The organism is Pauljensenia sp. C0170B5, from assembly GCF_056590195.1.
Genome location: NZ_JBWPVR010000002.1, coordinates 1 through 115,343 on the forward strand (window position 1 = coordinate 1; position 115,343 = coordinate 115,343).

The following is a 115,343-nucleotide window of genomic DNA, read 5'->3' on the forward strand; positions in this document are numbered from 1 at the left end:
GAACCACAGGTGACGGGGCGCGTCACCATGAATGGGATGAGGCCGCGGATCAGGTCATCCAGATCAACTGAACGCTCCACCTGGTAGTTCTCATGAGTGCCGTAGGCCGCACCTTTACCGTCGGTATTGTTCTTGACCAGGACGAGCGGCACCTCCGAGCTGGCATCGATATGTGCCATGATTCGGCGCGCAATCTCATCACCGGCCCTGTCCCACAGCACTGCTTCGCGCGGTGACGAGGTTTCAGGTGCGGAATACTCCGGATGTGCGTGGTCGACGTACAGGCGCGCACCGTTGGTCAGCACCGCCACCGTCGGGGTTGGCAGTGCGCGCTCACTGTCACTGGGGCGTTCCAACGCTTCCACGCCCCCTGACGGTGCCAGGTGGTAGGGATCATCGGTCAACAGTGACGGGTCGGCTGCGGCACGGGACAGGCGCATACCGCGCAGATCATTGAGCGGGTCCTCACCCGTGTAATCCCATCCAACAGGGTCGCCCTCGCGTGACAGCTGTCCGCCTGCAGCGATTGCCTGCGTGGACAGTGCGACCGCATTTGCCCACGGGTTGCCTGGCTGATAGACACCGAATTCTGTTTCGGTGCCCATGATGCGGTGGACGCTCATTGTGGATCTCCTTGAATGGGGGTCACGGATTGAATATCATCACGCACTCCCACGGTGCGTGCCCAGTCCACTGGCGAAGACGTAGCAGCCAGCTCCATTGATTCGCGCATCTCTTCTTCCACGCCGCGCAGCACGTGTTCCTGGCTCAGCCCCTGCTCGCTCCCGCCAAGCGTGGCGCGGATAGCGTGTTTCTTGGCTCGCTCCACGCTCGAGGCGATCAATGCGCCTGAAACGATGTCACTCAGGTACAGCGTCGTCTGCGCGCCTGAGGTCAGCGTCGCGTGGAACAGTGCAGTGGACTGATCGCGTGCATACAGACGCTCCACGGCGGCGTCGATCATCTGATTGAGGGCCTCCTCGTGGCTCCCATAGCGGGAAATCTCGCTCGCTGCAATCGGGACGTGCGTGGTCAGATACTTCGTGAAGATGTCGCGCGCGCCCGTCCGGTCGGGTCGGTCGATGCGTATACGCACGTCGAGGCGTCCGGGCCGCAGTACAGCAGGGTCGATCATGTCGGCTCGGTTGGATGCGCCAATGATGATGACATTGTCGAGGGCTTCCACTCCGTCCATTTCAGCCAGAAGCTGCGGGACAATCATGGTTTCCACGTCAGAGGAGATACCTGCGCCGCGCGTGCGGAACAGAGCTTCCATCTCATCGAAGAACACGACAACAGGGATCCCGGTTGCCGCCAGTGCACGAGCACGGGAGAAAATTGCCCGAATCTGGCGCTCCGTCTCCCCCACGAATTTGTTGAGCAGTTCGGGGCCCTTGATAGACAGGAAGTGGCCGCGCACGCCTGATTCGGTCTGCGACAAGGCGTTTGCCACTGCTTTGGCAATGAGTGTTTTACCCGAACCTGGCGGCCCGTACAGCAGGATGCCTTTGGGTGGGCGCAAGCCGTAATCGCGGTAGAGCTGCGGGTGACGCAGCGGCATCTCGATCGAGTCACGCACACTGGCCAACTGCTGATCCAGTCCGCCGATGTCATCGTAGGTGACGTCCGGGACCTGCGGGGTGAGCAGCTGCTCGACATCCGAGCGGGTGACGCGTTCGATGGCCTGACCGGCGCGCAGATTCGCCATGACGGAATCGCCTGCCCGTACGCTTCCGTGCCGCAGTGGTCCGGCCAGCGTCAGAACCTGTTCCGCGCCGCCTTCCAGGGACACCAATACGCGATCGGCGCCCAGTACTTCCAGCACCGATGTCAGTGTCCCGGTGCGCTCGAAGTGGTCCACACCCACCACGACCATGTTCTCGTTGAGGCGTACCAGCTGTCCGACGGCCACCGTTGACAGGTCAACACTGGAGTCAACGGTCAGGCGCATGCGTTTGGTGCCCACCATCGCATCGATCTGACGCGCGGCGGTATCGACCGCGAGAACTGAGACGAATGTGTGTGGAGGCTGCTGAGAGCGGTGGATTTTCTCGTTGAGTTGGACAAGCTGTCCGCGGGCCGTCGACAGGGCACGTGAGAGGCGTTCGTTCTTCTCTTCCAAAGAAGCGACAGATCGCCGCAACGCGTCAACGGTCTGTTGGTCGGCAGACGTGCTCACTCGTACCCTCCTCGCGAGTCAGTTTTAGTGGTCATTCAACACTATGACGATCAGTGGGATTCCTCCAGATCCTTCCGAACCGTGGTCTGTAATGTTTCTCCCACCCAATGTTCGCTGCGCGCAGTTGCGTCACGACGCACTCGCCGTACTTTCTTGTCACTGGGCACTCGCTGCCCGATTGACGAGGGTGTCCACCCATCCTCGTCGTCCCACATTCCGCTCTGTCCTTCAGCAGCCGGAGCGGGGCGGCGTTGGGCGGTTTGCGGACGGGTGTGCGGTGCCAACAGACGCGTGGTGACCAGAAAGCCGGTATGGGCCACCATGCGGTGTTCGGGACGCACGGCCAGCCCTTCGAGATGCCACTCGCGCTGCATCGTTTCCCACGCCAGTGGCTCTGTGAATCGTTCGCATGCGCGGATATCTTCGACCAGACGGGACATCTGGGTCACTGTGGCGACGTAGCACGTCAATACTCCTCCGTAGTTCAATGCGTGTTCCACGGCTTGAAGGTTCTCCCACGGGGCCAGCATGTCGAAGACGATGCGATCCACGCTATGCGCCTCGCATCGATTGAGCACATCAGCCACCTCGCCTACTTCCAGGGTCCACGCGGGGTGGTGAGAGCCGAACCAGAGATCCACATTGGCGCGCGCAATGTCCGCAAAGTCTTCGCGGCGTTCCACTGAGTGGAGGTGGCCGTGTTCGCCTACCGCGTTGAGCAGTGCCAGTGTCAATGCACCTGATCCCACACCTGCTTCCACTACGCGTGCGCCGGGGAAAATGTCCCCCATATGAATGATGGTGCCGGTGTCTTTGGGGTAGATCACCGTTGCGCCGCGCGGCATCGACATGACGTAGTCGCTTTGCAGGGGTCGCAGCACCTGGAATGAGCGTCCTTCAGGCGTGGTGATCACCTGGCCGTCCGGCTGACCGATCACGGCGTCGTGATCGAGCCATCCGCGATTGGTTTGGAAGCGTCCGCCCGCCACCAGCGTGATGGTGTGGAATCGTCCCTTCGGGTCGCGTACCTGCACCCGATCGCCTTCGCGCAGTGGCCCGCGCCGGTTTTCCTGACCTAGTTCACTATGAGTACTCATCGCTGGGATTGTATCCACAACCGGAGCAGGCGAGCACGCAGATGCCGGTGCGCGGCGTTACGGTAGGCACATGCAGTCTTCATCATCGTCTGAACAGTGGGCGCCCGCACTGTCGGTGTCGCGCGCCCGCGATTTCATGAAATGCCCTCTCAAGTTCCGCCTGTTAGTTGTGGATCGCATTCCCTCGCCCGCCACACGTGCCACGGCGATGGGCACCCTCGTACACGCTGTCCTCGAGCATCTCTTCGACGTGCCGCAGCACGATCGCACCCCTGAGCATGCTCAGGAACTGGTTGCCCCGCAATGGGAAGTGCTACGCAGCAACGATCATACAGTGATGGATCTGTTCGATTCTGAAGAGGATTTGCAGTCATGGATGCGTGACGTGCGAACCGTAATCGAGCAGTACTTCCATATCGAGGATCCACGATGGCTTGAACCGGTTGGACGTGAAGAACTGATCACTGTGGTGATGCCCGAAGGCATTCGTCTGCGCGGATTCATCGACCGCATCGATCAGGCTCCCACAGGCCAGCTGCGCGTTGTGGACTACAAGACAGGCAAGGCTCCCAGTCCACGTTTCCAGGACGAAGCTCTCTACCAGATGCGCTTCTACGCATTGCTGCTTCAGCTCACACGCGAACTTCCGGCCCGCACGCAGTTGGTGTACATCAAGTCCGGTCAGGTCCTCACCTTGGACCCCACCGACGCCGACATGATGGACATTCGCGCCGATGTGGCACAGCTGTGGGAGCGCATCGAAAGTGCGGCTCGCCAACGTCGTTTTGTTCCGACAAAAAACCCGCTGTGCAACTGGTGCCACGTGCAGTCCATGTGCCCCATCTTTGGCGGTCAGGTGCCCGATATTCCTGAAGAAGGCATCGAGCGTGTACTGTCCATGCGTGCGAGTCAGTAAGTCACCCTCGTCAGGCTGCGACTCCCCCGGGCGTCAGGACGCCGGTCAGCAGCAGGATCGCGACGAGGGCGGCCAGACCCAGGCGGTACACGACGAAGGGGCTGAACGAGCGGGTGGAGATCAACTTGAGGAACCACATGATCACCACGTATCCCACGCCGAAAGCGATGAGCGTGGCCAGGATCGTCGGCCCGACCGCAACAATGTCACCACCACCGATCACCTTGGCCATCTTGTAGAACCCCGATGCGAAGACGGCGGGCATGGCCAACAGGAATGAGTAGCGCGCTGCAGCTTCTCTCGTGTAGCCCAGCGCGCGCCCCATCGTGATGGTGCCACCTGAACGGGAGACGCCGGGAATGAGAGCCATCGCCTGAGCAAAGCCGTAAGCAATGGCATCGCGCCAGCTCATGCGGTCAAGGGTGAGTTCCCTGCGCCCCAAGCGATCAGCCGCGCCGAGCAGCAGACCGAAGAAAACAAGCATGGCCACCGTGATCCACAGGTTACGGAATGATGTGTCGATCCAATCTTCGAGCAGCAGTCCAAGGATTCCGATCGGCAGGGATCCGACGATGATCATCCACCCCATGCGCGCATCGGGATCGGCACCGCTGACGCGCTTGGCGGGGCCGACTACGGGAAGGGAACGCGCCCATTTCGACACGATCCTCACGATGTCTTTCCAGAAGAACACCAGCACTGCGGTTTCAGTTCCGATCTGCGTGATCGCGGTGAAGGCAGCTCCCGGATCTGCCTGTCCGATCAGCTCTCCCACAATGCGCAGGTGAGCAGATGAGGAAATAGGAAGAAACTCCGTGAGGCCCTGAACCAGCCCCAGGATGATTGCATCAAGCCAACTCATGAGGCCTACTGTACGGGCACCACGCCGATTCCCCTACCGCGCCACCCGGTCACCACCACACTACGGTTACAGTATGCGCACTCGTTTTTGCGGCCGTTCGGGCCTGAGCGTCTCTGATGTTGGACTCGGCACACTCACGTGGGGCCGCGACACCGATGAGCACGAAGCTGAAGACATGCTGCGCCATTTTGTCGATGCCGGTGGGAACCTGATCGAAATTGCACCAACGCACGGAGACGGCGCGGCGGTGGACGTCCTCGGGTCGCTCATCAGCACAGTCAGTCGCAATCAGCTCGTGATCGCACTTCGAGGGGGCGCACACCTGGATGCGTCCACTAAGTGGCGTGCCAGTGCGGCGCGCGGCGACATGCTCGCCAGTCTGGACGATGCGCTGGCCCGGTGGCACACCGATTTCGTTGACCTGTGGCTCGCGGAGTTCACGCCGCACATTCCGGTCGACGAAACACTGTCCGCGCTGGAGGTCGCCTGGCGCTCGGGTCGTGCGCGCTACGTAGGGATCGCTCACGCATCGGCGTGGACGGCGGCATCAGCATCGACGAGGGCGGCCCTGGCGGGGATGCCTGTGGTTGCGTTGGAAGATTCCTGGTCACTGCTGGATCGCGGCCTCGAGTCTCAGGTGTTTGCACCGGCACGCTCAGCCGGGATGGGAATCCTGGCGCATTCGCCACTGGCGTGCGGCGTCCTGACCGGGAAGTATCGCCATGCCACTCCCCCAGATTCACGCGCCGCGTCACCGCACCTGCGTTATACCGTTGAACGCTACCTGGATCCTGCTTTGTCTGGCACGCTCAACGCCCTCGAACGCGCTGCTCAGGGGCTTGATCGCACGAGTATGGATGTGGCGTTGGCATGGGTGCGTGACGCTGAGGGTGTGGCAAGCGCGATCGTCGGTCCGCGCACGGTCCGACAGCTCGATCAGCTGCTCGAATGTCAGGATCCACTTCCTGAGCAGATCCGAACGGTACTCAGCGAAGTATCTGATCCGCGCGTAGATTAGTCGTCCTCGTCGTTATCGTCGTCCAGGTCGATCTGGTCGTACTCGTCATCGTCGAAGCCGTCGAAGCTGTCATCGTCATCATCTTCGTCGTCGCCGTCGTCCTCATAGTCGTCATCATCGTCGTCGTCATCATCTTCATCCAGAATGTCGAACGGCAGTTCAGCGTCGAATCGTGTGAAGAGAACGTCGTCGTAGGTGAAGAACGCATCACGGAGGCGTTCTTCTGCCTGCGAAATGACGGCATCCGACGCGGCTGTGCCGCCCTGGACGACATCAAAGTGGTGCTCAAATGCTGCGATGAGTAAGTTCAGCGCGTCGCGAGGATCTTGTGTCATGCTCCCAGCCTACCTGTTCACGCCTAAATTGACGTGCTCAATTCAGGGAAGATTCAGTTGCGAGCGGATAACGGAAACCATCAGATCAGTGCCCTTGATCTCCGCTGTCTGTTCTGCACCGAGGATACGCATATTCCCGTCTGCGTCGATCAGCTGCGATGCACCCATCGACGGCCCGAGCGGCAAGATGACCCACTCCTTGGTGGGTTGGTAGGAGATATCGGGCTCTCCGCCTTCCAGCTGATGCGTGATATTGGCAATGACAACTCGGGCTTGCTGACGTGCCGCATCTGCGCGCTTGGATTCACGCACGTCGGTGATATCACCAATGGCGTACACGTTGGAGTGTCCCTTGACCTGCAGCGTGGGATCAACACGAATTGTTCCGTTCGGGTGAAGAAGTTCTTCGTATTCCGTTCCCGCCAGGTATCCGGAGTTCGCTGTCGCGCCGTAGCACTGGAACCATATATCTGCCTCGATCTGGTCACCGTTATGCGTCTGAACACTGAAGCGTCCTAGCTGGCCGGCCTGAATCGGCGGCAAATATGCCAGCGGGGAGCCTGTCACCACGCGCACACCCAGTTCGTCGAGCTGTTCCGTGATCGCGTCGCGAAGCTCCTGTGTGTAGCCAGGCGTGGACAGAATGGAGTCACCGGATTCAACCAGAATGATCTCCAGATCAGGGAACGCGCTGGCCAACTCACCTGTCATCTCAATGCCGACGGTGCCTCCGCCTACCAACATGACCGAGCCGGCCGATGTCAGTGCGTCGTGGAGCTGTTCAAGGCGCGCTTTCGCCACAGTCGCTTTCGAGGAGGAGTACTTTGCGGGGAACGGATACGTTGATCCACTTGCCAGGATCACGTAGTCCGCTTCGATGGGGTCGTGCCCAAAGACATGCACCGTCGTCCCCGTCACTGACGAGACGACGCCCTGGATCACCTGCCCATTCTTCAGCAGGTTCGAGTACGGCATGAAAATGGCGTGCTCCCACACCTCGTCGACCGCTGCCCGAAGTGCGGCCGCGTGGTGAACGAATTGGTCCTTCTGCTCAATGAGGATCACGTCAGCGACTGGATCCAGTCCTTTCGCGACGGTGACACCACCGTACCCACCGCCGACAACTACCACTTTGGTCACAGTTGATCTCCTTCGTTGATGATGATGCCATCATCTCACGTGTCAGTCGTCCAGGTGGAGCACGCGAGCAATATTGGGTGGGAAAAAGTTCGGTCCCTTCAGAACTTTTCCGTCCTCACGACGCTTCACCGACCCATCCGGCATGAGTTTGGACAGGTTCGATGCCTGAACTTCTTCCAGGACCGCATCCAGGTCGATGCCTGATTCCAGTGCCATCCCGTAGATGACGTAGACCAGGTCGGCCAAAGCGTCAGCGGTCTCGACGATATCGGAGGTGGCATGATCGCCTTCAGCTGCCTGCTGATAGGCCTGCTCGATGAGTGTCCTCGCGTCAGGTCCCCACATGGCTCCAATCAGTTCGCTGAATTCCTCAGCGATCAGGCTCATGCGCATCATGACACGGTCGTAGTCCAGTGTGGGTTCCCCGCCGTCTGCCACACGGTTGGGCATGTGGTAGGTCGAGTGGAACTCGCTGACCAGTTCCTGGGGGCTACGCGTGCTGCGGCCCGGTGTGTGCGAGGTGCCACTGCGCCGCCCCATCACCGGTGCGGGTGCAGCCGGCCCGTCCCACGGTGCAGCAGGCTCCATCGTGTCATCTGGTTCAAGGAATGCTTCCCAGATTTCTTCACCCTTGTCGTTTTCGACTTGCCGCCCTCGTTTGCCTGCGTGGAAGCCCAGTCGCCACGCCACGCGCCACGATGGCCAGTTGCCGACCCGTGAGCGCCACACGAGGCGCGGCGCGTTCAGCGTATCGAATGCGACGCGCGCAGCCAGGATAAGTGCTTCGGTAGCGTAGCCTGATCCACGGCTGTCGGCGCCTACCCAGTAGCCCACATCGAGCGTCCCGTCCTCGGATTGAATCCGCATCGACAGGGTGCCCACGAGCGTGTTGGTGGCCACGGTGCGGATCGCCCAGTGTGGCTCGTTCTTCTCCCAGCCGGCGGTCGCGACTTTTTCAACGAATTCCCTGGCCTGGTCACGCGAATATGGCGAGGGAACCGTCGTCCACTGCATGATGGCAGGGTCCTGGCACAGACGGTAGATATCGTTGGCATCGTCACAAGCTAGTGGCACCAGGGAGATGCGCGCACCGGTGACCGTGAAGGGAGCGAGCGACATTGAATCCTCCTTTGGATGATCGCTTCAGGCTTCAGCGTGAGTGTGTTCCCACGCGGTCGCCAGCATAGTCCCCAAGGCCTGCGCATTCTGTGCGCCCTGGATCACAAACTTCTGATCGATGAGCATGGTGGGAACCGACTCAATACCCATTTCAACGGCGATCTGGTAGTCGGAAACTACATCTGCTGCTCGCTGCTCATCAGCGAGGGCGGCCACCACATCTTCTGCTGACATACCGACTCGCTTCGCACACTGAATCAACACCTCCGGATCGGAGACGTCCTGACCCATTTCGAAGTGGGCACGATCAAGCGCTTCAGCCAGAGCAAGCTGAGTGGTATTCGCACCTGTCAGCGTGTCGTGCGCAAGGTCGTGTTCGTAGGCTGCGGCGAGGAGCCGGTGTGCGTTCGAGGTGGGCGCCACCACCATCGTTTCGAAGTTGAAGGTGATGTCCTCAGCCATCCCCAACTCAGTGAATTGAGCCAGGCTCTTGTCTGCATCTTCTTCTGACATTCCACGATGTGCTGTCAGGTATTCGCTTTGAGATAGCTCCAACGGTTCTGCTAAGTCAGGGTCAAGGAAGTAGGCGTGAAGTCGAATCTCAACCTCGTCAGCATGCTCGAATGAGCCCAGGGCCGTGCGCAGGTGGTGAAGACCCAGATAGCACCACGGGCATGCCACGTCAGACCAAATGTCGATGTGCATGTTGGCAACTGTCTCATAACTTTGCTCGATTGTCAGGGTGCCCGGGCCTTTGTCACCTAACTCATGAGCAAATGTGACGTGTCGCTCGTTCATATTGGACGTTTCGATTTGCCGACAGGTACCATTGTCGTGTTAAAGTTCTATCCGCTCTCATTGAGCGTTGCGCGGGTGGCGGAATAGGCAGACGCGCTAGCTTGAGGTGCTAGTCCTCGCTTTAGAGGGTGGGGGTTCAAGTCCCCCTCCGCGCACAATGGGCAGAATGGTCGCGACACCTTGCGGTGTCGCGATTATTTTTAACTCTGCTCTACAGTAGAGACGTGGAAACTTCTCGCTGGACCTGTGTACTTTTCGACGTGGACGGCACAATTGTCGATTCGGCAAGTGTCGTTATCGACTCGTTCCAACGCACACTTGCACACTTGAACTATCCGTCTCGTTCACGCGATGAGCTGGGGAAATACGTCGGCCCACCGTTATGGGACTCCTTCATGGATCTGGGGATGGATGCTGAGCAGGCTGACAATGCTGCCACCATCTACCGTCACTACTATCGTGAACTGTTCCTTCAGCCAGAACCGTATCCCGGCATTGGACAGCTTCTGGAAGATTTGCATGCCGCCGGATACGCCTTGGCTACGGCTACCTCAAAACAGGAATACATGGCGCGCGACCAGATGGTTCATCTGGGTTTTGATCGCTTCATCGATGTCATTGCGGGAGCCATCCCAGATCCCGCCTATTCGAAAGCTCATGTGATCCGCGATGCACTGAAGCGCCTGGAGGAAAAAGGCCTCGACATTTCTCGCCCCGTCGTGGTAGGTGACCGTTCATGGGACCTGCAAGGTGCTCTGGAAGTCGGTCTGCCGGCGATCGGGGCAGGCTGGGGCTATTCGCATCCTGGCGAGTTCGATCAGGCACTGGCAGTTGCCCACGATGCCGACGAACTGCGCCAGCTGCTGATGGGAGATCACTCATGACTGATTCATCACGCACCTCAAAGTTCGGCAATCTGAAGCAGAACCTGAGCCGGTTCGTACGTTCTCCGCACGTCACTCAGGTGCCGGCCACGACGCGCACATCCACGCCGGCACACCCTGCCTCATATCACACACCCCGACGGCGACGCGTCTCCTCACCTCCGACCAAGCATTCGCGGGCCAATACTGCCGTGAAACGACCCGATCTGCCTGACTGGCTGCGTAAATCCGGCCTGGCAGCGTGGGCCCTGATCGGCATCATGATCATCGTCGCCGCCGTCGTCTATGCTCTGGCACGCGTCACCCCGGTCTTCATCGCTGTTTTCGTCGCACTGGTGGTCACTGCGATTCTCAATCCCGTGGTCAATTTCCTTTCGCGCTTCATTCCGCGTGGCCTGTCAGTGGTTCTGACATTGCTGGGATTCTTCGGCATCTTCGCAGGTTTGATGGCATTGGTCGTCAACTCCGTGATGGGACAGTGGACGAGGCTGGCCAATCAGTTCTCACGCGGTCTGGATGTGATCTCCGATTTCCTGTCCTCCCTGCCATTCGACATCAAGGTCACGCCGCAGGATGTGTCCGCATGGATGAACGACATGATCGCCAAAGGCCAGCAATACGTCCAGCAAAACTGGAGCAGGCTGGCATCCGACCTCCTGTCAAATGTCTCAGCCGCTGCCATCACGTTCACAATCGCCGCACTGGGCTTGTTCATCACGATCTTCTTCCTGCTGTCGGGAGAAAAAATGTGGCGCTGGTTCCTGGATGTCACACCGGCACGCAGGCGTGAGCCTATCCATCGCGCAGCTCTGGCAGGATGGGACACTTTCTCGGGCTACGCGCGCGGCACGATGATCGTGGCCGCGACCGATGGTCTGTTGGCGGGGATCTTCCTGCAGATCCTGGGCGTGCCGGTTGCGCCCGCATTGGGCGTCCTGGTGTTCATTGGTGCCTTCATTCCCCTGATTGGTGCGCCCGCAGCGATGATCATTGCGATGATCGTGGCTGCTGCAAGCGGCGGTTTGATGCAGGCCGCCATCGTTGGCCTCGGCATCGCCGGCATCGGCCAGCTCGAAGGTCACGTTCTCCAGCCCCTCATCATGGGCAAGCAGGTGTCTTTGCACCCTGTGGTTGTCGGTGTTGGCGTCACCGTCGGTACACTCACGGCGGGCCTGCTGGGTGCCGTCATCGCGATCCCGATTATCGGCGTGATCTGGTCTGTCTTCTCTGAACTGTATGAGCGTGATGCACCGATCGAAGATCCGCTGCCTGAACGCCGCAATGCGCCCGACGTTGAGGAAGAGCACGAGAACAAGATCGGCACCAGAATTGTGCGTTTTTTCCGCAACCGCGGCGACGACGAATCCGAGGCTGACCGCCAGAAAACCGAGGCTTCAGCGGAAGTCTCGTGATCGGACGCGCATCGGCATGTGCAGCTCTTTGAGCGAATGTGCCCGGATCATGACGACACCCTCGCCTCTTTCGACAGTGCCACTGACGATCAGCGCCTGCGCTGTCGTGGCGGTGGTGCGATAACGCGTCCACAGTCCCGGTGAGCACACAATGTTGGCAAACCCGCTTTCGTCTTCTAAAGACACGAAAATCAGGCCGCGCGCTGTGTGGGGACGTTGGCGGTGCGTGACAATACCAGCGACTGACGCGATGGACCCATCGTCACCTTTCTCCATCAGGTCACGCGCTTTCACGACGCCGCGATCATCAAGGAATGAGCGGATCAGGGCCAGCGGATGTTCTGCCACGGTCAGGCCGGTGGCCTGATAGTCGGCGCGCATCTGGTCAACATCGCTCATCTGCGGCAGGTTCCCTGGCGTCGTGCCCACCTCGATACCAGGAATATACGGCTGATACGCGTGTTCTTCTGCCACTCGCTCGGCACCCCACAGTGCGTCTCTTCTGCTGATTGCCAGCGAATCGAAAGCACCGGCTCGCGCGCATGCTTCCACCTGGCGCTCGGTGAGGTGAGCACGCTGCGCCACGTCACTCATACTGGAAAACGGACCGTCAGCTCGCGCATCGACGATGCGGTGGGCACCCTCCCCCAGTCCGCGTATCGATTCCAGCCCGATCCGAATCATGGCATCGTCATCCATGTCCAGTTCAACGCGTTCGTTTGCACATCGCTCGACAGCCGGGTCGTAGGGCTGGACGCATGCGGATACGTCAGAAAACTGCACATCGGCCCGAGCAACTGCTACGCCGTGACGCCGCGCGTCGTGGATCAGGCTATCCGGAGAATAAAACCCCATAGGCTGACTGGACAGGATACCTGCGTAGAAGAACTCCGGGTAGTGCACTTTCAGCCAGGCTGACGCGTAGACGATGTGAGCGAAGGAAAAGGAGTGCGACTCAGGAAAACCGAACGATGCGAAGCCTCGGAGTTGATCAAAAATCCTGTGTGCGCATTGCTCAGAGATTCCGCGTTGACGCATTCCTTCCATCAGCGGAGGTTTGAGCATGTCCATCTGTTTGAGTGAACGCTTCGACCCCATCGCCTTGCGCAAGCGGTCAGCTTGCGCCGCGGTGAAACCTGCCGCATCCTGCGCGATGCGCATGAGCTGTTCTTGAAACAGCGGAACACCCAGAGTCTTTTCCAACGCAGGCTTGAGCAGCGGGTGCAGATACGTCACCGCTTCTGCGCCCTGTCTTCGACGCAGATACGGATTCACTGCCTGCCCCTGGATGGGGCCAGGTCTGATCAGCGCCACCTCCACCACAATGTCGTAGAAGCAGCGCGGCCGAAGGCGTGGCAATGTATTCATCTGCGCGCGCGACTCCACCTGAAACACTCCCACCGTGTCAGCTGCGCACAGCAGGTCGTAGACACGTGGATCCTCTTCTGTCAGATTATGCAGTCCCAGCGCGCGCCCGTTCCTGCCGGTAATGCCGCGCTCCCCCAGCCAGTCGAATGCCCGGCGAATGGCGGTGAGCATTCCTAATCCCAGCAAGTCGAATTTCACCAGTCCGGCATCAGCGCAGTCGTCCTTGTCCCACTGGAGAACGGAGCGGCCCTCCATGGCTCCCCACTGCACGGGGCAGATATGACTGACCGGTGTGCGCGTGAGCACCATTCCTCCGGTGTGGATTCCCATGTGACGCGGAAGGTCGGACATTTTCTGTGCGATTCGAGTGACCTGATCAGGGGGCGGGTCGCCCTCGCTCTTGCTCCACTTCGTCGCAACACCGGCGGCATATCCGCATGCGCGAGCAGCATCACGGATCGCTGAGCGGTGCCTGTAGGTGATGACGGTGGCAACCTGTGCGGCGCGTTCACGCCCATAGTGCTCGTAGACATGTTGGATGACTTCTTCGCGCCGCCCTGCCTCGATGTCGACATCGATATCAGGAGGGCCGGAACGTCCAGGCGACAAGAAGCGTTCAAAAAGCATTGAGTGACGCACCGCGTCAACTGCAGTGATGCCGAGGGCGAAACATACGGCTGAATTGGCGGCTGATCCTCGTCCCTGGCACAGGATGTTGCGGGAGGCACAAAAGTCAACGATTTCTTTGACGATCAGGAAATATCCCGGAAAATCCATGCGTTCGATGATGGACAGTTCGTGGTCAATCACCTCCCACGCATGGGGGTTGTCTGCCCGCGTTCCGTAACGTTCGAGGGCGCCCTGTTCAGTCAGATGACGCAACCATGTCGCGGACGTAAATCCCTCGGGCACCTTCGTTTCAGGCAGTCGGGGAGCAACGAGGCGCAGGTCAAAACTTGCGTGAGATCCGATGTCTGCCGCCATGCGAACAGCATCCGGGTAGTCGTGGTACATCAGCAGCATTTCTTCTGCGCTGCGCAGAAAAGAACGGAAGGCCGGCAGGTGCGGTTCAGCTTCTTCCAGTGACATTCCCAGTCGGGTGGCAGCCAGGACATCACCGAGGGGCCCGGATACCGGGGTGGCACATCGCGCGGCCGTTGTGGCAACCAGCGGCACGTGGGCACCTGTGGCCAATTCACTGAGTGCACGCAGAGTCTCAGGTGGCTCCGTGGGGCTCAGCGCGCTTTCGACGGCGACGCGGTCACGTCCAAAGATACTGATCAGGCGTGTCAACATGGAGCGGGCGGCCGACATGCCACCCGCCCGCAGCGCTCGACGCAGCGGGCCACGCGACGTGCCGGTGAGCACTATCCACTCCCCTGCACCCAGTTCGTCCAGCATGTGTATCGGCGTGCGCCGACCTGGATGAGAAAGGGTGTGCCGACTCATTGCCGCACACAGCTGCGTGTATCCACACGGATTCGTGGCGATGATGGGAAGACGGATGCCGGGTTCTTCGGCTCCGGGAACCAGTCCCCATCCAGGCTGGGCTGAAAATTGCTGCGGATCCAGGGTCAGTTCCGCCCCGCACACAATCGGCAGTCCGCGCGCTCGACCGGCAGTGGCCATCTGTATTGCAGAATACATACCATCGACATCCAGTACCGCAAGCGCCTCCAGGTTCAGCGCGCAGGCAGCATCGACCATCTCGCTGGGCATATTGGCGCCGTCGAGGAATGTGAATGCGCAGTGAGCATGTAATTCCGCGTAACGAGCAGGTTCGACCACTCCACCATCATATCGAACATCTGTTCGATTCTGTAGCGGTCTTATCCGTCGATCAGCGCACGCAGGTCAGCCACGTTAAGGCGCGTCCACTGCCCCGCGTCCTTCTGATCAACAGCCGCATCAACCAGGGATGTCACAAGTTCACGTTTGCGTTCTTGTAGTTCGACGACTTTATGTTCAATGGTGTCGAGGGCGACCAGACGGTACACACTGACAGGACGTTCCTGCCCGATGCGGTGCGCACGATCCACTGCCTGTTCTTCCACGGCCGGGTTCCACCATGGATCCATGACGAACACGTAGTCCGCTTGCGTCAATGTCAGTCCTGTCCCCCCAGCCTTCAGGGAGATGAGGAACACGTCAGCGTCCCCCTCGCGAAACTGTTGAATCACTGAGCGGCGATTGCGGGTTGAACCGTCGAGCTGGACACAGGAAATGGAGCGCCGCTTCAGCTCCTCCCGGATTCGTGCCAGGTAGGACGTGAACTGGCTGAACACCAGGGCCTTGTGACCTGCAGGCAGAATCTGCGTCAAGTGGTCCACCAGCACGTCGATCTTTGCCGACCCAATACCTTGGTAGTGTTCATCGACCAATGCCGGGTCAAGGGCCAGCTGACGCAGTCGCGTCAGCGCGGCCAGAATGTCGATGCGGTGCCGTGAAGCGTCGTCAAGCAGATCGAGCAATTGGACGCGTATGCGCGTCAGATACTGGTCGTAGATCTGGCGGTGTTCAACTCCCAGCTCCACACCGACGGTTGTTTCAGTCTTGGCGGGAAGATCAGGTGCCACTGCTTCCTTGGTGCGTCGCATGATGAACGGTCGGATCGCTGCGCTCAACGCTGCGGCGGCGTTCACGTCCCCCTCGTCAATGGGCCGTAAGATACGTGTGCTGAACGTTTTCCAGCCGGGCAACAAGCCGGGAGCAACCAGGGCTGCGAGCGCCCACAGATCCGCTGCGGAATTTTCCACGGGTGTACCGGTCACTGCGAGTGTCCACGGCCGGGACAGCTGCATGAGCAGGCGGTGGATGACAGTGCGCGGATTCTTCACGTGCTGCGCTTCGTCGATCACCAGGCCGCCCCATTCGCGCGCTGCCCATTGGTCTGATTCCAGGCGCGCAATGGTGTATGTGGTGACGACGATGTCGGCATCGCGGATGGCACTGTCAAGTGATTCGTCGCGACGTTTGGAGGTTGACGTAATGTCGACGACTCGCAGCTCGGGTAGGAAGCGTTCGGCCTGTTCAACCCATGTGCCGACGACGGAGGTCGGTGCCACCACCAAAACTGGCGGCTCGGTGCCACCAGCGCGTTGCGACGCGATCGAGGCGAGGATTTGCAGGGTCTTGCCCAGGCCCATATCGTCAGCGACAATGCCGCCCAATCCGTTGTGAATGTGGGAGGTGATCCACTGATGACCGTCGACCTGGTAGGGCCGAAGATCCGCATTAAGGGTGTCAGGCAGCGGCAACGGATCGCGCGCACCTCGGGCAGTAAGTACGTCGATAGTGCGGCGCAGGGAGTTGGGCACGGTGAGCGAGTCCGTCAGGTCGTCGAATTCTTCCCACAGCCCCACATGCATGCTCGATAGCTGCAGGTCAGATTCAGTAAAGCTGCCGCCCAGTTCCTGCGCGTTGTGGAGCAGGGCGCGCAGCCTGTTGATACGAGCGCTGTCGAGGGCGACCCACGTCCCCTCAACCAGCATATGATCGCGTCCATCGGCAAGTGCGGTGAGGACATCAGATAGGGCGACATCACTGTCACCGATGCGGATGCGTATATGGACATCAAACCAGTCGGTGGATGAGGACGGTTCAGCGTCCGTGTGGATCGTCAGTTCCTCATTGCTGATGCTCAGTGCCCGCACATCAGGGTTCACGTCCCATTGCAGAGCGTCGGCGGTCACCTCGTCGAGGGTGGCAAGCAGTTCCGGGGCTTTCCAGGCGGGCATACGGATGGGTGTGCCGACGGTCAAGGGCGCGCCGGTGGGAAGCGAGATCTGGCCGATTGCAGACTGTACGCTGCGTGCCAGGTGCGTGACATCGGGGTCTGTACTGTCGTAGGCGGTGCGCACATGAGAGGTGCCGACAGCTTGATCGACCCACCAGCGCATCACGACGTGTTCGATGTGATCCATACTGACGCGTCCGACGATGCTTGTCTTAACTGAAACGTCTGCGCTCACTGAGTCGTCACTGGACATGACCGGGTTGGTGCCGCTGAGCCGAGGAAGCCACTGGGCATGGAATTCGGCCGCGTCTTCAGCCGGAATGATCAGCGGTGAGGCACCTTCGAACGCGTCGAGCAGATGCGCCCCTGAACGAATATGTGCGACTGTGCGCCCGGCGTTGAAGAATGCCAGCTGCGTGGCTGCGCTGATGCGAACTCGGGCGGCGATGCGCGCACCGTCGGTGAGCACGGGTTTGATGAGAATGTCGCCTGTTTCGCCAGTGCGAGTGGTGTCGAGACTGACGTGCCAGGGAGTCGGGTCGACGCTCAGTGGTGTGAGCGGGTCGAGGTCAACGAACATGTCAAGGCCGGCTCGCGTAGCTGCCTCAATCCACGGCCCTGCCTGCACGCCCAGCGATTCCAGTGTGACGTCATTTGGTGAGCGGTACGTTCCATCTGAACGTGAGTGGCGGTAGGCCTGCCTGATCAGCGCGACGTGTGTGGGGTTGAGTCCATCTGTGACCGATTCCCACTGCGTGGCGGTCAGGTCCTGCCACGTTGCACGCTTCGTGGTCCACGCGCTGTGCATTCCAGGGCGCAGCGGTGTCAGTGCAATAGGTTCACGAGGGTTATGCGTATCAACCAGTAACGCCAGTGGCTGACCCTCCATCGCCGTGGTGCCGGAAAGGGTGCGCAGCCTGTCACGCCATGTGGGGCCCTCCTCCGATTCTGCGGGCACGGAGCGCACGGCAAGTAAGGCTGCCACACTGTGCGGACAATCACGTCCGATCGCGCACGCGCAGCTCAGATCCAGGTGGACAGGGGCGCCGTCACGCAGGCTCACCCATGTGCGGTAGGTCAATCCGGGGCCTTTGACGCGGCACTGGGCTTCGCGTTCTGACGTGAGGTCGGTGTCCAGGACGTCGCCTCGGGTAAAGAACGCCAACCCTTTTGCCCACGTTGCCGGGCCTACGCGCATCATGATGTCGTCGTCACTGAGGTGGTGAACATACGTCACGATGTCGCGTGGAGCCATCTTTCCAGTTTATGACGCCGCGCGCGCAGATGCTCAGTCTCCCAGCTTCCCGCCTGATTCACGCAGGTAGCAGCGTGCGCACAGTGATTCATATCCTGAGTCGACACCGTCGATCGCGACCTGTCCGCCGTCAAAGATGAAGGAGCCATTGACGATGCGGCCGTTGAAGACTGCTTTCTTTCCGCATCGGCAAATCGTTTTGAGTTCTTCGAGGCTGTGCGAGATTTCCAGGAGGCGGCGAGCACCAGGAAATGCGTTGGTCCGGAAATCGGTGCGAATGCCGTAAGCCAGGACGGGGATGCCATCCATGACGGCTACCCGCAGGAAATCGTCAACCTGACGTGGGGTGAGAAATTGCGCTTCGTCCACCAGGATGGCGGAGGTGGAAGCCATGCGGCCGGTTGCCTCGAGCGCTTCAAAGACGTCATCGGTGGAGTCCAGAAGGACATCAACGGTGCGCGTTACTCCCAGACGGGACACCACTGTGTCGTTGCCGCGCACGTCGACGCGCGGTTTGATCACCAGGACATGCTGGCCACGTTCTTCGTAGTTGTAGGCAACCTGAAGCAGTGCAGTTGATTTGCCTGAGTTCATCGCTCCGTATCGGAAGTACAGTTTCGCCACAGCTTCCCTTTCCTCGTCGACCGTGTCCTCCTGAGCCTGATGGTACCCGAGCTCGTTTTATTCAAAGAAACCTTCGATCCACCATCTGCCTGACTGAAAGCTCAGCAGGACGTCGCTTCCGTCCCGACTTGCAATGACATAGACACGTGCCGAACGTTCTGTTGTCTGTTCCTCCCACCAGCGCCCTTGGACAACCCAGATGCCCTGCACCTGCACGATGGAGATCTGTTCCCTGGCGCGCACGATATGTGTGGGCGGTGCGCTGAGGTATCCGCGTTCAGTCACCACGACAGGAGTCAGCCCGGCGCGCACCTCAACCTGCTCGGGTTTGTCCAGCATCACTGTGGGCGCGCGCAGCAGAGCGCCGTCCCATTCTCCTTCGCTCCTGACGGGCTCTTGTCCCGGGCTTCCCCAAGGGGAAGAGTGCACACGCGACCGTGGATCGAATCCTCCCTGCATACATACCGCGCGCACTCCCTCGGTGCCGACCACTGACTGCACCCGCAAAGCGGCCCGTTCAGCGCGTCGACTGCTCTCCGGCCCTGCCCACAGCTGGTCCGGCATTACTGTGTCGTACAGGTCGCAGGCCACCACCTGCATCGTGCTCAACCCACCGGCATCGCCATCGTCCTGTGGAAGCAGGCGGTCAAGCCAGCCGCGTAATTGCCAGCGCAGACGATCAACAACTTCACTGGGGTCCAGGCAGTTCACCCCACACCATGTGCGCTCACAGTCCTGTCCTGTTGTCGTCGCGACGCGGATACTCAGCGCGTGCGCGTTGACACCCTGGCTCCACAGTTTCTGCCGCAGATTTTCCGCCACTGCTCGAAGCTGCAAGGCAACCATGTCAAGACTGGTCACTGGGTCATCGAATGTGCGTTCCACGTTCACCGCTGAGGTGGTGCGTGCACGCGGCGCAATAAACAGGTCACCCCCGCTGGCCAGGCTCCACAGGTCCTCCCCTGAGCGCCCGAATCGTGACAGCAGCGCCTTCTTGCCGACACGCAGCACATCAGCGCACGTTGTCACCCCCAGGTCCTCAAGCACCTCGATCGCATGATGTGCGTCCTGTGTGCGTTGACACGGTACGATGCGTGGAATATGCGCCAGCGGTATTTCACTCACATACTGTTCGGCACAGGTGGCGGGAACGATCTCATCAGAGCGGGCGGCCCATATTGCTGTCAGTATCCCCGTCGCAATCCCCACGTGGCATTCGACCCCGCATTCCTCGACGATCGTTTCAGTCAGTTTTTGTGCGAGTTTTTCTTCCGATCCAACCCACCGCGCCGGGCCTGCAGCAGGCGCCCACGCCAGTCCTGGCCGCAGGCACGTCACATGTGCGGCCACCCGGTCGCATGCATCGAGCACATGTTCGAATGCGGCATTTTGCTCAAGCGGATCATCTGGGTAGATCAGTGCGTCGGGGCACAGATACTGCGCAGTCGTCAAGAGCATCGACGTGCGCACACCTGCGCGGCGCGCAGCCAGTGTCGCAGCCTGCACGCGACCATTTGACGCAATAATGGCTCGCCCTCCTGGCGGCGTGTTAACTGCAAGTGACTGGGTAGGCCAGTCGGGAACCCACACCACCACGCGTCTGCTGGCCGCCATCTCAGACCGCCTGCTTCGTTGGAGCCACCAGACTTGCAGCCAGCGGACGCGAAAGACCGATCCACGGGTAGGCAGTGACGATCCGTATCCCGCGTGTGCGCGCTCTGCCTGCCAGTTGGCGCTGTTCGCGCACGGTCAGTTCGACCCGCCCCACTGCGACGACATCCACGCCGTCGATCAGGGTACTCAGGATCTGGGCAGCACAGCGATCCGGGTGCGGCACATCGATGACGCGTTCGAGTTCAAGTCCCATGTTCGATGCCGCTTCCCACCCCATATTCGCCACGCCGACAAATGCGCACCACGCTCCGTGCGGTGCCAGGTCAATAACGGCGCGGATCAGGTGAGCCGCAGAGGGCTCAACGTGAAAAATACAGCCCACCGGAGCCTCGGCGTCGTGAGCACGTGAGTTCAGATGGCGTTGGATGTCATACTCGTCGCGATGACGCACGCCAGTTTCTTCTTCCGCCTGAGCAAGCGCTGCGCGTGCGTGCTCCAGTCGTTCGCGTGCACTCAGTGCCATTCCCCCTCCTTTCGAACAGATGTTCGATATCATAGGACACTCCCCCGGCATCTGGAGCTCATCCGCCAGTCGCCCTCGAAAATCACGCACAGCACGACTATGGTGGATATCACAAACGAAAGGAGCAATGGTGAACCTCAACGATCGCCCAACAGCCCCCGATCCCTACAATCTCCTGCCTGTTGACGCTACTTTTCCCGTGACTTCCAACGACATTGTTGACAACCAGACTCTTCCCGCCATCCACAGCGCCGAGGGAGGAAACGTCTCACCCCATCTGGCGTGGAGCGGCTTCCCCGAGCAGACCCGCTCATTCGTCGTCACATGTTTCGATCCGGACGCCCCCACACCGTCAGGGTGGTGGCACTGGATAATCGTGGACATTCCTGCCACGCAGACCGAACTTCCACAAGGTGCCGGATCCTCCGACCTTGACCTTGACGGCGCCGCTTTCCATATTCGCGCAGACCACGGCGACCATTCGTACTACGGAGCCGCCCCGCCGCCTGGAGATCGCCCGCACCGCTACATTTTTGCCGTTCACGCACTGGACGTCGAAACCCTCGAGGTGGACGAGGACGCCTCGGCCGCCCAGGTTGCCTTCGCAACCATGTTCCACACGATTGCACGAGGGAGACTGACGGCAACCTTTGCCACGCCTCAGGAGTAAAAGATCACGACGCGCCATGTCGCTGTCAGCGCCCGACAGGGGGCAAGATTGAACACGTGCTACATGTGATCTTTTATGAACCGCGCATCCCGGGCAATACGGGAGCCGCCATCCGGCTTTCCGCATGCACCGGATCGATGCTGCATCTGGTTGAGCCACTGTGCTTCGACATGGATGACGCGAAACTGCGTCGCGCCGGCCTGGATTATCACGACTTGGCGCACGTGAAGGTTCACCCCAACCTCGACGATGCACTGGCCGACATTCCCGGAAAGATCTGGGCATTTACCGGACACACGACCACGATGTACACCGATGTGTCCTACAGCGACGGCGACGGGTTGATGTTTGGCCCCGAACCGACCGGTCTGCCTGAGGACGTGATGGATGATCCGCGTGTGACGTCGCGGGTCCGTATCCACATGTGCGAGGGGATCCGGTCACTCAACCTGGCGAACTCGGCTGCTATCGGCCTGTATGAGGCCTGGCGTCAGATCGGATTCCCGCACTCGTGCTAACTGCGGCGCCTCGGCTGGCGTTCGATCTGTTCGGCAAGTTCCACGATACGACGCGGATTTGACCACCACAGCCACACCAGTCCGACGACTGCCAGCAGCAGCGGCAGATAATAGTATTCCGCGCCGAAACGACTCCACGGGGATCGCTCGGATGTGGGCTCGTTGATTCCCCAGAACGACAGTCCGACGATCAGTGGGCCGACCGTCTGAGTGATGACACTGGCCCATCCGACCATGCGCATGCGGCGCCCGTTATGAGTCAACGCCGCTGCTGCAACGAGGTACAGCAGTGAGGCGACCAGGGCGAGCACATAGGGCCCCAGCGGTTCCTCGCCCCGACTTGTCAGGCTACGAATCGACACGACCGTTGTCCATGCACCGAAAAGCCAGTACGCGGCAGGAACAAGGCGGCCCAAGCCCCATGACGGGCCGCGATCATCTGCCACGCTTTCTGCTGGCTGTGGTGCCGGCGTAACACCCATGGACAGTGTCTCCTTTCAGCAATGGCGGTACTGTCGCATATGACATAGTACGGCCCAGAAGCGACAAAACGGCCGTTCTTGGCGCGATGGCGCCAGATATGGGATGGCGCACCAAAAGTTCCCACGTACAAGTCAGAAAAAAACCGCTGCAAGTGGGACAATAGACCCAGTTGGTCCATGACGGTCCACACGAGTCCAACTTTGAGGAGTGAATAAGTGAGCGAGCCCGATTACGACATCGTCATCTTAGGAGCAGGATCCGGCGGATATGCCGCTGCCTTACGAGGCGCCCAATTAGGACTGAAAGTTGCACTGATCGAGGGAGACAAAGTCGGGGGCACATGCCTGCACCGCGGCTGCATTCCAACGAAAGCCTATTTGCATGCCGCTGAGATCGTCGACACGGTCAAGGAATCCGAGCACTTCGGTGTGAAGTCCTCCTTCGAAGGCGTGGACATGCCACAGCTGATGAAGTACCGCGACTCTGTCATCAAGAAGCTTTACAAGGGCCTGCAGGGGCTGATTTCCCAGCGAAAGATCGACGTGATCGAGGGATGGGGCCGTCTGACCTCCCCCACCACGATTGACGTTGACGGTCGCACCGTGACGGGAAAGAACATCGTCCTTGCGACGGGGTCATACTCGCGCTCAATCCCCGGTCTCGAGATCGGTGGCCGTATTATCGCCTCTGAGCAGGCGCTGCAGATGGAATGGGTGCCCGAATCCGTGGTCGTCCTGGGCGGCGGTGTGATCGGCCTGGAGTTTGCCTCCGTGTGGTGTTCACTGGGTGCTCAGGTCACGATCATCGAGGCACTGCCGCACCTGGCCAATAACGAAGATGAAGCGGTCTCAAAGCAGCTGGAGCGCCAGTTCCGCAAGCGCGGCATCAAGTTCCACACGAATACGCGTTTTGCCGGTGCCACGCAGGATGATTCCGGCGTTCACGTCACGACCGAAAACGGTAAGGAAATTGACGCCGACATTCTGCTGGTCGCAGTCGGACGCGGTCCTGTTACCAACGACTTGGGTTACGAAGAGGCCGGCATCACGATGGATCGTGGTTTCGTAATTACCGACGAGCGTCTGCGCACCGGCGTGGGCAACGTCTACGCTGTGGGCGACATCGTCCCCGGATTGCAGCTGGCTCACCGTGGCTTCCTGCAGGGAATTTTTGTCGCCGAGGAGATCGCGGGGCTCAATCCTCAGGTCATCGATGAGACAGGAATTCCGCGCGTCACCTTCTGTGAACCGGAGATCGCCTCTGTTGGTCTGACTGAAAAGCAGGCTCGTGAAAAGTACGGTGATGATGCCGTTCACACAGTCGAATACAACTTGGCTGGCAATGGCAAATCAAATATCTTGAATACCAGTGGTTTCGTCAAGCTGATCAACGTCCAGGATGGCCCGATCGTCGGGTTCCATGCTGTGGGTGACCGTATGGGTGAACAGATCGGTGAAGGCGAACTTATGGTGAATTGGGAAGCGTATCCGGAGGATCTGGCCGCGCTGATTCACACTCACCCCACCCAAAACGAAGCAATTGGTGAAGCAGCTCTGGCCCTTGCCGGCAAACCTCTTCACTCCCACAACTGAGTCACGCATAAAGGAGATTGAACGATGGCGACAGCAGTGAAGATGCCCGCTCTGGGCGAGTCCGTCACTGAAGGAACAGTGACAACGTGGCTCAAGCAGGTGGGCGACAAGATTGAAGCTGACGAACCGATTGTGGAAGTGTCCACCGATAAGGTCGACTCTGAAGTTCCCTCCCCCGCCAGCGGCGTTCTGCTCAAGATCCTGGTTGAAGAAGACGAAACCGTTGAGGTCGGAACCGAGATCGCCCTGATTGGCGAGGAAGGTGAAGAGGCTTCAGCGGACGAGGCAGGCGACGAGGGCGACCAGAGCGCCGATGAATCACAGGAAGCTGCCTCCGAGGAATCCGAACCAGAGCCGGAAGCCGAATCCAGGCAGGCCCCTGCCTCGGGCGGCGGTAACACCACCGAGGTCACCATGCCCGCCTTGGGCGAATCAGTCACTGAAGGCACGGTGACAACCTGGCTCAAGCAGGTCGGTGACGAGGTCGAAGCAGATGAGCCGCTTCTGGAAGTGTCCACTGACAAGGTCGACTCTGAAGTTCCCTCCCCCGCATCCGGTTACCTGGTGGAAATCCGGGTGGAAGAAGACGAAACGGTGGAGGTCGGCACCGTGGTGGCCGTGATCTCCGATCAGGCCGGCGGCGCAGCATCTGACCAGTCGGCGGAAAAGAAGACGGCAGATGCTGTCGCACCCGATGAGCCGTCGGAAGATACATCGGCTCCATCCCCATCGGCCGAGCCGCCCGCACCTCGTCAGGCGCCTCCGGCACCCCCTGCGCCACCCGCACCGCCTGCACCCCCGGCTCCTCCGATGCCGCATCAGCCAGGCGATTCGGATAAGAAGGAATTCGAGACGCCTGAAACGCTGGCGCCGAAAGCTACCGAGTCCGGAACGAAGGTTGCGGACCAGCCTGAACAGTCCGTTGCTTCTGGTCAGTACGTCACACCGATCGTGCGCAAGCTGGCACGTGAGGCCGGCATCGACCTGTCCACCGTGACTGGCACGGGTGTTGGTGGCCGTATTCGCCGCGAAGACGTCGAAAAAGCCATTGAGTCCTCCTCGTCGAAGGCAGCGCCGGCCGCATCTGGTGGGGCTCCTGCACCGCAGTCATCCGATGAGCCGATCGTCTTCGAGCCGTCTGAACTTCGTGGAAAGACTGAGAAGATGACGCGTCTGCGCCAGACGATCGCAAAGCGCATGATCGAGTCTTTGCAGACAGCTGCTCAGCTGACCACAGTGGTCGAAGTGGATGTCACCCGTATTGCTGCCCTGCGCGCAGCCTCCAAGGCTCCGTTCCAGGAAAAGCACAATACGAAGCTGACGTTCCTGCCTTTCTTCGTCAAGGCCGCTACCGAAGCCCTCGTTGCGCACCCGAAGATCAACGCAACGATCGACGACAAGAAGGTGACGTACCACGATCACGAGCACATCGGCATTGCCGTCGACACCGAGCGCGGGCTGCTGGTTCCGGTCATCAAGGATGCAGGAAGCAAGTCACTTCCTGAAATTGCAGCCTCGATCAATGACCTGGCCAAGCGCACACGCGATGGCAGCGCAGGTGTCGATGACCTGAGCGGATCCACCTTCACGATTACCAACACGGGATCGGGTGGAGCACTCTTCGACACTCCGGTTCTCAACATGCCGGAAACCGCAATTCTGGGCGTCGGAACGATCGTGAAACGCCCTGTGGTTGTCAAGGACGCGATGGGCAATGATTCAATCAGCATCCGCTCGATGGTGTACCTGGCCCTGTCGTACGATCACCGTTTGGTCGACGGCGGCGACGCGGCCCGCTACCTGATGGACGTCAAGCGTCGTCTGGAGCAGGGAGCATTCCAGGCAGATCTGGGTCTCTAGAAATCCTCACCAGGCGGGGGTGCGCTCGAGTTACTCGGCGCATCCCCGCTTGCTATGTCGTGAACACTCAGCGGATGTCCGCCCAGTGTCAGTTCCACGTTGTGTTCAGGCTGGGTGCCGACGCTGCGACACAGTCCAGCCTCGCAGCGCTGGTGGCTGGCCTGCTGAATGCGGGTGCTGACCGTCACCATCTGCCCGTCGCAGCGAACCGTCACATCGCCCACAACGGCTGTCGACAGATTCTTCAATTCCACACCGCCTGCGACCAGATTCTCTATCAGTGCCTGGTCCGACTCCAGCAACACACCACTGGTTGCATACGTCAGCCCGTCAACATCGCGATTCATCAATGCGCTGTCACGTGAACGCAGCACATCGGTGATGACGTCACGAGCCTCATCACTGCTCGGGCACGCTGATACCGCGCCCGATTCGGAGACGCTCTGTTCAGCATCGCTGCGCACTGCATGCCCGATCACCCATGCGCCGACTCCGAACGCCATACACGCTGCAAAACCGACTTTTGCGTGAGAAGACCGAGGTCGCTTATGCCGTGCCGGCGCGTTCTCATGCTGTGTGAGCTCCGTGTTCGCCGCGCGACGCAGCACCTCCCCTAATTCGTCGCCCACACTGCCAGGGCCGCTGAGCTTGCGTTCAATACGCGCAACGCTGTCCCAGTCGCCCTCGACTGTGCCCTCACCATCGGACCATCCTTCAGTGCCGATGATGCCTTCGGGACCATCGATAATGTCAATGAGGACCGCCTGATAGTCGGGGCGCACCACGATATTGGATGGAGACAGGTCGCCGTGCACGATGCCGTGCTCGTGGAGCGCCTCCACACCGCGCCGGACGGACGCGCTGATGCGCTCGCGCACCTGCCTGCGACGAAGTGAGGGGGTCCCGATCAGCGTGTCGAGTGTGCGACCGGTGACGTACTCCATCACAACGGCACACCGTCCATCGTCATGGCGCGCCACGTCGTGGAGCCGTACCACGTTGTCACAGTCAATCTGCGCCCAGGCGCGCCACCGTGACTCCAGGCGCTGCGCATCGTCAGCTGACCGCAGTGCCAGCAGGCCTGCGTTCCCATCGCGAGTCAGTGTGTGCCACATGGGGCCGGCATGGCTCATCGAGGCCAATGACCGCAACTCGTAGGAATTGATATCCATGCCCCTACTGTGACGGGCCTTCCCCTATGACACAATACGCAATCGCAATCTGTGGATGGCGCATGGATACACGCTAGAATGACACCGCTGCCGTGGCGCAGCAAGCCCTCCTGCTCTTGCCTGGCAAGACCCTTGAGGGCACGCCTATGTTGGGACATGCTTTCGTGCAGACATCACCATTTCGCGCTCTGGCGCATTATCGTATTCTGCCCGCTCTGGTTGGGTGGCCCGAGCTCATCATCGCGTTTGCGGCTCGCGCACCTTACGCCATGGTTCCGTTGGGGACGATGACGGCAATCACCGCCTCTACTGGATCCGTCGCAACCGGCGGACTGGCGACCGGTGTGGTCTCTCTGTCAACAGCCATCGCTTCGCCGCTGATCGGACGCTGGGCTGACCTTGGCGGACAACGACCGGTACTGCTCACGCTGCTCCCCCTCAACGCGCTCTCCCTAACTGGACTATGCGCTGTAGCGCTGACTGCTCACAGTGGCCCAGGTTTGTGGCTAGCTGCCTTATGCGTGGGCCTGACTGCCGTTCCGATTGGCTCATTTACGCGTGCACGCTGGGTGGCGCGCACTACCTCCCCCCATCATCTGGCCGCAGCCTTTTCCTATGAGTCCACCGCTGATGAATTCGTCTTCGTCCTCGGCCCAGCCCTCGTTGGCATCGCCGCGTCCGCCGCAGCACCTGCCGCGCCATTGGCACTGGCCGTCCTCCTCGTGCTGTGCGCCGGGATTCCTTTCGCTATTCGCACGCCCGCTTCCCTGCCGAACGAGGACGACGCTGATCGCACGCAAACCCCGCCGGTGTCGATCGCCTCGGTGCTGCGCGTTGTCCTTCCGGCGATCCTCATCATGGCCTGTATCGGTACGATATTTGGCTCCGTTCAGGCCGGCACCACCCAACGAGCAGCAATGGCCGGAATGCAGACGCAGGCCGGTTTGATTTACGCGGTCATGGGTATCGGGTCAGCCGCAATGGCCCTGATGGTTGTCTTGATTCCCGAATCCGTGCGACTGTCGTGGCGCGTCATCATCGGCGGGGTCGGAATTGCGGCAGCAATGGGGGCAACAGCTGGGGCCTCGAGCATTATCCTGACTGCTCTCATGCTGCTCATTGCCGGACTCTTCGTGGGGCCCACAATGGTGACGGCCTTTTCATTGTCGGAACGCCTGGCTCCCCCACAAGGTGTTTCAGTGGCGATGACGTCGATGCAGTCTTCGGTCACAATCGGCGTGTCCTGTGGATCAGCCGCGGGTGGCATGGTGGCGTCTTCGTCCGGTGCGCCGTGGGCGTATGCGATCGCAGTGTGCGCCGGACTTGTTATCGCACTCACGGGTGAGATTTTGCGTCGCGCAGGAAGCCGTGGTCCCGCACGGCTCCAATCACAGGTAGGATAGGACCGTTATGGCAAAGGAAAATGCACCCCAGGAAAAGAAGCGTCGGTGGTATCAGAACTTCGCTGACGCTTATAAGATCACTGCGCGCTCATATCCGTGGATCGGATGGGTGATGATCGGTGGTTCCATCGTTCTCATCGCTCTCGGCATCCTCCTCGGATTCCTCACCAACTCATGGTTCATGTGGATCCTGACGGGAGTCATGTTGGCACTGCTGCTGTGCATGGGTCTGCTCGCTGCACTTGTGCGCCGCGCAATGTATCAGCAGATCGACGGCACGATCGGATCCGTGTATGCGGTTATCAGTCAGATCAAGCGCGGGTGGATTGTCAGCGAAGAGCCTGTTGCAGCGAATCGCCATCAGGATCTGGTGTGGCGCCTTGTCGGCAGGCCCGGTGTGGTTTTCATTTCCGAGGGACCCTCCTCGCGTGTACGCCCGATGTTGAATCAGGAGCGTCGCAACACGCAGCGTGTCGCCCAGAACGTTCCGATTCACCTGATTGAGGTGGGCCATGGTGATGGACAGATCACCCTCGGGCAGCTTGACCGTCGTATCCGGAAGCTCAAGAAGACGCTGACTCGTGAGGAAGTTCCTGCGATCTCTCAGCGTTTGACAGCGTTGGAGAACAAGACGCACCAACGCGTTCCTCGCAGCATTGATCCCATGAAGGCGCGCCCGTCGCGTCGTGCCCTGCGTGGCCACTGACCATGTCTGAGCGGCGATGCCGCCGCGCCGGTCGCTTCACATATTGAGACGGCGACGCATCACTATACTTTTATGCGCATACTCGTATATGTTGGTCGACGTGGAGAAATAGTTCCTTCGCGTTGCTCGCATATTGGAGGAAATCATGCGTAAGTTTACTGTCGTCACTGCAATTGCTGCCCTGACCGCCTGTGGCCTGGCCGCGTGCTCTGATCCCGATGACGTCCCTGCCGATCAGTCGAATGCCGGCGCATCATCCGGAGCACAATCAGCGACCTCATCTGCCGACAATCCAATGGCGTCCACGGGGATCACCCCCCTCGATACCAGCCAGATTCCAGTCCAGGATGATATCGCTGCCCTCGTTCCACAGGAAATCAAGGATCGTGACGTCCTGCGAAATGGTGCCTCCACGGACTACGCGCCGGCGGAATTCCGCGGTGACGATGGTCAGACCCCTGTTGGCTACGAAGTTGACCTGGTGCGCGGCCTCGCACAGGTGCTGGGTCTGTCGGAAGGCACCACCACGCACGCCGAGTTCCCCACGATCATTCCGGCACTGGGCACCAAGTTTGACATCGGCATGTCGGCGTTCACGATTACTCCAGAACGTGAGAAAGAAACCAACTTCGTTCAGTTCATCGAGGTTGGTTCCGCATACGCCGTATCGACAGGCAACCCGAAGAACTTCGACCCCGCTGACCCCTGTGGCGCCACCCTCGGCGTTCAGAACGGCACGTTCCAGCACGAGTACGCCAACGAGCTGTCCGCAAAGTGTGAAGCCGACGGCAAACCCGCCATTCAGGTCATGCCGATGGATCTGCAGACTGACGTCGCCACGAAGGTTGTGGGTGGACAGTACGACGCAACCCTGGCAGATTCCACAGTGATCAGCTACACGGTCAAGCTCACCCAGGGACAGCTCGAACAGGTTGGAGACGTCATCGAAGCAGCCCCACAGGGCGTTGCGGTTTCCAAGTCTGATCAGGCTCTGACAGATGCCCTTGCCAAGGCCATGCAGTACCTGATGGACAGCGGATACCTAGAGAAAATCCTCGCGCCCTACGGCGCGGACTCCTCCGCCCTCGACACGGCCACTGTCAACCCGCCGGTTGAGTGACCTGTCGGTTAACCAGAGAAAGAGTGACCAGTGCCGAAGCAAGACATTCGTGACGGCGTTGAGATTATTCACGCCAAACCCGTGCCACGTATCGGTCGGCTCGTGTCGGCTGCGATTGTCGCCGTGCTTGTCGCCATGGCGATCAACACGCTGCTGACCAACCCGAACTTCCGGTGGGACGTCGTGTGGCAATGGCTGTTCTCACGCACCATTGTCAGCGGCGTGATGTACACGATCCTCCTGACGATCGTCGCCATGATCCTCGGCACGGTCCTCGCGGTGACGATGGCAATTATGCGTCAGTCGCCCAACCCGATCCTGCGGTGGGTCGCCACGTTCTACATCTGGTTCTTCCGCGGCACACCAATCTACACGCAACTCATCTTCTGGTCTCTGCTTCCAACCCTCTACCCTCAGCTCTCACTTGGTATTCCCTTTGGCCCCGAGTTCGTCACCTTCGACACCGCTCAGGTTTTCACGCCGTTTTGGATGGCGTTCATTGGCCTGGGACTCAACGAGGGCGCCTACCTGGCTGAAATTATCCGCGCAGGTCTGCTGTCCGTTGATAAGGGACAGGAAGAAGCAGCGACCGCGCTCGGTATGCATCGCGGTCTGATCCTGCGTCGCATTATCCTGCCGCAGGCAATGCGCGTGATTGTCCCGCCGATCGGGAATGAGACGATCTCGATGCTCAAGACCACCTCTCTGGTTGCCGCCATTCCGTTCACTCTGGAATTGACGTTCGTGGCGCGCACCAAGGGGCAAGCGCTGTTCGTGCCGATCCCCCTGCTGATCGCGGCCGCACTGTGGTATCTGGCGATCACCTCGCTGTTGATGGTCATTCAGTACTTCATTGAGCAGCACTATGGGCGTGGCTTCACCTCTGACCGCCCGGAAGGCACGACCGGCACTTCCTCGCACAAGACGGGACGCCAGAGCGCCATCAATTCCTCTCACACCACGAAAAACGATCCATTTATCGAGGTCACACCATGAGCTCTTCACTTGCCCCGATGGTCTCCGTGCAGGCAGTTCACAAGTTCTTCGGTGATCTTCATGTATTACGCGGCATCGACCTGACGGTACGCAGCGGCGAGGTGTGCGTGATCCTGGGGCCGTCCGGTTCAGGAAAATCAACCCTCCTGCGCTGCATTAACCAGTTGGAACGTATCAGCGCAGGCAGGATTTATGTTGAAGGCGACCTGATTGGGTACCGCGAAACCACTGACTCATCTGGTCAGCCTGTTCTGCATGACCTGCCCGACAAGGTCATCGCTCAGCAACGCTCTCGCATTGGCATGGTGTTTCAGCGTTTCAACCTGTTCCCCCATATGACCGCCCTCGAAAATGTGATGGAAGCACCTGTGCACGTCAAGGGCGTCAAGGAAAAAGAGGCGCAGAAAACGGCGCTGTCGCTGCTGGATCGTGTCGGTCTGGCTGACCGTGCTCAGCACTATCCTTCGCAGCTGTCCGGTGGCCAGCAGCAGCGTGTTGCCATTGCACGCGCACTTGCCATGGACCCGGAGCTGTTGTTGTTCGATGAGCCGACGTCAGCCCTCGACCCTGAGTTGGTTGACGAAGTGCTCGGCGTGATGAAAGATCTGGCCCGCTCCGGCATGACGATGGTGGCTGTCACGCACGAGGTTGGGTTTGCGCGCGAAGTGGCCGACCAGGTCGTGTTCATGGATGAGGGTGTGATTGTGGAGGCGGGGAAGCCTTCCGACGTCATCGAGCATCCCACGCGCGAACGCACCAAGGCGTTCTTCTCGAAGGTTCTCTAAGCACTCAGTTCTGATCGCACCAGTGGAATCTCGCCGTCGGGCACGGGCCATTGGTCGATCGGACGGTCGTTCCATGTGCGCGCAACCCACTGGCCGCCTTCACGATCGAGCACCGTGGTGCCGGTGTTGCGCATCGGATTGGTTACCGTCATGCGCGCATCCGCATTCGAGGCAAGCACGGGTGTGATTGTGCGCAAAATAGCGCCATGCGCGACAAGTGCGACGACTCCGTCCTTGTGCTCCTCGGCCCACTGTTCAATTTCACCGATGACGGGACGCACCCGTGCCAGCACTTCATGCCCGTTTTGCGCACCCGGCATTCTGGCATCCAGATTGCCCTGAGCCCAGTGGACGATGGTGCGCATGTACGTCATTTCCGAGGCGCGGTCCACCGCCATTTCACCGTCGCCTGTCTCGATTTCACGGATGCCGGGTCGAATCCACACGTGTGAATTGAAGCGGGCGATCAGCGGTGCTGCTGTTTGCCGCGTTCGGGTCAAAGGTGAGACGACCACCAGGCCTGGTGCCGGTGCAATATCGTTTTCCCACCGCGCTGCCAGCGATTCGGCCTGTTTACGTCCTCGCTTGTCGAGGGGTGCGCCGGGGCGGCCCGTATCCAGTGCGTGTGATCGATTGGCGGCGGTTTGTCCGTGCCGGACAAGAACAAGTTTCATTTCCTACTTCCTCAAGATGCCATTCACCGTGAGTCTGACCAGAAGAGCCTTTCCATCACATCCCGTGAACGCCGGGCCGCACGCAGCCAGTCCTCTTCCAGGGCGTGATAGCCGCCTGCCCCATATCCTAACAAGTGCGCCAGCGAAGCCAGTTTCGCACCCGAGCGCGCCAGCACGTCGATTTTGACCCCGGATGTGCGCCCGGTTGCCAGCACGTTTCCCGTACGGATGCGTCGAGCTAAACTCCACGCGCGATCCAGGTCATCAGCGTCCTCTCCGCTGATCAGGTTGCTGTGTCGTAGGACCGCCAGCGCGCGCTGCGTGGAGGTGGTGCGCAGCTCCTCACAGCTGTGAACGTGACGCATCTGCATGAGCTGCACGACCCACTCCACGTCGCTCATTCCCCCCACGCCAAGTTTGACATGCCGCGTCGGCTCAATGCCACGAGGCAGTCGCTCGCGTTCCATTCGAGCTTTCAGCAGGCGAATCTGCTGGATATCAGCGTCCGAGGGTGACTGATCGTAGCGGATCGGATCGATGGCGGCAAAGAAGTCGGCCAGCAGCTCCCCGTCACCTGCTGCGGGTCTGGCTCGTAACAGTGCCTGACGTTCCCATACTGATCCCCACCGCTGGTAATACTCCTCATAGGAGCTCACCGTGCGCGAAACTGGCCCGGATTTTCCTTCCGGTCGCAGATCCATATCCACGCTCAGCCCCGATCCCTCGTGGACAGAGCTGAGCAGCTTTTTCACGCGCATGGTGATGTCAACGGCGGCACCGGCGTCCCCCTCGTGAACGGCAATAATGTCGGCGTCGGACATCAGCGAAGATTCGCGTCCGCCGTATGAACCCATCGCAACAAAAGCCAGGCGTGGCGGCTGCGCGTCTGCGTGCTCACTGCTCCACTGGCGAGTCGCGATAGTCAGTGCGCCATGAAGCGCCACATCCGAAGCGTCCGCAATGGCGGTTCGCACAGGGGCAACATGTGCCAGTGCATCTCCCAGGGCTGCGCGCGTCACTTCACGTACACGTACCGCCTGCACGCGCCACATGGCCTGTTCAGTGTTGCTGTGTCGCGAGATAAGCGCGTCCACCTCGTTGATCAGGCGCTGACGGTCGCGCGCTTTGAGCTGCTCATCACCGTCAAGCCACTGCACTGCTTCAGGCAACTCAGCAAGAGCGGAGGCAACCCAGCGTGAGGACGGCAAGAGTTCGCACAGTCGTGAGGCCGCCAGACCTGAATCGCGCAGAAGCGACAGGTACCAATGCGAATCGCCGATGCGTTCGGACAGGGTACGGAAGTTCAACAGCCCGAGGTCAGGGTCAGCTCCGTGCCCAAGCCACGTCATAAAGACAGGCAACAGGTGGCGTTGAATGGTGGCACGGCGTGACGTGCCGTGTGTCAGAGCTTTGATATGACCGAGCGCTCCGGCAGGATCCAGATACCCCAGCGCCGCCAAACGAGCCTTGGCAGCCTCCAGATCCAGCGCGGCTTCGTCGGGAGCCAGGCGGGCGGTGGCCGCAATAATCGGCCGGTAGAACATATCGTCATGCAGCCTACGGACGCGCTCACGCACGTCGTCCACGGTGTCGATGAGGTTTTCCGCGCTCATGAGCTCCGGCCCCATCGCTCGGGCAATACGCCGCAGTTCGTGTCCTGATGAGGGGATCATGTGTGTTCTGCGCATGCGTGCCAGCTGGGCCCGGTGCTCAACAGTGCGCAGGAAGCAGTAGCAGTGCGTCAGGTCGCGCGCATCCGTTCGGGCAACATATCCTCCGTCGGACAGTGCCCGGATTGCTCCGACGGTGTCGGCAATACGGATCGATTCGTCTGTGCGCCCGTGAACAAGCTGGAGCAGCTGAATCGTAAATTCGACGTCCCGAAGTCCTCCGGCACCGAGTTTAAGTTCCCGGTCGCTGTCCGCAGCCGGGACCAGGGCTTCGGCGCGTTGCCTCAAGGTGCGGGCGTTGTCCACGAACCCTTCGCGGTCCGCGGCGGACCACACAAATGGAGTAATCGCGTCAATGAAGTCTTGTCCGACATGACGATCCCCTGCCACCGGGCGCGCTTTGAGCAGTGCCTGGAACTCCCAGGTGTGCGCCCAGGACTGGTAGTAGGCGACGTAGGATTCGACGGTTCTGACCAGCGCGCCGTCACGGCCTTCCGGCCGCAGCGTGGCGTCAACTGCCCACAGCGGTGGCTCACTGCCCGCACCAGAACACGCCTGAGCGGTCATCGCTGCCAGCCGCGTGGCGATTTCAATAACGCTGCGCTCTGACTGGCCTTCCTGCACGCCCACCACGTACATGACGTCAACGTCGGAAATATAGTTCAGTTCACGCGCCCCCGTCTTACCCATAGCGATGATCGCGAACTTGACGGTGTGATCGGGGTCGATCTGGCGCCGTGCCAGCAACAGGGCACCTTCCAACGCCGCGTCAGCAGCATCAGTCAGCCGTGCAGCCACTTCAGGCAAGTGCCCAACCGGGTCGGAGTCCGTCAGGTCAGTGGCGGCAATCGAAATCAACACGTTTCTGTACGCTCGTCGCAGGTCATCTGCTGTTGCGGTGGCCGAGGCAAGAGCGTCGAGGATGACCTGGCGAGCATCACGTGCCTCGACCCACACCGCGTCAATGGCGTCAGAGTGGGCAACAATAAAATCGCCGAGGGGACGCGATGCGCCCATCACGGCGGCAAGCTGGCGCGCTGCACCGTGGTTGAGTACGTGGCGCAGAGCATTCGGGTCAGCTTCGTGCAGTCGCACGAGCTGGAGGGCAACCAGGTCTGGATCGGCACTGGTCTGAGCTGCCCGCATCCAGATGTCGGCACTGTCAGGAAGCTGCCTGAAATAGTCCGCGCTGGTGCGGGCATCGTGAAAGCCTGCACTGCGCAGGTGCGCTTCAATGCGCTCGCTGCGCATCAATTGGCCTTAATGAATTGTCTGATTTCCTGGGGCGTGATCTGGTGGCGGTACTCAGCCCATTCCTTGAACTTGTTGCGCAGCACGTAGTCGAAGACTTCTTCACCCAGGGTCTGAGCGACAAGATCGGAATTCTTCATACATTCCAGGGCGCTGTGCAAGGAGGCGGGCAGGGAATCGATGCCAAGAACCTGACGTTCGTGTTCGGACAGGTCCCACACGTTGTCCTCAGCTTCAGGCATGAGCTCCATCTTCTTGTCAATGCCATCCAAGCCTGCGGAGATGAGCACTGACAGCGCAAGGTAGGGGTTGCACGCCGGATCAAGTGCGCGGTATTCAATCCGCGCTGAGCGCCGTTTATCCGGCTTATACAGTGGCACACGAACCAGTGCCGATGAATTGTTGTGACCCCAGCACACGTAGCAGGGAGCTTCTCCCCCGCCCCACAAACGTTTGAACGAGTTGACGTGCTGATTGGTGATCGCGCTGATTTCGCGGGCATGCGCCAGCAGTCCGGCGATGAAGTGGCGTCCGGTAGCTGACAGCTGATACGTGCCGGCCGGATCGTAAAATGCGTTGTGGTCACCTTCGAACAGTGACAGGTGGGTGTGCATGCCTGAGCCGGGGTAATCGGCAAACGGCTTAGGCATAAACGTGGCGACGACGTCCTCGCTCAGTGCCACGTATTCAATGAGCGTGCGGGCGGTAATGATGTTGTCGGCTGCCCGAACCGCATCGACTGCCCGCAGGTCAACTTCGTTTTGCCCAGGGCCGCCCTCGTGGTGGGACAGTTCGACGGCGATGTCCATGCTTTCGAGCATGTGAACCAGGCGACGACGAAAATCGTGGGCAATGGATCGCGTGACATGGTCGAAATAGCCGGCACCGTCAATGGGAACGAGGTGATCGGGGGTTGCAGGCTTATGCAGCAGGTAGAACTCAATCTCGGGATGCACCATCACGGTGAATCCCATGTCGGTTGCACGCTGCACAGTACGTTCCAGCGTTCCTCGCGGATCGGATCGGGCCTGCTCACCGTCGGGGGTGAGGACATCGCACAACATGCGTGCAACTTTGTCGTCCTCACTACCCCACGGTAAAACCTGGAAGGTGCTGGGATCTGGTTTCAGGAGCATGTCCGACTCGTGGACGCGTGTCAGCCCCTCGATCGAGGAACCGTCAAAGCCGATACCTTCGCTGAGCGCATCCTCCAATTCACCTGGATCAATGGCCAGCGATTTGAGTACGCCGGCCACATCCGTGAACCACAGGCGGATAAAGCGAATTTCCTGATCGGCAACTTCACGCATCACCGAGTCGGACAACTGATCCATCTATTTCTCATTCTCCTCTGGAGGCAGCTCCACATCTTCGATCGGCTCAATCAGGTCTTTGAGCTTTTCGGAGGGGCGGGCCTGCGTTGGCTCATCGAGGACGCTCGGCCCTTTGGGACGGGTGTCTACAATCGGTGCCTGGCTTGAGTGCCTCACAGGGTTGGGCGGCATGGTCGGCTTAGCCGGCCCGGATTCTCCATCCGTTCCCCCACCTGAAAAGCCTTTCGCCACAGCGTCGAGGGCGGCTGTCAGCTCAGTTGGCACAACCCAGACCTTCGATGCTTCACCTTCAGCGATACGCGGCAGCATCTGCAGGTACTGGTAGGACAGAAGATCCGGGGTCGGCTTGCCGGCGTGAATGGCGTTGAACACGGTCTGGATGGCCTCGGATTCACCGCGAGCTTTCGTCACTGCGGCCTGTGCGGCACCTTCAGCGCGCAGAATCTGGGACTGCTTGTCACCTTCAGACTTGAGGATCTGAGACTGGCGCACACCTTCAGCAGTCAAAATGGCGGCACGCTTGTCGCGCTCAGCGCGCAGCTGCTGCTCCATCGCGTTCTGAATGGACGGCGGCGGATCGATGGCCTTGAGCTCGACTCGATTCACGCGAATACCCCAGCGGCCGGTTGCCTCGTCCAGGACGCCGCGCAGCTGAGAGTTGATCTGGTCGCGGCTGGTCAGTGTTTGCTCGAGGTCCATTGAGCCGATCACGTTACGCAGCGTCGTGACGGTGAGCTGCTCGATAGCCTGAATGTAGTTCGCGATTTCGTAGGTCGCGCTACGCGGATCGTTGACCTGGTAGTAAATGACCGAATCGATGGAGACCACAACGTTGTCAGCTGTAATGACAGGTTGGGGTGGGAACGACTGGACCTGTTCACGCAGGTCAACCTTGCTTGCGATGCGATCAAGGAAAGGTACCAGGACGTGAAGTCCGGCGTAGAGCACCGACTGGAACTTACCGAGACGTTCCACCACCAGGGCCCGCGACTGCGGGACCACCTGGATTGACTTGGCTACGGTGACGACAACGAACAGCACGATGAGGAAGATCAGCGCCATTCCGATTGTCTGCCCGAATGAGTTAAACATTGTGACAGCCTCTCACTGCATAGGGGGTTCGTTACGTTCAATAATGGCTGTTGCCCCATCGATGCGGACAACGTGCGCGTGGACGCCGGCGGGGATTTCCCGACCGTCCGCCGAGCGCGCGCTCCACGTATCGCCGGCAACTTTGGCACGCCCGTCGATTCTGTTGACTCGAGTAAGCGTGAGGGCGTCTGTTCCAATCAGCCCTTGTGCATTGGTTCGAATATTCGGGTTCGTGCGTGTCAGATGCGCCTTAGCCCATGGACGAACGAGAAGGAGAAGAAGCAGGCTGGCGACCGCAAACACGGCCACCTGCACGCCTGTTCCCCCTCCGGCAGCGCTGGCAATTCCGCCTGCAAGTGCCGAAATAGCCAGCATGAGGAAGAAGAGGTCGAGTGACAGCATCTCGACGATGCCCAAGCCTAGTGCGATGAGAAGCCACCAATAAAAGACCACTGTTTCCTCCGTTTCAGTGTCGACGGGAACTGTCGGGTTTCCGGTCCCTGTTCATACGCGCCCACCAGCGCCCGTCACCGTGACCGACCTCCAGCGGAAGATCGAATGCCGTCGACAGGGTCTCACTGGTCAAAGTCTGTTCAATTGGCCCGCTCGCAACGAGGTGGCCATGTGACATCACCACGCCGTGCGTGAAGCCGGGTGCAATTTCTTCAATCTGGTGGGTAACCAGCAGCAGTTGCGGTGAACGAGCATCCCCGCTCAGCTCCGTCAGCGCCTCCACCAGCAGTTCACGCGCCCCCAGATCAAGTCCGGCACTCGGTTCGTCAAGTATCAGAATTTCCGGGTCCGCCATGAGTGCGCGAGCCAGTGCGACGCGTTGGCGCTCCCCTTCTGACAGCGTTCCGAAACGGCGCTCCGCCAGGTGCGAGACGCCGAACAGGTGCAGCAGGTTATCTGCGCGCCCCTCGTCCTCAGTGTCGTACTGTTCGCCGTAGGTAATCGACCTGCCCCATGCTGCGGTCATCACCGCCATGCGCACCGGCATGGACACTGAGATTCGTGCCGTCAGTGACTGTGAAGCAAAGCCGATGCGCGCGGACAATTCCCCGGGGTCGGCTTCTTCGATCGGCGTGCCCAGAATGGTCACGGAACCGCTGGTTGCGCGCTCGCGCCCACTAATCAGTCGGATCAAGCTGGTTTTGCCTGCACCGTTCGGGCCAACAATGACCCAGTGTTCACCGCGATGCGTCGACAGCGTCAGGGAATCAACAAGGTGGGATCCGCCGCGCTCAAGCGTGACGTCGTGTAGATCAACAACGTTCTCCATGTCTTCAGTGTAGCCAGAACCTTGCCTCATCAGCCCACCAGCGCGCGATAAAGGTCGAGTGTCTGCTGGCCGATTGTGTCCCACGAAAATTCAGTGCGCGCCCGCTCCAGGCCGGCTTTGCCCATCTGACGCGCCTGCCCTGGATCAGCCAGCACGGCATTGATGCGTTCAGCCATCGCAGATTCGAACGCTTCTGGATCAATGGGGGTTCCGGTTCCGTCAGTCTTCTGCTCGATGGGAACAAGGTAGCCGGTTTCTCCCTCGACAATAACGTCGGGAATTCCGCCGGTGCGTGTGCCCACCACCGGCAACTCCATCGCCATAGCCTCCAGGTTCACGATGCCCAGCGGCTCGTACACAGACGGAGTGATGAAGACGGTCGCCACGTCCAGGATTGCACACAGATCGGCTCGCGGCAGCATCTGGGAGATGAGCACGACCCCGTCTCTGTCGGCCGCCAGTTCCTTGACCAACGTGTCGACCTCAGCAGCGATTTCCTTGGTGTCCGGCGCTCCTGCACACAGCACGATTTGAGCATCTCGTGGAAGCTGGCGAGCTGCGCGCAGGAAGTACGGCAGACCTTTCTGACGGGTAATCCGCCCGACGAAGACCACTGTGGGCCGGTCAGGATCAATACCGAATTCCTTGAGCACGCGCGCCTGGTTGGCTTTCTCATCCTCGGTGGAGGGTTTGCGCCACTCATTCAGATCGATACCGTTAAAGATGACGTGAACCTTGTCCTCTTCGACACTGGGATACGAGCGCAGGATGTCATCTTTCATCCCGTTGGACACCGCAATGATCGCGTCAGCGTTCTCGTAGGCGATGCGCTCAGCGAAGCTGGACAGACGGTAGCCACCGCCCAGCTGCTCGGCCTTCCACGGGCGCAACGGTTCGAGCGAGTGTGCGGAAACAACGTGAGGGACGTCGTACAGCAGCTTCGACACATATCCGGCAAAGTTGGCGTACCACGTGTGCGAATGCACCAGGTCAGTTCCGTCGGTGTGGGCCGCCATCTGCAGATCCACCCCGAGTGTGCGCAACGCTGCATTTGCGCCGTCCAGTTCGGCAAGTTCGTCGTATCCTCGCACACCGTCGAGGGCACCCTCGTCCCCCGGCTTCCTGGGACCATCGAATGCGTGAACCCGAATGTCAGGACCTAGGCTTCGCAATACGCGAGCCAGTTCAGTCACGTGAACACCCGCACCGCCGTAGACGTGCGGCGGATATTCACGTGTCAATAAATCTATACGCATGGCTGCCTCCTACTGAGAGCTTATCGAACAGCAGCGCATCTCGTGTCGTTTGCGCACATTCACGCTGATTATTGCCTACCCTTGAGACATGGCAAAAAAACATGTCCTAGCAATCGTTCTTGCGGGTGGCGAAGGCAAGCGTCTCATGCCCTTGACCATGGATCGAGCCAAGCCTGCAGTACCTTTTGGTGGAAACTACCGACTGATTGACTTCGCGCTGTCCAATATCGTCAACTCCGGCTACATGCGTGTCGTCGTGCTCACCCAATACAAGTCGCATTCGCTGGACCGACATGTTACAAAGACGTGGTATATGTCGCCGTTGCTGGGTAACTTCATTGCTCCCGTACCGGCGCAGCAACGACGGGGACCGCACTGGTACCTGGGCAGTGCCGACGCGATCTACCAGTCCCTGAACGTCATTGAGGACGAGCACCCTGACTACATGGTGATCATTGGTGCCGACAACATCTACCGCATGGACTTTTCTCAGATGGTGGAGCACCACATTGAGTCTGGTCTTCCGGCAACTGTGGCAGGCATCCGCCAACCGGTTGAACTCGCCCCCGCTCTGGGCGTCATCGACGCCGAAGGTGGCGTGGTGAAGAACTTCCTCGAGAAGCCGCAAAACGCTGAGGGTCTGCCGGATGATCCGACCAAAGTGCTCGCATCTATGGGTAACTACGTGTTCGATACGGACGCCCTCGTCGCCGCACTTCGTGCAGACGCGGAAAACGAGGATTCAAATCACGACATGGGTGGCAATATCATCCCGTGGTTCGTCGAACGTCAGCAGTGCGGTGTCTACGATTTCAAGGACAACATCGTGCCCGGGTCCACAGAGAGGGACCGCGACTACTGGCGCGATGTCGGCACACTGGACGCGTACTACGACGCGAATATGGACCTGATCAGCGTCCACCCGATCTTCAACCTCTATAACCGCGACTGGCCGACGATGACCCTCATCGATGGCTCCTTGCCGCCGGCAAAGTTCGTCTACGGCGATGAGCATTCGCGTATGGGGCACGCCATCGACTCGTTTGTCTCCCCCGGCTCGATTGTTTCGGGCGGCGAGGTTTACCATTCGATCATTTCGCCTGGCGTGTACGTGCACTCGTGGGCTCAGGTCACTGACTCGGTCGTCATGGGCAACACCCGCGTGGGTCGCCACTCCATCGTCTCCAAGACGATCCTGGATAAGGACGTCGTCGTGGAAGAAGGAGCGACGGTCGGTGTGGACCTGGAACATGATCGCGCTCGCGGTTTCACCGTCACCGAGTCCGGCATCACCGTCGTCCCCAAGGGCATGGTGGTGACTAAGTGAGCCAACGGGCTGGCGCAGCACTTTGCGTCATTGCCCCGCATGACGTCGCAAGTTTTCCGTACGAGGCTCCGGCAGTTCGCGCACTGGCAGATTTTGCCGGTGTGCGCCGTTCAAAAATACATGTGCGAGCATTGCCGTTCGTGGCGAACCCGATTGGCGGGGACGTCCCTGCGTGCGTGGTGGCCTGCGTGCGCGAGGGTGATGACGGTGTGGGCATGCTGGATCTTGACGGTGCGCACGCCGCGTTGTCACGGTGGGGAGATGTTCTGGTCGTCCCTGTTTCTGTTCGTGAAGAAGGCGGGCCAGCGCTGATCGTCACCGACGTGGATTCAACGCTGATCGCTCAGGAAGTGATCGAAGAACTTGCCGAGTGGGCCGGTACGCGTCAGGAAGTGGCGGCAGTGACCGCGCGGGCAATGAACGGTGAGATCGATTTTGCGCAGTCCTTGCGGGAGCGGGTCGCCACACTTGCCGGCGTCCCTGAGACCGTGTTCCGCCACGTTACCCGCTCCCTCACCGTCACCCCCGGCGCCAAGCAACTCATCAAAAGTGTCCACTCCGTTTCCGGCGGTGCCTTTGGTGTGGTCTCCGGCGGGTTCGAGGAAGTCGTCGGCCCATTGGCAACGCGACTGAGCATCGATTTTTACTGTGCGAACCGACTGGAAGTGCGTGACGGGCACCTGACCGGCCAGGTCCTCGGAGAGATCGTGACATCGCACGTGAAGGTCCGTAAGCTCACTGAATGGGCAGCTCAGCTGGGAGTATCCCCCTCACGGTGCGTTGCCATTGGTGATGGCGCGAACGACATCCCCATGATGCAGGCCGCAGGATGGGGCGTCGCTTTTTGCGCCAAGTCCGCTGTCCGCGACGCGATTCCCAATTCTCTGGCCGTGCGTCGCCTCGACGCGCTCGTCGCTGCCCTGTTCTAGGTTCGGCTACTTCCAGTCGACGCCTTCTGAACGGTGCCAGGTGAGCCGCTTGGCATCCCACAGTTCCGTGAGCGAGGTGACGCGCCGGGAGAATTCCTCCCACTTGTCGTCACCACTGCCGGTCCATGCGACCTCAGCAATGGCAGTCAGACGCGGCAGGAGCTTCTCAAAGAGCTGTTCACGCGTGCGGATGTACTCTGCCCACACACATGCTTCAACACCGATCACCGCCCGAGGATCCAGCCCTTCGAGCGCGGTGCGCGGATTCCACTCCAGCGCTGTCCGGAACGGTAGAGGCCCGGCCCAGTCCTGGCCCCACGGCTCATCGGCATTCTCTTTCATATCCAGATATGATTTCTGTCCAGGCGACACGATGACGCGTGCACCGCGCTCAACGCCCGCCAGCACGCCCTCAGTATGATTGTTGGTGGTATCCCACAGCTGCACGATGTCGTCCTCGTGTGCCATTGCGCCCGCTTCCTGCCACATGATCGCCCGCCTGCCGCATGCGTGGACGCGTTCCACCGCCATTGTGACCAGGGCGCGGAACTCGTCGTGAGGTGTGGAATGGCTTTCGTCGCCGCCGATATGCATACCGAGCGGCGAGTCAGCTGCCAGCTGTCCGATCACTTCGTCCATGAAGCGTTCGGTGTCGGCTGCCTGCGTACTCAGCGTCGACATTCCCACGTCGATACCTTCGTAGACATCCCGCGCCTGACCATCGGGATTCAGACCCGGCATCGCGTGCAGTGCGGCGTTGGTGTGTCCCGGCATATCAACCTCAGGCACCACGTCAACTCCGCGGGCACTCGCGTAGCGTCGCAGGTCGTTGTACTGCTCGACAGTCAGGTATCCGCCACCTTCGCCATTCACGGCACTCTGTGATGATTTTTCCGTCAGTTCGGGAAGAGCGGGAATTTCGACTCGCCACCCCTGGTCGTCACTCACGTGCAGGTGAAGGACGTTCAGTGACAGGCTTGCCATCAAATCGACGATCTCCTTGAGGACATCGAGGGAAAAGAAGTGGCGCACAGTGTCGATCATGAGGCCGCGCCATTCGAATTCGGGCCAGTCCACAATCGTTCCGCTCAGCGCGGCTCCGCCTCTCTTGAGCTGATTCAGTGTGCGGCTGGCGCGCACCACACCAACCTCGGTGATGGCCCGAATATGAGTGCCGTCCTCACCGATCGTCAGGGCGTACGCCTCCTTTTCCTGGAAAGGCTCCAGTGCCGTGTCAATACCCAGTTGCGTCGCGTCCTGAACCAGTTTCGTCGTGACAGGTGAGAACCGTCCTGCACCCTCGGACATATCGGCATGTCGGACAGTGGGAATTACGGGCAAATACATGACATTCTCCTCAGTGGCTGATGTGGTGGCTACTTTACCCGACGGATGACTCGTCAAGCTCGATCATGGTCCCATCCCACCCGTCTTTCCATTGACGAGCCATCGCGACCAGGTCACGTGGATAGACTTCCGCTCTTCGGGATTCAGCCTCAAGATCGTCCAGGTCCCACCACGTCATCGTATCGAGCACGCTGCGCTCCAGTTCAGTCCAGCCGTCCCAGTTCAACTCTGTGCGGTGCACGTGCGCAACGAAGAACCATTCCTCCTGGCGCGCTGTCACGTTGAGAAAATCGAACAGCGCGCGCCGATGCAGGACAGGGCCGACAAGACGAGTCGGATCCAGGGCGATCCCCGTCTCTTCACGAATTTCGCGCACCGCCGTCTGCTGCAATGTTTCGCCTTCTTCCTGCCCGCCTCCTGTGGTGAACCACCAGGAGCGTGTGACATTTTCTGAATCGTGTCCGCGCACGAGGAGCAGCTTGCCGTCCTCGTCGAATACGGCTACGCGGGCAGCGCGTCGGAACGGTATGCCGTCTTGGTCTGGAATCCATTCCGGTCCAAGGTCACTCACTCGTTATCGTCCAATCTGCCTGTTGGCGTGAGCACTGCGCGTGCGCGTCAGGAACACGTCTCGGGACGCGATCAACTGCTGCAGCATGTCCTGATCCTGTGCCACGCGATCTGCGTGCCTGCCCGCCTTACGGTGGATCATTTCATCCATTCCCAATGCGGCAGCCAGTCGCTGGAAATTCTTCATGGCGCGTTTGGCAGCGCGACCGCCCTGAGCTGCCCACCTAACGGCTGAACGGCGGGCACCGCGGTTGACCACCATTGTCACTTCGCCCGGCAGGATCCATCCAGTACGCACATAAGGCTCCAACCCGTTGGCAATGGTGCGCGCCTGCCGCGCGGACATGACCAGCAGCGCGACGATCCACGCGATGAAAATCGGGACCTCGACGAAGAGGTAAAACACGAACCAGCGTTCCATCGACGTGCTGGCCAGGTAGTTCCACGATCCGTGGATGAGGACCGCGACGATCCACCCCAGCGGCAAGGTCCAGACCCATGCGAGACCCGACTTGTGGCGCACCACGCCCCACGCTGCCGCCAGCCCGATGAACGAGGTGGCCATCGGATGCAGGAACGGGCTCATGATGCCGCGCAGGAACCACGTGATCATCAGTTGGCCCTCTTCTGAGCTGCGCAGGAAGTACTGGATGTTCTCGATAAACGCGAAACCTGCGCCTGCCATTCCGGCGTAGACGATACCGTCAATCAGCGAGTTGATGCGGTGACGTCGCCAGGCCAGAACAAACACCACGCCCGCACCCTTGAGGGTCTCTTCCACGATGGGTGCCACGATCGAGGCCGTAGCTACCATCGTCAGGCCTGAGTGCCCGGTGATCAACTGGATGTTCGTCTGCAGCGCAGTGTTGATCACCATCGCCACCACTGCTGCAGCTCCCGCTCCCCACACGAAGGTCACGAGCATCGCGACCCACGGTTCGGGTTCCCAGCGATCAATAAAACGCAGCACTGCGATGATGAATCCCAAGGGAATCAATGCCAGCACTCCGGTCAGAACTGTTGACGGTAAACCACCGGTGCGCACGTATCCGAACAGCGCAAAACCCAGTGCCGCCACGCCAACAATGGTGAAAATGATTTCAAACCACGCAATCGAGCGCTTGCGCATGGGCGGAGACCATACGGGAGCGACTTCCTGCGGACTGGGCACACCCGTTGCCGGCGCGCCTGCCGGGGCGTCAGCCCACTGATTCCCGCCGACGCGACCAATCCTGGCAAGGCGGTAGTCCTCGCCGGGACCTCCCCACTTCACACGTTGCTCGCTCACGGGTCTCACCGCCTTTAGTTACTACGCGTCGTCGAAGTCGATGCTCGATGGCACTCGTGCATGGCCGTACAGGTGAGCGATGCGCACCAACGGATGAGCACGCAGTCGCCTAATTTGTGTCACGTCTAGATTATGCACTGAACGAGCCACATGCACGCGGTAGTGCGACGCGTCGAGTGCGCTGATCAGGTGTGCAGCATCGGCATCGTCACGCGCCTCGTCGCGCAGCTGGGGTGTCATGCACGCACGAATCTGTCGCGACAGGGCCGACTCGGCATTCAGACGTCTTGCAGCCATCTGCGCATCGCCGTCAGACAGTCCGTCAATGTCACGCTTGCGGTCGAAATCGTCAGCCACCAGTGGGGTTCCGCTCAACGCCAGGCAGCGCGCGGCAGCATCGTCCAAGTCGGCGCTTCCCTGTCCTGCCAGTCCGCTGGCCGCCAGCAGCCCTGCATCGACGGCTCGTCTGATCAAATGCGTGTCGAGGGCGACGCGTGACATCGTCACGCGCCAATGCAACCTGTCCAGGCGCCCAGCCAACATGACGCACTGCCAGATCAATACCGCCACAACCACGATGACACCGGCCAGGAGGATCCACTGCCACAGGCTCATTGGTCAACCTCCCGCAGCCGTCCGCCACGCATGAGCGACAAGGCGTTCTGCCTGCCAGGATCTTCACGCGCCCCGGCCACAACGGTCTGGTACACAGCCATAATGCGATCAGTGACGGTCGACCAGTCATAGGCGGCTGATGCGGCCTGCCCTCGTACGGCAAGTTCGTCCAAAGCGTCCGCGTCGCTCAAGGCATTGACGAGGGCGTCCGCCAGTGCAGCTGAATCGCCGCTGTGGAACAACATTCCGGCGTCACCATTGTTGAGAACGGCTCGGAAAGCTTCAATATCGGATGCGACGACGGCACACCCTGCAGCCATCGCTTCGACCAGCACAATGCCGAAGGATTCTCCCCCTGTTTGCGGAGCAACATAGATTGTCGCGCCAGCCAGCAGTGATTCTTTTTCCTCGTCCGTAATTTCGCCCAGGAACTCCACTGAGTCTCCCAGGCCTTCCAGATCGGTTCGTATCTGGCCGGCATCGCCGCGTCCTGCGATCATAAAGCGCGCCCCGGGGACGTGTTCAAGCACTGTGCGGATCGCACCGGCAAAGATGCCCAGTCCTTTCCGCGGCTCATCGAGGCGTCCCAAGAAGACGACCACCGGCCTGTGCTGGGTGGCTTCCCACTGTGGCAGCGGCTGAGCGCGACGGAAGTTCTCCGTCTCAACGCCGTTGGGGATAATCACAGCGTCACCACCATGGTGTTCGATCAGGGTGCGGCGCGCTTCAGCCGACACTGCGATGCGCGCACTCAGGCGCTCCATGAGGGGGCGGATCATGCCCGCGGTGATTTCCCTGGCGTAGGAGCGCTCCATTGCTGAATGGAACGTTCCCACCATGGGCACATCCGCATTGATCAAGGCCAGGAAGGACACAGATGGCACCCCTGGTTCATGGATATGGACGACATCGAAGTCGCCCTCGTCGAGCCATTTCCTGGTGCGTACGGCTGAACGTGGAGTAAATGAGAGGCGTGCGACGGACCCGTTGAAGGGGATCGGAATGGTCTCACCCGCGCCGACGGCCCAGCTCGGTAAGTCTGTGTCGTGTCTGGCCGGAGTCAGAACGGAGACGGTGTGGCCTCGGCGGATAAGCTCTTCAGCAAGGTCACGCACGTGGAACTGGACGCCTCCAGGCACGTCCCATGCGTAGGGGTTGACGATTCCGATTTTCACTGTGAGTCCTCGACGCGTCGGCGGGCCCTGGCCAGGCGTTCTGGATCGAGGTCGTCGACAAATAGCGGTTGCATCATGTGCCAGTGTGCCAGATGTTCACGAATCATAGGGACAAGCGCGTCGACCCACGCCTGGGTGTGTGTTTCCACACTGGTACGCGATTGGGTAGCGCCGGGATTGTCGATCACGTCGGAAATATCGATGCGAATGTGGCTACCTGTGGTGTGATAGATCATCGCGGCTGCCAGTGGGCGGTCCAGACGCTGTGCCAAAGCTGCGGGGCCTGCTGCGACAAGTGCGCGGCGGCCTCCAAAATCAACGTCAACGCCTCTGCCTGAAATATCGCGGTCTGCCAGCAGCGGTACCAGAAGGTTGGCGCGTCCCTTCGCCTGGGCAGCGAGCTGGTGAAAGACGGATTCCTTCTTCCCCACCCCGATAATTTCCATACCGAGGTCTTCGCGCAGGTCGACAAACGCCTGGAACAATTCCGGTGGGTCGAGCTTTTCAGCCACGGTCAACACGGGAAGGCCGTTGCGGCACATCCATGCGCCGGCCAGGTCCCAGTTTCCGGCATGTGCGAGGGCGAGCACAACGGGGCCGTCAGCAGCCAGTTCGCGCAGCATGTCCATCCGCGGCACGGCCACCATGTCATCCAAGTTGCCGTCAATGAGGTGTGTGAGCGCGAATTGTTCGGCGTAGGTCTGCGCGCTCAGTCGCACGGCCTGGCGCACGTGGCTCGAAGGGAGCGAATGCCCGGCGACTCGCTCGTGGTTGAAGCGCAGCCGCGCCGTCACGTCTAGTGGGAGTGCGGCGACGATGTCACCTGCCATTCGTGCCGCACCGAACAGAAGTGAGCGTGGCAGGCGCGGAGCGAGGCGAAATGCTGACAGCTGCCAGGCGTTACTCACCCGCGTCGCCTGCCTCGATCTGCTTCTTCGTGTACAGCACGCGCTGCGTCACCGTGATAAGCGAGGCGAATGCCACCCATATCAGTCCGATCGGGTAGAACCACGACCACAGGTTCCAATCGGTCAGGGCTGCGCACACCAGCGCGATGATGAGTCGGTCAGTGCGTTCAGCTATACCGACCGACGCGGTAATCCCCATAATTTCAGCCTTGGCACGGGCATAGGGGACGGCTGCCACGCCCACCATCGCGACCGTTCCGGCGATGATCGCGGCCGTGCGTTCAGGTGAAGGCTCCAGGTGGAATACGGCATTGACCAGCAGCGCACCGAACACTGCCCCGTCACCGAGGCGGTCCATCGTCGAATCCAGGAACGCGCCAAACCGTGAGGTCTGTCCGCTGTAGCGTGCAAGCACTCCATCAACGGAATCACAAAACAGGATCACGCCGAGTATGACGCCAGCCTGCCAGACGTAGCCGCGTGCCAGCACCGCACAGGAAATCATGACGACCAGTGTCGTCGATGTTGCTGTCACCATATTCGGTGTGACGTGAAGGCGATGCAGAAGTTTGGCGAAAGGTGTGAAGATCGTCGTCGCCACCGACCTGCCATGATTACCGAGCATCTACTTGTCATCTCCCTGAGGCCACGCCTTGGCCAGACGCTGCCGCGCATCACCGAGCAGTTCGGGGAGTGCACGTGAGCGGGCCACGATCGGCAGAAAATTTGAGTCTCCTCCCCATCGGGGCACCACGTGCTGATGCAGGTGCGCCGCGATTCCGGCTCCGGCAACCTGTCCCTGGTTCATGCCCAGGTTGAAGCCCTGCGCACCCGCCGTCTCACGTTCCACACGCATGGCCGTGGCGGTCAGCTCGCCCAGCTCGATGCGTTCCTCGTCCGTCAAATCCGTGTAGTCGGCAACGTGGCGGTACGGGCACACGAGCATGTGGCCGGAGTTGTAGGGGAACAGATTCATCAATACGAAGCAGGTGCGTCCGCGGTGAACGATCAGTGCCTCTTCATCTGTCTTGTCCGGCGCCGCGCAGAAGGGGCATTCTCCTGCTGACGAGTCCGCAGGCTTGTGATCTCCCTGGATGTAGACCCAGCGGTGGGGCGTCCACAGCCGGTCAAAGCCATCCAATTCACCGGCAAAATCGCCTGAGTCTTCCGCCTGCGGGTCACCCGGATGAGGCTGACCGTTCCTCATGTCGCTGCTCCCCTTCCCTACGCTTTGTCCTCGTTGTTGTGAGTCTCAATGTGGTGCACGATGCGTTCAACGGCTTCATCAACCGGAATGCCGTTATCCTGGCTTCCGTCACGGTAGCGGAACGAGACAGCACCTGCTTCTTCGTCCTCACCGCCCGCGATCAGCACGAACGGCACTTTTTCCTTCGAGGCGTTGCGAATCTTCTTGCCGAAACGATCATCGGAATGGTCGACCTCAACACGCACGTGGCGCGCGCGCAGTTTCGCAGCCACCTGGTCGACGTACTCATCGAATGCGTCTGCTACGGGAACGAGTTTGACCTGCACAGGTGCCAGCCATGCCGGGAATGCGCCGGCGTAGTGCTCAGTCAGCACGCCGATAAAGCGCTCAACGGATCCGAGCTTGGCGCAGTGAATCATCACCGGACGCTGGTGCGTACCATCGGGCGCAGTGTATTCCAGGCCGAAGCGTTCAGGCTGATTGAAGTCGTACTGGACGGTGGACATCTGCCATGTGCGGCCGATCGCATCCTTGACCTGAACGGAAACCTTCGGACCGTAGAACGCGGCACCGCCTGGATCTGGCACCAGGTCCAGCCCTGTTGACGCGCATGCTTCCTCCAGGATCCGAGTTGCCGCATCCCAGTCCTCATCCGAGCCGATGAACTTGTCTTTCTTCGACTCGTCATCACTGCGGGTGGACAGTTCCAGATAGAAGTCCGTCAACCCGAATTCGCGCAGAATCGACAAGAAGAAGTTCAGCAGCATCGTGATTTCGTCGCGCGCCTGTTCAGGTGTGCAGTACGTGTGCGAATCATCCTGCGTAAATCCGCGCATACGTGTCAGGCCGTGCACCACTCCGGACTTTTCGTAGCGGTAGTCGTGTCCCATTTCGAAAAATCGCAGAGGCAGTTCACGGTAGGAACGCCCTCGTGAACGGAAAATCAGGTTGTGCATCGGGCAGTTCATGGCCTTGAGGTAGTACTCCTGGCCTTCACGCGTCACGTGCCCGTCTTCTGCGCGTTCTTCATCGACCATCATCGGCGGAAACATCGTGTCCGCGTAGTACGGGAGGTGACCCGAGGTGTGGAATACGCCTGACTTGGTGATCTCAGGCGTATGAACGAAGTCAAAGCCTGCTTCCAGGTGGCGCTGCGTGACGTACTCTTCGATCACGTGACGCAAAATACCGCCTTTGGGGTGGAACAGAACCAGGCCGGGGCCAACTTCCTCGGGGAATGAGAACAGGTCAAGTTCCTGTCCCAGTCGCCGGTGGTCGCGGCGCTGTGCTTCCTTGATTCGTTCCTGGTAGGCGACGAGGTCGTCCTTGCTGGCCCACGCGGTGCCGTAAATGCGTTGCAGGTGATCATTGTTCTGATCACCTTTCCAGTACGCTGCCGACGACTTCGTCAATGCGAAGCCATTGCCGATCAGTTTGGTGGACGGCAGGTGCGGGCCGCGGCACAGATCTTTCCATGCGACGCTGCCGTCGCGCCGCACATTGTCGTAGATTGTCAGTTCGCCGTGGCCGACCTCAACGGACGCGCCTTCTGCGCCTGATCCCTTCGTAGTGACCAATTCGAGCTTGTAAGGTTGGTCAGCCAGTTCGGCGCGCGCCTCGTCTTCGGTGACGACGCGGCGGCGGAACGTTTGGCCTTCCTTAATGATCCGCTTCATGCGTTTTTCGAGGTCGCGAAGCATTTCTGGGGTCACTGCATCGATGTTGCCGAAGTCGTAGTAGAAGCCGTCCGTGATGAACGGGCCAATTCCCAGGTTGACGTCCGGAAAGACATCCTGCACTGCCTGGGCCAGCACGTGCGTGGTGGAGTGGCGCAGAATCTGCAGACCTTCCTGAGAATCCAGCGTAATAGCGCTGACTTCAGCGCCATTGGGAATTTCAGCGGTCAGATCGGTCGGTGCGCCGTTGACGTTCATGGCGATTACCCGCCGGTTGGAGGAGTACCACGTAGCTCCTGTTGTTCCTTCGTCAATCTGTTCAATGTTGCCGTCAATGGTCGCGGTCAGTTCTGACACGATGATGCTCCTTCTCTGGCACGCTGTACGGGTGCGTGCCGATCAATGTCCCAAGCCATCGTAGCGCGTGCGCGGCGAACCAGATTCTCCACTGCATGTTTCGTGGCCAACGCAGCCTTCAGGGCGCTGACTGCTCCGGGGATCACCGGCACATCCCACGCGCCGTCCACATCGGTAAATGACTGGCACCAGCGGCGCTTATAGCGGCCCACCGAATACAGCTCCGGCACACGTGGCGAATACACGCCCATCAGGTCAAGCCCCTTGACGCCTTCCTTCGCCAGCCGAACAGCCACGTCAAAATCCAATGCGTCAGGCCCCAGCACGGTGCGCGCCTGATCTGTCGATGCGCCATAGTAGGCAACGGCCTGCTTATCGTGCACCAACACCAGATCCCAGCACACCAGTGTGTCATCGGGCAGACGCACGCCGAACAGTCGGGAAGATTCGGGCATGGAGTCCAGCATCGACCAGTAGACCTGCGGCGGATGTGGATGGAACCCATCCCTGCGCGCTGTTTCCTTCATCACCTCGTAGTACTCACGGAATGCTGCGCGCGTCAGGCCTGTTTCTTCAACGACTCGCGCGCCTCCCTCGGCCAACTTCTTCTTGGCTCTGCGTACTGCACGGCGTCCGTCTTTCGTCATGGTCGCGAGAATCGAATCCTCAGTGCCGCCGCTGATGTCAATGATTGCGGTGCGGTCATATGTGATGAACTGGAGTGGCTCATGCAGGTCCGGCGCCTGGAAGAAAGCATGCATGCGGATAAAGGCGATGCTTCTGTCGCGTTTCCTGACCATGCGTACCAGGTCGGCCCGCAAGGCTGCTTCACTATCGGGTGACTGTTCTTTCAGCCAGACTGGTCCGTGTTTGGCCCACAAGTACTTCACTCCGCGCAGCGAATACTCGTACAGTCCGATGATCGCCTGGTCTTTATCGTCTTTTTCCCATGCAAAACGGCCCCATAGTCGCCGTCCCTGCGTCTGTTCGAATGCCTCCCACGGCGCTGCCTGTTCGATCGGCAGCGGTATCACGCCAGCGGCGGCGATCCTCATCTGATCTGCGGTCAGTTCACGCAGCTCGGTTGCCATGATGGCTCCTCCTTAGAATGAGCGGTCTGTGGCCTCAGGGTAAAAACGTCGGAACTTGCGGATATGGTTGAGCGTCTGGAGAGCGACGATCGCCGATCGTACCAGTGACGTTTCAGCGGTGTAGACCAGCGGATTCTTGCGCTTGCCGCTGCGCTGCAACGCGTGGACGCGTCGGCGCAGTTCTTCATCGCGCACGTAGTGGCGCAGCAGTGCATCGGGAACCAGGGAGTAGAGAATTTCGTTGTGCACTTCCTGCGGCTTGACGTGCTCATGGTCAATCAGGTCGCGCACCATGATGGACATGGGGTTCACGCCGGCGGCGCTCATGTACCAACTGTTGCGTCCGATGCGCGGATTGACTTCAAAGAACACGGCTCGGCCGTCACGCGGATCCACTTTGACGTCGAAGTTGGCGAAGCCGCGATAGCCGGTGTGGGTCAGAAAAGCACGGGCACTGTCCCACAGATCGTCGAATGGCTCGGTGATCATCGCAACAGGGTTGCCGATCATGGTGGGCGCATGGTCCTCGAGCAGCACGCGTGCCGACCCGATCATTGTCACGTCACCGTGAGAATCGACGTACGCGGTGATGGAACGCATCTGCGTGTTGTCTCCGGGGATGAGTTCCTGCACAAGGAACGTATCGTCGAATCCTGTCTCACGCAGCGTCGCCCACAGCTCGTCCAGTTCGGCTGCGGTCTCGATGAAATAGATCTTCCGTTTACCTGGGAAGTCGACCTGGTCGTAGGCGTCCCCTCGCGCCGCTTTGGCAACGACGGGAAAGTCGAACGGTAACGAGGGTGTCTCACCACTCCCCACGTTCACGCTGACGGTGCGAGGTGTGTCAATGCCAAGTTCGGTGCAGATCTGTGCGAACTGAGCTTTATCTGTGACGCGTTCGGTGACCTCAACGGGTGGGAAAGGCAGTGAGTATCCTGCTTTTTCAAGTTCGCTGTGATAGCGCCCGACGAATACCGAGTGTCGGTCGTCGTTCGCCATGAGTACGAGTTTCCTGCCGGGATTCGCAGCTGCCAGCCCGCGGAGGACTGCAAGTGTCTGCCGGTCATCCGCATGTGGCGGAAGTGTTTCCACGTCAAAAAAGACGGAGCGTGTAATCGCATCTGTTGGGGATGCCGCCAGGCAGATGCAGCGGCACCCGTAGGCTTCGTGGAATGAACGCCCGATGGCGTACACGCCGATGTCACCGCCGACAATGACGGGAAGAAGGTCTGTAGTCATCCTTCTACTGTAGCGGCTGGCGATCCGTCCACTCGGTCAGTTCGACACGAGGCCCGGTGAAGAACGGAGTGTCTTCGCGCACGAATAGTCGAGCTTCCGCGTCGCGCTGGCGACGCAGCACACCCATGACGCGGTCGAGGCTGTCGGATTCGAGGGCGACCGTCCACTCGTAGTCCCCCAGCGCGAATGCGGCCAGCGTGGAAACCTGCACGTCCAGGTAGTCGACGCCGTTCATGCCGTGCTCTTTCAAGATGGCAGCGCGGCGAGCTTTCGGCAGGTAGTACCAGTCCCAGCTGCGCACAAAGGGGTAGACGGCGCAGTATCCGCGCGGCGCTGCACCGTTGAAGCAGGCGGGCAGGTGACGGGTGTTGAATTCGGCAGCCTTGTGTGCCGCCATTGCTGACCACACGGGTTCGAGAGCTGCGCCCAAGTCAGACGCAACGATCGCATGGTAGCCGGCCTGCAGTTTGTCGGCGCTGTCAGACAGTGCCCACATCATCAGGTCAGCGTCAGCGCGGTATCCGCCCACGTCATACCACCCTCGAATTTCCACGCCGGTGTCCCGCACGGCTCGTTCCATTGCCGCCGCCAAGTCGTGTGCGCTGTCGGCCGGCAACGGCACCACGGTGCGGAAGACGCACTGCAGCGAGTAATTGTCGCGCGCGTTGACTTCTTCGGGGTCAATGTCGGTCCGGTCGCGAGGGTCGTGAACCGGTGCCGGATGGTGACCATGTGGCATTTCACTCATGGGTTTCTCCTTGGTTGGGGTGATTAAAACAGGTTGGACGCATCTGGTAGGACTCACGCGGCAGGCAGCATTCCTGCGAGCATGTCACGGGCCACCTGATGTCAATCGCGTCGCCCGCTGCCCCGCTTCCGATCCGTTCGCAGACCACGTCAGCGAGCGAGGACACGAACGCTGGATCGGTGCCTGGAGTGGCGGCGCGCCGATAGTCCATTCCCAGATTGTCTGCAGTCGCCTTGGCTTCAGTGTCGAGGTCGTAGACCACTTCCATGTGGTCGGAAATAAAGCCAATCGGCGCGACGACCACGGCGCGCGTGCCGCCATCATGCAGGAATTCAAGATGGTCATTGATATCCGGTTCGAGCCACCGCGACTGTGGCGGACCCGATCGGGAACAGTACGCCAAATCGAATGGCACCTCTCGCCCCAGTTCGTCACTAACGCGTCTACAGATTTCCTCGCCCAGCTGGTGGTGCTGGCCGACATACGTGGGCAGGTGGTGGTCACCGGAGTTAGCCTCCATCGACACGGGGATGGAGTGCGTGACGAGGACAAGGTGCGGGTCGTCCAGCTCACGCATTGCGCGTGTGATGGAACGGACGTGGGCGCTGAGAATTCCCTGCGTCGTGTAATAGGGACGCACTTTCGTCAAAACCAGCTCACTGGCTTTGTCGCCCAGCTCGTCGAGCGCCGCAGCCAGATCTTCGCGGTACTGGCGACACCCGGAATAAGAAGCGAACGCTGAGGTGAAGACACATAGGACAGTGCGGTGTCCCAGGTCGATCAGGCTCGTCAGTGTTTCCGTGAAGTAGGGGTGCCAGTTGCGGTTTCCGACAACGACTGGGCATTTGACTCCTCGCTGCTCGAGTTCGCCAGCGAGGGCGCGCGAAAATTCGTCGTTGCATTCATTGATCGGGCTCTTCCCCCCAAACAGGCTGTAATGGCCGCCGACCTGGATGAGACGCTCGTCAGGGATCCCTTTGCCGCGCGTGGCGTTGCGCAAAAACGGCAAAATGTCGTCGGGTTGCCTGGGTCCTCCGTAGCTGCAGAGCATGATCGCATCCACGCTGGTTGTTTCGGCCTTCACGTTGAGCAATTTAAACAGAAAAGTGTGCTCTTCGCTTGGATTAGTCCTGCGGATGTTTTATGACTGAGCGTCGCTTCGAGCGGGCAGCGCCCTGCCTCGTTCGTCCATACCGAGGCGAGCGTAGGCCGTGGGAACTGTCACGAGCATCCACACTGCGCAGCAGGCAGCTGCCACTGCGGTCGCCCACGCGCTCATCGTTGCTCCCCATGCGGCCACCAGCACGGAAATCACGAATGGACCCACCGTCGGGCCCACCTGCGAGATGGCCTGCCAGATTCCCAGGAATCGGGAGCGGTTGATGTCCGGAGACAGATCGACTCCCATCGTCATAACGGTTCCTGCGCTGAATCCGTTGCCGAACCCCACGACACATGCACTGACCATGAAGCTCACGACTCCCCCGCTCAGGGCCAATCCCACGAACCCTGCCGCCATGATCAACAGGCACGGCAGAACGGATGCTCGTCTGCCGAAACGGTCCATGATCGCGCCTGAGAAGTAGAAGACGGCGACATCCAGTCCCGCTGAAATCGCGAAGGTCGCTGATATGAGTTCCTCTGTGATTCCGAGGCTCGTGCCCACCAGAGGCACCACAATGATCTGGTTGGTGCGCACCAGCGACAGCAGAACTGTCCCCACCGACAGCAGCATGGTCGACACGACGTCCACGTGGGTACGAGGGCGACGCTGCAAAGACGCCGGCGGCGTTTCACTGGACGATCGTTGGGACGCCGGCGGTTTGACATCCAGAATTTCGGGCGTAGGCGCGGTGAACAACAGGATCAGACTCAGGGCAAGCACGGTGGCTGCGATGAAGAACCAGAATGTGCCGGGAATACCTCCCAGCACAATGGCCAGCGACGCCAGCGCAGGACCGATCAACCGGCCGAGCCTGGACATTCCTCCGAGCATCGACATTGATCGTGCTCGCCATGTCATAGGCACGGATTCTGCCACATAGGACTGCCGCGCCAATTGCCACATGTCTCCGGCGATCGAAATGGCGACCATCGCGATAACGAATGCAACAACTGCACGGTTAATGCCGGGAAACCGTAGACATACCAGGGCGCATGTTCCGGCCAGCACAGCGATCAGCCCGCCGATGACGAATGATGAGCGGTCGCCGATGCGGTCGACCATCCGGCCGATCGGTACAGATGCGATGACACCGGCAACGCCCATGATTCCCACCATCGCCGATGCCCATGACTCGCTCATCTGCATGGACAGCCCGGCCAATACCACCACTGAATTGAGCGCACCGATACCGGTGGACCATGTCAGTGACGGGACGTAGACCGGGAGAGCCAGCAGGACAATTGGCGATGATGACCGTCGCATGAAGGTCTAGCGTAGTGCCATCACATCAAGCGCTGTACCGACAAACATACGTACGCCACGCACCATAGCGTCTTCGTTTGGTGAGAACGTTACGGTATGCCCAGCAGTCGGCGAATCAACAAGGATACGAATGAATGAAGCCTGGCCCCCATTGGACTGTACCCGATCCATCATGAACGAATAGTCTTCCGATCCAGGTGAAATCAGTCGGTTGGGCGAAGCGGGGCGCACCTCAACTTGTTCGGCTACCCGATCGATGCGCTCCATCAGCTCTGGAGAGGACTCGAGTGAAATTGCTTCTCCTGTTTTCGTGATCTCGCATTCGACTCCATGCATGTGCCCGGCATCTTCAAGAATCCGTCGGGCATATTCCTCCATATACGCATTGATCTGAGTGTTGGCGCCACGAATTTCCACCAGCATAGTGGCATTGTTGGCAATGATGTTACGGCCCGATCCAGCGTGGACAACACCCACGTTCACGCGCGTTTCTCCCTGTGAATTTCGCGGAAGCGCATACAGGTTGAGGATCGCTGTAGCAACAGCAGGCATCACGTTCCTGCCTTTTTCCGGAGCTCCTGCAGCGTGAGACGCCAAACCGGTGTAAGTCACGTCCAGTTTCGTTGTGGCCAGTGATCCGCCTGCGCCCGCGTATATATCAAACTCGTTGCATTGGTTCGATGCTGTCACATGAGAACCGAGCATGACAGTTACATCATCAAGGTGTCCGTGCGCGACGATGGATTTTGCTCCACGCACGCCTTCTTCAGCTGGCTGAAAGACTAACTTGAGGGTACCTGACCATTGATCGCGCATTTCCATCATCAGCTGCGCAACTCCCAGGCCGATGCTCGTGTGGCAATCGTGTCCGCATGCGTGCATCGTGTTGGCATGCACGGATTGAAAGCCTTCCCTGTTCGGGAAATGCTCTGGATCCGTCGTTTCTGCCAGCGGAAGCGCATCGATGTCAAAGCGCATTCCCACAACCGGGCCGTCACCGTTCTCAAGGATGCCGACGGCTCCGGTAAAACCGCCTTTCATGGCTTCAAGAAGTTCCTCCGGTGCACCTTCCTGCAGCGCTCTCTGGTAAGCCGATTCGAGTTCCTCTGCGGGAGGCACTCCCATACGGGCAGACTCTTCGCACACTTCTTTACCCACACGAACGATGTAACCCAGCTCGCGAAGTCGCTGAACGACAATACTGGTGGTTCTGAATTCTTCCCACCCTAGTTCCGGATGCTGATGAAGGTCACGACGTACAGCGATGAGGTCGTCAGCGATCTCATTGGAGCGTGCGACGATGGTGTCAAACATGGTCTTCTCCTTTCTCAGTGAATCAGATACAGCCAGATAAAGGATGTGGTGATCTGCGTGATGTACGCCGCCGCCATCACAGGAATTGTGCGTTTTGCCAGGTCGACGGGATTGACTTCCGCCAGACCCGACACCGCGATCAATACACCGGAGATCGGCGACATTGAACGTCCGATGCCCGCCGACAGCTCCATCGGCAGAGCTATTGCTACAGCAGGCTGGCCAAGGGGCTGCGCCACCTGAGGAGCCAGGGGTGCAAAAGCGAACCATGCTGCGTTTCCCGACCCGGTAAGGAGTGCAGTCAACAGGATTATCAGTGTCATGAGCACTGTCATGACGACAACGCCCAGGTGCAAATTGAACGCTCCATCGACAATGAACTTGATGAATCCGATTTGCGTGAGGCCTGCGGCGAACATCTGTCCTGCGACGATAAGCGTGGCAATTGCAACGAACTGCTTCCCCATTCCTTGAAAGAACACTTTCATGATTTCGCTGGCTCTGCTGAATGAGCGATATCTGATCATTTCGATGATCAGGACCACCAACATTGATGTCAGCATTGACGTCGCAACATTCATCTTGACGGAGGAGATGAGATATTCCGAAAAAACAATGAGTAAGACGAGCGGTATGAGCGGCAGAACTGCATAGTAGACGGGGGTCTTGAGCTCGGTTTTTACACTGCCTGTATCCGGTGAGGCTCCTGATGCTTCCTGTTCGAGATTCGAGGGCGGATTCATTTCCGGCAGCGTTCCGGCTTTCTTGTCGAAATGACGCTGAATCAGCATGTGGCTGATGGCAATCACTGCCATCGTCACAATTGCCACAGGCCCCTGATAGTCGATGAAGTATTTCTGAACGGTCATGGAGGACACCTCGGCCGACAAATTGGAGTTCGACGACGCTGGCCCGAGATCCAGGCAGGAGGTTGTCGCAATCAATGCTGCCGCGCTCAGACGCGAAATCCTCAAGGAACGCAGAAGGGGATACAAAGTCACCATAAGCAGCATTGCCAAGCCAGATGCAGACGGAATGATCATTCCGAGGCACTGTCCGAAAATATACGCGATTCCAAGGAAAATGTATGGCCTACGGATCCGCGACAGCGGCTTCATAGCGAGGTGCACCAGCATTGCGCTGGCACCGACTTTTTCCATTATCAGAGAGAATCCGCCCACAGCCATGATGATGAGTCCAAGACTGGCGGATGTGGAGGCAAATGTGTCGCGTAAGAAATCCACGACGTCAAGAACCATATTCCCCGTGGTTTTCTCGCTGTCCATCAGCGGCTCTTCAGACAGAGGGAGTGAAATGAAAAGAAGCAACAATCCTGCAAGGATCAATACTGTTTGTGGATGGTGTTTCTTAATGATCAGCCATGCCACTACAACTGTGACAGCCAAGCCAATCAAAAATCCGATTAGCGTCATCGCCTATGGCCTTTCGACTTCAACTATTGACTAAAGGGTCTCTTGAAGTCTAAGGCACATAAAACAAATGGTGGGCGATACTGGGATCGAACCAGTGACCTCTTCCGTGTGAAGGAAGCGCGCTACCCCTGCGCCAATCGCCCGAGGTGGGTACCGGATTCGAACCGGTGTATACGGCTTTGCAGGCCGCTGCCTCGCCTCTCGGCCAACCCACCAAGTCATCTCAGACCGAGCGGATGACGGGACTCGAACCCGCGACCCTCACCTTGGCAAGGTGATGCTCTACCAACTGAGCCACATCCGCATGCGTATGAATACTCAGTGGGCGATACTGGGATCGAACCAGTGACCTCTTCCGTGTCAGGGAAGCGCGCTCCCGCTGCGCCAATCGCCCGAGCGGATGACGGGACTCGAACCCGCGACCCTCACCTTGGCAAGGTGATGCTCTACCAACTGAGCCACATCCGCGATGCGCTTGTCAATCAAGCGACGCAGGGAAGCTTAACAGGTTCTGGCCCGGTTGGGGAAATCCTGAGGACTTAGGCACGGCGCGTTCCGGCATCGAAAACTCACCAGAAAATGTCGAAATTCCGCCATTTTCCGCGACTTTTCGCCACCTTCGGGCAGGAATTTTCGCGACCAGCTTCACAATTTTCCACGCTCAGCGCACTCTTTTCGAGGTTTCATGGCAATCTAAGAGTATGGATATTTGGCCAGGACATGCCTACCCGCTGGGCGCAATGTATGACGGCAATGGAACAAATTTCGCAGTTTATTCATCTATCGCGGACCGCATTGAATTGTGTCTCCTTGACGAGGATCGTCACGAAACCACAGTTGAACTCACTGAGGTCGATTATGACCAGTGGCACGCCTACCTGCCCGGCATAGGGCCCGGACAGCGCTATGGCTACCGCATCCACGGTCCCTACGCGCCAGACGAGGGACATCGATGCGACCCGTCCAAACTCCTGCTCGACCCTTATGCGAAAGCAATTGAAGGGCAGATCAACAATTCCAATTCGGTCTTTTCCTACAACTTCAACGACCCAGCGCAACCGAATCACGACGACTCTGTCCACGACACGATGCTCTCCGTCGTCGTCGACGAGTCCTTCGACTGGGGCGATGACCGTCGCCCGAACTACGGGTATTCCCAAACAATCATTTACGAGGCACATGTACGCGGCATGACCATGCTGCACCCGGACGTGCCAGAAGAGCTGCGCGGCACCTACGCAGGGATCGCTCATCCGGCGATCATCAAACACCTGCAGGATCTTGGCATCACGTCCATTGAACTGATGCCGATCCACCAGTTCGTCAATGACCCATCCCTGCAGGCTCGTGACCTGTCGAATTACTGGGGTTACAACACCATCGGATTTTTCGCCCCGCACAACGCCTATTCATCGTCGGGTCAGCTCGGCGGGCAGGTCACCGAGTTCAAGAACATGGTGAAGACGCTCCACGCGGCCGGTATCGAAGTCATCCTCGACGTGGTGTACAACCACACCGCTGAAGGTAACCACATGGGGCCGACGCTGTCACTCAAGGGCCTCGATAACGCGAAGTACTATCGCCTCGTTCCCGATGATCTGAGGCATTACTTCGACACCACCGGCACAGGCAATTCCCTGCTCATGTCCTCGATCTCGGTCCTGATGCTCATCATGGATTCGCTGCGTTACTGGGTCACTGACATGCATGTCGACGGCTTCCGCTTCGACCTGGCAACGACACTGGCACGCCAGTTTGACGAGGTCTCCCACGCCTCGACTTTCTTTGACCTGATCCACCAGGATCCGGTGATCAGCCAGGTCAAACTCATCGCTGAGCCGTGGGATGTCGGCTCCAACGGCTACCAGGTAGGAGGCTTCCCTCCCCTGTGGTCCGAATGGAACGGTGAATACCGCGATGCTGTGCGCGATTTCTGGCGCGGGGAGTTCTCGTCCCTGTCCAGTTTTGCCTCCCGTCTGGCTGGCAGTGCTGACCTCTATGAGCATTCAGGACGGCGCCCTGTCGCCTCGGTCAACTTCATCACCGCTCATGACGGCTTCACCATGCGTGACCTCGTGTCCTATAACGGCAAACATAACGAGGCAAACGGTGAGGACAACAATGACGGCTCGTCCAATAACCGCTCCTGGAACTGCGGAACGGAAGGTCCGACGGATGATCCGGGCATTCAGGAGCTCCGCCAGCGCCAGATTCGCAATTTACTCACCACTCTTTTCTGCTCGCAGGGTCTGCCCATGCTGGCTCACGGTGACGAAATCGGACGCACGCAGATGGGCAATAACAACGTGTACTGCCAGGACAATGAGCTGTCATGGATGCACTGGGATCTGGAGGACTGGCAGCGCAAACTGCTCGCTTTCTCTCAGCGCCTCGTCCACCTGCGACGTGATCACCCCGTTCTGCGCCGCCGACGCTTCCTGAAAGGGCCGGCAACGCGCGGCGGTGAATCGGAGCTGGGCGAGATCGAATGGTTCACCCCTGCCGGCACTCACATGACGGAAGACGAGTGGAACCAGGCATGGGCTCGCTCCACGATGGTCTTCTACAACGGTAACGCCATTCAGGAACCCGACCCTGAGGGCAACACGATCACCGATGATGATTTCCTGCTGATGATCAACGCGTCTCCTGACTCCGTTGAATTCACCATTCCGAACCAGACGTATGGCAAGACCTGGACAACGGTGATCAACACGGGTGACGATGATGATCACAGTCAGTACCAGTCCGGTGACTCGATCACGCTGCCCGGCCGCACCACGATGATTCTGCTGAATCCGTTGGGACAGTGACATGTCTGATCTTCATCCCCACGTTCCGCCGTCATCTCGATACACTCCACTGTCGACGTATCGACTCCAGCTCACTCCGGATTTCACATTTGAACACGCCCGTGGTGTCCTCGAGCATATTCGTCGTCTGGGAGCCACGGATGTTTACCTCTCCCCTATCCTGCAGCCTGTCAAGGGTTCCCGGCATGGGTACGACGTGGTGGACCACTCCCATGTCAACGCGGAGCTGGGTGGGCGTGAAGGGTTTGAAGATTTTGCGCGCGCCGCGCACGCCCTCGGCCTGCACGTCGTGGTCGATATCGTGCCGAATCACATGGCTGTGCCCACTCCGGTGTGGCAGAACCGCGCCATGTGGTCAGTGCTGAAACGGGGCGCCGAGTCACCGCGCGCACGCTGGTTCGACGTGGCGACAGATCAGCCCATTTTGATGCCGATTTTGGGTGCGCGCATCGGCCAGGTGCTCTCCGCCGGTGACCTACACGTGGAATCAATGGTGGTTCCAACTGAGCCGGAATACGGTGAGCAACCTGTCCTGCGCTACTTCGATCACGTGTTCCCCCTGGCGGAGGGAACCGAGTTCCTCCCGTTGGAAGTTCTGCTGGAGCGCCAGCATTACCGCCTGGCTCACTGGATGGTCGGTGACGAGGAACTCAACTACCGCCGTTTCTTTGACGTGGATACGCTGGCAGGTTTACGTGTCGAGCGTGAAGACGTGTTCGAGGCGACTCATCACCTGCTGTTCGACCTGTTCGACGAAGGCTTCATTGACGCGTTCAGAGTGGATCATCCTGATGGCCTGGCTGATCCGCGCGGCTATTTCCAGCGTCTGAGCCAACGCACCGGCGGCGCCTGGATTGCTGCTGAAAAGATTCTCGAAGGCGAAGAGCACTTGCCCTCTGATTGGGATGTTGCCGGAACGACAGGCTATGACACCGCATGGCGCATCAACTCCCTGCAGGTCGATCCGCGAGCGAACATGCCGATGGGTGCCATCATGCAGGAGCTGACCGAAGATTCACCGGCGGACTTTGCGCGGCTCGAACACGAATCGAAACGGCAGATCATTCGCACCTCGCTGGCAGCTGAGCTGCACCGCCTGGCCTCGTTGATCTGGGAAATTTGCCAACAGGACCTGCGTCTGCGTGACCATACGATGCGTACCTTCGAACGCTGCCTAGGCGCCCTCGTGATGAATATGGATCGCTACCGGATCTACGTGGTGCCCGGATCCCCCACCCCGCAGTGGGCGCGCGATGAGATGACCGAGGTGCGTGACCGTTCGCTGCGCGAGTTGCGTGACTCAGGGTTTGACGGCATTGAGGACACGATGGATGTGCTCATTGCGCTCATCCTGGGCGACGAAATCGGCACGGCAGGTCTGGCATCCTCCGATGAGCGCCGCGACGAAGTGCCGGTGCGGTTCCAGCAAGTGTGCGGTGCGGTCATGGCAAAGGGTGTCGAAGACACCGCGTTCTACCGTTGGACCCACCTGTGCGCACTGACTGAAGTGGGAGGCAACCCCACCCATTTCGGTATCAACCTGGACATGTTCCATGCGTTCGAAAGTGCATTGCAGTCGTCGTGGCCGGCGACCATGACATGCGGAACGACCCACGATTCCAAGCGTGGTGAAGATGTGCGAGCCACACTGGCCGCCGTCACGTCATATCCCAGTCAATGGGTCTCCCTCGTCCAGCAGCTACGTCTGACCAGCGCCGAATACCGGCCACTCACGCTGGATGGGCGCACGGAAAACCTCCTGTGGCAGACACTTGCCGCGACCACGTGGTGTGAGTCCGACCCGATGACGCAGGAGCGCCTGACTGACTACCTGCAAAAGGCAGTGCGGGAACAGAAAACGTGGACGACATGGACGCATCCTGATGAAGAACGGGAAGAGGAGCTGTTTGACTTTGCCCGCCAGGTACTCGCTGATTCCTCGATCACCGAACTGCTCACACGCTTTCATGAGCTGACGGAGCCGGTTCGCAACTGCTGCATCGAAGTGACGAAAGCCCTGCAATTGACGGTTCCTGGAGTGGCTGATGTGTATCAGGGTTCCGAGGGGCTGGCGACTTCCCTGGTTGATCCGGATAACCGACGTCCGGTTGATTTTAAACGACTCGGGCGGTTGCTGGATTCAGACGAGCAGACTCTCGAGGGTCGAAAAGTGCGCCTGACCCGCGCCATCCTGAAGCTTCGCAGCCGCCACCGCGACGCATTCGTATCCGCACACGCAACGTATACACCACTGGCAACAACCACCGGACATGCGATCGCGTATGCACGCGGCGACCAGGACGGCCCACGCGTGTGTGTCATCGCTGTGCGACTGCTCAGGGCACTGCGTCAGATCGGCGGCTGGGGGGATCATCGTGTCTACCTTCCAGCCGGCTCATGGCAGGACATCATGTCAGGGCGACGATTCGACGTCACTGACGGCAACGGTTTGAGCCTGGCTGATGTGATGAATGACGACAACGTCGTGGTTGTGGAGAAACTCTCGTGACGCGGGTGTGGGCGCCGGACGCTCAGAGCGTCGACCTTGTCCTGGCCGACGCGCAGCTCCCCATGAGCCGCGCCGCTGGCGGCTGGTGGGACGGCCCTGATCTGCCCGATGGGACAGATTACGGTTTCAGCCTCGATGGCTCTGACCCGCTGCCTGATCCGCGATCCTTCTACCAGCCTTACGGGGTTGATGGTCTGTCACGCAGTTGGGATCCTTCACGACATCACTGGGTCGCATCGCCCGGCACGTCCGTCCTGGGCAACGTCATCTATGAACTCCACGTCGGTACGTTCACTGCTGAAGGCACCCTGATCAGTGCCATCGAACGCCTCGACCACCTGCGTGACCTGGGGGTGACCACAGTTGAGCTCATGCCGCTGGCACAATTCAGCGGAGAGTTCGGATGGGGGTATGACGGCGTGGATCTTTTCGCCGTTCACCGAGCCTACGGCGGTCCGGATGCCCTCGTCGAATTTGTCAACGCTGCCCATGAACGCGGCCTGAATGTGTGCATCGACGTCGTCCTCAACCACCTCGGTGTGTGGGGCAACTACCTGTCGATGTTCGCACCGTACTTCCACCCCACTGCGACCGGACCGTGGGGGCCTGTGCTGGACTTGAACGGTCCCGAACAGCGCGCCTACCTTATTGACGTGTGTCGCCATTGGCTGGTCACCATGCATGCCGATGCGCTGCGTCTGGATGCGGTTCACGCCATTCACGACGAGACGGATCGACACCTGCTGGCAGAACTATCACAGTGCGTGGCCCAGTGGTCGCACGACGAGGGGCGCCCGATGACGCTCATTGCCGAATCTGACCTCAACCAGCCTTCGATGGTGATGCCCACCAGTGAGGGCGGTATGGGGATGGACGCTCAGTGGGCTGATGACATCCACCACGCCCTGCACGTGGCGCTCACGGGCGAAATTGACGGGTACTACGGTGATTTTGCCGATACGCACGCGCTGGCAACCGTGCTGGAAAATGTCTTCTACCATGATGGTCGCTACTCGACGTTCCGCCACCAAAACTGGGGTGCACCCGTTCCTGCCACTCTGGATCGGCGCAAATTCGTCGTCTTTTCCCAAGATCACGACCAGGTTGGCAACCGCGCTCAAGGCGACCGCCCCAGCCAGGTGCTCTCCGACGCACAACTGGCCGCCTCTGAAGCAATCATCCTGCTCAGCCCCTTTACCCCCATGCTGTTCATGGGTGAGGAATGGGGCACGCGCACACCGTTCCGATTCTTTGCCGACCAGGAAGACGACGAGCGCGCCCAACTCGTGCGCGAGGGCCGTCAAAAAGAATTCAGTGAGCACGGTTGGAGCGGAGACGTTCCCGACCCAACCTCGCGCACGACTGTCGACCATTGCGTGCTGGACTGGAGTGAGCCGCGCGACGGCAGATGCCGACGCATGCTCGAGTGGGCACGTTCGATGATTCATGTGCGCGCCACGGCGCCCGGCGTGCGTGACGGTGTCTGTCAACGCGTCACTCACGAGGGTGACATTGTGCGCATGATCAATGGTGCTGTCGCGGTCGAGGCCGATATGAACGGTGACGCACTTCCGGCTGCAGACAGTCACGATTGGCCGCGTGAAAACGGTGGGCATATTGGTTCCCTGCTGGCATCCTTCCCTGATCAGAAGAGCGCCGCCGTGCGGGTCTGGCAATGGGTCGGCGTGCCTGACTGAATCCACCGCTGCGCCCTCTTAGTGTGAAGGGGTGGGTGAGGAACAACTTCCTGAGGCGTTTGTCACAGCTTTATTGTCGCTTCGTGACGCACCGATCAATCCTCATGTGGAGATTGAAGAGGTGCCCGGTCCAAGCAAGCTGGCTCCGTGGACCGCTGCGCTTGCCATGCGAACCGTGCACCGCGCGCACGATCAATCCTTGGGATCAGGCCGATTCGTCATCCTGTTCGACCCGGACACGCAAGCAGGCTGGAACGGACAGTTCCGCCTTGTCGCTCAGCTTCGCGCCCAGATCGACCCCGAAATGGGCAACGACCCTATGATCGGTGAAGGCCTGTGGAACTGGGCGCACGACTGCCTCGAAGATGCGGGCGCTGGGTATCATGACATGACCGGCACCGTGACGCGGGAAGTTTCCGAATCTTTCGGGGGTCTCACGTTGCGCGGATCCACCTTGTACGTCGAACTGCGGGCCTCGTGGACTCCGTCGACTCCATATCTGGGCGAACACCTTGTAGCCTGGAATTCCCTGTTGTGCCACGTTGCCGGCGTTGAGTCAGATCAGTTTCTACATGAGGTTTTGAATACGGATGCTCGTTGATAATCCCGGCGGTCTGCCGCGCGGGAACACGGACGATCCCCCCACTGTCAGCCGTTTGCGCGACGGCGTTCCCTCAGTCATTGACACTACAGACGCCCTTGAGGGGGTTGCCGCTGAGTTGGGAGCCTCCACCCAGCCGGTCGCCCTCGATGTGGAACGTGCCCATGGCTTCCGCTATACGACGAACGCCTACCTGGTGCAGATCCGGCGCGAAGATGTCGGAACGTACCTGATTGATACGCATGCGTTGCCTGACCTGTCAGCCCTGGCACCGGCACTGGATGCCACGTGGATCCTGCACGACGCCAGCCAGGATCTGACCAATCTGCGTGACCTGAACCTGCACACCACTGACCTGTTTGACACCGAAGTTGCGGCACGCCTCATCGGATTGCAACGTTTCGGTCTGGCAGCCGTGTGCGAACAGGTACTGGGATTTTCATTAGCCAAGGACCATCAGGCATCCGACTGGTCGGTGCGACCGCTGCCCACCGACTGGCTGCGCTATGCCGCACTGGACGTGGAATTTCTGACAGAACTGTACCGGCGGCTCTCGATCACGCTGCACGACATGGATCGCTGGGAGTGGGCACAGGAGGAATTCGCCCACGTGCTGCACGCCCCTGCTCCGACTCCGAAGACGCATCACTGGCGCGGTATCAAAGGCCTGGGCAAACTGCGCTCCCGTCGAGCGCTGGCCGTTGCCCGCGAACTGTGGCTCACGCGTGAAGAGATCGCCCGCGACAAAGACCTGGAACGCACGCGCGTCGTCCGCAATTCTGACCTGCTGAAAGCCGCTCAGCGCCCACCGACCAATCGTCGCCAGCTGCGCTCACTGGATTCCTTCCGCTCTCCCATCACCCGTCCATATACGACGGACTTCCTCGATGCGATTGAACGCGCCAGGCGCATGCCAGAAGACCAGCTGCCACCCAAACGCGTTACACATCCTGCCGGCACGATTCCGGAAGCGCGCCTGTGGCAGCGTCTCGACGAACACGCACATGAGCGTCTGCTCGCGGTTCGTGAAGCGGTCGCCGGTGTTGCCGAACAGCTCGGGCTGGCACCCGAAGTTGTCCTGGAGCCGCGCGTGCAGCGTTTCGTGTGCTGGGCTCCCCTCAAGCCGCTCACCCCCGAGGCGCTCGATCAGCGATTGGACGAGGGCGGCGCACGCGCCTGGCAGCGTGAGCTGGTATCTCAGTGTCTGTTCGACGCTTTGAGGTAGTCGCGCACGCTACGCACGATGCCGGCAGCGTCCAGGCCGATCTCGTGCTGAATGTGAGCGCGCGAGTCGTGCGCGAGGAACTCATCGGGAATCCCCATCGGAATCACCGGCACATCTGTGTCCTGCGACAGTGCCCATCCGAAGCCTCCTCGTACGACGCCGTCTTCCACGGTGACAACCAGGTCATAGTCGCGGCTCATCGCCACCAGTTCATCGGGTACGGGCTGAATCCACGTCGGGGCAGCAACGCATACCGTCGCATCTGAGGCCAATTGCTTCGAGGCGTCAATCGCCTGGGCGACCATGGCCCCCAGGGCGACGATCAGGATTTTCGTTTCCCCGTCGCCTCCCTCGTGCACAATGTCGACCGGGCCGACGCTGCGCAGCGCAGGGATCGGCTGCGGCAGCGGGCCTTTCGGGTAACGCACCACGGTGGGAGCATCAGCAATGTCAATGACGCGACGCAGCGCTGCCCGCAGAGTTTCCTCGTCACGAGGGGTCGCTATCTGCAGTCCCGGCACGATCGACAACAATGCGATATCCCACATGCCGTTGTGCGAGGGCCCATCCGCTCCGGTGATGCCGGCACGGTCAAGGATGAAGGTCACGCCCGCATGGTGCAGTGCCACGTCCATGAGGACCTGGTCGAACGCGCGGTTCAGGAACGTGGCGTACAACGCGACAACGGGGTGTGCACCCATGAAGGCCATTCCGGCTGCGCTGGTGACGGCGTGCTGTTCAGAAATGCCGACGTCGATGACGCGGTCGGGGAATTCATCTGACAGCGGGCCCAGTCCCACCGGCAGTTTCATCGCTGCAGTAATGCCGACAACATCTTCACGTTCGCGGGCGATCTTCACGATTTCGTCGGCAAAGACGCTGGTCCACCCAAAGCGCGCGGGTTTGATCGGCAGGCCCGTTTCCGGGTGGATTTTGCCGACCGCATGGAAGCGGTCGGCGATGTCTTTTTCCGCCGGTCGGTATCCGCGCCCCTTCTGCGTGATGGCGTGGACAATGACGGCCTGGTGCAGGCTGCGCGCCCGCGTCAACGCGGTTTCCATCGCAACGATGTCATGCCCGTCGATCGGTCCCAGATACTTCAGCCCCAGATCCTCGAACATGACCTGTGGCGCCAACACGTCCTTGATTCCCACTTTCAGTCCGTGCAGCGCTTCGAAGGCAGCACGCCCAGGCTCCCCCATTCCCAGCAGTGTTTTCTTCGTCCATGACAAGGCGCGCTCATATTGCTCCGAGGTGCGCAGCGCATCCAGATGGTGCGCCATACCGCCAATGGTAGGAGCATAGGAGCGGCCATTGTCGTTCACCACGATGACGATGTTGCGGTGAGGTTGCTCAGCGATGTTGTTCAGTGCTTCCCATGCCATACCGCCGGTGAGCGCCCCGTCTCCGATGACTGCCACTGTCCAGGATGTATTCCCGGTGCGTGTCTTTTCGCGCGAAATGCCGTCAGCCCACGACAGCGCTGTCGAGGCGTGGGAATTTTCCACGATGTCGTGCTCTGATTCGGCGCGCGAGGGGTATCCGGACAGTCCCCCCGCCTCGCGCAGATGTGAAAAGTCTTTGCGCCCTGTCAGGAGCTTATGGACGTAGGCCTGGTGACCTGTGTCGAAGATCATTGAGTCGGTAGGTGAGTTGAAGATGCGGTGCAGCGCAATCGTCAGCTCCACCACACCCAGGTTGGGTCCCATATGCCCGCCCGTACGTGACACGGACGCAATGAGGTAACGCCTGATTTCGTCAGCCAAGTCAACGGCCTGCGACGTGGTCAGATGCTGAACGTCGTCAGGCCCGTCGATATGCGACAAAATCGGCAACTCGTCGGCACTGTCTGGAAGAACCATAGTTACGAGTCTAATGGTCCTCTCAAAGTCCGTTGGTTCCAGCTAGGATTGATATACGCGACAGACGCGCATATCCGAGTTGACAGAGGTTGCACATGTCCCCCTCAGTGAAGTCGTACGGCCAGTGGGAATCCCCGATCACGGGCGAGTCATTCACGGCTCGATTCGTGACGCTTTCTCAAGTACGCATCGATGGCGCCGACACGTATTGGGTAGAAGGCCATCCTACAGATAATGGGCGCAACGTTCTATTACGACGTAACGGCATGGGTCAGACGATGGAGCTCCTGCCCATGATTGACGGTGTGCGCCTGCCCGATGTGCGCACCCGTGTCCACGGCTACGGTGGCCGCGCCTACGCCGTCCACGAGAATATCCTCGTTTTCTCCGACGGCTTTGATGACCGTGTCTACCTGTTCGACATGTCCGCACCCACCGTCGGCCTGACGGCACTGACCCCGATGGAAAAGAAGCGCTACGGCGACTTTGAGATTGACGAGGTTCGCTCCCTGGTCTACGCCGTATGTGAGGACCACACGGGACAGGGTGAACCGGTCAACACGATGGTGGCGATCCCTCTGGACGGCTCCGCGGCGCGCGATCCGAAGCCTATTCGCACCGTCTTTTCCGGCACCGACTTCTGCTCGGCACCCACGCTCTCCCCGGATGGGTCGAAGCTGGCGTGGCTGTCATGGAACCACCCGCACATGCCGTGGACTCAGTCCGTCCTGCACGTTGGCGCCCTCACGTTCGAGGGTGACATCGATACCCACGTCACGCTGGTGGACCGAGAAGGTGTCTGCGTCTATGAGCCTCGCTGGACTCTGCGCGGCGACCTGATCCACGTGGATGATTCCTCAGGATGGGCAAACCTGTACCGCACTGAAGGCTTCGAATGGCACGAGGACGAGGATGCCCACGCGTGGACGGATCGCCTGCGTACACGCGTCCTGCATCCCGGTCAGCGCGCTTTCTCACACCCCCACTGGGAACTGGGCCTGCACTCCTACGACAACCTGGATCATGAGCACCTGATCTGCTCCTGGTCGCAGGATCACACGTGGCACGTCGGCAGCGTGCGACTGGACAATGGCCTGCTGGAAGAATGGGAAACCGGATGGTGGCCCATCGGTAACGTCGCTTCCGACGAGGGGCGCGTCGTTTTCCTGGCCGACTCCCCTACGCACGCGCCAGCCATCGTCGAGATCACCGATTCGCACGCGCACGTGCTGCGCCCGTCCTCGGAAGCTGAGATCGCTGAGGAGATGATTTCACCTGCACAGACCGTGCGCTGGACGACCAGCGACGGCAATGAGGCAGACGGCTTCTACTACGCGCCGGTCAATCCCGACTTCACCGCACCTGACGGCCAACTTCCGCCACTGATCGTGTCCGCTCATGGCGGGCCGACCTCGTCAGCTCGCCCCGGCCTGTCCATTGCCCGACAGTTCTGGACGACTCGCGGCTTCGCATTCCTGGACGTGAATTATCGCGGATCCACCGGATCAGGACGCGAATACCGTGAGGCGCTCAACGGCCAGTGGGGCGTCATCGATGTCATGGACTGTGCTGACGGGGCGCGCTACCTGATTGATCAGGGCCTCGTTGATCCCGCACGAGTCGCGATTCGCGGCCATTCCGCCGGCGGTTTCACCGCCCTGTCAGCTCTGGCGACAACCGACGTGTTTACGGCTGGGACATCCTCCTCAGGTGTGTCTGACCTGCATCGCATGGCGCAGGAAACCCACAAATTTGAGTCCCACTACTTCTACACGCTTCTGGGCTCGGACAACTTGGACGATCCCGTGTGGACGGAGCGCTCTCCGATTTGCCACGTCCAGGACATTCACGCACCGCTCCTGCTTTTGCAGGGCACAGAGGACACCATCGTGCTGCCTTCACAGTCACGCAGCATTTACGATGCGCTTCGCGAACTGGATCGACCGGTCGCCCTCGTCGAATTCGATGGCGAAGGGCACTCGCTGCGTACTGCTGCCAGCATTGCGAAGGCCTGGGCGAGTGAGCTGGGTTTCTACGCGACAGTGTGGGGTTTTCACGCTGATGGTGCGGCTGAGATCAGCGTCACCACTCTATGAGCCGCGTGCGTGGAGCGATCAGTGCAATCGTCACTGATCACCGTTCAGCGTTCGCGGTAGTAGCCGGCATTGTCGGCGCAGTGGTGGGACTGGCAGCCGTCATCTTCAACTGGCTGATCGCCGTGTGGATGCGCGCCACCACCGGCGCTGCGGACTATTCGGTAACAGGCGGAGCACCCCACGGGTGGCCGGCGTGGACACACATCCTGATCATTGCCGTCCCCGTCGTGTCAGCACTCATGTATGGGCCGATGATCTGGCGATGGGCCCCCACGGCCAAAGGACACGGCATCCCTGAGGTCATGCTGGCGGTGCGCCGAAGGGGCGGCAAGATTCCTGGCCGCGTCGCGGTGGTCAAGTTGGTCTCCTCCGCCCTGACAATCGGTGGCGGCGGGTCGGCTGGCCGTGAAGGCCCGATCGTTCAGGTCGGTGCGTCCCTGGGGTCCACGATCGCATCGTGGGTGCGTCTTCCCACCACACGCGTCGTGGTGCTCGCGTCCTGCGGTGCTGCCGGCGGTATTGCCGCCACATTCCATGCTCCGCTGGCTGGTGCGATCTTTGCGCTCGAAGTGATTTTGGTGCGCTTTACCGCAGAGACATTCGGCTACGTCGTCATATCGTCTGTCATGGCATCGATCGTTGCCCGCGCACTTCAGGGGTCAGCGCCCCTAGTTGACCTGAACTACAGCGTGGACCTGGCTTCCTTGACTGACATAGGGTGGGCCGCCCTCGTCGGCCTGATTGCCGGCCTGTGCGGGCTGGCCTTTTCCAAATTGTTGTATGCGATGGAAGACTGGCTCGACTGGGGGTGGGAACGTCTCACGGCAGTTATCGCGTTTCCGCAGTGGTCTCGCGCAGCTCTCATGTCAGTCGTGCTGGGCATTGGCCTGTTTTTCTTCCCCGCCATGTACGGTTCGGGCTACCCGATCCAGCTCGAGGCTCTTCATGGCGCACTGCCCATCGCCACGCTGCTTGCGCTGGCTGTGGGTCGCATGATTTTCACGTCCTTCACGATCGGAATGGGCGGTTCGGGCGGCGTGTTCGCTCCGACGCTGTTCATTGGTGCAATGGTCGGCAGCGCGATCGGACATCTGATTGATCCGCTCACTGATTCGTCCATAGCGGTGTTCGGAGTAATCGGCATGGGTGCTGCCTTTGCTGGGGCTGCGCGTGCACCCATGACAGCGGTTCTGATCATCGTGGAGATGACGGACCAGTACTCGCTGATTCTTCCCATGATGCTGGCTGTCGTGATCGCAACAGGATGCTCACGGTTCCTGACACGCTCCACGATCTACACGGAAAAGCTGCGCAGGCGTGGCGATATCCTCGATGATCCCGTGTCCCACACTTTGCTGGGTGCCAACCCGGCCGGGGCGCTCATGCAGCCAGCTCCTGCCACTCTTAACCCATCAGACACCATCATGCGCGCGGTGTCCCGAATGCGCGAAGCGCACGCCCAGGCACTCCCCGTGGTCGATGCGGACGGCGTGGTGTCCGGTGTTGTCAGCGCCCTGGACATTGCCTCCTGGCGTGAAGAAGGGGTCGAGCATGACACCGCGTTGGAAGCTCTGCCGTTGCGACATGTGCACGTGGTTGACACGGATCTGCCGTCCACGGTCATGCGCGTGCTGACATCCAGTGGCGTCGAGGGGATTCCCGTCTTGCATGACGACGGGCAGGGTGCGCCCGCCCACATGGTCGGCTGGATCAGCGGGCGCGACCTGGTTGACCGTATGTATCGCGATCAACGGCGAGCGCTCGACGCACGTATCGAATCCTCTTTCGGTTCGCGGTGGCGTGAGCGTCATCCTCGTCGTCGTAGCTAGCGGGTAGACTGCTCCTATGCCAGCGTGGGCCATTGTGATACCGATCGCGTTCCTCATCGCGTGTATCTGTGCTGCGTTGTGGCGTCATCATGTGGCACGTCTGCGTGCAACCACGCTTCCACTCACCCTGTACGCGCCGCTAGAACTGATCGCGTGCTACGGCGCGATGGTGCTGATTGGTGCGTGGGCTCTGTGGCGGGAACTCACCACTCAGTCACGCGTCGCGATCATCGCTGTGGCGCTGGGGTTGAGCGTGCTGGGGCTGGCTCTGCTCATCGTTGAAGTTCCGCGCAGGCTCTATCTGACGCCCGATTACCTCGCTGTGCGATCCGTGCGCGGCACGCGCACAGTTGAGCTGCTTGACATCGTGACGATTTCAATCCGCCCGGCACAGACTTCAACCTGTGTCACTGTGACGGATGTGCATGGTCGGCGCATCACGTGGCATGCAACCGGCATGATGGATGAAACATTCGTCGCATACATGCGCGAACTGGAGCGCCGTATCCGCAATGGCCGCATTCCCCTGCTGCACCCCACCCGACATCGGCCGGTCAATCCGTTGACGGCGCACGCATTGCAAGTCGTTGCCCGTGAAGCCGCTCACGACCCGAAGGTGCGTGAGCTTCTCACTCAGGCTTCAGTGTGCGTGGGCACCGACCCGGACCAGGCGCATATTCTCCTGCGCGATGCGGCCCGTGAGTGTGCGCGCTCGTGGCCGCTCGATTCGGAGCTTGGCGCCACGATCGTCGCACTGTCTCACCGGTATCCGCCCGGACAGTAGAAGCCTCTACTGCTGGGCAAGCTGACGCAACACATACTGCAGAATGCCGCCATTACGGTAGTAGGCAGCCTCTCCAGGCGTGTCAATCCGCACGACCGCATCGAACTCGATGGGGTCCGCACCCTCGCGGGTGGCACTGACATGCACTGTCTTCGGGATCGACCCATCATTGAGCGCGTCAATGCCGGTGATATCGACTACTTCCGTGCCGTCCAGACCCAGGGAATTACGATCTTCGCCCTCAGGGAACTGCAACGGCAGCACGCCCATGCCGATCAGGTTCGAACGGTGGATGCGTTCGAATGATTCGGTGATCACCGCGCGTACGCCCAGCAGCACTGTTCCCTTGGCTGCCCAGTCACGTGAGGAGCCTGATCCGTATTCCTTTCCGCCCAGAACCACCAGTGGCACACCTGCTTCGCTGTAGCTCATCGCCGCATCAAATACCGGCACGGTCGGCGCATCGTCCTTCGTGAAGTCGCGGGTGAATCCGCCCTCCACGCCGGGCACCATTTCGTTTCGGATACGAATATTTGCGAATGTGCCTCGGATCATGACTTCGTGATTACCGCGACGCGACCCGTAGGAGTTGAACTGCGAGCGTTCCACTCCTCGCTCAATCAGGTACTTGCCTGCCGGCGTATCCGGCTTGAAGGAGCCTGCCGGCGAAATGTGATCCGTTGTCACCGAATCGCCTAGCTTGAGCAGCACTCGCGCACCGTGAATATCCTCAACCGGAGCGGTCTCCATAGTCATTCCGTCAAAGTACGGTGGTTTGCGCACGTAGGTGGAATCTTCGTCCCATTCAAACGTGTCACCCTCGGGAGTATCGAGACCCTGCCAGCGGTGGTCACCAGCAAACACGTCCGCATAGTCCTGCTCGAACAGGGAGCGGTCGATACACGAGTTGATTGTGTCATCCACCTCTGCCGCATCAGGCCAGATGTCACGCAGGAACACGTCCTTGCCGTCCTGGTCCTGCCCCAGCGCTTCAGTCTCAAAATCGAAATCCATCGTACCGGCCAGCGCGTAGGCGATGACCAGCGGCGGGGATGCCAGGTAGTTCATCTTAACGTCGGGATTGATGCGACCTTCGAAGTTGCGGTTACCCGACAGCACGGACACAACAGCCAGGTCATTGTCATTGACGGCCTTGCTGATTTCGTCCGGCAGCGGGCCGGAGTTGCCGATACACGTGGTGCACCCATAGCCCACCAGGTTGAACCCGAGTGCGTTGAGGTCCTCCCACAGTCCGGCCTTTTCGAAGTACCCTGTGACGACCTGTGAACCAGGGGCCAGTGAGGTTTTCACCCACGGCTTGGACTGCAGTCCACGCTTGACTGCGTTGCGTGCCAGCAGACCGGCCGCGATCATGACCGCCGGGTTGGACGTGTTGGTACATGAAGTGATTGAGGCGATCGCCACGTCACCGTGATCCAGTTTCGTTTCCGTCCCGTCCGCCAACGTGACATCCACGATGTGGTGCGGTCGGTCGTCGATTGCCGAAGCGATACGCGGTTCGTCATCGTCCTCATGGTCGAGGGCGTTCGGATCGACCGGATCTGACGCAGGGAAGGTGGAAGCCAGTGCCTCATCGAGTTCTGAAGCGGAGTGCTGTTCGTGTTCGCTGACATAGTTCGGCAGCGTGGCGCGGAATGATTCCTTGGCGGCGCTCAGTTCGATGCGGTCCTGCGGACGCTTCGGGCCGGCAATGGAAGGCACCACTGTGGACAGGTCGAGTTCCAAATACTCGGAGTATTCTGCCTCGCGCGAGGGATCGTGCCACAGCCCCTGTTCCTTGGCGTACGCTTCGACCAGTTTGAGCGTTTCTTCGCTGCGTCCAGTCAGCCGCAAGTAGTCAACGGTGACGTCATCGATCGGGAAGATCGCGGCGGTTGAGCCGAATTCGGGCGACATGTTGCCGATGGTGGCTCGGTTTGCCAACGGCACAGCGGAGACACCCTGGCCGTAGAATTCAACGAACTTGCCGACCACGCCGTGTTCACGCAGCATCTGCGTGATGGTGAGGACGACGTCCGTCGCGGTCGCGCCGGAGGGGATCTCGCCGGAGAGTTTGAAACCGACGACGCGCGGGATCAGCATGGAAACTGGCTGGCCGAGCATGGCTGCCTCGGCTTCAATACCACCGACACCCCAGCCGAGCACGCCCAGACCGTTGACCATCGTGGTGTGGGAATCGGTGCCGACGCAGGTATCCGGGTAGGCGAGCGTGTCTTCGCCGTCCTGGCGTGTGAACACGGTGCGCGCGAGGTATTCGATGTTGACCTGGTGGACGATACCGGTGCCCGGTGGGACGACGCGGAAGTTTTCAAAGGCTCCCTGTCCCCAGCGCAGGAACTGGTAGCGCTCACGGTTACGTTCGTATTCCTTGTCCTGGTTGGCTTCGAACGCCTCCGGCGTGCCGTACACGTCGATCTGCACGGAGTGGTCAATAACCATTTCCGCTGGCGCCAGCGGATTGATTTTCGAGGGGTCGCCGCCCAGGTCCTCCACTGCTTCACGCATGGTGGCCAGGTCGACGACGCAGGGAACGCCGGTGAAGTCCTGCATGACAACGCGCGCAGGGGTGAATTGGATTTCGGTGCTGGGTTGTGCTTTCGGGTCCCAGCTAGCCAGCGCGTTGATCTGGTCGGCGGTGATGTTGACACCGTCTTCGTTGCGCAGAAGGTTTTCAGCCAGGATCTTCAGTGAGTATGGAAGCCGGTCAAATCCGTCCACCGCATCGAGGCGGTAGATGGTGTACGTCGAATCATCCACTGTGAGCGTGGAGCGTGCATCGAAACTGCCTTGCAAAGCCATGTGATCCCCCTAATGTCTCGATATCAAGATATCAGAGGGCGGGGACGCTGCAAGGAGAACACGAAAATCACGCGCAGAGCACGCAGGAAATCGCAGTGTCGCGCGAAAAACCCGTCTGCGGCCACCGGGCCGAGAAACTCAGTCCTTCTCCAGCGCGGCGATAAATTCGACATGGTGAGTGTGCGGAAATAAGTCCCACGCTTCGAGGGAGGTCAGGCGGTATCCGCCCTCCGTCAAAGTCCGCAGGTCACGGGCACCTGCCGCCGGATCGCATGAAACGAGCACAATTCGCTCCGAACCAAGCGCGGCTACCGTCTGGCATACCTCGTCGCCCGCACCCGAGCGTGGCGGATCCATCACCACGACATCGGCATGTGACTGCAGCTCGTTGGACAGATCGAGGATCCCCTGATGATCAACATCCCCGATGAACGTTTCAACATGTGCCGCTCCCCCGAGGTTCAGCGCGGCATCTTCCACGGCACCGTCGTCACCCTCGAGCGACACGACGCGTCCGAACGCGCCCGCAAGCGAGCGTGTGAATAATCCGGCCCCCGAATACAGTTCCATTGCCGCACTGCCCTGGCCAGCCAGACGGCGTACAGCATCGGACAGGACCTGCGCACCGCGTACATGCGTCTGCCAGAAGCCCGAGGGACGGACGTTGAACGGTTCGGGATCGGGCTCCACGACCCACCGCAACTTTTCGCGGTCCAGTGGCTTGCCCTGCCCGTCGTACGTTCCCGACGGCGTCACCACGGCGATGTCACCGCCCGTTGAGGCGACCGCTCGCACACGATCACGCGGCCCCCACGCGGTCAGCCACCGTGAATCGTTCCCGTCAAACAGGCCGATCTCGCATAGTGCGTCTACGGCCAGCGGCATTGACTCTAATGCAACGACCTGGTTCGACCGGTAGCGCGACATGCCCAGCCTACCGTCCTTGTCAGCCACCAGCTCGATGCGTGTTCGCCTGTGCAGCAGTAAGTCGTCCGGATCCTCATCGCCCGGGCACGCCTGCACGTGGACGCCTCCGATCGAGTCGACGGCTTGTGCCAGGCCCTCTCCCCCGACGCGCCGGATCTGTCCACGCAGCACGTCTTCCTTCCAGGTGCGCTGGGCTGCGGGACGCACATGGCACAGTTCGGCTCCACCGATCTTTTCGCGAGCAGCCTGCGGCCATGCCGGCTCGACACGGTCAGGGCTTGCCTCGAGCACCTCGATTACATTGGCCCATGCAAGGCGCTTGCGGGTGGCACTCACACGTGCCACGACTTTCTCACCGGGCAGCCCATGTCGCACGAAAACGACGCGACCGTCGTCGTCTCGGGCGACGCATGCTCCACCGTGTGCAGGTTCTCCCAGCGTGAGCGTCAATTCTTCGCGATTACGAGGCGGAGTCATGAGGACCTTTCTGACGTGAACGGAACGGGTCGTTAATCAGCTGGCGTTTGATGGGCTGCTCACCCTCCACCTGGCTGTCTTCCCCAAGTTTCCATGGTACAAGAGTGAGGACTACGCCCGGAATCCGCAGCAGTGCCTGACGCAACCTCAGTGCCGTCTGATTGTGCAGCACATTTTCCCACCAGTGCGACACGAGGAACTGCGGCACGTACACAACCACCATTTCGCGAGGTGACCGGCGTCGCTGGGAACGCACGTGCTGGACGATGACCTGCGTGATATCCCGGTAAGGTGCTGACAGAATCGTCAGCGGGATCGGCAGGCCGGAGGCCCGCCACTGCCGGATGATCCGTTCTTCTTCAGCTTGGTCGGCAACCACACTCACCAGTTGCAGTGACGAGGGCGCCGTCGCGCGGGCAGTGGCAATTGCCCGCATCGTCACTCTGCTCATTGACGACACCAGCACTAATGCGTGCACGCGCGACGGAAGTGCGCGCCGAGTCGAGTAGTCCTCCACGCGCAGCTGCGTCGCAACGGTGTCGTAGTGATGGCGAATGGCACGTTGAGTCAGGAACACCAGCCCCATTAGCAGCAATGTGATCCACGCACCGCGGGTAAATTTCGTCACGAGTACGACGATCAGCACCGTTCCCGTCAGCACGAATCCGATCATGTTGACTAGCCGCGAGCGCAGCAGGGAGGCCCGCGAGTCGGCGCGCTGAGGATTGCGCAGTTTCGCATTCCAGTGGCGGATCATGCCCACCTGGCTGAGCGTGAAAGAGATGAACACGCCGACGATGTAGAGCTGGATCAGGTGGGTAACCTGCGCATCAAACGCGATGATCAGGACGATTGCTGCGGCCGACAAGGCAACGATGCCGTTTGAGAATGTCAGCCGGTCTCCACGGCGGTACAGCTGACGCGGCAGGAACGAGTCGCGTGACAGTACCGAGGCCAAGGTTGGAAAACCGTTAAACGCCGTGTTGGCTGCCAGCACCAAAATCAATCCGGTCACAATCGTGATCAGGTAAAACAGGATCGATCCGTGTCCGAATACTGCTGAAGACAACTGGCCGATCACCGGGTCGAGCCTGACATCGCCTGCTGGCGCCCCGTTCAGACTCAGTTGTGTGGCCGGATCCTCCACGATTCTCACGCCGGTCGCCCTCGCCAATACGAGAATTGAAATCAGCATGGTGGCAGCGATCCCGCCGAGCATCGCGAGAGTTGTCGCCGCGTTACGGGACTTGGGGCGCTGGAATGAGGGCACGCCGTTGGAGATCGCTTCGACTCCGGTCAGCGCTGCGCAGCCCGAGGAAAATGCGCGCATCACCAGCAGCGCTCCGCCCAGTCCGACCAGGCCCGATACGTGAGAGGCCTGCGGGACAAGGTCATACATTGCCGAGGGTGCCTGACCGAGGTGGCCTGTGACCAGTTTGACCATGCCGACCGCGATGAGAATACCAATTGAAGCCATGTAAATGTATGTCGGAATAGCGAAAGCTGAACCTGCCTCGCGCATACCGCGCAGATTCAACAGGCACAGCACGATGACAACGGCCACTGCGATCGGCACTTCCTGGCCTGCCAGCTGTGGGATTGCGGCGGTCACGTAGCGCGCCCCTGAGGAGATCGACACCGCCACCGTCAGCACGTAGTCCACCAGCAACGCAGATGCGACGACCAGTCCCCACGACGGTCCGAGGTTCTTGGTCACGACTTCATAGTCTCCGCCGCCTGACGGGTAGGCGTGTACGGTCTGGCGGTAGGACAGCACGACGACCAGCAGCACTACCGCCACTGCCAGCCCCACCCACACGGATTGGGTTACTGCAACTCCTCCGGCGATTGCCAGGGTAAGCAGAACTTCATCTGGCGCGTAAGCGACGGATGAAAGCGCATCAGATGCGAAGATCGGCAATGCGATCCGTTTGGGCAATAACTGGTGCCCCATGGCGTCTGAACGCATGGGTCGCCCAATCAGTACGCGCTTGGCGCGAGAAAAAGCCTCCAACACGATGGTCTAGCCTACTACCCTTTCGACAGGAAAACCGAGTACCTTTGAACCTGTGCATTTCGTAATTATGGGATGTGGCCGGGTCGGCGCGTCGATCGCCTCGACACTTGATGAACAGGGCCATTCAGTTGCCGTCATTGATATGAACGCTCAGGCTTTCAGACGCCTGTCATCCGACTTTTCCGGTCGGCGTGTGACAGGCGTCGGCATGGATCGCGATGCTCTGCGTCAGGCGGGCATCAAGGATGCGTACGCTTTCGCCGCGGTCTCCAATGGCGACAATTCAAACATCATTGCGGCCCGAGTAGCTCGCACGACTTTCCATGTTGAGCGCGTGGTCGCACGCATCTACGACCCCTCGCGAGCCGCGGTGTATGAGCGCTTAGGCATCCCCACGGTAGCAGCGGTTCGCCGCACGTCCGAGGCTGTTCTGCGCTGGATGATGCCGCCAAATGCGCACGTGACCTGGACGCACTCGACCGGCTTGGTGTCGCTCGTGAACGTTATCCCAGACCCGTCGTGGACCTCCGTTCCGCTGCCAGTCGTTGAGGAACTGACCGGCGAGCGACTCGCCTTTGTGTCTCGGTTGGGCGTGATCCAGCCTGCGCGCAACGACCTCGTCGTTCAGGAACATGATGAGCTGATTTTCGCCGTGTCAGGCACAGATTCGCTTGCGCTGCGCAATGTGCTCACCTCTGCACCGAGATTGGAGAACTAGATGAAAATCGTGATTGCCGGTGCTGGCTCAGTGGGACGCTTCGTCGCCCTCGAACTTCTGGATCATGGCCACGAGGTCACCCTGATCGACAACAATCCTGACCAGATGCGTGTGGCAACTGTGGCTGATGCGGACTGGGTGCTGGCCGATGCGTGCTCACCGGACGTCCTCGCCGACGCGGGAGTGCGAGAAACCGATGTCCTGGTTGCCGCAACGGGCGACGACAAGGCGAACCTGGTGATCTCCCTGCTCGCGAAGACCGAGTTCGGCGTGCCGCGCGTGGTGGCCCGTATTAATCACCCGCGCAATGAATGGCTCTTCAACGAGGCGTGGGGTGTTGACGTGCCGGTGTCCACGCCGCGCATCATGACCGCCCTGGTTGAGGAAGCTGTTTCCGAGGGCGCTCCCATCCCGCTGTTTACGTTCAACAAGGCCAATGTTGCAATGTATGCGATTGTCCTTCCGGAGGATTCGCCCCTGGTGGGCGAGCGAATCGGTCAGGTTGACTTCCCTGCAGGAACAGTCCTGGCGGCGTTACTGCGCGACCAGATTCCTGTGAATCCACAACCTGACGACGTGTTCGAATCAGGCGATGAACTGTTGATGCTGGTGCCCGAAAAGCGCGGGAAACACTTGGAGCATTTGGGGACGCTGGTCAATGGCGTTGTGCCGGAGACCGGACAGGCTGATGCTCCAAACACCACAGCTTAATGTGAGGTACATCACTTTCATGGGCTGCTTGTGAGCCTGTGGATGGAACGCAGATGCCCGTGCCCACTGCCACAATAGAACACATGTTCGACATTGCGGTAAGTGCAGGAGATTGTGACACTCCTGAGGCCACGGCTCGTGAGCTGGTCAACGCTGCCCGCGACGCGGATCGTGCGGTGCGTGTGGCGCAGGCTCGGCGTGCCCAGATGGTTGTCCGCGCTGTTCTTGCCGTGAGTGAAGCTGTTGAAGGCGAACAGGACCTGGTGCAGCGAGCCGGTGAGGGCGTGCCTCGAATTGCCGAATTCGCACACCTTGAGCTATCTGCTGCGTTAGGGCTCTCCCCTGCCAAAATGCTCGATGAAATGGGAGCCTTACTTGACCTGAGTTTTAGACTGCCGTGCCTGTGGCAGCAAGTTGTCGCTGCAGAAGTTCCCGTGTGGAAAGCGATGACGGTCGCTGAGCGCACGACGCTGCTCAGTCAGGCTGACTGCCGTCAGATTGACTGCTTCCTCGGGGCTATTGCTGCCTGGTCTCAGGCGCGCATCTGTCGACATGTTGACAACCTCATCGCCCGTATTAATCCCGATGAATTCGACGCGCAATGCGCGCGAGCGCAGTCCACGCGCCGCGTTCAGATCACGCATGAAGAATCCAGTTCCATCGCCTCTGTCGATGCCACACTCAGTGCGACTGACGCGATTGCACTGGACAATACGATCACGCGTTTAGCTGGATTGCTCGCAGATGCTGACGAACTCAGCATCGATGAACGACGCTCGCAGGCGTTGGGTATCCTCGCAACGCCGCACTACGCGGCCAGGCTTCTGGACGAAGGATCCGTTTCGCGCTCACTCCAGCCTGCTGCCACTGTGATCGTCCACGTTGATGACTCCCCCGTCGCGCAGATTGACGGGCACGGCAGCGTCGGGCTGAAACAGCTGCGGCAGATGTTTGCTCACACTCGCGTCACGATCCGGCCCGTTCTTGATCCGCGGGCTCTCACGCCGATTGATCGCCATGATCCGTCTGGCGATATGCGACTGGCGCTCCAGACGCGCGAACCCTATGAAGTCTTCCCGTATTCGAATGTTCGCTCGCGAAGCTGCGATATCGACCATACCCAGGCGTTCGATCCAGATGGGCTATCCGGGCAGACGCGCCTTGACAACCTCGGTCCACTCTCGCGAAGCGTTCACCGCGCAAAAACACACGCCCACTGGAGGCTTGAGCAGGTCGCTACGGGGGTTTATAAGTGGCACTCACCTCTGGGGATCATCTACACCGTTGTCAACGGTCGAACGTTCTTCCACCGACGCGAGTGAGACGAAGGGCCTCAGCGTCATCCACGTAATCCAACATGCCACGGCGAACAGCGGCAATCCAAGTACGAGTTTCGCGACCCCCAGTGCAGCAATCTGGCCTACCCACCACAGTGGCACCTGCACTGCGAAACGAATGAAGAACAGTGCGAACCACACCCACGTGAGCGTGGTGCATACACGGCGCGGCACTGCGCCTTTTTCCCAGAACATGTTCAACACAAGTTCGACCGCAGGAAGCCGGAGCACGATCGACACGAGCAACGCCACACTCAGAACCGCTGCCGTGACGATACCCACGATGAAGAAATCCTGCCCTCGACCGGAGAACACCACCCACACGCACGACAGTGCAACGCCGATGGCACCCGACAGTGCCTGGGTGATCTGCTGGCCGGACACCAGGCGTGCAACGACGAAGAGGCCCGCGAGAATACCGGAGGCGATCAGCGGCCACGTCAGTTCGTGGGTCGCAATATACGTCGTGACAAAAACGATGATCGGAGCGACCGATTCAACGATACCCCGCCAGCCGCCCAACGCCGACCAGACAGAGAATTCCTCGTCCTGAAGCGAATCAACAACTCTCACGAATGTTCTCCAGCCAGCAGGCGGTACAGCGGGTCAGAAATCACGTAGATTCCGTGATCAACACCTACAGTTCCTTCGATTTCCACGTGGTGCCCCACGCGCAGGCCAGGGATCTCACACCGACCCAGCCACCTGATCACGATTGAACCGGTCCCGTCGAACAACGTCGCATCGAGCTGATCAGGACCCTCCTGCGGATACAGCGTCACCGATCTCAGAACACCCGAAATAACCACCTTTTCACGCGGACGCACGTCCTTGATCGGCACAGTGCCTCGCGAACGCTGAGAGCGCTGCTCATCATCGGCCTCAGTCGCTTCAGGGGTCGAAAAATGCCACGCGTCGCTCAATCTATGCCACCACGAGCGCTTCGGGAAAACCTCGCTCGGGTTACTCATTGCGGCACAATCGGCGCTTGAACGGCATTGTCAGGAACATGCATCGGCAGCAGGTCAAGGCGCGCGCGGGGACGGTCATCACGCTCAACCACGAGGCGATCAATCACCTTCTCAATTCCTTCGCCCGCTTCGCTTGACTGAGCTGCAGGCCCCAACACATCAATGCGCGCAAACCAGCGCGGACCCTCACGGCCAATGATGCGCATCCGTGACGTCGCTTTTGAACCATCCGGCAAGGTCACCGGCATGTCAGCCAGCAGCTCGGCGCCATAGCGCGTCTCAGCGTCCTCCACGCTGGCGCCGTTGGATGTCAGCGATTCACGAATCTCTTCGCGCACCTCGTCCCACACTCCACCGGAACGCGGAGCGGCGGCGATTGAAATCTGCAGGCCCGAATTGCCCAGCACGATCAACACGCGCAACACGGTGCGCTTGTCGTCAGCCAGCTGCGTGCGCAGCTGCATGCCCTTGATCGCCGGAATCTTCAGCGCGCCCAGGTCGACATACCCTTGGGAGACGTCCACGTCCTCGGCAGTGCGCGGACCTGGCTCATCCCAGATCTCCGCGTCATCACCGGCCTGCCGCTTGTCCTGTGACTCGTCGTGTGCGTGCTGTTCGACCTGCTCTTCATCATCGCGACGTCGACGTTTCAACCAGCCCATAGCTACCCAGCACACTCCGTACACACAGGCTGACCGTTGTCATCAACATAAGCCAGCTGCGATGCGTGATGGACCAGGAAGCAGCTCGTACACGTGAACTCATCATCCTGGCGAGGAACCACATGCACAGTCAGTTCTTCTTTCGACAGGTCGGCGCCCGGCAGCTCAAAATTCTCCGCCGCCTCGTTTTCGTCCTCGTCTACCTCATTCGAACCGGCGTCCTTGCGGCGAGCCTTCAATTCTTCGATGGAATCTTCCGCCACATCGTCGTCGTTTTTACGTGGGGCATCGTAGTCAGTTGCCACGGTTCCTCCTCCTCGCACAGTCTGCGGGTCAAATCTTGCTCAGCGCAGGGATAGTAACACTCATTGCGCTTCTGCGCATTATGGCGTCCATACTGACACTGTTTTATTCCGATCGTTTACTAGACACGCGCGCCAAGCGCCACCGATCTTCACTCTTCTTTGAGACGATTTCAATCAGATGTATTCGGGAGGTTTTCATGATCGATCTTGAGCTGCTCGGTGTCGGCAGTGACAATGAATCGCTGATTTTCACCGACGCAGACGGTGAACGTTACCGCGTGGCAGTCACTGACGAATTGCGCGCGTCAGTTCGCCGTGGACGTCCCCGAGTTGAACCCATCCAATCCAGGGCTCTGCGTCCGCGTGACATCCAGGCACTCCTGCGCTCAGGCATGTCAGCATCAGAAATCGCCACTGAATACGATACGGATATCGCGCTGATTGAGCGTTTCGAAGCACCGATCGACGCAGAAAAAGCGTGGGCCATTCAGCGTGCACGCGAATCGCATGTGGGTGGCGAAAAGGATTCACCTCTGATGGGTGACCTCGTTGTCGACCGCTTGGCGGCTCGCGGAGTGGATCCCGAATCAATCATCTGGTCAGCCAGGCGTGAGCAGGACGGCCCGTGGGAAGTCTTCGTGACGTTCATTCAGGGCGCAGCCGAACACGCCGCACATTGGCGCATGGATCATTCCGAATCCAGCGCGGAAGCAATCGATCAGGAAGCCCGGTGGCTCACCGAGAACGCCACTCCATCTTCCCCTGTCTCTGCTGTCTTCACTCCCCTGCATCCCGAAGATGACAGCGAGCCGGCTCCCACGCCGGTCAATGACAAGCTGCTCGACCAGCTCAACGCTCAGCGCGGCAAGCGTCAGGAAATTGTGATCGACGGTGAAGGTGACGACACTGAGGATCCAGATGAGCGCGTCCAGCGCGATTCACTGTCAGCGCGCATTTACTCCCTGGCTCGCTCACGCACGCACACGACAGAACCCGAACCGATGGAGACCGGAGTGATCGACCCCCACGATGATGACATCGTGACCGAAACACCCGAAGAAGAGGCACCCTCGACGGCGCCGGGGACCTCCCGGGATCTGTGGAGTTCCGTGATGGCAACGCCCACCGCCGAACAGCCCGACGAGCCGGAAACCTCGGCGCTTCCCGGCATGGAAGACCTTGAGCCAAAGGCTGAAGCACCAAAGAAAAACACGCGTCGCCGCTCGGTACCCAGTTGGGATGAGATCGTTTTCGGCTCGAAATCCTAAGCGAGCCGCACGACCGGCACCATCATTTCAGCCTCGGTCATTGACCCATGCACCCCGATCAGCGCCATTGCGCCCTCACTTTGCACACGAGAATCCACGATGCCGTACCCGCCGCGCGACATCACCATCGCATCACCGACAACCTGCACGCCTGGCCCCTCACCTATCACGCCTGGTAACGCGTCCGCCGGCACGATCCAGGCACGCTCACCCAGATACTCCTCCCACCGGGCGAGGACTTCCGCGGCTCGACCCGGCTGCGCGTGCAGGTGAACCGAGCGTGTTTCACCCGCGATCAGCTCGACCCCCTCGCGCAATTCAGGCGTGTGCGCCACGTCGATCAGATCATCGGGGTGCACATCCACCATTCCGTGATCAGCGGTGAGCATCACGGCGATTCGATCGGCCGAACGCATATGAGAAATGCGCGTCAGCAGATGCCCGATACCCGCATCGAACTCTTCAAGCGCGCGGCGCCACTGCTCGGAATTGACGCCATGCCTGTGGCCCTCGTGGTCGATATCTGACCAGTAGAAATAGACGATGTGGGTGCCTGCCTGCAGTTCGCACATTGCAGCGTCAATGCGCTCCTGCATCGATACCGCGCCCACATGACGCGCCCCGCGCAACGCGGCCAGAGTCAAACCTGAGCCGGCAAAGCTCGGAGGTGAAATCACAGCTGAGGACACTGAGCGATCTGCCAGGCGCTCGAAATGGGTGGGTACTTCCTGCCAGACTGTCGGATCCGGTCCGTTCTCGAAGGCCAGCAGATTCATTGCCCTGCCCCGATACGCCACCGAGTATCCCACCATACGCGTGGCGCCAGGGAGCGCTCCCGTCGCGAATGAGGTGATCGCTGCGGCTGTTGTCGAGGGAACAGTGGTGAAAGCCTGCTCGATCTCATCGCGGTATCCGCGCAGCACGCTCGCATGGCCGAAGTGATCCGCCAGCGGCACCGCCCCCAGACCATCAGCCAGGATCACCACCATCTGCTCATACGACCGTCCCACACCGTCGATCCACCGGCCCAAGACGTCAGTGATGCGCAGATCGCTCGGACCAGGCAGGTGCGGGTCGCCCTCGTTAATGCGCATGATTCCCCTTGATGACCTGGAGCGTCGCGTCGACGAATCGTTCAGCATTGGCGAGGGCGGCCTCGCCATCAGCGGCGGCCGAAAAACGCATCGAGAAATCCTCCGGGAAGGTGTGGACGGTGAAGCCGTGGTCAGCGGTGCACTGCGGGTCATCGCACTGGTTGAGCTCCACTTCACCGCGACGCTGACTGCCGCAGTTGATCGCCATGGTCAGCTCGCTCAGCTGACTGCCGCCATCATGGATCGCGTCGGTTACAACCTCAGTGAGTGAAGCTCCGTGGATGCGAGTGGTCGGAGTGATGATCGTGTTCGTCATGGCGCCACCCCGGTCCAGTTCGTCAACGTGGATCTGGATCAACGTGGTCGGTGTCAGAACGGCAACCGTGAGGTGGCGGAACATGCTGGAACGGTCAAACGCCGCCTCCAGCTGAGACACCATAGCCAGCGGTTCTTCGTCGCCGAGAATGCGATCCAAGGCGCGTATCACGAGGGACGGATAGAAGCCGTGCTGCCGGATTGAAGCGTGTGTGTCCATTCTCCAATTGTGCCTTGTTGCGGCGTGGGAAGCGTCTTTCCACAGGTGGTTCGCGGCACAATGCGAACATGCGACGCACGACCACGCCTCGTTTGGAGGACTTTGAAGAATCCATCTCTGAGATTGATGTCTCCGAAGAAATGCGGGGGTCGTTCCTCGAATACGCGTACTCGGTGATCTATGCGCGCGCACTGCCTGATGCCCGTGACGGACTCAAGCCCGTCCAGCGACGCATTCTGTACCAGATGGAACAGATGGGACTGCGGCCCGACAAGGGCCATGTCAAGTCTCAGCGCGTTGTGGGTGAAGTGATGGGTAAGCTCCACCCGCACGGAGATTCCGCTATCTACGACGCGCTGGTGCGTCTGGCGCAGTCGTTCAACCTGCGGGTTCCCCTCGTCGATGGTCACGGTAACTTCGGTTCACTCGATGACGGGCCGGCAGCCCCTCGATACACCGAAGCACGCCTGGCTCCTGCCGCGCTGGATCTGACGGCAGGCCTGGACGAGGACACCGTTGACTTCGTTCCCAACTATGACAACCAGTTCATGCAGCCGGACGTATTGCCCGCCGGTTTCCCACAGCTGCTTGTCAATGGCTCGTCCGGCATTGCCGTCGGCATGGCGACCAACATTGCACCGCACAATCTGGGTGAAGCTGTCGCCGCGTGTATCTACCTGCTGGACAATCCGGATGCCACCGTCGATGACCTGATGCGCTACGTGCCCGGACCGGACTTGCCTGAAGGCGGCGTCATCGTAGGGTTGGACGGAATCCGCGAAGCCTACGAGACCGGTCGCGGATCTTTTAAGACCCGCGCGAAAGTGTCGATTGAACGTGTCACTGCCCGCAAGCGCGGACTGGTGATCACGGAGCTGCCCTACATGGTCGGCCCTGAACGCGTCATGGAGAAAATCAAGGACAGCGTTTCCTCTGGCAAACTCAAGGGAATTTCCGCGGTTCAAAACCTCACGGATCGTCACCACGGCTTGCGTCTGGTCGTTGAAATCAAAAATGGTTTCAACCCCGAGGCCGTCCTCATGCAACTGTACAAGCGCACGCCCCTGGAGGAATCGTTCGCTGTCAACGCCGTCGCGCTGGTACACGGGCAGCCTCAGACAATGTCGCTCAAGGCAATGCTGCAGGTCTTTATCGACCATCGCATCGAGGTCACCACGCGTCGCAGCCGCTTCCGCGTGGACAAATGGCAAGAGCGCCTGCACCTGGTTGAAGGCCTGCTGATCGCGATCGCCGATATTGATGACGTTATCGCCATTATCCGTTCATCCGACGACGTCGACTCAGCGCGCCAGCGCCTCATGATGGCCTTTGATCTGAGTGAAGCGCAGGCCAATTACATTCTGGAATTGCGCCTGCGACGCCTGACGAAATTCTCGCGCATCGAACTGGAAGCTGAGCGTGATGACTTGCGCGCGAAAATCGCTGAACTCGAAGAAGTCCTCGGCTCCGATGAGCTGCTGCGCGACATGGTCAAATCAGATCTGCAGGAAGTGTCCGCCCGCCTGAGCACTCCTCGGCGCACATTACTGCTCGCATCGGCCGGCGAGGGCGACACCGTTTTGGCCGCATCTGCTCCGCAGAGTGGATCATCATCTGCCCCTGCTCTTGAGATACCGGACGAGCCGTGCGTGGTGGTGCTGACGGCAACTGGCGGACTGGCCCGGGTGGAGGGCGGTGACGTGCTCGAACGCGGCGCGCGTGCCAGTTTCGATGGCTGGAAGATGCAGATCCCGACGACTACCCGCTCGCAGGTGGCCGTGGTGATGAGCGATGGTGTTGCGCACCGCATCGATGTCGTGGACTTGCCCGGACTGCCGCGCTTTGACACCGGCTTGTCCTTCGCTGCGGCAACACCTGCCGGACTGCTTGTGCACTCTGAGGAAACGCCCGTTGGGTTGATCGATCCGACCGGCGACGCAATCATGGCGATGGGCACGGCGCACGGCGTGGTCAAGCGTCTGCGCCCTGACGTGCTGCAACGCGATTCGTGGGAGGTTATTTCGCTGGACGAGGGCGACCACCTGGTTGGCTTCGATGTGTGCGACGACTCAGACGAAATCGCATTCGTCACCTCAGATGCTCACTTGCTGCGCATCGATGCGTCGAAGGTACGTCCGCAGGGACGAACCGGCGGTGGTGTTGCTGGCATCAAGCTGGCAGCAGATGCCGAGGTGATCGGCTTATGGGTCGTTGCTGATCCGAGTGAAGCGTGCGTGGTCACGGTTGCGGGAGCTGAAGGCGCACTGCCCGGCACCGGTCAGACAACCGTCAAGGTCAGCCCCTTTGAGGTCTTCCCGATGAAGGGCCGCGGCACGCAAGGCGTTCGCGCGCACCGTTTCCTGCGTGGAGAAGCACGCCTGGACACTGCGTGGGTCGGGCCTCGCCCGCCTCGGGCAGCTTCAGCGAACGGTCAGCCCACGGACCTGCCCGAGCTTGATGAGCGTCGCGACGGCTCCGGCCAGCCCATCAAGCACGCGATCGCAACAATCGGTTAGACATCCAAGGCGTACAGCCGAGATTCGCCCACCACGTGAAAACCAAGCCCGTCGTAGACGGCCAGTGCTCCTGAGTGGTTAGCCGATCCCAGTCCGGCTCCCGTCTTATCCATGTCGTCGTCTTTTTGCGCACGCATGGAGGCAATGATCAACGCCTCGACAACGCCGGCATTACGCCACTTTTCGAGCACGCCCATCTGGTCGATGTACCCTTCTGACCATCCCAGTGCCGCCCAGTCCTGTTCGTAGCGCGAGGCCAACAGGAAACCCGCCACCTGCGGGCGGTCACCTGAACGGTCGAGGGCGACAAACGACCACTGCGGCGCGAACGCGGTGCGCCCCATCAGCCACTGCTCCATTGACTGAGGGGGCCTCCCCCATTCCTGGTCAGCCAGACGGTTAGCGGCACGGCGAACCGGGTCCTCCCACATGTCATCCCACGGGGCGACCTGCAGGTAGGCGTTCAACTCCGGCATCTGCGGCACTGATTCCAAATCTGCGCGCAGTTCAAAATACGTGTTCGACCAGTGGTAGTCGAGTTCACGCAGGTGTTCCTCGAGTTCCTCGTGCCCCATATCCACGTGCGTCACGATACGACCGATGACATCACTGTCAGGCGTGTCCATGCCGGTTTCGACGTGCGGAACATGAACTCCCACGGGCTCATCGTCCGGTAATTCCTTGCGCTCCGCGAGGACACGGAGTATCTCGGTCGAGGTGCGGGTTTGCCATTCGATGAGCGAGCGGCCAATGCCTCGGCGGCGAAAATCCGGGTGAACGCCGCCCTGGCACACGCACTCAGGCACACCCACGAAACGCGTGGTGATAATCGAGAATGCGACATACGTGCCTGTCTCATTGAGCTCGCCAATGACGCCACGCCACTTGGACATGTTGGACAGCAACTCGACAATTTCGTCGAGGCTTGTGCGGTATGGAGGATCGTCGACACGCTCAATGCATGCAATCAGATCGGCCAGTGCGACAGCATGATCAGGCGTGAGAGCTCTCCATGTCACGATGTCCGAGTCGCGCTCAACCACTGCTGCCTCCTTCTGATCTAGTGCTCAATCGCATACACAACTTCCGCTCGCTCGTCCACGAACCCGTAATGCTCGTAGATCTCGTGAGCATGTGACGCGTTGTGTGTGTCCACATCCAGACCGAAACGCGTCATCCCCGCGCGGGACGCCGCCACGATCGCGGTGCGCAGCAGCAAGCCCGCCAAACCGTGCCCGCGGTGGTCCGGGTTGACCCCTAACAGTGTCGCATACGCTTCCTTGCGTCCCTCCAGGACCCATCTCAGATCAGGCCTGCCAACAGTCAGATAGCCTGCAAGTTCACCGGAAGGGGAAAGCGCCAGGCATGACCATGATGGAACCAGTTCATCCATTGCCTCGTTCCACCACTGCTCGCGAAAATGCGGCCAGAAGTGAGCGGTAAAGACATCCATGTGGAGCGCTTTGACCTGTTCGGTCGGCACCGAGCCCCACGGAACAATCGTGTAGCCGTCGCGCGGGGTGGGCAGCTGCTCGGAGCCTTCAAGCTCGCGGTACATAAGCTGGAATGTGCGGCAGGCGTAATAGCCTGCGGCGATGTAGAGCCTACGGCGATCCGTCATATGCGAATCGACACCGTTGGCGATGTAGGCGGGCGCATCCGAATCGGCCCCGAAGTGTTCGACCAGCATCTGGCGGGCACGTGCGTCCTGCCAGTACAACAGTGAGCGGCCGATGCCTCGCCCTCGCCAATGCGGATGAACGAACGCGTTGACGATGGCTGTGGCCACGCCGTCGAGGTTACCCATGACACGAACAGATGCAATGGCAACAATCGTGCGCTGCGCATCCAATCCGACGATGACGTCCAGCCAGTCGGTTTCCGTGCAGCCGGCGATCATATCCGCAACGTCGCGAAGCGACGTGCGGTGGATGGCATGGTCATGATCTTCGATTTCGAGGATCAGTCGGTACACGGCGGGACCGTCCTGAGGAAGAATCGAACGCCATCGAAGTCCCAGGTGAGGACCCGGGTAAGAAGCCTGTGCAGGTGGACAGACTCGATCAGCCAAACCAGTCATATCTCTACTTTACCGAGACTTCAGTCCTATTCAGAATCGGATGAGCTGGCTCACGCGTCAATTCGCTCACGATCAACCTGATGTGCACCCTCGACGATGAAGTCACGCCGCGGGGCGACCACCGACCCCATGAGCAATTCGAACACGTCCTCAGCTTCACGCAATGCCTCTTCGTCGGCCAGCGTGACACGTCGAAGAGAACGGTGACGCGGATCCATCGTGGTTTCAGCCAACTGGTCAGCATCCATCTCGCCCAGGCCCTTGTAACGCTGAATAGGTTCCTTCCATGTGCGCCGTACTTTCCTGAGCTCACGCAGTGTGCTGTGCAGTTCCTCTTCGGAATAGGTGTACACGTAATCTCGTGGCTTCTTGCCGTGTGCGGGCAGCTCGATGCGATGCAGCGGCGGCACGGCCGCGTACACTCGCCCGCTTTCCACCATCGGACGCATGTAGCGGAAAAAGAGCGTCAGGAGCAGCGTGCGGATGTGCGCGCCATCGACGTCCGCATCCGTCATGAGGATGACTTTGCCGTACCGTGCCTGGTCAATGTCGAATGTGCGGCCGGAGCCAGCACCGATGACCTGGATAATGTTCGCGCATTCAGCATTGGAGAGCATCTCAGCAGTCGATGCTTTCTGCGTGTTGAGGATCTTGCCACGAATGGGGAACAGTGCCTGGAAGCGTGAATCTCGCGCCGCTTTCGCGGTGCCCAGTGCCGAGTCGCCCTCGACGATGAACAGTTCGCAGTGCTCGACATCTTCGGAGCGGCAGTCTGCCAGCTTGGCAGGCAGGGACGATGTTTCAAGAGCGTTCTTGCGCCGCGAAATTTCCTTGTGAACACGCGCCGACACGCGCGCCTTCATCTCACCCACGACTTTCTCAGCCAGAGCCTGCACCTGTTGCTTCACGTCGCGCTTACTGGATTTCAACGTGGATTCCAGAGCGTCGGTCACCACGCGGTTGACGACGGTGCGGATCTGCGGAGTACCCAAAACTTCCTTGGTCTGGCCTTCAAATTGCGGCTCGGGGAATCGCACAGTCACCACAGCGGTCAGCCCCGCCATGACATCGTCCTTCTCCAGGCGACCGTCCTTGGCCGTCACTTTCAGGCGGCGCGCGTTCTTCTCAACGTGGGCGCGCATCACTTTCAACAGTGCCTGGTCGAAACCGGCCAGATGAGTGCCGCCTTTCGGTGTGGCAATAATGTTGACGAAAGACTGCACCTGAGTGTCGTAGCCAATTCCCCACCTCAATGCGCAATCCACCTGGCAGGTGCGCTCCACTTCGACAGGTGCGAGGTGTCCGGTGTCAGGATCGAGTTGCTGGACGGTTTCGTTATAGGTTCCCTCGCCGGTGACATGCCACGTTGCGGTGACAGGCCCGTCGGTGGAAAGCCAGTCAACGAAGTCAACGACGCCGCCGTCAAAACGGAATTCTTCGTGCAGCGGTTCGCCGTCCTCGTTAGTGGTGCGCTCATCCCAGCAGGCGATCGTCAGGCCGGGAACGAGGAACGCGGTCTGGCGTGCGCGGGCAATCAGGTTGTCCCACGAAAAGCCTTCAGAGGAAGGAAAGATCTGAAAATCTGCCCAGAAACGCACGCGCGTGCCTGTCACACCGCGCTTGACTTTACCGACAGTTTGCAGGCGCGAGGATTGCGTATAGGGGCTGAACGGTGAGTTCGGGGTGCGCTGGCGCGAATCATCAAACTCCCCTGGTTCGCCGCGTCTGAAGCACATCTGATAGGTCTTCGAGGAGCGGTCGACCTGCACATCCATACGTGCGGATAAGGCGTTGACGACAGATGCGCCCACGCCGTGCAAACCGCCGGACGAGGCGTAGGAGCCGCCGCCGAACTTACCGCCTGCGTGCAACTTCGTGTACACCACTTCCACGCCGGACAAGCCAACTGATGGAACCGTGTCGACAGGGACGCCTCGACCATTGTCGTGGACAGATGCGGAATGATCCGGGTGCAAGCGCACTTCGATGCGGTCACAGTACCCTTCAAGCGCTTCATCGACTGCGTTATCGATGATTTCCCACAGGCAGTGCATCAACCCCCTGTGATCGGTGGATCCGATATACATGCCGGGGCGTTTGCGCACAGCTTCCAGCCCCTCCAGGACTGACAGGTGCCGTGCGGAATAGGTTGAAGCGTCTGAACTCACCACCCTATTTTAGGGTGCAACACCGCAAGCTCCTGGATTGCACCGCCGAGATTGTGCCACTGGCGAAAGAAGATGCACGGCGAGCGACCGGTGTGCTGTGATGGAACCATGAACGCAGCGACACTGACACGACCAGACACGACGGAACCGACATTGCGCGCAGTAGACCGATGTGACGCATGCGGCGCCCGTGCATGGGTGCGCGTCACTATGACCTCAGGGTCACTCCTGTTCTGCGCACACCACGCTCGCCTTCACATGGACGCCCTGCGGGATTCCGCACTGCGCATCGACGACGAGCGCCACCTGATGGATCAGTCCAAGTAATCGCGCAGAACCTGCGACCGTGACGGGTGGCGCAGCTTGGACATCGTCTTGGATTCGATCTGACGGATACGTTCACGCGTCACGCCGTACACCTTACCGATTTCGTCCAGAGTCTTCGGCTGGCCGTCACCCAGTCCGAAGCGCATCGACACGACGCCAGCTTCACGCTCCGACAACGTATCGAGGACGCGGTGGAGCTGTTCCTGCAGCAGCGTGAAGGAAACGGCATCGGCTGGAACGACCGCTTCGGAGTCTTCAATGAGGTCTCCGAATTCTGAGTCGCCATCTTCACCCAGAGGTGTGTGCAGTGAAATCGGCTCACGACCGTACTTCTGAACCTCGACAACCTTCTCCGGCGTCATATCCAGCTCTTTGGCCAATTCTTCCGGGGTAGGTTCGCGGCCCAGATCCTGCAGCATCTGACGCTGAACGCGGGCCAGCTTGTTGATGACTTCCACCATGTGAACCGGGATGCGGATCGTGCGCGCCTGGTCAGCCATCGCTCGGGTGATAGCCTGACGGATCCACCACGTGGCATACGTGGAGAACTTATAGCCCTTCGTGTAATCGAACTTCTCGACCGCACGGATCAGACCGAGGTTTCCTTCCTGGATCAGATCCAGGAACTGCATCCCACGGCCCGTGTATCGCTTGGCCAGTGAGACCACCAGACGCAAATTAGCTTCCAGCAGGTGGTTCTTGGCGTTCTGGCCGTCCTGTGCAATGAAGTGGAGCTCACGACGCGCCTTCGACGTCATCGTGTCCGACTCGTTCTTGAGCTTGTATTCGGCGTACAGGCCGGCTTCAATGCGCCGTGCCAGGTCCACCTCCTGCTCCGCGTTCAGCAGGGAGACTTTACCGATCTGCTTGAGGTAATCCTTGACCGGATCGGCAGTAGCGCCTGCCACGGTGACTTTCTGGACAGGCTCATCGGTCTCATCAGAGTCGGATACGACAAACCCGCCGCGCGTATGGATGCCCTGAGAGGTGCGCTCCCGCAGATCCGCGGCAGCACCTTTCGCGTCGTCCTCGTCCTCCTCTTCAGGCTCATTGTCCGATTCGGATGAATCGTCCGAATCATCATCCGCCTCATCGACGTCGATTTCTTCCTCGTTGCTCAGATCAATGTTCGAGTCATCAATGTCGTCATCTTCAGGCATCTCTTCTTCTTCGTCGTGCGCCTGAACCGATTTCTTGGGCTTCTCATTGGTCTTCTTGATGGCGGTGCGCTTCGACGTTGTGGACTTCCTGGCAGCGCTCTTACGGGTCGTCGTCTTCTTCGCAGTCGCGGGCTTTTTAGCGGTCGCTGACTTCTTAGCAGTTGTCGTCTTTTTGGCAGTTGTGCTCTTTTTTTTCTTTGCGGTCGACTTCGACTGAGGCGCGGCCTTCTTCGAGTCGCTTGACGCGGCCGTTTCGGCCGTTGCCTTCTTGGGGCGGGTTGCGCTCACGCTGATTCCCTTCCTCAGATCTGCTTCATACACTGGTGTGAAAGAACCTGAACCATTATAATCCGTCCCCGACAAAACGCCCGTTGGAAACAATAATCACCGGTGTGTAGTGGTCGTTACCACTGGGCACGGGGCATCCAGCAAGATGCGCGAGGCATTCGGGCCGACCGTGGTGCGCCCGGACCCGCCCGGCCGAAGCCCCAGCACAATCAAGTCGGCCGAAATTACCTCTGCCGCATCCAAGACCGCGTCGGCTACTTCCTGCTCATGCTGCGTGTGGCGGATTTCAAAGGGAATGTCGGCATGGCGCAGATGCGACCACAACAGCTCCTCGGCATCTTCAGCGGTGCGGGCGTCATCTTCACTTTCTCGACGTGCCAACACCACGACCACAGATGTACGCCTGACATCAGCGAGCCTCAACGCTTCCTGCAAAGCTGCTTCCGATTCACGGTTACCGTGATAGCTCAACACAATTGCCATATCGGTCAATCCTTTGTTCCAACGGATGTTTGTATCTTAGAAGCACTTCATTCGATACGCTTGGCGCATGGAGAATCTCACAGTAGGCGACATGGTGGAGCGCATTGGAGACCACACCCAAGCCGCGCTCACCGACCTGATCAACACCCTCGGCCCCACCCAGGAGCCGGCTGACGCCCTCGTTACTGCCGCACGTGACGCCATCGCAGGTGGGAAGCGTTTGCGTGGCCTGTGGGTCATGTTGGGGTATGCGCTCGCCACTGGTCGCGCGTGGGGTGACTGTGATGATTCGATTGCGCGCCTGGCAGGTGCCGCCGAGCTCTACCAAGCGTCCGCACTGGCTCACGACGATCTGATCGACCATGCACAGACTCGACGAGGGCGCCCCACCGCTCACGTTGTTTTCGCGCAGATGCATCGAGACCAGGGGTGGACCGGGGATGCCGGCGAATTTGGAACAGCTGGCGCACTTCTGGTGGGCGATTTCCTGCTCTCGGCCGCTGACTTTACGGCGACACGGGTTGCGAATCCAGCCGTGTTACGCCAGCTCACGCTCATGCATGCTGAAGTCGCCCTCGGCCAGTACCTCGATATCGTCAACGAGCAGCCGGCACTGGACCATTTCGACCTGGACGTCATCATGGAAGTTATCCGCCGCAAGTCAGCGCGCTACTCGGTTGTGCACCCCACGGTCCTCGGATTGCTTGCCGGCGGCCGGGCAGACATGGTCGAAGCAGTGCAGCGCGTCATCGAACCGTGGGGCATTGCGTTCCAACTGCGCGACGATGAGCTCGGAGTGTTCGGTGACCCCCAGACCACCGGAAAACCGGCAGGCGGAGACCTGATCGAAGGTAAACGAACGGCACTGCTGGCTTTGACATGGGAGCACGCATCAGCCGAGCAGCGCCATGCGATCGCCACACTGATTGGCAGCCCCGACGGCGTAATCGACCTTCAAGGCATCATCGAGCAGGTCGGGCGACAGCCCCACGAACAGCTTATTGACACAGTGACGCAGCAGGGGCGCGATGCACTGGCCGCACTTGGTGAGCACTCGCGCACACTCCTAAGCGAAATGGAGCCGATGCTGACTACCAGGCGAGCATAGAGGCGATGGCGTTCACCCTGTGCTGACGCCCTTCGAGGAGGGCCTGCATCGGAGTCTGACCCAGCTCAGCTTCGGGCGTATACAGCCAGGCCACAGCTTCCTGGGGGCTGAAGCCGCCATCAGCCAGCACGGTCAGCGTGCCGGGCAGCGTGTCCAGCGGCTCCCACTTGCCTTCGGACTTGACGATGATCTCGCGCGGAATGGCAGGTTTGCCGTCTTCTCCGGGCACCGTGAACAGGATGCGGTCACGCACCAGTTGCTTGATTCGGCGCGGTTCAATACCCAGCAGTTGTGCAGCATCGTCCACGCTGATGAGGTCAGTAGGCTCGTTCATGGTCGCTAGCCTAGATGATCGTGCGGCCTTTGGGCGGCGTCTCATCGGGCGCGCCGCAGTCGTATGTAGCCGGCATCCCGTACAATCCAAGACGTGAGTACCAGAAACACAGATGAGAAAGCGTCGTCAGAACCTGACGCGCCATCTTCTGATACCCACGAAACAGTGACTGACCCGCTCATCGGGATGCTCGTCGACCAGCGCTACCGCATCGACCGCAAACTTGCGCGCGGCGGGATGGCAACTGTTTACATCGCGCACGATGAGCGACTGGACCGTCCCATCGCCCTGAAAGTCATGCATCCGCACCTGGCAGAGTCCGCCGACTTCGTCGCCCGCTTCAGACGCGAAGCCCGCGCCGCTGCACGCATCATCCATCCCGGCGTTGTCTCCGTTTTTGACCAGGGCATCGTGCACGGGCAGGGATTCCTCGTCATGGAACTCGTGAGCGGTCCGAATCTGCGCACGCTGCTCAACTCGCAGGGCGCCTTCACTCTCTCGCAGGCACTGCGCTACACGCAGGAAATCCTTGATGCTCTGCACGCCGCGCATCGTGTCGGCGTTGTCCACCGCGACATGAAACCGGAAAACGTCCTCATCTCTGAGGACTCGCACGTGCGCGTCACAGACTTCGGCCTGGCACGTGCGGCATCCGAAGTATCGATGTCCACCACTGGTTCCATGCTCGGCACCGTCGCCTACATGGCTCCTGAAATTGCAACCACCGGTCACACCGATGCGCGCACCGACATCTACTCCGTTGGCATGATGCTCTACGAGATGGTCGTGGGCCACGTGCCCTGGGATGGCGCGCCCGCCATGAAAATGGCGTACTCCCATGTCAACGAGGATGTTCCCTCCCCATCTGAAGAGTGTTCGTGGCTTCCTACCGAGATCGATGAACTGGTCGCCACGCTCGCTGCCCGCGACCCGGCAGAACGTCCCCGGGATGCGCGCGACGCACTGGAACTGGTGGCACGGGTGCGCGCCTCCCTGCCGTCCGATCTTGCCGAGCGTCGCGCCGATGTCCAGCCGGTGCAGTCCGGCCAGCCCACGGCACCCATCGAGTTCCACGCGGTCACGACAGCGCTACCTGGCGGCGTCCTCACGCCCTCGTCACAAACCGTCGTCAAAGCATCGGGATCGCTGCCGCGTACCGACCGGCCACACAAGAAGTCGCGTTCGCGTTTGAAAACCGTCATCGCTCTGCTGGCCGTGCTGCTGATCGTCGGATCGGGCGGCGGCTGGTGGTGGTGGAGCCAGTACGGGCCAGGATCCTATCTGACGATGCCGCAAACTGACGGCCGCGCCGTCAAAGCCGTTCAGTCAGAACTCGAAGCTCTGGGATTATCGTCCACGCTCAGTGAAGAATTTTCAGATGACGTCAAGAACGGGTTGATCATTCGATCCGATCCGGCCAGCGGGTCGCAGATCCATAAGGACGGCGAGGTCTCCCTCGTCGTTTCCAAAGGTGTGGATATGCGCGCTGTGCCGCAACTGGTAGGCCTGAGTGCGGACCAGGCTCGTGGGGCACTGACCAACGCCGGATTGGCCGCAGGGACAGTGAGCGAGGAATACTCAGATTCCGTTGCCAAGGGACAGGTGATCTCACAATCAGAGGAGGCTGCCGCACAGGTGCGCCACGACACGGCGGTTGATTTCGTCGTGTCGAAAGGTCGTGAGCCGATCACGGTTCCAGACCTAGCGGGAATGACTGGCGAGGAGGCGCGCGCTGCCGTTGAAGAAGCGGGCCTGGCTGCTGAATCCACATCGCAACATTCGGACACCGTGCCCGAAGGCCAGATCATTTCTCAGTCAGCTGAGGCCGGATCGACATTGCTGCGCGGTGACACGCTGTCATTTGTCGTCTCGGAAGGTCCCGAACTGGTCGAGGTTCCCGACCTGGTGGGCAAGCAGCTCGATCAGGCTGAAAAGACGCTGCGCGATGCCGGGTTCAAAGTGGAGGTCAACAAGATCCTCGGCGGCATTTTCGGCACCGTGCGCTCCACCGACCCCGGGAGCGGACAGATGATCCCGAAGGGATCGACTGTCACGATCACCGTTGTCTAGCGCAGCAGTTCAGCCACCTGGAACGCCATTTCCAGCGATTGCTGGTGGTTGAGGCGCGGATCAACCAGGGTTTCGTAGCGGTCCTTGAGGGACTGTTCATCCAGATGCTCGGAGCCACCGATAATTTCAGTGACGTCATCACCGGTGAGCTCCACATGGATGCCGCCGGGAACTGTTCCGGCTGCGTCGTGAACCTCGAAGAACCCGCGTACCTCGTCCATGATCGTTTCGAACTGGCGGGTCTTCAGGCCTGTTGAGGACGTGATCGTGTTACCGTGCATCGGGTCGGTTGTCCAGATCACCGGACGGCCATCAGTTTTCACCGCTTCCACAAGAGGTGGAAGCGCATCGCGAATATGTTTCGACCCCATGCGGGCGATGAACGTCAATCGTCCAGGTTCGCCGTCAGGATTGAGGCGGTCGATCAGTGCAATGGCCTCTTCAGGGGTTGTGGTCGGCCCCAGCTTCACCCCCAGAGGATTGCGCACATGTGAGAGCAGCTCGACGTGCGCGCCTTGCGGGTCTCGCGTGCGCTCCCCCACCCACAGGAAGTGACCGGACGTGTCGTACAGGTCGCCGGTTCGTGAATCTACGCGCGTCATCGCTGCTTCATATTCGAGCAGCAACGCTTCGTGGGAGGAGAACAGGTCGACCTGTCGCAGCGACTCGAAGTCAGCTCCGGCTGCCTCCATGAACTTCACGGCGCGATGGATCTCCGAGGCCAGCGATTCGTAGCGCGCATACGCCGGGTTGGACGTGAAGCCGCGGTTCCAGTGGTGGACCAAGCGCAGATCAGCGTAGCCACCTTTCGTGAAGGCGCGAATCAGGTTGAATGTGGCGGCAGCATGCTGGTAGGTGCCCAGCAGTCGACCGGGGTCGGGTGTGCGCGCCTCTTCGGTGAATTCAAACGAGTTCACCGCATCGCCGCGATACGACGGCAGGGTCACGTCACCGCGTTTTTCGATATCCGATGAACGAGGCTTGGCGTACTGCCCTGCGATACGGCCAATTTTAATGACCGGCAGCGAGGCTCCATACGTCAGGACAACGGCCATCTGCAGGATCGTCTGGATCTTGAGGCGAAGGTGATCAGCAGTGGATTCTGCGAAGGTTTCCGCGCAGTCACCACCAGTGAGCACAAAAGCTTCGCCGCGTCCGGCAGCGGCCAGTTCGTCACGCAGGTCATCCACCTCGCCAGCAAAGACGAGGGGCGGGCGACTGCGCAGTTCAGCGGTCACCGCGCGCAGCGCGTGTTCATCTGGATAGTGCGGTTGCTGGAGGGAGGGATACTGTCTCCACGTATTCCACCCTCCAGCAACCGGTTCGAGCTCTTCAGGCTGTCGCATACTTACTTCTGCGTCGGCGCCAGTGGCTGTCCGATACGATCCATCAGATCAACGAACCACTGCTGGGAGATATCGAAGGGCTTGCCACCCTTGATGCGCGGGAAGGCGATGGCGCACAGACGATCGTCGTTTTCCTCATCGTGACCGATCACGCCGGATTCGCCGCGCAGTGCGCACTCGACGGCAAGGTCTGTCATCGACTGGATCAGACGCAGGTCGTCCTGGTTTGCGCGAGCTGAACGTGAGAAGTATCCGGACTTTTGTACCATGACCTTCTCAGCTCCCAGTCGGTCAGCAAACTGCTTGGCGAACCACTGTCCGGGGTTGATTTCGTCAAGGCGCACATGACCGAACGGGTCGCGCGCCACTTCTTCGCCACGTTCTTCCATTTCAGCGACGATTTCACGCACGCCGGCACCTTCAGACAGGAAGATATTGACATTGCCCTGCTTGTCCATGATGGCGCGCAGGCGGTCGGCCTCCTCGTCAAGGTCGATTGCCATTTCAGGAACGAAGATCGCGTGGATTGACCAGTGTTCCTTGCTCAGTCCCAGCGACGGCACCCATTCCTGCTGGTCGAGCCACTCGGTGTACTTGCGTGAAGCGGCTGCTGTCAGCCATCCGCAGTTACGGCCCATGACCTCGTGGATGATCAGCATGCGTGGTCCCACTCGGTTCTCACCGATGATGTTCTGTGCGAAGACCGAGGCCTGCTCAGCGGCGGTCCAGGCGCCCAGTGACTGACGGATCGGAACCACGTCGTTGTCGATGGTCTTCGGCAGGCCGACAACCGTCAAGTCGTAGTCGTGATCGTGCAGATACTGTGCCAGATCGGCGGCGGTCGTGTTCGTGTCGTCACCGCCAATGGTGTGCAGAACGTCAACATGGTCCTTGCGCAGCTGCTCGGCCGCAACCTGAAGCGGGTCGTCGCCTTCCTTGACCAGGCCACGCTCGACCAGGTTCTTCGCATTGGTCAACTTGACGCGCGAGTTGCCGATCGGTGAACCGCCGAAACGGTGAAGGATGCCGGCCTTCCTGCGGGCCTCCTCGTCGACGACAACGTAGTTGCCAGTCAGCAGCCCGTGGTAGCCGTGCTGGTACGCGATGATTTCAATGGACGGATCGATATCGGTATAACGCTGGATGAGCCCACCAACAGCCGACGACAGGCACGGGGCAAAACCACCAGCAGTGAGCAAAGCTACTCGACGAACCGACATGGCACAAACACCTTTCAGACGATGAAAACTGAACGTCTCTAGTCTACGGGATCGTCAGATGAATCCTCTGGGCGTTTCGGCACAGACACGTCGGGAGCCGTGCGCCCGCCCGGACCTGTCCGACCGTTCGAGGGCACAGGCCCATCAAAATTCCCCTCCTGCGCGAGCTGCGCTTTCCGGTCGGCTGCGTACATGTCGACGTATTCCTGGCCCGACAGCAGCATGATGTTGTACATGATTTCATCGGTGATAGCGCGCAGAACGTAGCGGTCTCGGTCAAGTCCGCGGTAACGCGAAAAGTCGAGCGGCTCACCAATGACCATTCCGATGTTTTCACGCGAGGGGATCCGCTGCCCAATGGGTTGCGCATCGTGCGTGCCGATCATGGCCACTGGGATGACCGGCGCCCCGGAGATCAGTGTTAAACGGGCCACACCTGTCTTACCGCGGTAAAGACGCCCGTCAGGGCTGCGGGTCCCCTCGGGATATATACCGAACAGTTCCCCTTCCTTCAGGCGGTCCACACCGGCCTGCAGCGCGGCTTCCGACGCTCGCCCACCAGAGCGGTCAACTGGGATCGTGCCGACTGCGCGCATGAACTCCTTGGTAGCCCATCCTTTGAAACCGGTGCCGGTAAAGTAGTCAGCCTTCCCCATGAACACCACTTCGCGGTCAATCATGAGCGGCAGAAACACTGAATCCCACACAGCGTTGTGGTTAGACGCCAAAATCGCGGGCCCCTCGCTGGGGATATTCTCCTCTCCGCGAATCCACGGTTTGTATGCGGTGCGAAGAATCGGACCACCGGCAAATTTCAATGTCTGATAGAAAGCCACGAATCCTCCTGGCATCTGCGATGGGCAATCAACCGACTAGGATCCACTGTATGACGATTTCGACTCATCCGGCTCAAGATGGCCATGGCGAGGTCGACCTTCATCCTCACTCCCCGGTTGCACGCCGTTTGGCTGAAGCTGTTCCCGTTGGAGTCCAGGTTGGCCTCGACCAGCTGGGCACGCCGCTGGATGAGGCAACGTGGATCGTCGTTGACTTAGAGACTACCGGCATCGGGACGCGCAGCGCCATCACAGAAATCGGCGCTGTCAAAGTGCACGGTCGGCGCATCACCGACCAGTTTCACACCCTGGTCAATCCAGACCAGCCCATCCCAGCATCCATCACTGCTCTGACCGGCATCAGCGATGAGTCGGTGGCGCAGTGCCCACTGATAACAGACGTCTATCCACAGTTTCACCAGTGGGCAGATTTTGACGAGCAGCCCATCATTGTCGCCCACAACGCACGTTTCGACGTCGGCTTCCTGCGCCGCGCCGCCAATGCGTGTGACATGACGTGGCCGCGCATCCGCATCGTTGACACCCTGGCTCTGGCACGCCTCGCACTCCCCCGCCCCATGATCAGCAACCACAAGCTGGGAACCCTTGCTGCGCATTTTGGTGTCAGCGACTACGACGCGCATCGCGCACTCGGCGACGTACTGGCGACCGTGCAGGTATTCCACGGTTTGTGCGACCTGGTCAGCAAGTCCGGCGCATCAACAGTGGAGGATCTGGTCACACTCGGGCGCCCCGTTCCCCCACGCACACGTCAAAAATCCACACTCGCTGATTCTCTGCCGCAAACACCGGGCACCTACCGTTTCGTCGATGATGCCGGCGGAACGCTGTACGTCGGCTCTGCCCGCAATATCCGCTCACGCGTACGCACCTACTTCACGGCAACTGAGACGCGCCGGAAGGTCCGACGAATGCTGGCGGTCGCCACCGGCGTGGAGGCTCAGTCCACGTCTACTGAACTTGAGGCACGCGTGGAGGAACTGCGTCTGATCCGCACCCTGTCTCCCCTGTTCAACTCCGCTTCGCGCCGTCAAAAAGCCACGCACTGGGTGGTACGGCGCCACGATCGTTTTGAATGCGTGCCGGTGATTGAATCGCACGAAGCCCTCGACGCCCTCGGACCGTATTCGACGCACGCATCTGCACGTGAGGCGATCGACGCACTCCAACAGGCAGGTGCCGACACGATGGATTGTGACGAGTGCAGCGTCATCGATGCGTTGAATGAGCAGATGAATCAGGCTGCAGGCGATGAGCATTTTGAGCGTGCTGCACGTCTGCGCACCCTGCTCGGAACGTATATTCGCGGCATTGAGCAGCAGAGAATTGTCCGGGCGCTCGGGCTGGCTCGGCGGGCCGTATGGGCGCACCATCGCAGTGAAGGCGGGTGGGAGATCGCGCTGACTTCGTTCGGGCGCCTGGTACGCGTCGCGGTCTCGCCGCCGGGTACGTCACCGTTGCCGTGGGTGGAGATGCTCCATGACGAGGATGTCCCCGCTCGCCCAGACGTGTTTCTTGCGGGAACGACGTGGGAGGAGACGCGAGTGCTGTACCGCGATCTGACCAGGCCGGGAGCACGCCTGATTGAATGGGATGGGGTCGTGCCGCTCGGTTCAACGTGGACGTCACCGCTTCGACGCGACACGCTCATTCGCGCCGTTGGACAGGCCAGACGTCCAGAGACCACAATGAACTAGGAACCTACAGGAGAGGATGACCATGCTGACCGCAATTGTTCTTGTCAACGCTGAGATCGACAAAATTCCCGAGGTTGCACAGGCGCTTGCTGACCTGGATGGCGTCAGTGATGTGTATTCAGTGACCGGTGATATCGACCTGGTCGCCCTCGTCAAGGTCCGCGAGTACGAAGACCTTGCCGAGGTCGTGTCAGATCAGCTGGGAAAGGTCCCGGGTGTCACTCAGATGCGTACGCATATCGCGTTCCGCTCATTCGCATCCCAGGACCTTGAAGAGGCGTTCCACCTAGGCCTTGAGTGAGGCCGTCTTGGAGACCTCGATCCACCGCTTGAGCAGATCAGCTGCCTTGCCACTGTCGATCGTCTCGCGCGCCATATCGATACCGGTGCGCATACGGTCGGTCAGTGAGCCGTGGGTCGGGCCGACGCCATCGTGACGTCCGAATGCTGCCAGTCCGGCTGCGACGTTGAGCAGCACGGCGTCACGGATCGGGCTTTCTTCTCCGTCCATGATGCGGTAGACCACTTTCGCGTTCTCATGGGCTTTGCCACCGCGCAGGTCTTCAAGCGTTCCACGCTTCATGCCGAACTCTGCGACGGGATCGATTTCGCTGAAGGTGATTTCACCGTCGTGCACTGCCCAGATCTGAGCAGGCTCAATTGAGCTGAGCTCATCTAGGCCATGATTCTTTCCGCGGAACACAAGAGCCGACTGGCCGCGCTGAGCGAACACTCCTGCCATGAGCGGTGCGTGACTTTCGTTGGCAACACCAATCGCAGATGTTTCAGGCTTGGCAGGGTTGGTCAGCGGACCGAGGATATTGAACGCTGTTGGGAAGCCGAGAGCGCGGCGCACAGTTGCGGCAAAACGCATTGACGGGTGGAACTTGTTGGCGAACAGGAAGGTAATTCCCAGTTCGTCGAACACCTGAGCCACACCGCTGGGCGACAGGTCGATCTTGATTCCCAGTTCTTCGATCACGTCAGCTGATCCGCACGACGAGGTTGACGCGCGGTTACCGTGTTTGACTAGGGGCACTCCAGCAGCGGCGAGGACAATCGCTGACATGGTGGAGATGTTCACCGTATGTGCCCCATCACCGCCCGTGCCGACAATGTCGAGCACATCGGTGGGAACATCGACAGGTTCGGCGTGATCCTGCATGCCGTCAGCCAGACCGCGGATCTCACTGACGTAGGGACCTTTAGCCGATAGTGCCGTCAGGAAAGCAGCGAGTTTCACGTCGCCCAGTTCGCCCGTCATCACACGGTCCATGACCGCATATGTCTGTTCGTAGCTCAGGTCCTCACCGGCAAGGAGGCGTTCAATAATGTCAGTCCACTCCATGCAAATCACTCCTGAAGGAGGCGTGCCAGAGTTTCCTGCAGCACGATGGGATCAATTGGCTCAGGAACGGTGGCCGCTGCACCGGACCATTGCGCCAGCCAGTCATCTTGCTGGCGTGCCGTGATCATAATGATGGGTGGAACATTATCCATGGTGGTCAGCAGGCGTTTGGCGACAGCCATACCGCCTTCTTTTTCGGTCTCACCGTCAAGGATCAACGCCGCAAACTCAGTATCTTTGACTGCTTCAACGGCTCCGAAAGCGGTGGCAGCTTCAACGTATGTGACGGTGGGAGTGTCTCGACCGGGACGCACGCCCGCCCCCGTTATGACTGCTTTTCGGGTATCCACATCATCACTGAAGACAAGGACGTTCACATTCTGTTCGGTCACGATAGCTCCTTAGTCACGGAAGTCGACTTCGAGTCATTCTATCTGTTTACAGGTCAGAGCGATCCAGCCAGATCAAAAATGGCCACGTCGCGCAGCATCTGAACCTCGCCTGACTGTGATTGATCCGAGGTTGGACGCGGATCGGCCATATCGATGACGACCATGAGTCGTGATCCGACTTTGTGACCTTCCAGCTGCGCCAGGTTGGCGACTGGTGCAAGGTTCGGGACGTCCCACATCTGTGTCTGTCCTTCATTCTGCACGCCCACCACTGCTTCAACGGCACGCAGGACAGCGTAATTGTCCTTGGTCAGTTCAGGACCTGTTCCCTCGGAAATGAGGTACGTTCCTGGTTCGGGGTTCGCGCCTTCGGCCAGCGTCAGTTTCGGAGCAGTTCCCAAGTCACCTTCCACGGTGACACCGTCGGGCAACGCTGCGTCTGTAGGCGTGGCGCTCTTGAGCTGGTCCACATCGGCGGTGTCGACCGCCTTGTGAATATCAACGACAAAGGTCAGAGTTGACTTGGGTGGAATCGAAGCCTGTCCTTGCTCCCCGTATGCCCACTGCCATGGGATGACCAGTTCGACCCGGTCCCCCACGTGTTGACCTGTCAGTCCGGCTTTCCATCCGACAATCACGCGATCCAGTGAGAACGCAATGGGCTTCCCGCCTTCTTTGAAGGTGGAGTCAAATTCCGTTCCGTCCCACAGAACACCCTTGTATGCCACCTGCACGGCATCGGTGGGTTGAACTTCGCGGCCGTCACCTTGCACAAGTGTTGTCGCAATGATGGTGTCGACGGGTTCGGATCCGGTGCTCGGGGTAATAACAGGTTCTTCCCCAAAATCACCTTTCACCTCGGGAATCGTCTGCGTGCCTGAGCGGTCAACTTTTGGCTCATCGGAGGGAGCAGGACGGTTCTCATCACCGGATTGGCTTGCTGCCTGGCCTGATTGACCGGACTGTGAGGAGTCGTCGGACGAGCATGCGCTCATCGTTGCGGCCAGAAAGAGGGCAGCGACAACCGCCGTGATTCGCTGAAATTTCACGTACAGGACCTTTGTTTGAGGTGGGAAATGGTTTAGTGGAAGGATTCTCCGCATGCGCAGGTGTTACGCGCATTGGGGTTGTCGATCGTGAATCCCTGGCGTTCGATCGTGTCTGAAAAGTCGATGGAGGCTCCGGCAAGGTAGGGAACGCTCATACGATCGACGACAACTTCGACTCCTTCGAAGTCACGGATGGCATCGCCGTCAAGCAGGCGATCGTCAAAGTAAAGCTGGTAGATCAGACCCGAGCAGCCCCCTGGCTGAACGGCGATGCGCAGACGCAGGTCGTCGCGGCCTTCCTGGTCCAGCAGGCTCTTAACTTTCGCGGCAGCCGCGTCAGTCAAGGTCACTTCGTGGGCCGGGGTTTGTGTCTCAACGTCAGACATGTTGCTCCTCATCATTTCAGTACTCGTAGATCCAGCCTACGACGCTCATAAGCAACGCGCCACGACCGTGTTCATATCGTGGCGTTTTCCACGCCGGGTATCCACGTGCGAGCCAGGCGCATTCCAGCAGCTTCAAGCACCTCGTAGTCATCCTGTTCGTTCTCAGCGATACAGGTCGGCATGAGTGCTCCAGGATGCGTGTCAATTATCCCGTGGATCCCCCACTGCGCTTTTTCTAGTGCCGACAGTGTCGTCGATTCGCACACGAGGACGACTGGCAACGCATGGCGACCAGCATGGTCGGTCAGCGTGTCGATGAGGGTATCATGCAGCAGTGGGTCGTGCGCGCAGGGCTCAAGGATGACGACCAGATCCGCCTGCTCCATGCGCTGGTCAAGATTGAGGGTTCTGGCCAGGGCCTCGCCTGTGGGCACGATGCTCCCACCGCACAGGGCGAGCATACCGGCCGCTCCTCCTGCCGCGCCACTGCCTTCCAGACGTGACACGTCCGTTGTATCCCGATGTGTGGCAAACAGGCGCGTCAGGCGGCTCGATAAACCCAGGTTCTGGTCATGACGAGCCGTCCCGTCTGCGTGTGTCGACAGTACCGAGGTAAAGCCGAGCAAGCTGCGCCTGGTCGAGGCGAGCGCGACCACCTCGCGTAGCCTGCGGTCCGATTGCGCGCGGTGCAGTGCCTGTTCCATCTGCTCGTACGTGTCGACAGGCAGCGAGGTGATGGCACTGAGAAATTCGCTTCCCCCGTCTGTGCAGGAGGTATGACCACCTTCGAGCACGGGAGTATCGCCCTGGTCGAGGAGGCGGCGAAGTTCCCGGCCTGCGTCGCGTGTACTCGTCGCGGAGTCGGGGACACGAACGATGAGGCGATCGGATGTGACGAACGGGCCGGGTCCGAACACGATCGGCTCACATGCCGCGTCGCGCACACGCTGAATACCCCGCGCGACCGCTTCCAGTGCTGGGAGGGCGCGCGGGGCGAACCAGTGTCCGACGATAAGGACGCGCACTACCTGCGTGCGCGCTTGGCAGTGCGGGCCAGCAGGAGCGCTTCTGCCAGGATCGCGGCCTTCAGGTCGGGGATGCTCTGCGACTCGTTTTCGGAGTGCGCATTCGTGAAGGGGTCTTCCACGCCCGTCACAAGGACCTCTGCTTGCGGGAAGTGCTTCTTGAAGTGGGAGATGAACGGGATTGATCCGCCCACACCCTTATTCACCGCGTCAGTGTCCCACGCGGTGTCCAGCGCCCAGTGCAGATCGCGGGCAGGTTCGGAATCAAGGTCGGCCAGGAATCCCGGTGAGCACTTTTCCACTGAAATGTCGATGGCAGCGCCGAACGGAACATGTGCCTTGAGATGCTCGATCAGCTTGTCTCGAGCCTCGGCCGGGGCCTGGTTGGGGGCCACGCGCATCGACAGGCGGAAACGTGCGTGCGGGGCGATCGTATTGGATGATTCCGCAACAGAGCGAACGTCCATGCCAATAACGTTGATAGATGGCTTTGTCCACACGCGCGCCGCCAGGTCACCCGATCCGGCAAGCGTCACTCCATCAAGGACGCCAGCAGCCTCACGATACTCGTCTTCAGGCCAGTCTATATCGGACGTGTCGGTGGCTTTGAGGCCCTCGACAATCACGTTGCCGTCCTCGTCGTGCAAGGTCGCAATCATGCGCGCAGCAATTGTGACAGCATCCATGATCGGACCGCCGAATGCGCCGGAGTGGACAGCGTGCTCGAGTACGCGCACGTCCACGGTCACCACGGCGTTGCCACGCAGTGACGCAGTCATCGCGGGAATCCCCGGTTTCCAGTTGTCACCGTCAGCAACCACAATGACGTCAGCGTCCAGCTTGTCAGCGTGGGTCGTCAGAAAGTTTTCGAACGAGGGGGAACCAAGCTCCTCTTCACCTTCGATGAAGACACGCACGTTCAGGCCCAGATCATCGGCAAGGGTGCGCAGGGCGCCCAGGTGGACGATCACGCCGGCGCCATCATCGGATGCGCCGCGGCCATAGAGCCTGTCCCCCTTAACGGTGGCGTCGAACGGGTCACCGTCCCAGCGGTCGAGTTCACCAGTGGGCTGAACATCGTGGTGTGCATACAGCAGGACGGTGGGCGCTCCCTCGATGACGGGGGTGTGTCCAACAATGGCTGGCTCACCTTGTCCGCCGAAAGGCGAGTCGGCACGTAGAATCTCAGTCTCCAGGCCAAGATCGTTGAAGAGCTTGCTGACGTGTTCAGCTGATTTCTGCACGTCGTCCTGATGCTCCGGAAGGGAGGAGACTGACGGAATGGATACGAGTGTCTTGAGTTCGTCGAGCAGCTCGTCGAAATGCTGATCGACACGTTCACGCAGCTCCTGGACTGAGGGCGTGAGGTCATCATGAGTAGTGGTAGTCATATCACTGAGTTTAGTAGTTCGGCTTGTGGGTCTCAATCAACTACCCTAAAGGTGTGTTATTCCGTAAGAAATCTTCAGAAGAGTCAACGACAGCCGCTCCCGTCGACGAGCCGACGCATGAAGCGAGCGCAAAGAAGGGCCGTCCGACGCCGACGCGCCGACAGGCTGAGGCGCGCAGGAATCGTCCGCTGGTGCCGGCTGACCGTAAGGAAGCCCGCCGACAGGCCAAAGAGAAGCGTGATGAGCGTTTCCGCCGTGAACAGGAAGCGATGACGACGGGAGACGAGCGCTATATGCCGCCCCAGCATCGTGGCCCTATCCGTCGTTTCATCCGCGACTACCTGGATGCCCGTTGGTCGATCTGCGAGTTCATGATGCCGGTGATGCTGGTTTTCATCGCATTGTCGCTGGCATTTTCCTTCATCACACCGGCGCAGCAAACCAACGGTCAGCTCCCCGTCGTCATGATGGTGATGTTCATCTTCTTCTACGGCGCGTTGCTGCTCTGCATTATTGAGGGCGTCATCGTCTGGCAGATCCTCAAACGTCGTATCCGCGAGCGCTTCCCTGACAAGGCGATCCCGCGCGGCTCGTGGTTCTACGCATTTTCACGCATGCTGATGGCACGCCGCTGGCGCTCGCCGGCTCCTCAGGTGGGACGCGGCGAGTTCCCGAAGGGGTCGAAGAAACAGAAAGACTAGTTCAGGGCCAGGGCGCGGTTCATCGCGCCCGGCCACGTCGGCCCTTCGAAGACGAATGCGCTGAATGCTTCAACGAGGTCGGCACCGGCATCCAGCATGGCCTGAGCCTGAGATGCGGTGAAGATCCCGCCCGTGCCGATCAGAAGCTGATGGTCGTCCAGGTGCTCAGCAACCAGAGACACCACATCGAGAGCACGCGGGAACAGCGGGGCTCCTGAAACGCCACCTTCTCCCCACTCGTGATTGATCGTCGTATTGGTGGCCACTATCCCGTCCAATTTCATGTCCCGGCTCATGGAGCACACCTCGATGATGTCGTCATCGCTCAGGTCGGGCGCGATTTTCACCAGCAACGGCACGTGACGGCGCTGCTGCGCCGCATCGGCTCCGCGTCGCGCAGCCTCCAGGATGGGGCGAAGCTGATCGACAGCCTGCAGGTCCCGCAGTCCCGGAGTGTTGGGTGAGGACACGTTGACGACAATGAAGTCCACCCACGGCGCAACTTTCTGGGCACAGATCTCGTAGTCACGAGGCGCCTGGTCAAGTGGAGTGACCTTGTTCTTTCCGATATTCGCCCCGACGATACAGCGCCTGCCGTGACGGGTGGATCGCAGCTCACGTAGCTGCGCAACAGCCTGGTCGACACCCTCGTTATTGAATCCCATCCGGTTGCGCAGGCCGGCCTGGTCCATGAGGCGCCACAGGCGTGGCTGGTCGTTCCCTGGCTGCGGTCGGGGTGTGATCGTCCCAATCTCAACGAATCCGAATCCCAGCGCGCACATGCCCTCAATGGCGCGTGCATCTTTGTCCATTCCGGCTGCAAGACCCAGGCGTCCGTGCACGGTGCGCTCACCGATTGTCGGCAGGGAGCGCGTGGGCCACAGCAGCATGGAGCGTGCATGCGGATCCCAGTATCCGATGGTGGCGCGCATCAGTGCGCGGATTAAGCCGTGTCGTCCTGCCCACGCAACGGCGTTAAGGCCTGCATGGTGGGCACGTTCAGGATCAGTGCGGTGGATGACGCTGCGAAAAAGCCATGAGTAGACGGACATGGATCTAGCCTAGCGTCTCTAGTCCCACCATAACCACCACGCCAGATGCCCGACCGGATCATCCAACAAGATGCGGTCGCATTCGTCGGGTGCCAGACAATGCAGCGCGTATCTGTCGCGCAGATATGGCCAGGCTCGCGTCACACCGTCCGGTAATGAGTGACGTATCACGAGCGCATCGACACTGACTCGTTCGTCTCGTCGCGGCTGGCGAATGACATAACCGCTCACGTACACCTCCTGAGGGAAAGTGATCGCAGCATCGAGCGCGGCTTCAACCGTCGGCCCTCCATTTTGCGAACACTGCAGGTTTTCTACACTCAGCAGGCTCCTCAGCTCGCGAGCATCGTCCCCACCAACCATAGTGAAGCGACAATAATCGTGATCATCCAGCTCCATGTAAGGAGCCAAAAGAACTGTGATGCCACTCGTGTCGAGCCACCCTGTAGGCCCATACATTCCCTCTACCTTCGTCTGCTCGGTCAGCATGATGTCCTCCTTCTGTGTCGGTGCGTGCAGTTCACCGCATGAGGATCGACCTGTGCCAGCACGCGCCTGGGCTTTGTGGATTGACGAGGGTACCCACGGTGCGCTGTGGATAAACGATGGAGCATAATGGCGGGTGTGATCATCGATTTAACCGCATGTCAGAGCCTGGAAGACGTGGAAGCAGCCGTACCGGACGGTGCGC

General features: G+C 60.0%; 100 protein-coding genes and 6 tRNA genes (1 of these 106 running past the window's edge). 36 read left to right on the top strand and 70 right to left on the bottom strand.

What is annotated here, in order from left to right; translation table 11 throughout:
* The 3 genes from AC1EJZ_RS03250 to AC1EJZ_RS03260 form a co-directional block, all read right to left on the bottom strand.
* The coding region (locus AC1EJZ_RS03250; protein WP_480293957.1) for a proteasome accessory factor PafA2 family protein at positions 1-623 on the bottom strand (623 nt) is incomplete at its 3' end.
* Positions 620-2,179, bottom strand: a complete 1,560-nt coding sequence (arc, locus tag AC1EJZ_RS03255; RefSeq protein WP_092648547.1) for a proteasome ATPase — start codon at positions 2,177-2,179, stop codon at positions 620-622. The genes AC1EJZ_RS03250 and arc, both read right to left, overlap by 4 nt.
* Positions 2,180-2,229: 50 nt before the next feature.
* Positions 2,230-3,276 (bottom strand): tRNA (adenine-N1)-methyltransferase, encoded by a 1,047-nt coding sequence (locus tag AC1EJZ_RS03260; protein ID WP_092648546.1) that lies wholly within the window; start codon positions 3,274-3,276, stop codon positions 2,230-2,232.
* A gap of 70 nt (positions 3,277-3,346) precedes the next feature.
* Here AC1EJZ_RS03260 and AC1EJZ_RS03265 point away from each other — a divergent pair, with 70 nt between their 5' ends.
* Entirely contained in the window at positions 3,347-4,192 is an 846-nt protein-coding gene (locus tag AC1EJZ_RS03265) for a RecB family exonuclease (RefSeq protein WP_480293958.1), read from the top strand.
* Between the two features lie 10 nt (positions 4,193-4,202).
* Here AC1EJZ_RS03265 and AC1EJZ_RS03270 read toward each other — a convergent pair whose 3' ends face one another.
* A complete protein-coding gene (locus AC1EJZ_RS03270; protein WP_092648544.1) occupies positions 4,203-5,054 on the bottom strand; it encodes an undecaprenyl-diphosphate phosphatase in 852 nt (283 codons plus the stop codon).
* A gap of 73 nt (positions 5,055-5,127) precedes the next feature.
* Between AC1EJZ_RS03270 and AC1EJZ_RS03275 the strand changes: the two genes are divergently transcribed.
* Positions 5,128-6,072, top strand: coding sequence for an aldo/keto reductase (locus AC1EJZ_RS03275; protein ID WP_092648543.1), 945 nt, complete (start codon positions 5,128-5,130; stop codon positions 6,070-6,072).
* Here AC1EJZ_RS03275 and AC1EJZ_RS03280 read toward each other — a convergent pair.
* Genes AC1EJZ_RS03280 through AC1EJZ_RS03295 form a run of 4 tightly spaced genes read right to left on the bottom strand, consistent with a single transcriptional unit; the run spans position 6,069 to position 9,464 of the window.
* A complete protein-coding gene (locus tag AC1EJZ_RS03280; protein WP_070726651.1) occupies positions 6,069-6,407 on the bottom strand; it encodes a DNA primase in 339 nt (112 codons plus the stop codon). The genes AC1EJZ_RS03275 and AC1EJZ_RS03280 overlap by 4 nt on opposite strands.
* A gap of 42 nt (positions 6,408-6,449) precedes the next feature.
* On the bottom strand, positions 6,450-7,547 hold the full coding sequence (locus tag AC1EJZ_RS03285) for an NAD(P)/FAD-dependent oxidoreductase (protein ID WP_058236623.1): 1,098 nt from the start codon (positions 7,545-7,547) through the stop codon (positions 6,450-6,452).
* 42 nt (positions 7,548-7,589) lie between these two features.
* Positions 7,590-8,666, bottom strand: a complete 1,077-nt coding sequence (locus AC1EJZ_RS03290; RefSeq protein WP_480293959.1) for a GNAT family N-acetyltransferase — start codon at positions 8,664-8,666, stop codon at positions 7,590-7,592.
* A gap of 24 nt (positions 8,667-8,690) precedes the next feature.
* Complete coding sequence (locus AC1EJZ_RS03295; protein ID WP_257590416.1) at positions 8,691-9,464, bottom strand: DsbA family oxidoreductase; 774 nt, start codon at positions 9,462-9,464, stop codon at positions 8,691-8,693.
* Positions 9,465-9,533: 69 nt separating this feature from the next.
* Here AC1EJZ_RS03295 and AC1EJZ_RS03300 point away from each other — a divergent pair.
* The 3 genes from AC1EJZ_RS03300 (at position 9,534) to AC1EJZ_RS03310 (ending at position 11,760) form a co-directional block, all read left to right on the top strand.
* A tRNA-Leu gene (locus tag AC1EJZ_RS03300) sits at positions 9,534-9,619 on the top strand.
* Positions 9,620-9,688: 69 nt separating this feature from the next.
* A complete protein-coding gene (locus tag AC1EJZ_RS03305) occupies positions 9,689-10,348 on the top strand; it encodes an HAD hydrolase-like protein (protein ID WP_092648541.1) in 660 nt (219 codons plus the stop codon).
* Positions 10,345-11,760 carry an AI-2E family transporter gene (locus AC1EJZ_RS03310; RefSeq protein ID WP_480293960.1) on the top strand — a complete coding sequence of 472 codons (1,416 nt, stop codon included), beginning with the start codon at positions 10,345-10,347 and terminating at the stop codon, positions 11,758-11,760. Before AC1EJZ_RS03305 ends, AC1EJZ_RS03310 begins: the two co-directional genes overlap by 4 nt.
* Here the strand turns inward: AC1EJZ_RS03310 and AC1EJZ_RS03315 are convergent.
* From AC1EJZ_RS03315 to AC1EJZ_RS03335, 5 genes are read right to left on the bottom strand one after another with little or no spacing between them, the layout of a single operon-like run.
* Complete coding sequence (locus AC1EJZ_RS03315; protein WP_092648539.1) at positions 11,743-14,916, bottom strand: error-prone DNA polymerase; 3,174 nt, start codon at positions 14,914-14,916, stop codon at positions 11,743-11,745. The genes AC1EJZ_RS03310 and AC1EJZ_RS03315 overlap by 18 nt on opposite strands.
* Positions 14,917-14,957: 41 nt before the next feature.
* Positions 14,958-18,119, bottom strand: coding sequence for a DEAD/DEAH box helicase (locus AC1EJZ_RS03320; protein WP_480293961.1), 3,162 nt, complete (start codon positions 18,117-18,119; stop codon positions 14,958-14,960).
* 33 nt (positions 18,120-18,152) lie between these two features.
* Entirely contained in the window at positions 18,153-18,743 is a 591-nt protein-coding gene (locus AC1EJZ_RS03325; protein ID WP_058236617.1) for a thymidine kinase, read from the bottom strand.
* Between the two features lie 57 nt (positions 18,744-18,800).
* Positions 18,801-20,357 (bottom strand): DNA polymerase Y family protein, encoded by a 1,557-nt coding sequence (locus AC1EJZ_RS03330; RefSeq protein ID WP_092648537.1) that lies wholly within the window; start codon positions 20,355-20,357, stop codon positions 18,801-18,803.
* Position 20,358: 1 nt separating this feature from the next.
* The gene (locus tag AC1EJZ_RS03335; protein ID WP_092648536.1) at positions 20,359-20,880 is read right to left on the bottom strand and encodes a hypothetical protein; all 522 of its coding nucleotides are present in this window, start codon (positions 20,878-20,880) and stop codon (positions 20,359-20,361) included.
* Positions 20,881-21,010: 130 nt separating this feature from the next.
* Here AC1EJZ_RS03335 and AC1EJZ_RS03340 point away from each other — a divergent pair, with 130 nt between their 5' ends.
* Positions 21,011-21,550 (top strand): YbhB/YbcL family Raf kinase inhibitor-like protein, encoded by a 540-nt coding sequence (locus AC1EJZ_RS03340; protein WP_092649096.1) that lies wholly within the window; start codon positions 21,011-21,013, stop codon positions 21,548-21,550.
* A 56-nt stretch (positions 21,551-21,606) separates the two neighbouring features.
* On the top strand, positions 21,607-22,068 hold the full coding sequence (locus tag AC1EJZ_RS03345) for a tRNA (cytidine(34)-2'-O)-methyltransferase (RefSeq protein WP_070726634.1): 462 nt from the start codon (positions 21,607-21,609) through the stop codon (positions 22,066-22,068).
* Here AC1EJZ_RS03345 and AC1EJZ_RS03350 read toward each other — a convergent pair.
* A complete protein-coding gene (locus tag AC1EJZ_RS03350) occupies positions 22,065-22,550 on the bottom strand; it encodes a hypothetical protein (protein ID WP_070726632.1) in 486 nt (161 codons plus the stop codon). The two genes, AC1EJZ_RS03345 and AC1EJZ_RS03350, sit on opposite strands and share 4 nt — an antisense overlap.
* Positions 22,551-22,766: 216 nt before the next feature.
* Here AC1EJZ_RS03350 and lpdA point away from each other — a divergent pair, with 216 nt between their 5' ends.
* Together lpdA and sucB are read left to right on the top strand one after the other, a co-directional pair.
* Entirely contained in the window at positions 22,767-24,143 is a 1,377-nt protein-coding gene (gene lpdA / locus AC1EJZ_RS03355; RefSeq protein ID WP_058236612.1) for a dihydrolipoyl dehydrogenase, read from the top strand.
* 24 nt (positions 24,144-24,167) lie between these two features.
* Positions 24,168-26,003 carry a 2-oxoglutarate dehydrogenase, E2 component, dihydrolipoamide succinyltransferase gene (sucB, locus tag AC1EJZ_RS03360; RefSeq protein ID WP_058236611.1) on the top strand — a complete coding sequence of 612 codons (1,836 nt, stop codon included), beginning with the start codon at positions 24,168-24,170 and terminating at the stop codon, positions 26,001-26,003.
* Here the strand turns inward: sucB and AC1EJZ_RS03365 are convergent.
* A complete protein-coding gene (locus AC1EJZ_RS03365) occupies positions 26,000-27,175 on the bottom strand; it encodes a protein kinase domain-containing protein (RefSeq protein WP_092648535.1) in 1,176 nt (391 codons plus the stop codon). The two genes, sucB and AC1EJZ_RS03365, sit on opposite strands and share 4 nt — an antisense overlap.
* 92 nt (positions 27,176-27,267) lie before the next feature.
* Here AC1EJZ_RS03365 and AC1EJZ_RS03370 point away from each other — a divergent pair, with 92 nt between their 5' ends.
* From AC1EJZ_RS03370 to AC1EJZ_RS03390, 5 genes are all read left to right on the top strand, one after another.
* On the top strand, positions 27,268-28,578 hold the full coding sequence (locus tag AC1EJZ_RS03370) for an MFS transporter (RefSeq protein ID WP_480293962.1): 1,311 nt from the start codon (positions 27,268-27,270) through the stop codon (positions 28,576-28,578).
* Between the two features lie 7 nt (positions 28,579-28,585).
* Positions 28,586-29,284: a DUF4191 domain-containing protein gene (locus AC1EJZ_RS03375; protein ID WP_058236609.1), complete on the top strand. Its 699-nt coding sequence runs from the start codon at positions 28,586-28,588 to the stop codon at positions 29,282-29,284.
* Between the two features lie 145 nt (positions 29,285-29,429).
* Positions 29,430-30,404: an ABC transporter substrate-binding protein gene (locus AC1EJZ_RS03380; RefSeq protein WP_480293963.1), complete on the top strand. Its 975-nt coding sequence runs from the start codon at positions 29,430-29,432 to the stop codon at positions 30,402-30,404.
* Between the two features lie 30 nt (positions 30,405-30,434).
* Entirely contained in the window at positions 30,435-31,400 is a 966-nt protein-coding gene (locus AC1EJZ_RS03385; protein ID WP_227469306.1) for an amino acid ABC transporter permease, read from the top strand.
* Positions 31,397-32,185 (top strand): amino acid ABC transporter ATP-binding protein, encoded by a 789-nt coding sequence (locus AC1EJZ_RS03390; protein ID WP_058236607.1) that lies wholly within the window; start codon positions 31,397-31,399, stop codon positions 32,183-32,185. The genes AC1EJZ_RS03385 and AC1EJZ_RS03390 overlap by 4 nt, the downstream gene beginning before the upstream one ends.
* Here the strand turns inward: AC1EJZ_RS03390 and AC1EJZ_RS03395 are convergent.
* Genes AC1EJZ_RS03395 through glgA form a run of 7 tightly spaced genes read right to left on the bottom strand, consistent with a single transcriptional unit; the run spans position 32,182 to position 40,744 of the window.
* Positions 32,182-32,859: a histidine phosphatase family protein gene (locus AC1EJZ_RS03395; protein ID WP_092648534.1), complete on the bottom strand. Its 678-nt coding sequence runs from the start codon at positions 32,857-32,859 to the stop codon at positions 32,182-32,184. The two genes, AC1EJZ_RS03390 and AC1EJZ_RS03395, sit on opposite strands and share 4 nt — an antisense overlap.
* A gap of 23 nt (positions 32,860-32,882) precedes the next feature.
* Positions 32,883-35,780, bottom strand: coding sequence for a bifunctional [glutamine synthetase] adenylyltransferase/[glutamine synthetase]-adenylyl-L-tyrosine phosphorylase (locus tag AC1EJZ_RS03400; protein WP_058236605.1), 2,898 nt, complete (start codon positions 35,778-35,780; stop codon positions 32,883-32,885).
* Positions 35,780-37,114 carry a glutamine synthetase family protein gene (locus AC1EJZ_RS03405; protein WP_058236604.1) on the bottom strand — a complete coding sequence of 445 codons (1,335 nt, stop codon included), beginning with the start codon at positions 37,112-37,114 and terminating at the stop codon, positions 35,780-35,782. Before AC1EJZ_RS03405 ends, AC1EJZ_RS03400 begins: the two co-directional genes overlap by 1 nt.
* Positions 37,115-38,206 (bottom strand): SPFH domain-containing protein, encoded by a 1,092-nt coding sequence (locus AC1EJZ_RS03410; RefSeq protein WP_092648532.1) that lies wholly within the window; start codon positions 38,204-38,206, stop codon positions 37,115-37,117.
* Positions 38,207-38,218: 12 nt separating this feature from the next.
* Positions 38,219-38,659, bottom strand: coding sequence for an NfeD family protein (locus AC1EJZ_RS03415; protein WP_058236603.1), 441 nt, complete (start codon positions 38,657-38,659; stop codon positions 38,219-38,221).
* Positions 38,660-38,672: 13 nt separating this feature from the next.
* Positions 38,673-39,488 carry an ATP-binding cassette domain-containing protein gene (locus AC1EJZ_RS03420; protein ID WP_058236602.1) on the bottom strand — a complete coding sequence of 272 codons (816 nt, stop codon included), beginning with the start codon at positions 39,486-39,488 and terminating at the stop codon, positions 38,673-38,675.
* A 29-nt stretch (positions 39,489-39,517) separates the two neighbouring features.
* Positions 39,518-40,744 (bottom strand): glycogen synthase, encoded by a 1,227-nt coding sequence (gene glgA / locus AC1EJZ_RS03425; RefSeq protein WP_058236601.1) that lies wholly within the window; start codon positions 40,742-40,744, stop codon positions 39,518-39,520.
* Positions 40,745-40,832: 88 nt separating this feature from the next.
* Between glgA and glgC the strand changes: the two genes are divergently transcribed.
* Both glgC and serB read left to right on the top strand, forming a co-directional pair.
* Positions 40,833-42,071: a glucose-1-phosphate adenylyltransferase gene (gene glgC / locus AC1EJZ_RS03430; RefSeq protein ID WP_058236600.1), complete on the top strand. Its 1,239-nt coding sequence runs from the start codon at positions 40,833-40,835 to the stop codon at positions 42,069-42,071.
* Between the two features lie 266 nt (positions 42,072-42,337).
* Positions 42,338-43,000 carry a phosphoserine phosphatase SerB gene (gene serB / locus AC1EJZ_RS03435; protein ID WP_058236888.1) on the top strand — a complete coding sequence of 221 codons (663 nt, stop codon included), beginning with the start codon at positions 42,338-42,340 and terminating at the stop codon, positions 42,998-43,000.
* A 6-nt stretch (positions 43,001-43,006) separates the two neighbouring features.
* Here serB and AC1EJZ_RS03440 read toward each other — a convergent pair whose 3' ends face one another.
* The 21 genes from AC1EJZ_RS03440 to AC1EJZ_RS03540 all read right to left on the bottom strand — a co-directional run bounded on the left by AC1EJZ_RS03440 (position 43,007) and on the right by AC1EJZ_RS03540 (position 60,864).
* Positions 43,007-44,347, bottom strand: a complete 1,341-nt coding sequence (locus tag AC1EJZ_RS03440) for a family 20 glycosylhydrolase (protein WP_058236599.1) — start codon at positions 44,345-44,347, stop codon at positions 43,007-43,009.
* Between the two features lie 34 nt (positions 44,348-44,381).
* Positions 44,382-44,918, bottom strand: coding sequence for an NUDIX hydrolase (locus tag AC1EJZ_RS03445; protein ID WP_058236598.1), 537 nt, complete (start codon positions 44,916-44,918; stop codon positions 44,382-44,384).
* Between the two features lie 3 nt (positions 44,919-44,921).
* The gene (locus AC1EJZ_RS03450) at positions 44,922-46,205 is read right to left on the bottom strand and encodes a PrsW family intramembrane metalloprotease (RefSeq protein ID WP_074026159.1); all 1,284 of its coding nucleotides are present in this window, start codon (positions 46,203-46,205) and stop codon (positions 44,922-44,924) included.
* 21 nt (positions 46,206-46,226) lie between these two features.
* Positions 46,227-46,820, bottom strand: coding sequence for a hypothetical protein (locus AC1EJZ_RS03455; RefSeq protein ID WP_058236597.1), 594 nt, complete (start codon positions 46,818-46,820; stop codon positions 46,227-46,229).
* On the bottom strand, positions 46,817-47,995 hold the full coding sequence (locus AC1EJZ_RS03460) for a glycosyltransferase family 4 protein (RefSeq protein WP_480293964.1): 1,179 nt from the start codon (positions 47,993-47,995) through the stop codon (positions 46,817-46,819). Before AC1EJZ_RS03460 ends, AC1EJZ_RS03455 begins: the two co-directional genes overlap by 4 nt.
* Entirely contained in the window at positions 47,992-48,903 is a 912-nt protein-coding gene (locus tag AC1EJZ_RS03465; RefSeq protein ID WP_480293965.1) for a phosphatidylinositol mannoside acyltransferase, read from the bottom strand. Before AC1EJZ_RS03465 ends, AC1EJZ_RS03460 begins: the two co-directional genes overlap by 4 nt.
* Positions 48,896-49,528, bottom strand: coding sequence for a phosphatidylinositol phosphate synthase (gene pgsA / locus AC1EJZ_RS03470; protein WP_480293966.1), 633 nt, complete (start codon positions 49,526-49,528; stop codon positions 48,896-48,898). The genes AC1EJZ_RS03465 and pgsA overlap by 8 nt, the downstream gene beginning before the upstream one ends.
* Positions 49,529-50,110: an HIT family protein gene (locus tag AC1EJZ_RS03475; protein WP_285014196.1), complete on the bottom strand. Its 582-nt coding sequence runs from the start codon at positions 50,108-50,110 to the stop codon at positions 49,529-49,531.
* Positions 50,111-50,127: 17 nt separating this feature from the next.
* Positions 50,128-52,143 (bottom strand): threonine--tRNA ligase, encoded by a 2,016-nt coding sequence (gene thrS / locus AC1EJZ_RS03480; protein ID WP_092648526.1) that lies wholly within the window; start codon positions 52,141-52,143, stop codon positions 50,128-50,130.
* A complete protein-coding gene (locus AC1EJZ_RS03485; protein WP_480293967.1) occupies positions 52,131-53,234 on the bottom strand; it encodes a lipid II:glycine glycyltransferase FemX in 1,104 nt (367 codons plus the stop codon). The genes thrS and AC1EJZ_RS03485 overlap by 13 nt, the downstream gene beginning before the upstream one ends.
* Positions 53,235-53,246: 12 nt before the next feature.
* Positions 53,247-54,473, bottom strand: a complete 1,227-nt coding sequence (locus tag AC1EJZ_RS03490; protein ID WP_480293968.1) for a carboxylate--amine ligase — start codon at positions 54,471-54,473, stop codon at positions 53,247-53,249.
* 4 nt (positions 54,474-54,477) lie between these two features.
* A complete protein-coding gene (gene hemQ, locus AC1EJZ_RS03495; protein WP_227469305.1) occupies positions 54,478-55,221 on the bottom strand; it encodes a hydrogen peroxide-dependent heme synthase in 744 nt (247 codons plus the stop codon).
* Positions 55,214-56,305, bottom strand: a complete 1,092-nt coding sequence (locus AC1EJZ_RS03500) for a ferrochelatase (protein WP_070726594.1) — start codon at positions 56,303-56,305, stop codon at positions 55,214-55,216. Before AC1EJZ_RS03500 ends, hemQ begins: the two co-directional genes overlap by 8 nt.
* Before the next feature lie 57 nt (positions 56,306-56,362).
* Positions 56,363-57,649: an MFS transporter gene (locus tag AC1EJZ_RS03505; RefSeq protein ID WP_058236589.1), complete on the bottom strand. Its 1,287-nt coding sequence runs from the start codon at positions 57,647-57,649 to the stop codon at positions 56,363-56,365.
* Between the two features lie 6 nt (positions 57,650-57,655).
* Positions 57,656-58,963, bottom strand: a complete 1,308-nt coding sequence (locus AC1EJZ_RS03510) for an amidohydrolase (RefSeq protein ID WP_058236588.1) — start codon at positions 58,961-58,963, stop codon at positions 57,656-57,658.
* A 14-nt stretch (positions 58,964-58,977) separates the two neighbouring features.
* The gene (gene dcuC, locus AC1EJZ_RS03515; RefSeq protein WP_058236587.1) at positions 58,978-60,396 is read right to left on the bottom strand and encodes a C4-dicarboxylate transporter DcuC; all 1,419 of its coding nucleotides are present in this window, start codon (positions 60,394-60,396) and stop codon (positions 58,978-58,980) included.
* 68 nt (positions 60,397-60,464) lie between these two features.
* Positions 60,465-60,539: transfer RNA gene (locus AC1EJZ_RS03520), tRNA-Val, on the bottom strand.
* Position 60,540: 1 nt separating this feature from the next.
* Positions 60,541-60,611: transfer RNA gene (locus AC1EJZ_RS03525), tRNA-Cys, on the bottom strand.
* Positions 60,612-60,627: 16 nt separating this feature from the next.
* Positions 60,628-60,700: transfer RNA gene (locus tag AC1EJZ_RS03530), tRNA-Gly, on the bottom strand.
* An 18-nt stretch (positions 60,701-60,718) separates the two neighbouring features.
* Positions 60,719-60,790 (bottom strand) — tRNA-Val (locus AC1EJZ_RS03535).
* Between the two features lies 1 nt (position 60,791).
* Positions 60,792-60,864 (bottom strand) — tRNA-Gly (locus tag AC1EJZ_RS03540).
* A gap of 233 nt (positions 60,865-61,097) precedes the next feature.
* On the opposite strand from AC1EJZ_RS03540, the gene glgX reads away from it, so the two are divergent.
* The 5 genes from glgX to AC1EJZ_RS03565 are packed head-to-tail and all read left to right on the top strand — an operon-like array spanning position 61,098 to position 69,241.
* A complete protein-coding gene (gene glgX, locus AC1EJZ_RS03545) occupies positions 61,098-63,209 on the top strand; it encodes a glycogen debranching protein GlgX (RefSeq protein WP_058236586.1) in 2,112 nt (703 codons plus the stop codon).
* Between the two features lies 1 nt (position 63,210).
* Entirely contained in the window at positions 63,211-65,718 is a 2,508-nt protein-coding gene (gene treY, locus AC1EJZ_RS03550; protein WP_480293969.1) for a malto-oligosyltrehalose synthase, read from the top strand.
* Complete coding sequence (gene treZ, locus AC1EJZ_RS03555) at positions 65,715-67,415, top strand: malto-oligosyltrehalose trehalohydrolase (protein WP_480293970.1); 1,701 nt, start codon at positions 65,715-65,717, stop codon at positions 67,413-67,415. Before treY ends, treZ begins: the two co-directional genes overlap by 4 nt.
* A gap of 31 nt (positions 67,416-67,446) precedes the next feature.
* The gene (locus tag AC1EJZ_RS03560; RefSeq protein WP_058236583.1) at positions 67,447-68,016 is read left to right on the top strand and encodes a DUF3000 domain-containing protein; all 570 of its coding nucleotides are present in this window, start codon (positions 67,447-67,449) and stop codon (positions 68,014-68,016) included.
* Positions 68,006-69,241 carry a ribonuclease D gene (locus AC1EJZ_RS03565; RefSeq protein ID WP_480293971.1) on the top strand — a complete coding sequence of 412 codons (1,236 nt, stop codon included), beginning with the start codon at positions 68,006-68,008 and terminating at the stop codon, positions 69,239-69,241. Before AC1EJZ_RS03560 ends, AC1EJZ_RS03565 begins: the two co-directional genes overlap by 11 nt.
* Here the strand turns inward: AC1EJZ_RS03565 and dxs are convergent.
* Positions 69,214-71,103 (bottom strand): 1-deoxy-D-xylulose-5-phosphate synthase, encoded by a 1,890-nt coding sequence (gene dxs, locus AC1EJZ_RS03570; RefSeq protein WP_480293972.1) that lies wholly within the window; start codon positions 71,101-71,103, stop codon positions 69,214-69,216. The genes AC1EJZ_RS03565 and dxs overlap by 28 nt on opposite strands.
* Positions 71,104-71,198: 95 nt before the next feature.
* On the opposite strand from dxs, the gene AC1EJZ_RS03575 reads away from it, so the two are divergent.
* From AC1EJZ_RS03575 to AC1EJZ_RS03585, 3 genes are read left to right on the top strand one after another with little or no spacing between them, the layout of a single operon-like run.
* Positions 71,199-73,199: an alpha/beta hydrolase family protein gene (locus tag AC1EJZ_RS03575; RefSeq protein ID WP_480293973.1), complete on the top strand. Its 2,001-nt coding sequence runs from the start codon at positions 71,199-71,201 to the stop codon at positions 73,197-73,199.
* Positions 73,196-75,028, top strand: a complete 1,833-nt coding sequence (locus AC1EJZ_RS03580) for a chloride channel protein (RefSeq protein WP_070726579.1) — start codon at positions 73,196-73,198, stop codon at positions 75,026-75,028. Before AC1EJZ_RS03575 ends, AC1EJZ_RS03580 begins: the two co-directional genes overlap by 4 nt.
* Before the next feature lie 16 nt (positions 75,029-75,044).
* A complete protein-coding gene (locus AC1EJZ_RS03585; RefSeq protein ID WP_058236578.1) occupies positions 75,045-75,812 on the top strand; it encodes a hypothetical protein in 768 nt (255 codons plus the stop codon).
* Between the two features lie 6 nt (positions 75,813-75,818).
* Here AC1EJZ_RS03585 and AC1EJZ_RS03590 read toward each other — a convergent pair whose 3' ends face one another.
* The 3 genes from AC1EJZ_RS03590 to AC1EJZ_RS03600 all read right to left on the bottom strand — a co-directional run bounded on the left by AC1EJZ_RS03590 (position 75,819) and on the right by AC1EJZ_RS03600 (position 82,005).
* Entirely contained in the window at positions 75,819-78,632 is a 2,814-nt protein-coding gene (locus tag AC1EJZ_RS03590; RefSeq protein ID WP_092648517.1) for an aconitate hydratase, read from the bottom strand.
* 138 nt (positions 78,633-78,770) lie between these two features.
* Positions 78,771-80,036, bottom strand: coding sequence for a class I SAM-dependent RNA methyltransferase (locus AC1EJZ_RS03595; RefSeq protein WP_058236576.1), 1,266 nt, complete (start codon positions 80,034-80,036; stop codon positions 78,771-78,773).
* The gene (locus tag AC1EJZ_RS03600) at positions 80,020-82,005 is read right to left on the bottom strand and encodes an APC family permease (protein ID WP_074026181.1); all 1,986 of its coding nucleotides are present in this window, start codon (positions 82,003-82,005) and stop codon (positions 80,020-80,022) included. Before AC1EJZ_RS03600 ends, AC1EJZ_RS03595 begins: the two co-directional genes overlap by 17 nt.
* Before the next feature lie 115 nt (positions 82,006-82,120).
* On the opposite strand from AC1EJZ_RS03600, the gene AC1EJZ_RS03605 reads away from it, so the two are divergent.
* The 3 genes from AC1EJZ_RS03605 (at position 82,121) to AC1EJZ_RS03615 (ending at position 84,804) form a co-directional block, all read left to right on the top strand.
* Positions 82,121-82,771: a potassium channel family protein gene (locus tag AC1EJZ_RS03605; protein ID WP_058236575.1), complete on the top strand. Its 651-nt coding sequence runs from the start codon at positions 82,121-82,123 to the stop codon at positions 82,769-82,771.
* Positions 82,772-83,482 carry a potassium channel family protein gene (locus tag AC1EJZ_RS03610; protein WP_058236574.1) on the top strand — a complete coding sequence of 237 codons (711 nt, stop codon included), beginning with the start codon at positions 82,772-82,774 and terminating at the stop codon, positions 83,480-83,482.
* Positions 83,483-83,565: 83 nt separating this feature from the next.
* On the top strand, positions 83,566-84,804 hold the full coding sequence (locus tag AC1EJZ_RS03615; RefSeq protein ID WP_480293974.1) for a 13E12 repeat family protein: 1,239 nt from the start codon (positions 83,566-83,568) through the stop codon (positions 84,802-84,804).
* On the opposite strand, the gene AC1EJZ_RS03620 is transcribed toward AC1EJZ_RS03615, so the two are convergent.
* From AC1EJZ_RS03620 to AC1EJZ_RS03635, 4 genes are read right to left on the bottom strand one after another with little or no spacing between them, the layout of a single operon-like run.
* The gene (locus AC1EJZ_RS03620; protein ID WP_480293975.1) at positions 84,742-85,392 is read right to left on the bottom strand and encodes a DUF3159 domain-containing protein; all 651 of its coding nucleotides are present in this window, start codon (positions 85,390-85,392) and stop codon (positions 84,742-84,744) included. The genes AC1EJZ_RS03615 and AC1EJZ_RS03620 overlap by 63 nt on opposite strands.
* Positions 85,389-85,790: an OB-fold nucleic acid binding domain-containing protein gene (locus tag AC1EJZ_RS03625; RefSeq protein WP_480293976.1), complete on the bottom strand. Its 402-nt coding sequence runs from the start codon at positions 85,788-85,790 to the stop codon at positions 85,389-85,391. Before AC1EJZ_RS03625 ends, AC1EJZ_RS03620 begins: the two co-directional genes overlap by 4 nt.
* Entirely contained in the window at positions 85,787-86,452 is a 666-nt protein-coding gene (locus AC1EJZ_RS03630) for a DUF3710 domain-containing protein (protein ID WP_058236571.1), read from the bottom strand. The genes AC1EJZ_RS03625 and AC1EJZ_RS03630 overlap by 4 nt, the downstream gene beginning before the upstream one ends.
* A 2-nt stretch (positions 86,453-86,454) precedes the next feature.
* Complete coding sequence (locus AC1EJZ_RS03635; protein WP_070726767.1) at positions 86,455-86,757, bottom strand: DUF4193 domain-containing protein; 303 nt, start codon at positions 86,755-86,757, stop codon at positions 86,455-86,457.
* Positions 86,758-86,954: 197 nt separating this feature from the next.
* On the opposite strand from AC1EJZ_RS03635, the gene sepH reads away from it, so the two are divergent.
* The gene (gene sepH / locus AC1EJZ_RS03640) at positions 86,955-88,025 is read left to right on the top strand and encodes a septation protein SepH (protein WP_480293977.1); all 1,071 of its coding nucleotides are present in this window, start codon (positions 86,955-86,957) and stop codon (positions 88,023-88,025) included.
* Here the strand turns inward: sepH and AC1EJZ_RS03645 are convergent.
* Positions 88,022-89,119 (bottom strand): alkaline phosphatase family protein, encoded by a 1,098-nt coding sequence (locus tag AC1EJZ_RS03645; protein WP_070726569.1) that lies wholly within the window; start codon positions 89,117-89,119, stop codon positions 88,022-88,024. The two genes, sepH and AC1EJZ_RS03645, sit on opposite strands and share 4 nt — an antisense overlap.
* Entirely contained in the window at positions 89,109-89,654 is a 546-nt protein-coding gene (locus tag AC1EJZ_RS03650) for a DUF5998 family protein (RefSeq protein WP_285014247.1), read from the bottom strand. The genes AC1EJZ_RS03645 and AC1EJZ_RS03650 overlap by 11 nt, the downstream gene beginning before the upstream one ends.
* 68 nt (positions 89,655-89,722) lie before the next feature.
* Between AC1EJZ_RS03650 and AC1EJZ_RS03655 the strand changes: the two genes are divergently transcribed.
* Positions 89,723-92,170, top strand: a complete 2,448-nt coding sequence (locus AC1EJZ_RS03655) for a DNA gyrase/topoisomerase IV subunit A (RefSeq protein WP_480293978.1) — start codon at positions 89,723-89,725, stop codon at positions 92,168-92,170.
* Here AC1EJZ_RS03655 and AC1EJZ_RS03660 read toward each other — a convergent pair.
* The 3 genes from AC1EJZ_RS03660 to AC1EJZ_RS03670 are packed head-to-tail and all read right to left on the bottom strand — an operon-like array spanning position 92,167 to position 96,421.
* Positions 92,167-93,213: a GNAT family N-acetyltransferase gene (locus AC1EJZ_RS03660; protein WP_070726565.1), complete on the bottom strand. Its 1,047-nt coding sequence runs from the start codon at positions 93,211-93,213 to the stop codon at positions 92,167-92,169. The genes AC1EJZ_RS03655 and AC1EJZ_RS03660 overlap by 4 nt on opposite strands.
* A gap of 17 nt (positions 93,214-93,230) precedes the next feature.
* A complete protein-coding gene (locus tag AC1EJZ_RS03665; protein ID WP_070726562.1) occupies positions 93,231-94,250 on the bottom strand; it encodes a GNAT family N-acetyltransferase in 1,020 nt (339 codons plus the stop codon).
* 50 nt (positions 94,251-94,300) lie between these two features.
* Positions 94,301-96,421, bottom strand: coding sequence for a DNA gyrase/topoisomerase IV subunit B (locus tag AC1EJZ_RS03670; protein WP_480289792.1), 2,121 nt, complete (start codon positions 96,419-96,421; stop codon positions 94,301-94,303).
* A 105-nt stretch (positions 96,422-96,526) separates the two neighbouring features.
* Between AC1EJZ_RS03670 and AC1EJZ_RS03675 the strand changes: the two genes are divergently transcribed.
* Positions 96,527-96,745 (top strand): DUF7455 domain-containing protein, encoded by a 219-nt coding sequence (locus AC1EJZ_RS03675; RefSeq protein ID WP_480293979.1) that lies wholly within the window; start codon positions 96,527-96,529, stop codon positions 96,743-96,745.
* Here AC1EJZ_RS03675 and AC1EJZ_RS03680 read toward each other — a convergent pair.
* Positions 96,733-98,193 carry an RNA polymerase sigma factor gene (locus AC1EJZ_RS03680; protein WP_480293980.1) on the bottom strand — a complete coding sequence of 487 codons (1,461 nt, stop codon included), beginning with the start codon at positions 98,191-98,193 and terminating at the stop codon, positions 96,733-96,735. The two genes, AC1EJZ_RS03675 and AC1EJZ_RS03680, sit on opposite strands and share 13 nt — an antisense overlap.
* Positions 98,194-98,289: 96 nt before the next feature.
* Positions 98,290-98,676: a universal stress protein gene (locus AC1EJZ_RS03685; protein WP_480293981.1), complete on the bottom strand. Its 387-nt coding sequence runs from the start codon at positions 98,674-98,676 to the stop codon at positions 98,290-98,292.
* 67 nt (positions 98,677-98,743) lie between these two features.
* Between AC1EJZ_RS03685 and AC1EJZ_RS03690 the strand changes: the two genes are divergently transcribed.
* Positions 98,744-99,784: a polyprenyl synthetase family protein gene (locus AC1EJZ_RS03690; protein WP_285014260.1), complete on the top strand. Its 1,041-nt coding sequence runs from the start codon at positions 98,744-98,746 to the stop codon at positions 99,782-99,784.
* Here AC1EJZ_RS03690 and AC1EJZ_RS03695 read toward each other — a convergent pair.
* On the bottom strand, positions 99,768-100,118 hold the full coding sequence (locus AC1EJZ_RS03695) for an Rv2175c family DNA-binding protein (RefSeq protein WP_285014261.1): 351 nt from the start codon (positions 100,116-100,118) through the stop codon (positions 99,768-99,770). The genes AC1EJZ_RS03690 and AC1EJZ_RS03695 overlap by 17 nt on opposite strands.
* Positions 100,119-100,304: 186 nt before the next feature.
* On the opposite strand from AC1EJZ_RS03695, the gene pknB reads away from it, so the two are divergent.
* Positions 100,305-102,188, top strand: coding sequence for a Stk1 family PASTA domain-containing Ser/Thr kinase (gene pknB / locus AC1EJZ_RS03700; protein ID WP_480294097.1), 1,884 nt, complete (start codon positions 100,305-100,307; stop codon positions 102,186-102,188).
* Here the strand turns inward: pknB and AC1EJZ_RS03705 are convergent.
* The 3 genes from AC1EJZ_RS03705 to AC1EJZ_RS03715 are packed head-to-tail and all read right to left on the bottom strand — an operon-like array spanning position 102,185 to position 105,590.
* Positions 102,185-103,534, bottom strand: a complete 1,350-nt coding sequence (locus tag AC1EJZ_RS03705; protein WP_285014263.1) for a class II 3-deoxy-7-phosphoheptulonate synthase — start codon at positions 103,532-103,534, stop codon at positions 102,185-102,187. The genes pknB and AC1EJZ_RS03705 overlap by 4 nt on opposite strands.
* Before the next feature lie 2 nt (positions 103,535-103,536).
* Positions 103,537-104,754, bottom strand: a complete 1,218-nt coding sequence (locus tag AC1EJZ_RS03710; protein ID WP_058236557.1) for a pyrophosphate--fructose-6-phosphate 1-phosphotransferase — start codon at positions 104,752-104,754, stop codon at positions 103,537-103,539.
* A gap of 38 nt (positions 104,755-104,792) precedes the next feature.
* The gene (locus AC1EJZ_RS03715; RefSeq protein WP_285014267.1) at positions 104,793-105,590 is read right to left on the bottom strand and encodes a lysophospholipid acyltransferase family protein; all 798 of its coding nucleotides are present in this window, start codon (positions 105,588-105,590) and stop codon (positions 104,793-104,795) included.
* 50 nt (positions 105,591-105,640) lie between these two features.
* Between AC1EJZ_RS03715 and AC1EJZ_RS03720 the strand changes: the two genes are divergently transcribed.
* The gene (locus AC1EJZ_RS03720; RefSeq protein ID WP_058236555.1) at positions 105,641-107,308 is read left to right on the top strand and encodes an exonuclease domain-containing protein; all 1,668 of its coding nucleotides are present in this window, start codon (positions 105,641-105,643) and stop codon (positions 107,306-107,308) included.
* 22 nt (positions 107,309-107,330) lie between these two features.
* Positions 107,331-107,609, top strand: a complete 279-nt coding sequence (locus AC1EJZ_RS03725) for an Lrp/AsnC family transcriptional regulator (RefSeq protein ID WP_058236881.1) — start codon at positions 107,331-107,333, stop codon at positions 107,607-107,609.
* On the opposite strand, the gene trpD is transcribed toward AC1EJZ_RS03725, so the two are convergent.
* The 6 genes from trpD to AC1EJZ_RS03755 form a co-directional block, all read right to left on the bottom strand.
* Entirely contained in the window at positions 107,595-108,656 is a 1,062-nt protein-coding gene (gene trpD, locus AC1EJZ_RS03730) for an anthranilate phosphoribosyltransferase (protein WP_480293982.1), read from the bottom strand. The two genes, AC1EJZ_RS03725 and trpD, sit on opposite strands and share 15 nt — an antisense overlap.
* A 5-nt stretch (positions 108,657-108,661) precedes the next feature.
* Positions 108,662-109,048, bottom strand: a complete 387-nt coding sequence (locus AC1EJZ_RS03735) for a DNA-binding transcriptional response regulator (RefSeq protein WP_058236553.1) — start codon at positions 109,046-109,048, stop codon at positions 108,662-108,664.
* Positions 109,049-109,101: 53 nt separating this feature from the next.
* Positions 109,102-110,097 (bottom strand): FKBP-type peptidyl-prolyl cis-trans isomerase, encoded by a 996-nt coding sequence (locus tag AC1EJZ_RS03740; protein ID WP_480293983.1) that lies wholly within the window; start codon positions 110,095-110,097, stop codon positions 109,102-109,104.
* Positions 110,098-110,129: 32 nt separating this feature from the next.
* Positions 110,130-110,483: an iron-sulfur cluster insertion protein ErpA gene (gene erpA / locus AC1EJZ_RS03745; protein ID WP_058236551.1), complete on the bottom strand. Its 354-nt coding sequence runs from the start codon at positions 110,481-110,483 to the stop codon at positions 110,130-110,132.
* A 71-nt stretch (positions 110,484-110,554) separates the two neighbouring features.
* A complete protein-coding gene (locus AC1EJZ_RS03750; protein WP_092648506.1) occupies positions 110,555-111,508 on the bottom strand; it encodes a glycerate kinase in 954 nt (317 codons plus the stop codon).
* Complete coding sequence (locus AC1EJZ_RS03755) at positions 111,508-112,899, bottom strand: M20/M25/M40 family metallo-hydrolase (RefSeq protein ID WP_193600007.1); 1,392 nt, start codon at positions 112,897-112,899, stop codon at positions 111,508-111,510. The genes AC1EJZ_RS03750 and AC1EJZ_RS03755 overlap by 1 nt, the downstream gene beginning before the upstream one ends.
* A 53-nt stretch (positions 112,900-112,952) precedes the next feature.
* Here AC1EJZ_RS03755 and AC1EJZ_RS03760 point away from each other — a divergent pair, with 53 nt between their 5' ends.
* Positions 112,953-113,600: a DUF3043 domain-containing protein gene (locus AC1EJZ_RS03760; protein WP_092648505.1), complete on the top strand. Its 648-nt coding sequence runs from the start codon at positions 112,953-112,955 to the stop codon at positions 113,598-113,600.
* Here AC1EJZ_RS03760 and AC1EJZ_RS03765 read toward each other — a convergent pair.
* Together AC1EJZ_RS03765 and AC1EJZ_RS03770 are read right to left on the bottom strand one after the other, a co-directional pair.
* On the bottom strand, positions 113,597-114,652 hold the full coding sequence (locus tag AC1EJZ_RS03765; RefSeq protein WP_092648504.1) for a quinone-dependent dihydroorotate dehydrogenase: 1,056 nt from the start codon (positions 114,650-114,652) through the stop codon (positions 113,597-113,599). The genes AC1EJZ_RS03760 and AC1EJZ_RS03765 overlap by 4 nt on opposite strands.
* An 18-nt stretch (positions 114,653-114,670) precedes the next feature.
* Positions 114,671-115,141, bottom strand: coding sequence for a hypothetical protein (locus AC1EJZ_RS03770; protein WP_092648503.1), 471 nt, complete (start codon positions 115,139-115,141; stop codon positions 114,671-114,673).
* Positions 115,142-115,276: 135 nt separating this feature from the next.
* Between AC1EJZ_RS03770 and AC1EJZ_RS03775 the strand changes: the two genes are divergently transcribed.
* Positions 115,277-115,343, top strand: the start of a protein-coding gene (locus AC1EJZ_RS03775; protein WP_480294099.1) for a TrmH family RNA methyltransferase. The gene runs 788 nt beyond the window's last position; only the first 67 of its 855 coding nucleotides appear in the window; its start codon is at positions 115,277-115,279; its stop codon lies off the right edge, out of view.

Excerpts from the sequence above, each read along its gene's own strand:
- AC1EJZ_RS03410 (WP_092648532.1), bottom strand. The coding sequence starts at position 38,206 with ATGTTTAACTCATTCGGGCAGACAATCGGAATGGCGCTGATCTTCCTC.
- AC1EJZ_RS03455 (WP_058236597.1), bottom strand. The coding sequence starts at position 46,820 with ATGAGCCTGTGGCAGTGGATCCTCCTGGCCGGTGTCATCGTGGTTGTG.
- AC1EJZ_RS03330 (WP_092648537.1), bottom strand. The coding sequence starts at position 20,357 with ATGGCGGCCAGCAGACGCGTGGTGGTGTGGGTTCCCGACTGGCCTACC.
- erpA (WP_058236551.1), bottom strand. The coding sequence starts at position 110,483 with ATGTCTGACGTTGAGACACAAACCCCGGCCCACGAAGTGACCTTGACT.
- AC1EJZ_RS03605 (WP_058236575.1), top strand. The coding sequence starts at position 82,121 with ATGGGATGTGGCCGGGTCGGCGCGTCGATCGCCTCGACACTTGATGAA.
- AC1EJZ_RS03420 (WP_058236602.1), bottom strand. The coding sequence starts at position 39,488 with ATGGAGAACGTTGTTGATCTACACGACGTCACGCTTGAGCGCGGCGGA.
- AC1EJZ_RS03770 (WP_092648503.1), bottom strand. The coding sequence starts at position 115,141 with ATGCTGACCGAGCAGACGAAGGTAGAGGGAATGTATGGGCCTACAGGG.
- AC1EJZ_RS03580 (WP_070726579.1), top strand. The coding sequence starts at position 73,196 with ATGAGCCGCGTGCGTGGAGCGATCAGTGCAATCGTCACTGATCACCGT.
- AC1EJZ_RS03725 (WP_058236881.1), top strand. The coding sequence starts at position 107,331 with ATGCTGACCGCAATTGTTCTTGTCAACGCTGAGATCGACAAAATTCCC.
- dcuC (WP_058236587.1), bottom strand. The coding sequence starts at position 60,396 with ATGACGCTAATCGGATTTTTGATTGGCTTGGCTGTCACAGTTGTAGTG.
- AC1EJZ_RS03275 (WP_092648543.1), top strand. The coding sequence starts at position 5,128 with ATGCGCACTCGTTTTTGCGGCCGTTCGGGCCTGAGCGTCTCTGATGTT.
- AC1EJZ_RS03260 (WP_092648546.1), bottom strand. The coding sequence starts at position 3,276 with ATGAGTACTCATAGTGAACTAGGTCAGGAAAACCGGCGCGGGCCACTG.
- AC1EJZ_RS03615 (WP_480293974.1), top strand. The coding sequence starts at position 83,566 with ATGTTCGACATTGCGGTAAGTGCAGGAGATTGTGACACTCCTGAGGCC.
- hemQ (WP_227469305.1), bottom strand. The coding sequence starts at position 55,221 with ATGAGTGAAATGCCACATGGTCACCATCCGGCACCGGTTCACGACCCT.
- AC1EJZ_RS03265 (WP_480293958.1), top strand. The coding sequence starts at position 3,347 with ATGCAGTCTTCATCATCGTCTGAACAGTGGGCGCCCGCACTGTCGGTG.
- AC1EJZ_RS03280 (WP_070726651.1), bottom strand. The coding sequence starts at position 6,407 with ATGACACAAGATCCTCGCGACGCGCTGAACTTACTCATCGCAGCATTT.
- AC1EJZ_RS03510 (WP_058236588.1), bottom strand. The coding sequence starts at position 58,963 with ATGTTTGACACCATCGTCGCACGCTCCAATGAGATCGCTGACGACCTC.
- AC1EJZ_RS03375 (WP_058236609.1), top strand. The coding sequence starts at position 28,586 with ATGGCAAAGGAAAATGCACCCCAGGAAAAGAAGCGTCGGTGGTATCAG.
- AC1EJZ_RS03365 (WP_092648535.1), bottom strand. The coding sequence starts at position 27,175 with ATGGATATCAATTCCTACGAGTTGCGGTCATTGGCCTCGATGAGCCAT.
- AC1EJZ_RS03390 (WP_058236607.1), top strand. The coding sequence starts at position 31,397 with ATGAGCTCTTCACTTGCCCCGATGGTCTCCGTGCAGGCAGTTCACAAG.
- AC1EJZ_RS03765 (WP_092648504.1), bottom strand. The coding sequence starts at position 114,652 with ATGTCCGTCTACTCATGGCTTTTTCGCAGCGTCATCCACCGCACTGAT.
- glgC (WP_058236600.1), top strand. The coding sequence starts at position 40,833 with ATGGCAAAAAAACATGTCCTAGCAATCGTTCTTGCGGGTGGCGAAGGC.
- dxs (WP_480293972.1), bottom strand. The coding sequence starts at position 71,103 with ATGGTTCTTCCAGACAGTGCCGACGAGTTGCCGATTTTGTCGCATATC.
- AC1EJZ_RS03320 (WP_480293961.1), bottom strand. The coding sequence starts at position 18,119 with ATGGCTCCACGCGACATCGTGACGTATGTTCACCACCTCAGTGACGAC.
- glgX (WP_058236586.1), top strand. The coding sequence starts at position 61,098 with ATGGATATTTGGCCAGGACATGCCTACCCGCTGGGCGCAATGTATGAC.
- AC1EJZ_RS03625 (WP_480293976.1), bottom strand. The coding sequence starts at position 85,790 with ATGAGTAACCCGAGCGAGGTTTTCCCGAAGCGCTCGTGGTGGCATAGA.
- AC1EJZ_RS03690 (WP_285014260.1), top strand. The coding sequence starts at position 98,744 with ATGGAGAATCTCACAGTAGGCGACATGGTGGAGCGCATTGGAGACCAC.
- AC1EJZ_RS03705 (WP_285014263.1), bottom strand. The coding sequence starts at position 103,534 with ATGCGACAGCCTGAAGAGCTCGAACCGGTTGCTGGAGGGTGGAATACG.
- AC1EJZ_RS03585 (WP_058236578.1), top strand. The coding sequence starts at position 75,045 with ATGCCAGCGTGGGCCATTGTGATACCGATCGCGTTCCTCATCGCGTGT.
- AC1EJZ_RS03395 (WP_092648534.1), bottom strand. The coding sequence starts at position 32,859 with ATGAAACTTGTTCTTGTCCGGCACGGACAAACCGCCGCCAATCGATCA.
- treY (WP_480293969.1), top strand. The coding sequence starts at position 63,211 with ATGTCTGATCTTCATCCCCACGTTCCGCCGTCATCTCGATACACTCCA.
- pknB (WP_480294097.1), top strand. The coding sequence starts at position 100,305 with ATGCTCGTCGACCAGCGCTACCGCATCGACCGCAAACTTGCGCGCGGC.
- AC1EJZ_RS03675 (WP_480293979.1), top strand. The coding sequence starts at position 96,527 with ATGAACGCAGCGACACTGACACGACCAGACACGACGGAACCGACATTG.
- AC1EJZ_RS03380 (WP_480293963.1), top strand. The coding sequence starts at position 29,430 with ATGCGTAAGTTTACTGTCGTCACTGCAATTGCTGCCCTGACCGCCTGT.
- AC1EJZ_RS03650 (WP_285014247.1), bottom strand. The coding sequence starts at position 89,654 with ATGGACACACACGCTTCAATCCGGCAGCACGGCTTCTATCCGTCCCTC.
- AC1EJZ_RS03665 (WP_070726562.1), bottom strand. The coding sequence starts at position 94,250 with ATGACTGGTTTGGCTGATCGAGTCTGTCCACCTGCACAGGCTTCTTAC.
- AC1EJZ_RS03270 (WP_092648544.1), bottom strand. The coding sequence starts at position 5,054 with ATGAGTTGGCTTGATGCAATCATCCTGGGGCTGGTTCAGGGCCTCACG.
- sucB (WP_058236611.1), top strand. The coding sequence starts at position 24,168 with ATGGCGACAGCAGTGAAGATGCCCGCTCTGGGCGAGTCCGTCACTGAA.
- pgsA (WP_480293966.1), bottom strand. The coding sequence starts at position 49,528 with ATGCTCGGTAATCATGGCAGGTCGGTGGCGACGACGATCTTCACACCT.
- AC1EJZ_RS03485 (WP_480293967.1), bottom strand. The coding sequence starts at position 53,234 with ATGGCAACCGAGCTGCGTGAACTGACCGCAGATCAGATGAGGATCGCC.
- AC1EJZ_RS03630 (WP_058236571.1), bottom strand. The coding sequence starts at position 86,452 with ATGGGCTGGTTGAAACGTCGACGTCGCGATGATGAAGAGCAGGTCGAA.
- AC1EJZ_RS03490 (WP_480293968.1), bottom strand. The coding sequence starts at position 54,473 with ATGACTACAGACCTTCTTCCCGTCATTGTCGGCGGTGACATCGGCGTG.
- AC1EJZ_RS03505 (WP_058236589.1), bottom strand. The coding sequence starts at position 57,649 with ATGCGACGGTCATCATCGCCAATTGTCCTGCTGGCTCTCCCGGTCTAC.
- AC1EJZ_RS03405 (WP_058236604.1), bottom strand. The coding sequence starts at position 37,114 with ATGGATCAGTTGTCCGACTCGGTGATGCGTGAAGTTGCCGATCAGGAA.
- AC1EJZ_RS03310 (WP_480293960.1), top strand. The coding sequence starts at position 10,345 with ATGACTGATTCATCACGCACCTCAAAGTTCGGCAATCTGAAGCAGAAC.
- AC1EJZ_RS03290 (WP_480293959.1), bottom strand. The coding sequence starts at position 8,666 with ATGTCGCTCGCTCCCTTCACGGTCACCGGTGCGCGCATCTCCCTGGTG.
- AC1EJZ_RS03755 (WP_193600007.1), bottom strand. The coding sequence starts at position 112,899 with ATGACTACCACTACTCATGATGACCTCACGCCCTCAGTCCAGGAGCTG.
- AC1EJZ_RS03720 (WP_058236555.1), top strand. The coding sequence starts at position 105,641 with ATGACGATTTCGACTCATCCGGCTCAAGATGGCCATGGCGAGGTCGAC.
- AC1EJZ_RS03595 (WP_058236576.1), bottom strand. The coding sequence starts at position 80,036 with ATGACTCCGCCTCGTAATCGCGAAGAATTGACGCTCACGCTGGGAGAA.
- AC1EJZ_RS03590 (WP_092648517.1), bottom strand. The coding sequence starts at position 78,632 with ATGGCTTTGCAAGGCAGTTTCGATGCACGCTCCACGCTCACAGTGGAT.
- AC1EJZ_RS03400 (WP_058236605.1), bottom strand. The coding sequence starts at position 35,780 with ATGCGCAGCGAGCGCATTGAAGCGCACCTGCGCAGTGCAGGCTTTCAC.
- AC1EJZ_RS03575 (WP_480293973.1), top strand. The coding sequence starts at position 71,199 with ATGTCCCCCTCAGTGAAGTCGTACGGCCAGTGGGAATCCCCGATCACG.
- AC1EJZ_RS03645 (WP_070726569.1), bottom strand. The coding sequence starts at position 89,119 with ATGCGCATTAACGAGGGCGACCCGCACCTGCCTGGTCCGAGCGATCTG.
- trpD (WP_480293982.1), bottom strand. The coding sequence starts at position 108,656 with ATGGAGTGGACTGACATTATTGAACGCCTCCTTGCCGGTGAGGACCTG.
- glgA (WP_058236601.1), bottom strand. The coding sequence starts at position 40,744 with ATGCGTATAGATTTATTGACACGTGAATATCCGCCGCACGTCTACGGC.
- AC1EJZ_RS03440 (WP_058236599.1), bottom strand. The coding sequence starts at position 44,347 with ATGTATTTGCCCGTAATTCCCACTGTCCGACATGCCGATATGTCCGAG.
- AC1EJZ_RS03695 (WP_285014261.1), bottom strand. The coding sequence starts at position 100,118 with ATGAACGAGCCTACTGACCTCATCAGCGTGGACGATGCTGCACAACTG.
- AC1EJZ_RS03350 (WP_070726632.1), bottom strand. The coding sequence starts at position 22,550 with ATGGGTGTTACGCCGGCACCACAGCCAGCAGAAAGCGTGGCAGATGAT.
- AC1EJZ_RS03710 (WP_058236557.1), bottom strand. The coding sequence starts at position 104,754 with ATGTCGGTTCGTCGAGTAGCTTTGCTCACTGCTGGTGGTTTTGCCCCG.
- sepH (WP_480293977.1), top strand. The coding sequence starts at position 86,955 with ATGATCGATCTTGAGCTGCTCGGTGTCGGCAGTGACAATGAATCGCTG.
- AC1EJZ_RS03655 (WP_480293978.1), top strand. The coding sequence starts at position 89,723 with ATGCGACGCACGACCACGCCTCGTTTGGAGGACTTTGAAGAATCCATC.
- AC1EJZ_RS03685 (WP_480293981.1), bottom strand. The coding sequence starts at position 98,676 with ATGGCAATTGTGTTGAGCTATCACGGTAACCGTGAATCGGAAGCAGCT.
- AC1EJZ_RS03335 (WP_092648536.1), bottom strand. The coding sequence starts at position 20,880 with ATGGCACTGAGTGCACGCGAACGACTGGAGCACGCACGCGCAGCGCTT.
- AC1EJZ_RS03295 (WP_257590416.1), bottom strand. The coding sequence starts at position 9,464 with ATGAACGAGCGACACGTCACATTTGCTCATGAGTTAGGTGACAAAGGC.
- AC1EJZ_RS03610 (WP_058236574.1), top strand. The coding sequence starts at position 82,772 with ATGAAAATCGTGATTGCCGGTGCTGGCTCAGTGGGACGCTTCGTCGCC.
- AC1EJZ_RS03475 (WP_285014196.1), bottom strand. The coding sequence starts at position 50,110 with ATGAGGAACGGTCAGCCTCATCCGGGTGACCCGCAGGCGGAAGACTCA.
- AC1EJZ_RS03600 (WP_074026181.1), bottom strand. The coding sequence starts at position 82,005 with ATGCGTTCAGACGCCATGGGGCACCAGTTATTGCCCAAACGGATCGCA.
- AC1EJZ_RS03565 (WP_480293971.1), top strand. The coding sequence starts at position 68,006 with ATGCTCGTTGATAATCCCGGCGGTCTGCCGCGCGGGAACACGGACGAT.